This window comes from Dactylosporangium sp. NPDC000244 (assembly GCF_040300725.1).
Classification (GTDB): Bacteria; Actinomycetota; Actinomycetes; order Mycobacteriales; family Micromonosporaceae; genus Dactylosporangium.
On sequence record NZ_JBEPEH010000013.1, the window covers coordinates 1 to 115,343 of the forward strand.

At 70.8% G+C, this 115,343-nt stretch carries 102 protein-coding genes, 1 tRNA gene, 1 pseudogene and 1 riboswitch (1 of these 105 running past the window's edge); of the genes and pseudogenes, 43 read left to right on the top strand and 61 right to left on the bottom strand.

Going from position 1 to position 115,343, the window contains the following annotated elements; translation table 11 throughout:
- Both ABT369_RS19500 and ABT369_RS19505 read right to left on the bottom strand, forming a co-directional pair.
- Positions 1-266 (bottom strand): annotated as a pseudogene (locus ABT369_RS19500) (hypothetical protein); the annotation flags it as partial.
- Between the two features lie 71 nt (positions 267-337).
- On the bottom strand, positions 338-3,919 hold the full coding sequence (locus ABT369_RS19505; protein WP_350613693.1) for a BTAD domain-containing putative transcriptional regulator: 3,582 nt from the start codon (positions 3,917-3,919) through the stop codon (positions 338-340).
- Positions 3,920-4,291: 372 nt separating this feature from the next.
- Between ABT369_RS19505 and ABT369_RS19510 the strand changes: the two genes are divergently transcribed.
- Positions 4,292-4,696 carry a winged helix-turn-helix domain-containing protein gene (locus ABT369_RS19510; RefSeq protein ID WP_350613695.1) on the top strand — a complete coding sequence of 135 codons (405 nt, stop codon included), beginning with the start codon at positions 4,292-4,294 and terminating at the stop codon, positions 4,694-4,696.
- 213 nt (positions 4,697-4,909) lie between these two features.
- On the opposite strand, the gene ABT369_RS19515 is transcribed toward ABT369_RS19510, so the two are convergent.
- From ABT369_RS19515 to ABT369_RS19615, 21 genes are all read right to left on the bottom strand, one after another.
- Positions 4,910-5,368, bottom strand: coding sequence for a DUF4262 domain-containing protein (locus tag ABT369_RS19515; protein WP_350613697.1), 459 nt, complete (start codon positions 5,366-5,368; stop codon positions 4,910-4,912).
- Between the two features lie 173 nt (positions 5,369-5,541).
- Positions 5,542-5,970, bottom strand: a complete 429-nt coding sequence (locus ABT369_RS19520) for a hypothetical protein (RefSeq protein ID WP_350613698.1) — start codon at positions 5,968-5,970, stop codon at positions 5,542-5,544.
- A gap of 181 nt (positions 5,971-6,151) precedes the next feature.
- Positions 6,152-7,747, bottom strand: a complete 1,596-nt coding sequence (locus ABT369_RS19525; RefSeq protein WP_350613700.1) for a VWA domain-containing protein — start codon at positions 7,745-7,747, stop codon at positions 6,152-6,154.
- A gap of 31 nt (positions 7,748-7,778) precedes the next feature.
- Positions 7,779-8,924, bottom strand: coding sequence for an AAA family ATPase (locus ABT369_RS19530; protein WP_350613702.1), 1,146 nt, complete (start codon positions 8,922-8,924; stop codon positions 7,779-7,781).
- A 271-nt stretch (positions 8,925-9,195) separates the two neighbouring features.
- Positions 9,196-10,164, bottom strand: coding sequence for a hypothetical protein (locus ABT369_RS19535; RefSeq protein ID WP_350613703.1), 969 nt, complete (start codon positions 10,162-10,164; stop codon positions 9,196-9,198).
- Complete coding sequence (locus tag ABT369_RS19540; protein ID WP_350613704.1) at positions 10,161-10,598, bottom strand: hypothetical protein; 438 nt, start codon at positions 10,596-10,598, stop codon at positions 10,161-10,163. The genes ABT369_RS19535 and ABT369_RS19540 overlap by 4 nt, the downstream gene beginning before the upstream one ends.
- Entirely contained in the window at positions 10,595-11,047 is a 453-nt protein-coding gene (locus tag ABT369_RS19545; RefSeq protein WP_350613705.1) for a hypothetical protein, read from the bottom strand. Before ABT369_RS19545 ends, ABT369_RS19540 begins: the two co-directional genes overlap by 4 nt.
- A gap of 168 nt (positions 11,048-11,215) precedes the next feature.
- On the bottom strand, positions 11,216-12,280 hold the full coding sequence (locus ABT369_RS19550) for a M23 family metallopeptidase (protein ID WP_350613706.1): 1,065 nt from the start codon (positions 12,278-12,280) through the stop codon (positions 11,216-11,218).
- 287 nt (positions 12,281-12,567) lie between these two features.
- On the bottom strand, positions 12,568-13,410 hold the full coding sequence (locus ABT369_RS19555; RefSeq protein WP_350613707.1) for a hypothetical protein: 843 nt from the start codon (positions 13,408-13,410) through the stop codon (positions 12,568-12,570).
- Between the two features lie 142 nt (positions 13,411-13,552).
- On the bottom strand, positions 13,553-15,199 hold the full coding sequence (locus tag ABT369_RS19560; RefSeq protein ID WP_350613708.1) for a DUF4314 domain-containing protein: 1,647 nt from the start codon (positions 15,197-15,199) through the stop codon (positions 13,553-13,555).
- Positions 15,200-15,419: 220 nt separating this feature from the next.
- Positions 15,420-16,058 carry a diguanylate cyclase domain-containing protein gene (locus ABT369_RS19565; protein WP_350613709.1) on the bottom strand — a complete coding sequence of 213 codons (639 nt, stop codon included), beginning with the start codon at positions 16,056-16,058 and terminating at the stop codon, positions 15,420-15,422.
- 86 nt (positions 16,059-16,144) lie between these two features.
- The gene (locus ABT369_RS19570) at positions 16,145-17,077 is read right to left on the bottom strand and encodes a hypothetical protein (protein WP_350613710.1); all 933 of its coding nucleotides are present in this window, start codon (positions 17,075-17,077) and stop codon (positions 16,145-16,147) included.
- A 126-nt stretch (positions 17,078-17,203) separates the two neighbouring features.
- Positions 17,204-17,446, bottom strand: coding sequence for an Lsr2 dimerization domain-containing protein (locus tag ABT369_RS19575; RefSeq protein WP_350613711.1), 243 nt, complete (start codon positions 17,444-17,446; stop codon positions 17,204-17,206).
- Positions 17,447-18,083: 637 nt separating this feature from the next.
- The gene (locus tag ABT369_RS19580) at positions 18,084-18,851 is read right to left on the bottom strand and encodes a hypothetical protein (RefSeq protein ID WP_350613713.1); all 768 of its coding nucleotides are present in this window, start codon (positions 18,849-18,851) and stop codon (positions 18,084-18,086) included.
- A 494-nt stretch (positions 18,852-19,345) separates the two neighbouring features.
- Positions 19,346-20,380: a replication-relaxation family protein gene (locus ABT369_RS19585; RefSeq protein WP_350613714.1), complete on the bottom strand. Its 1,035-nt coding sequence runs from the start codon at positions 20,378-20,380 to the stop codon at positions 19,346-19,348.
- Positions 20,381-20,662: 282 nt separating this feature from the next.
- Positions 20,663-23,143, bottom strand: coding sequence for a helicase HerA domain-containing protein (locus ABT369_RS19590; RefSeq protein WP_350613715.1), 2,481 nt, complete (start codon positions 23,141-23,143; stop codon positions 20,663-20,665).
- The gene (locus ABT369_RS19595) at positions 23,140-24,834 is read right to left on the bottom strand and encodes a VirB4 family type IV secretion system protein (RefSeq protein WP_350614028.1); all 1,695 of its coding nucleotides are present in this window, start codon (positions 24,832-24,834) and stop codon (positions 23,140-23,142) included. Before ABT369_RS19595 ends, ABT369_RS19590 begins: the two co-directional genes overlap by 4 nt.
- A gap of 133 nt (positions 24,835-24,967) precedes the next feature.
- Positions 24,968-25,885 (bottom strand): PrgI family protein, encoded by a 918-nt coding sequence (locus ABT369_RS19600; RefSeq protein ID WP_350614030.1) that lies wholly within the window; start codon positions 25,883-25,885, stop codon positions 24,968-24,970.
- A gap of 47 nt (positions 25,886-25,932) precedes the next feature.
- The gene (locus tag ABT369_RS19605; protein ID WP_350613717.1) at positions 25,933-26,862 is read right to left on the bottom strand and encodes a TrbL/VirB6 family protein; all 930 of its coding nucleotides are present in this window, start codon (positions 26,860-26,862) and stop codon (positions 25,933-25,935) included.
- A gap of 2 nt (positions 26,863-26,864) precedes the next feature.
- On the bottom strand, positions 26,865-27,188 hold the full coding sequence (locus ABT369_RS19610) for a pilin (protein ID WP_502891798.1): 324 nt from the start codon (positions 27,186-27,188) through the stop codon (positions 26,865-26,867).
- Positions 27,189-27,841: 653 nt separating this feature from the next.
- Positions 27,842-28,756, bottom strand: coding sequence for a hypothetical protein (locus ABT369_RS19615; RefSeq protein WP_350613718.1), 915 nt, complete (start codon positions 28,754-28,756; stop codon positions 27,842-27,844).
- Between the two features lie 929 nt (positions 28,757-29,685).
- On the opposite strand from ABT369_RS19615, the gene ABT369_RS19620 reads away from it, so the two are divergent.
- From ABT369_RS19620 to ABT369_RS19650, 7 genes are all read left to right on the top strand, one after another.
- Entirely contained in the window at positions 29,686-30,708 is a 1,023-nt protein-coding gene (locus ABT369_RS19620; RefSeq protein ID WP_350613719.1) for a hypothetical protein, read from the top strand.
- Positions 30,701-31,618 (top strand): TRM11 family SAM-dependent methyltransferase, encoded by a 918-nt coding sequence (locus tag ABT369_RS19625; RefSeq protein WP_350613720.1) that lies wholly within the window; start codon positions 30,701-30,703, stop codon positions 31,616-31,618. Before ABT369_RS19620 ends, ABT369_RS19625 begins: the two co-directional genes overlap by 8 nt.
- On the top strand, positions 31,615-32,484 hold the full coding sequence (locus ABT369_RS19630; RefSeq protein WP_350613721.1) for a hypothetical protein: 870 nt from the start codon (positions 31,615-31,617) through the stop codon (positions 32,482-32,484). The genes ABT369_RS19625 and ABT369_RS19630 overlap by 4 nt, the downstream gene beginning before the upstream one ends.
- Positions 32,481-33,077: a DNA cytosine methyltransferase gene (locus tag ABT369_RS19635; RefSeq protein ID WP_350613723.1), complete on the top strand. Its 597-nt coding sequence runs from the start codon at positions 32,481-32,483 to the stop codon at positions 33,075-33,077. The genes ABT369_RS19630 and ABT369_RS19635 overlap by 4 nt, the downstream gene beginning before the upstream one ends.
- A gap of 154 nt (positions 33,078-33,231) precedes the next feature.
- Positions 33,232-33,672, top strand: coding sequence for a hypothetical protein (locus tag ABT369_RS19640; protein WP_350613725.1), 441 nt, complete (start codon positions 33,232-33,234; stop codon positions 33,670-33,672).
- A 94-nt stretch (positions 33,673-33,766) separates the two neighbouring features.
- Positions 33,767-34,039 (top strand): helix-turn-helix transcriptional regulator, encoded by a 273-nt coding sequence (locus ABT369_RS19645; protein WP_350613726.1) that lies wholly within the window; start codon positions 33,767-33,769, stop codon positions 34,037-34,039.
- 85 nt (positions 34,040-34,124) lie between these two features.
- A complete protein-coding gene (locus tag ABT369_RS19650) occupies positions 34,125-35,588 on the top strand; it encodes a tyrosine-type recombinase/integrase (RefSeq protein ID WP_350613727.1) in 1,464 nt (487 codons plus the stop codon).
- 110 nt (positions 35,589-35,698) lie between these two features.
- Here ABT369_RS19650 and ABT369_RS19655 read toward each other — a convergent pair.
- From ABT369_RS19655 to ABT369_RS19665, 3 genes are all read right to left on the bottom strand, one after another.
- Positions 35,699-35,770 (bottom strand) — tRNA-Lys (locus ABT369_RS19655).
- A 305-nt stretch (positions 35,771-36,075) separates the two neighbouring features.
- A complete protein-coding gene (locus ABT369_RS19660) occupies positions 36,076-36,444 on the bottom strand; it encodes a hypothetical protein (RefSeq protein WP_350613728.1) in 369 nt (122 codons plus the stop codon).
- 328 nt (positions 36,445-36,772) lie between these two features.
- Entirely contained in the window at positions 36,773-38,794 is a 2,022-nt protein-coding gene (locus tag ABT369_RS19665) for a cytochrome D1 domain-containing protein (protein ID WP_350613730.1), read from the bottom strand.
- Between the two features lie 609 nt (positions 38,795-39,403).
- Between ABT369_RS19665 and ABT369_RS19670 the strand changes: the two genes are divergently transcribed.
- Complete coding sequence (locus ABT369_RS19670; RefSeq protein ID WP_350613732.1) at positions 39,404-40,090, top strand: 8-oxoguanine DNA glycosylase OGG fold protein; 687 nt, start codon at positions 39,404-39,406, stop codon at positions 40,088-40,090.
- A gap of 240 nt (positions 40,091-40,330) precedes the next feature.
- On the opposite strand, the gene ABT369_RS19675 is transcribed toward ABT369_RS19670, so the two are convergent.
- Entirely contained in the window at positions 40,331-41,245 is a 915-nt protein-coding gene (locus ABT369_RS19675; protein ID WP_350613733.1) for a protein NO VEIN domain-containing protein, read from the bottom strand.
- Positions 41,246-41,515: 270 nt separating this feature from the next.
- Here ABT369_RS19675 and ABT369_RS19680 point away from each other — a divergent pair, with 270 nt between their 5' ends.
- The 4 genes from ABT369_RS19680 (at position 41,516) to ABT369_RS19695 (ending at position 44,124) form a co-directional block, all read left to right on the top strand.
- A complete protein-coding gene (locus ABT369_RS19680; protein WP_350613735.1) occupies positions 41,516-41,761 on the top strand; it encodes a hypothetical protein in 246 nt (81 codons plus the stop codon).
- A 427-nt stretch (positions 41,762-42,188) separates the two neighbouring features.
- Positions 42,189-42,707 carry a DUF6879 family protein gene (locus ABT369_RS19685; RefSeq protein WP_502891799.1) on the top strand — a complete coding sequence of 173 codons (519 nt, stop codon included), beginning with the start codon at positions 42,189-42,191 and terminating at the stop codon, positions 42,705-42,707.
- Positions 42,688-43,539: a helix-turn-helix domain-containing protein gene (locus tag ABT369_RS19690; RefSeq protein WP_350613739.1), complete on the top strand. Its 852-nt coding sequence runs from the start codon at positions 42,688-42,690 to the stop codon at positions 43,537-43,539. The genes ABT369_RS19685 and ABT369_RS19690 overlap by 20 nt, the downstream gene beginning before the upstream one ends.
- 192 nt (positions 43,540-43,731) lie before the next feature.
- On the top strand, positions 43,732-44,124 hold the full coding sequence (locus tag ABT369_RS19695) for a hypothetical protein (RefSeq protein ID WP_350613741.1): 393 nt from the start codon (positions 43,732-43,734) through the stop codon (positions 44,122-44,124).
- Between the two features lie 409 nt (positions 44,125-44,533).
- Here the strand turns inward: ABT369_RS19695 and ABT369_RS19700 are convergent, their stop codons facing one another.
- The 3 genes from ABT369_RS19700 to ABT369_RS19710 form a co-directional block, all read right to left on the bottom strand.
- On the bottom strand, positions 44,534-48,745 hold the full coding sequence (locus ABT369_RS19700) for a trypsin-like peptidase domain-containing protein (protein WP_350613743.1): 4,212 nt from the start codon (positions 48,743-48,745) through the stop codon (positions 44,534-44,536).
- A gap of 7 nt (positions 48,746-48,752) precedes the next feature.
- Entirely contained in the window at positions 48,753-49,094 is a 342-nt protein-coding gene (locus ABT369_RS19705) for a trypco2 family protein (RefSeq protein WP_350613744.1), read from the bottom strand.
- A gap of 762 nt (positions 49,095-49,856) precedes the next feature.
- Positions 49,857-50,972 carry a glycoside hydrolase family 19 protein gene (locus ABT369_RS19710; protein WP_350613745.1) on the bottom strand — a complete coding sequence of 372 codons (1,116 nt, stop codon included), beginning with the start codon at positions 50,970-50,972 and terminating at the stop codon, positions 49,857-49,859.
- 248 nt (positions 50,973-51,220) lie between these two features.
- A riboswitch (cyclic di-AMP (ydaO/yuaA leader) is annotated at positions 51,221-51,371 on the top strand.
- Between the two features lie 9 nt (positions 51,372-51,380).
- On the opposite strand from ABT369_RS19710, the gene ABT369_RS19715 reads away from it, so the two are divergent.
- Positions 51,381-52,403 carry a coiled-coil domain-containing protein gene (locus ABT369_RS19715; RefSeq protein WP_350613746.1) on the top strand — a complete coding sequence of 341 codons (1,023 nt, stop codon included), beginning with the start codon at positions 51,381-51,383 and terminating at the stop codon, positions 52,401-52,403.
- Positions 52,404-52,475: 72 nt separating this feature from the next.
- Positions 52,476-53,438: an exopolyphosphatase gene (locus ABT369_RS19720; RefSeq protein WP_350613747.1), complete on the top strand. Its 963-nt coding sequence runs from the start codon at positions 52,476-52,478 to the stop codon at positions 53,436-53,438.
- On the opposite strand, the gene ABT369_RS19725 is transcribed toward ABT369_RS19720, so the two are convergent.
- Positions 53,435-54,496, bottom strand: coding sequence for an App1 family protein phosphatidate phosphatase (locus tag ABT369_RS19725; protein ID WP_350614034.1), 1,062 nt, complete (start codon positions 54,494-54,496; stop codon positions 53,435-53,437). The genes ABT369_RS19720 and ABT369_RS19725 overlap by 4 nt on opposite strands.
- Before the next feature lie 168 nt (positions 54,497-54,664).
- Here ABT369_RS19725 and ABT369_RS19730 point away from each other — a divergent pair, with 168 nt between their 5' ends.
- The 3 genes from ABT369_RS19730 to ABT369_RS19740 all read left to right on the top strand — a co-directional run bounded on the left by ABT369_RS19730 (position 54,665) and on the right by ABT369_RS19740 (position 56,078).
- A complete protein-coding gene (locus ABT369_RS19730) occupies positions 54,665-54,970 on the top strand; it encodes a hypothetical protein (protein ID WP_350613748.1) in 306 nt (101 codons plus the stop codon).
- 45 nt (positions 54,971-55,015) lie between these two features.
- A complete protein-coding gene (locus ABT369_RS19735; RefSeq protein WP_350613749.1) occupies positions 55,016-55,288 on the top strand; it encodes a hypothetical protein in 273 nt (90 codons plus the stop codon).
- 67 nt (positions 55,289-55,355) lie between these two features.
- Positions 55,356-56,078: a hypothetical protein gene (locus tag ABT369_RS19740; RefSeq protein WP_350613751.1), complete on the top strand. Its 723-nt coding sequence runs from the start codon at positions 55,356-55,358 to the stop codon at positions 56,076-56,078.
- Here ABT369_RS19740 and ABT369_RS19745 read toward each other — a convergent pair.
- Positions 56,075-56,995 carry an AAA family ATPase gene (locus tag ABT369_RS19745; protein ID WP_350613753.1) on the bottom strand — a complete coding sequence of 307 codons (921 nt, stop codon included), beginning with the start codon at positions 56,993-56,995 and terminating at the stop codon, positions 56,075-56,077. The two genes, ABT369_RS19740 and ABT369_RS19745, sit on opposite strands and share 4 nt — an antisense overlap.
- Positions 56,992-57,753, bottom strand: coding sequence for an RNA ligase family protein (locus ABT369_RS19750; protein ID WP_350613754.1), 762 nt, complete (start codon positions 57,751-57,753; stop codon positions 56,992-56,994). Before ABT369_RS19750 ends, ABT369_RS19745 begins: the two co-directional genes overlap by 4 nt.
- Positions 57,754-57,922: 169 nt before the next feature.
- Here ABT369_RS19750 and ABT369_RS19755 point away from each other — a divergent pair, with 169 nt between their 5' ends.
- The 3 genes from ABT369_RS19755 (at position 57,923) to ABT369_RS19765 (ending at position 64,324) form a co-directional block, all read left to right on the top strand.
- On the top strand, positions 57,923-59,533 hold the full coding sequence (locus ABT369_RS19755; RefSeq protein WP_350613756.1) for an alpha/beta hydrolase: 1,611 nt from the start codon (positions 57,923-57,925) through the stop codon (positions 59,531-59,533).
- A gap of 162 nt (positions 59,534-59,695) precedes the next feature.
- Entirely contained in the window at positions 59,696-60,643 is a 948-nt protein-coding gene (locus tag ABT369_RS19760) for a hypothetical protein (RefSeq protein ID WP_350613758.1), read from the top strand.
- A gap of 132 nt (positions 60,644-60,775) precedes the next feature.
- Complete coding sequence (locus tag ABT369_RS19765; RefSeq protein ID WP_350613759.1) at positions 60,776-64,324, top strand: beta strand repeat-containing protein; 3,549 nt, start codon at positions 60,776-60,778, stop codon at positions 64,322-64,324.
- Positions 64,325-64,369: 45 nt separating this feature from the next.
- On the opposite strand, the gene ABT369_RS19770 is transcribed toward ABT369_RS19765, so the two are convergent.
- Together ABT369_RS19770 and ABT369_RS19775 are read right to left on the bottom strand one after the other, a co-directional pair.
- Positions 64,370-65,446, bottom strand: a complete 1,077-nt coding sequence (locus ABT369_RS19770; RefSeq protein ID WP_350613760.1) for an OmpA family protein — start codon at positions 65,444-65,446, stop codon at positions 64,370-64,372.
- Positions 65,446-66,693, bottom strand: coding sequence for a helix-hairpin-helix domain-containing protein (locus ABT369_RS19775; RefSeq protein ID WP_350613761.1), 1,248 nt, complete (start codon positions 66,691-66,693; stop codon positions 65,446-65,448). The genes ABT369_RS19770 and ABT369_RS19775 overlap by 1 nt, the downstream gene beginning before the upstream one ends.
- Before the next feature lie 268 nt (positions 66,694-66,961).
- Between ABT369_RS19775 and ABT369_RS19780 the strand changes: the two genes are divergently transcribed.
- From ABT369_RS19780 to ABT369_RS19790, 3 genes are all read left to right on the top strand, one after another.
- Entirely contained in the window at positions 66,962-68,074 is a 1,113-nt protein-coding gene (locus ABT369_RS19780) for an MBL fold metallo-hydrolase (protein ID WP_350613762.1), read from the top strand.
- A 131-nt stretch (positions 68,075-68,205) separates the two neighbouring features.
- On the top strand, positions 68,206-69,273 hold the full coding sequence (locus tag ABT369_RS19785; RefSeq protein ID WP_350613763.1) for a LacI family DNA-binding transcriptional regulator: 1,068 nt from the start codon (positions 68,206-68,208) through the stop codon (positions 69,271-69,273).
- Entirely contained in the window at positions 69,270-69,464 is a 195-nt protein-coding gene (locus ABT369_RS19790; protein ID WP_350613764.1) for a hypothetical protein, read from the top strand. The genes ABT369_RS19785 and ABT369_RS19790 overlap by 4 nt, the downstream gene beginning before the upstream one ends.
- Positions 69,465-69,559: 95 nt before the next feature.
- Here the strand turns inward: ABT369_RS19790 and ABT369_RS19795 are convergent, their stop codons facing one another.
- From ABT369_RS19795 to ABT369_RS19825, 7 genes are all read right to left on the bottom strand, one after another.
- On the bottom strand, positions 69,560-71,068 hold the full coding sequence (locus ABT369_RS19795; protein ID WP_502891788.1) for an APC family permease: 1,509 nt from the start codon (positions 71,066-71,068) through the stop codon (positions 69,560-69,562).
- A 58-nt stretch (positions 71,069-71,126) separates the two neighbouring features.
- Positions 71,127-71,753 carry a GOLPH3/VPS74 family protein gene (locus ABT369_RS19800; protein WP_350613766.1) on the bottom strand — a complete coding sequence of 209 codons (627 nt, stop codon included), beginning with the start codon at positions 71,751-71,753 and terminating at the stop codon, positions 71,127-71,129.
- Between the two features lie 341 nt (positions 71,754-72,094).
- Positions 72,095-72,685 carry a DsbA family protein gene (locus ABT369_RS19805; protein ID WP_350613767.1) on the bottom strand — a complete coding sequence of 197 codons (591 nt, stop codon included), beginning with the start codon at positions 72,683-72,685 and terminating at the stop codon, positions 72,095-72,097.
- A 34-nt stretch (positions 72,686-72,719) separates the two neighbouring features.
- Positions 72,720-72,944, bottom strand: coding sequence for a hypothetical protein (locus ABT369_RS19810; protein WP_350613768.1), 225 nt, complete (start codon positions 72,942-72,944; stop codon positions 72,720-72,722).
- A 212-nt stretch (positions 72,945-73,156) separates the two neighbouring features.
- Positions 73,157-75,520, bottom strand: a complete 2,364-nt coding sequence (locus tag ABT369_RS19815; RefSeq protein ID WP_350613769.1) for an immune inhibitor A domain-containing protein — start codon at positions 75,518-75,520, stop codon at positions 73,157-73,159.
- A gap of 149 nt (positions 75,521-75,669) precedes the next feature.
- On the bottom strand, positions 75,670-76,326 hold the full coding sequence (locus tag ABT369_RS19820) for a Crp/Fnr family transcriptional regulator (protein ID WP_502891789.1): 657 nt from the start codon (positions 76,324-76,326) through the stop codon (positions 75,670-75,672).
- Positions 76,323-78,227 carry an adenylate/guanylate cyclase domain-containing protein gene (locus tag ABT369_RS19825; protein ID WP_350613770.1) on the bottom strand — a complete coding sequence of 635 codons (1,905 nt, stop codon included), beginning with the start codon at positions 78,225-78,227 and terminating at the stop codon, positions 76,323-76,325. The genes ABT369_RS19820 and ABT369_RS19825 overlap by 4 nt, the downstream gene beginning before the upstream one ends.
- 218 nt (positions 78,228-78,445) lie before the next feature.
- Between ABT369_RS19825 and ABT369_RS19830 the strand changes: the two genes are divergently transcribed.
- From ABT369_RS19830 to ABT369_RS19840, 3 genes are all read left to right on the top strand, one after another.
- Complete coding sequence (locus ABT369_RS19830) at positions 78,446-79,135, top strand: hypothetical protein (protein ID WP_350613771.1); 690 nt, start codon at positions 78,446-78,448, stop codon at positions 79,133-79,135.
- 374 nt (positions 79,136-79,509) lie between these two features.
- Positions 79,510-80,091: a DUF6529 family protein gene (locus ABT369_RS19835; protein ID WP_502891800.1), complete on the top strand. Its 582-nt coding sequence runs from the start codon at positions 79,510-79,512 to the stop codon at positions 80,089-80,091.
- Positions 80,092-80,108: 17 nt separating this feature from the next.
- Positions 80,109-80,600: a Rieske (2Fe-2S) protein gene (locus tag ABT369_RS19840; RefSeq protein WP_350613773.1), complete on the top strand. Its 492-nt coding sequence runs from the start codon at positions 80,109-80,111 to the stop codon at positions 80,598-80,600.
- A gap of 157 nt (positions 80,601-80,757) precedes the next feature.
- On the opposite strand, the gene ABT369_RS19845 is transcribed toward ABT369_RS19840, so the two are convergent.
- Positions 80,758-83,193 carry an FtsX-like permease family protein gene (locus ABT369_RS19845; RefSeq protein WP_350613774.1) on the bottom strand — a complete coding sequence of 812 codons (2,436 nt, stop codon included), beginning with the start codon at positions 83,191-83,193 and terminating at the stop codon, positions 80,758-80,760.
- Positions 83,187-83,924: an ABC transporter ATP-binding protein gene (locus tag ABT369_RS19850; protein ID WP_350613776.1), complete on the bottom strand. Its 738-nt coding sequence runs from the start codon at positions 83,922-83,924 to the stop codon at positions 83,187-83,189. The genes ABT369_RS19845 and ABT369_RS19850 overlap by 7 nt, the downstream gene beginning before the upstream one ends.
- A 168-nt stretch (positions 83,925-84,092) precedes the next feature.
- On the opposite strand from ABT369_RS19850, the gene ABT369_RS19855 reads away from it, so the two are divergent.
- On the top strand, positions 84,093-85,277 hold the full coding sequence (locus ABT369_RS19855) for a sensor histidine kinase (protein WP_350613777.1): 1,185 nt from the start codon (positions 84,093-84,095) through the stop codon (positions 85,275-85,277).
- Positions 85,278-85,380: 103 nt separating this feature from the next.
- Positions 85,381-86,043, top strand: a complete 663-nt coding sequence (locus ABT369_RS19860) for a response regulator (protein ID WP_350613778.1) — start codon at positions 85,381-85,383, stop codon at positions 86,041-86,043.
- Positions 86,044-86,096: 53 nt separating this feature from the next.
- On the opposite strand, the gene ABT369_RS19865 is transcribed toward ABT369_RS19860, so the two are convergent.
- From ABT369_RS19865 to ABT369_RS19875, 3 genes are read right to left on the bottom strand one after another with little or no spacing between them, the layout of a single operon-like run.
- Positions 86,097-87,632, bottom strand: a complete 1,536-nt coding sequence (locus ABT369_RS19865; RefSeq protein WP_350613779.1) for a sensor histidine kinase — start codon at positions 87,630-87,632, stop codon at positions 86,097-86,099.
- Positions 87,629-88,324, bottom strand: coding sequence for a response regulator transcription factor (locus ABT369_RS19870; RefSeq protein WP_350613780.1), 696 nt, complete (start codon positions 88,322-88,324; stop codon positions 87,629-87,631). The genes ABT369_RS19865 and ABT369_RS19870 overlap by 4 nt, the downstream gene beginning before the upstream one ends.
- 50 nt (positions 88,325-88,374) lie before the next feature.
- Positions 88,375-89,298, bottom strand: coding sequence for a hypothetical protein (locus ABT369_RS19875; protein WP_350613781.1), 924 nt, complete (start codon positions 89,296-89,298; stop codon positions 88,375-88,377).
- A 3-nt stretch (positions 89,299-89,301) separates the two neighbouring features.
- On the opposite strand from ABT369_RS19875, the gene ABT369_RS19880 reads away from it, so the two are divergent.
- Positions 89,302-89,610: a hypothetical protein gene (locus tag ABT369_RS19880; RefSeq protein ID WP_350613782.1), complete on the top strand. Its 309-nt coding sequence runs from the start codon at positions 89,302-89,304 to the stop codon at positions 89,608-89,610.
- Here ABT369_RS19880 and ABT369_RS19885 read toward each other — a convergent pair.
- The 5 genes from ABT369_RS19885 to ABT369_RS19905 form a co-directional block, all read right to left on the bottom strand.
- Positions 89,588-89,734, bottom strand: a complete 147-nt coding sequence (locus tag ABT369_RS19885; RefSeq protein ID WP_350613783.1) for a hypothetical protein — start codon at positions 89,732-89,734, stop codon at positions 89,588-89,590. The genes ABT369_RS19880 and ABT369_RS19885 overlap by 23 nt on opposite strands.
- 37 nt (positions 89,735-89,771) lie before the next feature.
- Complete coding sequence (locus ABT369_RS19890) at positions 89,772-90,071, bottom strand: hypothetical protein (protein WP_350613784.1); 300 nt, start codon at positions 90,069-90,071, stop codon at positions 89,772-89,774.
- A gap of 15 nt (positions 90,072-90,086) precedes the next feature.
- Complete coding sequence (locus tag ABT369_RS19895; RefSeq protein WP_350614040.1) at positions 90,087-91,724, bottom strand: sodium:solute symporter family protein; 1,638 nt, start codon at positions 91,722-91,724, stop codon at positions 90,087-90,089.
- Positions 91,725-91,833: 109 nt separating this feature from the next.
- Positions 91,834-92,208 (bottom strand): response regulator, encoded by a 375-nt coding sequence (locus ABT369_RS19900; protein WP_350613785.1) that lies wholly within the window; start codon positions 92,206-92,208, stop codon positions 91,834-91,836.
- Entirely contained in the window at positions 92,205-94,835 is a 2,631-nt protein-coding gene (locus tag ABT369_RS19905; protein WP_350613786.1) for an ATP-binding response regulator, read from the bottom strand. Before ABT369_RS19905 ends, ABT369_RS19900 begins: the two co-directional genes overlap by 4 nt.
- Positions 94,836-94,903: 68 nt before the next feature.
- On the opposite strand from ABT369_RS19905, the gene ABT369_RS19910 reads away from it, so the two are divergent.
- Entirely contained in the window at positions 94,904-95,125 is a 222-nt protein-coding gene (locus ABT369_RS19910) for a hypothetical protein (protein WP_350613787.1), read from the top strand.
- Here ABT369_RS19910 and ABT369_RS19915 read toward each other — a convergent pair.
- Positions 95,075-95,440 carry a TraR/DksA family transcriptional regulator gene (locus tag ABT369_RS19915; protein WP_350613788.1) on the bottom strand — a complete coding sequence of 122 codons (366 nt, stop codon included), beginning with the start codon at positions 95,438-95,440 and terminating at the stop codon, positions 95,075-95,077. The genes ABT369_RS19910 and ABT369_RS19915 overlap by 51 nt on opposite strands.
- Positions 95,441-95,555: 115 nt before the next feature.
- Between ABT369_RS19915 and ABT369_RS19920 the strand changes: the two genes are divergently transcribed.
- Positions 95,556-95,924 carry an ATP-binding protein gene (locus ABT369_RS19920; RefSeq protein ID WP_350613790.1) on the top strand — a complete coding sequence of 123 codons (369 nt, stop codon included), beginning with the start codon at positions 95,556-95,558 and terminating at the stop codon, positions 95,922-95,924.
- A gap of 12 nt (positions 95,925-95,936) precedes the next feature.
- Here ABT369_RS19920 and ABT369_RS19925 read toward each other — a convergent pair whose 3' ends face one another.
- Positions 95,937-96,278: an STAS domain-containing protein gene (locus ABT369_RS19925; protein WP_350613791.1), complete on the bottom strand. Its 342-nt coding sequence runs from the start codon at positions 96,276-96,278 to the stop codon at positions 95,937-95,939.
- 320 nt (positions 96,279-96,598) lie between these two features.
- Here ABT369_RS19925 and ABT369_RS19930 point away from each other — a divergent pair, with 320 nt between their 5' ends.
- A complete protein-coding gene (locus ABT369_RS19930) occupies positions 96,599-96,880 on the top strand; it encodes a hypothetical protein (RefSeq protein WP_350613792.1) in 282 nt (93 codons plus the stop codon).
- A 60-nt stretch (positions 96,881-96,940) separates the two neighbouring features.
- Here ABT369_RS19930 and ABT369_RS19935 read toward each other — a convergent pair whose 3' ends face one another.
- On the bottom strand, positions 96,941-97,627 hold the full coding sequence (locus tag ABT369_RS19935) for an HAD family hydrolase (protein ID WP_350613794.1): 687 nt from the start codon (positions 97,625-97,627) through the stop codon (positions 96,941-96,943).
- A gap of 42 nt (positions 97,628-97,669) precedes the next feature.
- On the opposite strand from ABT369_RS19935, the gene ABT369_RS19940 reads away from it, so the two are divergent.
- From ABT369_RS19940 to ABT369_RS19950, 3 genes are all read left to right on the top strand, one after another.
- On the top strand, positions 97,670-97,849 hold the full coding sequence (locus ABT369_RS19940) for a hypothetical protein (protein WP_350613795.1): 180 nt from the start codon (positions 97,670-97,672) through the stop codon (positions 97,847-97,849).
- Between the two features lie 373 nt (positions 97,850-98,222).
- Positions 98,223-101,453 (top strand): S8 family serine peptidase, encoded by a 3,231-nt coding sequence (locus ABT369_RS19945; RefSeq protein ID WP_350613797.1) that lies wholly within the window; start codon positions 98,223-98,225, stop codon positions 101,451-101,453.
- A 100-nt stretch (positions 101,454-101,553) separates the two neighbouring features.
- Entirely contained in the window at positions 101,554-102,009 is a 456-nt protein-coding gene (locus ABT369_RS19950) for a MaoC family dehydratase (RefSeq protein ID WP_350613798.1), read from the top strand.
- A gap of 650 nt (positions 102,010-102,659) precedes the next feature.
- On the opposite strand, the gene ABT369_RS19955 is transcribed toward ABT369_RS19950, so the two are convergent.
- Genes ABT369_RS19955 through fabG form a run of 3 tightly spaced genes read right to left on the bottom strand, consistent with a single transcriptional unit; the run spans position 102,660 to position 105,652 of the window.
- A complete protein-coding gene (locus ABT369_RS19955) occupies positions 102,660-103,712 on the bottom strand; it encodes an acyl-CoA dehydrogenase family protein (protein WP_350613800.1) in 1,053 nt (350 codons plus the stop codon).
- The gene (locus tag ABT369_RS19960; protein ID WP_350613801.1) at positions 103,709-104,878 is read right to left on the bottom strand and encodes an acyl-CoA dehydrogenase family protein; all 1,170 of its coding nucleotides are present in this window, start codon (positions 104,876-104,878) and stop codon (positions 103,709-103,711) included. The genes ABT369_RS19955 and ABT369_RS19960 overlap by 4 nt, the downstream gene beginning before the upstream one ends.
- 9 nt (positions 104,879-104,887) lie before the next feature.
- A complete protein-coding gene (gene fabG / locus ABT369_RS19965; RefSeq protein ID WP_350613803.1) occupies positions 104,888-105,652 on the bottom strand; it encodes a 3-oxoacyl-ACP reductase FabG in 765 nt (254 codons plus the stop codon).
- Between the two features lie 162 nt (positions 105,653-105,814).
- Here fabG and ABT369_RS19970 point away from each other — a divergent pair, with 162 nt between their 5' ends.
- From ABT369_RS19970 to ABT369_RS19985, 4 genes are all read left to right on the top strand, one after another.
- Positions 105,815-106,762, top strand: a complete 948-nt coding sequence (locus ABT369_RS19970) for a TolB family protein (RefSeq protein ID WP_350613804.1) — start codon at positions 105,815-105,817, stop codon at positions 106,760-106,762.
- Positions 106,763-106,981: 219 nt separating this feature from the next.
- Positions 106,982-107,425, top strand: a complete 444-nt coding sequence (locus ABT369_RS19975) for a hypothetical protein (protein ID WP_350613806.1) — start codon at positions 106,982-106,984, stop codon at positions 107,423-107,425.
- A 4-nt stretch (positions 107,426-107,429) separates the two neighbouring features.
- The gene (locus ABT369_RS19980; RefSeq protein ID WP_350613807.1) at positions 107,430-108,221 is read left to right on the top strand and encodes an endonuclease/exonuclease/phosphatase family protein; all 792 of its coding nucleotides are present in this window, start codon (positions 107,430-107,432) and stop codon (positions 108,219-108,221) included.
- A gap of 159 nt (positions 108,222-108,380) precedes the next feature.
- Positions 108,381-110,129 (top strand): VWA domain-containing protein, encoded by a 1,749-nt coding sequence (locus tag ABT369_RS19985; protein ID WP_350613809.1) that lies wholly within the window; start codon positions 108,381-108,383, stop codon positions 110,127-110,129.
- A 33-nt stretch (positions 110,130-110,162) separates the two neighbouring features.
- Here the strand turns inward: ABT369_RS19985 and ABT369_RS19990 are convergent, their stop codons facing one another.
- Genes ABT369_RS19990 through ABT369_RS20000 form a run of 3 tightly spaced genes read right to left on the bottom strand, consistent with a single transcriptional unit; the run spans position 110,163 to position 114,266 of the window.
- Complete coding sequence (locus ABT369_RS19990) at positions 110,163-110,969, bottom strand: TrmH family RNA methyltransferase (RefSeq protein ID WP_350614041.1); 807 nt, start codon at positions 110,967-110,969, stop codon at positions 110,163-110,165.
- Positions 110,969-113,452, bottom strand: coding sequence for a valine--tRNA ligase (valS, locus tag ABT369_RS19995; RefSeq protein WP_350613811.1), 2,484 nt, complete (start codon positions 113,450-113,452; stop codon positions 110,969-110,971). Before valS ends, ABT369_RS19990 begins: the two co-directional genes overlap by 1 nt.
- 25 nt (positions 113,453-113,477) lie before the next feature.
- Positions 113,478-114,266 carry an SDR family oxidoreductase gene (locus ABT369_RS20000; protein WP_350613813.1) on the bottom strand — a complete coding sequence of 263 codons (789 nt, stop codon included), beginning with the start codon at positions 114,264-114,266 and terminating at the stop codon, positions 113,478-113,480.
- 56 nt (positions 114,267-114,322) lie between these two features.
- Between ABT369_RS20000 and ABT369_RS20005 the strand changes: the two genes are divergently transcribed.
- The 3 genes from ABT369_RS20005 to ABT369_RS20015 all read left to right on the top strand — a co-directional run.
- A complete protein-coding gene (locus ABT369_RS20005; protein WP_350613815.1) occupies positions 114,323-114,595 on the top strand; it encodes a hypothetical protein in 273 nt (90 codons plus the stop codon).
- Entirely contained in the window at positions 114,592-114,912 is a 321-nt protein-coding gene (locus tag ABT369_RS20010; protein WP_350613816.1) for a ribbon-helix-helix domain-containing protein, read from the top strand. The genes ABT369_RS20005 and ABT369_RS20010 overlap by 4 nt, the downstream gene beginning before the upstream one ends.
- Before the next feature lie 233 nt (positions 114,913-115,145).
- Positions 115,146-115,343 carry the 5' end (the start) of a helix-turn-helix domain-containing protein gene (locus tag ABT369_RS20015; RefSeq protein ID WP_350614042.1) on the top strand. It continues 408 nt past the right edge of the window, so 198 of the gene's 606 nt are visible here — the first part of the coding sequence; the start codon lies at positions 115,146-115,148; the stop codon falls past the right edge of the window.

Sequence of the window (115,343 nt, forward strand, 5' to 3'; positions counted from 1 at the left end):
CGGCGCACGTCGGCGTTCGCGAGCACGACGATGCCGCCGAGCTCCAACGCCCCGACCGCGGGAATCGCCCAGATCAGCGGAATGCCCAGCGCCTCCACCGCGCCGGACACCTGCCCGGCCAGGGCGACGAGCAGCACCACGACATAGAACAGCTGCCGCATGTACGACGTCCGCTTGACGGTCTTCTGCAGATCGGCGTCGAGCTGGTTGATACCCGGCACGGGCTGTGGGACCTCGAGGTCGGACCAGCCAGGTGTTACGTGCACGGAGTCTGCTGTGGACGCACCTGTGGACAAGCTTGTGGATAGAGAGTGGCTGGCTGTGGATAGTGAGGCGTTCACGCAGCCTCCTTCCGCGGCGGCCGGATCCCGCCATCTGGGCCGGGTTGCGCGAGCAGTTGCTGGACGAGGGCGTTGGTCTGCTGGCTGGGTGTGGCGTCGACGTCGTGGAGGCGTTCGGTCAGGGTGTGGTGCAGGGTGCGGATGGCGGTGGTGTCGCCCAGGGCGGCATGGTGGCGCATCGCGGCCCGGTACAGGGCTTCGTCGTGCGGGTGGTGGCGTAGTGCGGTGCCGAGCACGGTGAGGGCTTCGGCGGGCTGGTTGCGCAGGGCGTCGGCGAGGGTGGCTGCGGCGCTGGCGGCTTGGCGGCGGATGTCTTCCCGATATGGTTCGGCCCATTCGTAGGTGGTGGTATCGGCGAGTGAGCCGGTGTAGGCGTCGACCGCCCGGTGCAGCGCAGCGGTCCGGACGACCGGGTCTGTCGCTGTGGCGGCGTCGGTCAGGGCGTCGTGCATGTTCCAGAGGTCGACGTCGAACGCGTCGCGGTTGAGTCCGTAGCGTTTGGCGACGAGGTCGATGTAGGTGCGTCGGTGCTCTGGTGGGGTCAGGTGGGTGAGGACGCGGCGGAGGTTGGAGACGTAGGTGTGCAGGCGGTGTCCGGCTTTGGAGAACGGCGCGTCGGGGAGCAGGTCTTCGATGATGGCGTCCTGGGACGCGGCGCCGCCTCGGGCGATCAGGTAGACGAGCAGCTCGAGCGCTTTGGCTCGCAGCGGTTCTTTCGGTGGCGGCCCGTCGGCGATGCGCGGCGTGCCGAGCACCGTGACCCGGATCGGTGCCAGCGGCGTATCGGCGGTGCCGGCCGCCGAGGCCGATGCTGCCTCGTCCTGGTGCGGTGGCCCGGCCTCGGCATCGTCGATTGCTGGTGACGATGGTGCGGTCGCCGACGCAGGGGCGGGGATTACCGACGTTTCAGGTGCCAGCGCTGCCAGCGCGTGCAGGTCGACTGGCGCCCCTGCATCGATCGGATCGTGGCGTGTTCGGATCGTGCTGGGACGGGTGTCGCTCGCAGCGGCCTCGGCGAGTTCGTCGTGCTGTCCGGTCGTCTCGTCGTCCGTGGTTGTGGTCCCGGACCGCGTTGCTGTGGCCAACTGGGTGAGGACGTGTTCGGCGGTTGCGATCGGCAGCAGGTTCGTGTGGGCGTCGAGCCATGCGGTGAGTTCGTGGGGATCGCCGTCGGTGTGGGTGATGGCGCCGGCGGCCGTGATGTGGATGGTGGTGCCGACGGTCCAGGGCCCGAGGAAGACGGCTCGGATGCCGAGAGGCCGCCCCTGGATCAGCAGCGCCGCCCAGCGAGCGTGATCCGCTGCGTGCGGGGTGGCGCTGAGCAGGACCAGCGGTGCCGCCCCAGCAGCGCCGCAGATGGCCGCCAGCTGGTCCTGGTCCAGCTCGCTGTGCTCGCCGGGATGCAGGGGTCCGTCGCGGTCATCGGGTATCGGCTCGGTGGTGGTGGTGGTGCGGGCGCGCTGCAGCAGGGCTTCCTCTGCTGTGGTGAGCAGCGTGGCATGGTCGTGAGCGATCTCCACGCCTGTCAGCGCCGGCGGCTTTGTATCGGCACTCGAGCCAAGCAGCATGCCGAGATCCGCCGCGGCGATCAGCGTTCGCTGAGCGGCACCGTCGAGGCTGGCCGCGGCTGTGGCGGTGATCAGGACGGCGCGGGCGACGGCATGCGCTCCGGGGCCGATCAAGCCGAGGCCCGCACGCTCCCATCCCGTCGTCGTGGCCGGGTGCTGTGCCGTGCTGTGGCAGGTGACCGGTGGTGTCGGTTCGGCGCCGTGCGGCCTGGCAGTGTTCGGCTCAAGGGTGTGCAGCGCGGTGGTGGTGCTGACCTCGGTGTGCACGTTTGCTGGAGGCTCGGGGCGCAGATCGCTGCGGCCGTCGGGTGCGTCGTTGGGCTCGCTGGTGCTCTGGTCGGCGCCTCCGGTGTGGCTGATGGAGCGGCTAGGTGAGCGGCGATGGTCGCTGGCTACGGGGCGTTGTGGGGCGTCGGGTGCGGCGATGACGGGCTGCGGGTGTGTGTGGGCCGCGGCGGGGGGCCCGGGGTGAGGGGACGTTCCCGGGGCGGGTAGGGACGTCGATGCTGGCTGTTCTCGTGGTTGTGTGGCGTGCAGCAGGACGGCAGCGGTCGCGGCGGCGCCGAGGGTCGCCGCGCCGGCGGCGACGAGGCTGTGCGACAGCCAGGCCGGTAGGGCCGGATCGTCGGCGCTGGGGTCGACGGGGGTCTGCACGGTCGTGGGTGCGGCCGCTGGTGGCGCGGCGGTCTGCGGGGTGGTGTGGCTTGTTTGCGGTGGTTGGTCCAGGTCGGTCGGGCCGGGTGTCAGCGGCTGCCGGTCGGGGGTCGTGTCGGGTAGACGCAGTCGCCAGCCGGGCTCGAGCAGGTCGGGGTCCGTCAGCCGCAGGCCGTCCGGCTGCGGTGTGCCGCGGTTGAGCGCATACAGCTCCGGCCAGCGTTGCGAGTCACCGAGGTGCTGCCGGGCGATGCCGGACAGGGTGTCACCGTCGCGCACGACGTAGGTCTGCGCTGGCGCTGCAGGAGCCGACCCGCCCAGCACGATCTGCTGCTCGGCATCGCCTTCGTCCGGCGGCGCCGCGGCCAAGGCAACGTCCTGCATTCCGGCAGCGTCATGCCATGGCACGTCGAGCGTGTCAGGCCAGCGTTCCAGGTGCCGCCACGTACCTGTCGACCCAGGCGGATCGGTTACGGCCGCGGTGGCCGGTGCTGCTGTCGCCGCCCATCCGCCGCCGGTCGGCCCTGGCGGGATGATCGAGGCGGCGTTCCCGCTGGTGGGTGGCCATAGGCCGACCAGCAGGGTGATCAGCCGTTGTTCGGCTGCACGCATGCGGGCGAGGAGGGCCTGCCGGTCGTGCTGAGCTGTGGTGTCTGCCGCGTCTGGAAGGGTGAGCAGGTCGGCGAGGAGGCTGCGGTCGTGCAGTTGCGCCGCGGCGTGGGCGGCGCATGCGGAGCCGCCGGTAGTCAGCGGTTCCGCGGCCGCGGCGATCCGTGTCGTGAGCCCGTCGACGGCTGTTACTGCGGCGTGGGCTGCCGAGCCGTGCCATTCCAGGCCGGCGGCGAGGGCACGGGTGTCAGTGGCAAGGTCGGTGAGGGTCGCGCCGATCGCGGCGACGTCGGCGCCGGACTGGAAGCGCGCGAACGGTCCGGTGAGCGCCTCGGCGAGACTGAGCGGACCGGCGGCACCGGCCTCGGGCACCGCGGCCGGGGTTGCGACGGCGGGAACTGTCTCGGCCGTGCCGGGGGCAGGCGGAGCGTCGTCGGTGCCGCCGCCCTGTTGGGACAGCATGCGGACCGCGGCGTCGTCGGCCAGCCGGTACCCCGCGGCCGCGGTCCGGGTCGCGGCGGCCCAGGCCTGGATCTGCGCCGCCGTCAGGTCCAGGTGCTGGCCCCAGCCGTGCGCCCACGCTGCGGCGACCCGCAGCGACGGCAGGACCGAGGGGTCGGACCAGGTCGTGGTCGCCGCGCCCAGGCTGGTCGCGGCGTGCTGCAGGGCGGAGGCCGTGTCGAGGCCGGCGGCGGCTTGGCGGGTAAGGACGTCCGGGTCGACGTCGACGGTGGTGTTGTCGGTCATCTGCTGCTCCCCCGTGGAGTACACCAATCGAGTTGATCGACGAAATTCACTGTGACGGAGTGGCCGACGGCGGCGCCAGACCCTTCCGTAGCCTGTGGAGAAGTCTTCGCATTCTTCGCAAATCGGCACCGCACCCAGGCCTGCACGCTTCGATGACCCGAGGGCCCGAGCGCACGGCGCGGCGTCGCCGAGCTCGCCGGCCACCCAGGCGCGGAGCCATGCGGGGCGACCGACCCGAGGGGGCGCTGACGCCTACCAGGCAGCCGGCGACCCGTTACTCATGGCCAGTGACGGACGCTGCCCGATCGAGCGCCACCGAAGTGACGTACGGCGTCCTCGACTATAGGGCCTTGTGGCCCTATAGTCGGTTGGGTGGCCTTCTCCGGGTTCCAGCAGATCGGGCACGTCACGGTCGCGGCGATGCTGCGGCAGGAGATCTTCGACGGCCGGCTCGCGCCCGGTGCCGAACTGCCGGCCGAGGCGGACCTTGCGTTTCGGTTCGGGTGTGGCCGGGACACGGTCCGCGCCGCGCTGCAGGTGCTGCGCCGGGAGTTGCTGATCGTCTCGGCGCGGGGGTACCGGTCCCGGATCGCGCCGGTGGCCAACCGGAGGCCGGTGGTGCTGGCGGCAGGTGCCGCGGTGGTCGCGCGGATGCCGTACGAGTTCGAACTGGCGGGGCTGCGCTGCCGGGCGGAGATGCCACTGCTGGAGGTATCTGTGCCGGACGGTGCGGTGGCGCTGCATCCGGCTGATGAGGTCACGCTCGTCTGCCCCTGACTGGACCACGCTGTCCCGGACCGCTGCCCAAGGGCTGAAACACGAAAAGGGCCATGTCTTGTCGTGTTCGACCGCCCGTGACGAGCGGTCGGCCGGGCGGAGCGACGTGCGCGACGTGCGGGTCGGCCGTACTGGCCCGCACGTCGCTGCTGGTCCGCCGTGGACAGGCGGGTGATCCCCCGGAACGGTCGGGCCGTGTCGGCTCGCCGCGGGCTATGGCCTGTCGAGCAGGGGCTGGATGTAGAGGTCCGCGCGGTAGCCGGCGTCCCAGGGCAGGTTGCCGTGCGGGTCGGGCCAGACGATCTGCTGCAGCTGGACCCGGTCGGCGCCGTACCGGGCAACGGCAGCGCCAGCACTGATCTGGCCGACGGAAGTGCCGTTGATGATGACGGCGTCGAGGCCGTCGATCAGATCATGGATGCGGCTGCCGTCGGCGATGGGGCCGGTGTCAGCGACCCGGGTGGCCATGTCGTTGAGCAGCACGTGGGCGGTGTGAGGCGGCAATCCGGTGATGACGAGTTCCGGTGCGGCCTTGGCGGTGAGACCGACGGTGTAGGCGTAGGGCACGGCGGTGTCCGGGTCCGCGTCGGTGGGCAGGATGTGCATCACCGCCCATCCGACGCGGTCGATGATCTCGTTCTGGCGCTGGATCAGCTCGTTGAGGCTGGGCATGAATGTCGCTCCCTGGGTCGATTCGGCTCGACGGGGCACCGGCTGGTGAAACGTCGAGCCGGGTTGTCGCTGGTGGGGCCGCTGGTCGGCGCAGCGGACGCGAAGGCGCCCGGACGCATCGCCCGTCGAGCGGGGCTGATGCGTCCGGGCGCGGTTCGTGCCGGGTGTGGGGTTCAGGCGGCGAGTGCTGCGCCGGGAATCCGTTGCGGCAGGTGGCTGGTGCCCCATCGGCCAGGCGTGGCGGTGGTGGTGCGGTTGAACCAGCCGGTGAACCGGCCGGTGTTCCGGCTGGGGACGGTGGCGCGGCCGACGACGGCCGGTGCGCGGGGCGGCGTGACGTGGTCGGGCTGCGGCCGGTGCGGCGGTGTGGCCGGCTGGCGGGCGGCGTGGAGTGTGCGCTGGGCGTGTATGGCGGGTTCGCACGGGCCGCGCTGGCCGGCGCAGCGCAGGTTGGTGCAGTCGCCGGCCGGTCCGCGCTGGTGCTCCACGGCGACGTCGAACGCCATCCGCCACAGCATGACGTCCACGACGTCCGTGGGGACGGGGACGTGGTCCGATGGGCGGGTGCGGGGCTGGGTCGCGGTGACAAGCAGGGCGGGCATGGGCGTCGGCTCCCCGGTGTCGCGAACGGATCTTGGATGTCCGCGATGCCGCACCATCAGCACGTGTCGCGCCGCCGAGGCCGGCCCGCAGGCACAGCCATCGACGCTCGACTTTCCCCGTGGGGTCAAGTCGCAGTCCTGCCTGTCGGTGGCCGGGCCGGGTCGCGCCTGTTCTGGTGTGTCAGCTGTGGTGGAGGGCGGTGACGGCCGCGTCGGCGATCACCGTGATCGCCTCGGCCGGGTCGGTGACCGCGACGGTGGTGGTGTCCGGGTAGGTCACGGCCCATGCCGTGTCGGCGTGGTGCAGCCACAGGACGGCGCAGCCGGCACGGTGCAGGGTGGCGAGGAGGCGCCGGGTGGCGTGGTGTTCGTCGTGGGAGAAGTGGCCGTCGGAGACGACGGCGAGCATCCGGACGGTGCCGCGCCGGCGGAGGTCGAGCAGCTGGTCGGCGAGTTTGACGGCGTCGGTGAAGCGTTCGTAGCCGTCGGTGGCCTGCATCTGGTGGACGCGGGCGGGTCGCTGGCCGGGCGGGACGAGCAGGGTGACGGACTCGCCGAAGGCGATGGTGGTGACGGTGGCGTCGGTGCGGCGGGCGGCGTTGCCGAGGATCCAGGCGGCCGAGGACATCGGCTCGGCGAAGGCGGTCATCGAGCCGGAGACGTCGACGAGCACGGCGAGGCCCAGGGTCGGCTTGTGCGGGGGCAGGACGGCGCGTTGCTGCCAGGGCCGGGCGGTGGGCAGTTGCCCGGCGGCGCGCTGGGCGTCGGCGGTGATCGCGGCGCGGGCGCGCAGCCGGCCCGGCGGGATCGGCGAGGGCCGGGCCGTCACCTCCAGGCTGGTGGTGCGGGCGCGGCGCAGCCGGGCGGCGAGGACCCGGGCGGCGTGCTGTTCGCCTGGGGTGGGGTCGCGCAGCGTCCAGGTCGCGGGTGCGGTGTGCCGGTCGGCGATCCATGCGGCGGGGGTGAGCCCGGCCTGGGCGGCGAGGAACCCGCCGAGGGCTGCGGCGAGCGTGCCGGGGAACACGCCGGTATCCGGTTCGGGGGCGAGCGGCTGGCTGGTCGGGTCTATGCCGAGGACGTGGCACCACTGCCAGGCGAGGTCGATCATGGTGGTGGCGTCGGTGTCGTCGACGGTGTGGGCCTGCCGCCAGATGGCGCGCAGGTGCTGGTAGCGGGGGCGGCCGAGAATGTGCTGGACGGCGGCGCGGACGGGTTTGACGTCCTTGGCGGTGAGGATGCGGGCGTCGGCGCGGGCGAGGAGCAGCCCGGCCAGGTAGGCGGCGTGCCAGAGGTCGTCGACGGGGGTGTCGTCGGGGTGGAGCAGTGTTCGGGTGGTGTGGCGCAGCCAGCGGCGGTCGCCGCGGCGGCGGGTCCGCTGGCGGCCTTCGGCGCGGGACTCCTCGAGGAGGTCCGCCACGGTCGCGACGATCGGTGGGGTGCCCGGCGGGGCGGTCCAGTGGCTGTGGGCGGCGTGGGCGGCTTCGTGGACGAGGAGTCCGTAGGCGGTGGCGACGATCTGCTTGTGGCGGGCGCGGCGCGGGTCGGTGGTGTCGGGGTCGCCGATGTGGGCGGCGTCGACCTCGGCGCGGCCGAGGGCCGGGTAGAAGCAGGCGGGTGCGCCGCCGCCCGCGCCGGGTGCGACGACCACGGTGAGGCCGGTGCGGCCGGTGAGGGTGGCGAACGCTCGGGTCCAGGCCCGGTCCCAGAGGATCCAGTCGGGGTCGGGCGCGGTGCCGGAGCTCCCGGCGGGGTGCAGGTGCGTGGCAGGGTTCGGCATGACGCGGATGCCTTTCTTCCGTTGGGTGGGGTTAGCGCTGCGGGCCGAGGGCGAGCGGCGTGACGGTGGTGCCGAACGCGGTGGACAGCGCGTCGATGACGGCGGGACGGTCGTCGTCCGGGGCGCGGCCGGCGAGGTTGGCGATGGCCGCGGCGTCGCCGAGGGCTTTGCGGACGCGGGCGAAGCCGAGCATTTCCCGCAGCTGCGGGGCCCAGGTGACGCGGCCGGCGTCCAGGGCGTCGTTGAGGGCGATCCCGGCGTCGATGGCCGGTGCGGGCACGCCGAGTCGTTTGACGAGGGCCCAGTCGGTGCTCACTTCGATGTGGACGTCGAAGCGGGAGGCGAGGGCGTCGCTGAGGACGGCGCCGTGGACGCCGGGGTTGTGCGCGGCGATGACGTAGAACCCGTCGACGGCCTCGACGCGTTCGTTGCGGTAGCTGGGGATGTGCAGCACCCGCCGGCCGTCCATGGCCGGGTAGAGCACGGCGAGGACGCGCGGCGGGATGAGGGTGGCGTCGTCGATCAGCAGCGGCCGGCCCTGCCGCATCGCCTGGACGGCCGGGCCGTACGCAAACTCGTAGCCGCCCTCAGGCAGCGGGATGAACGTGCCGAGGAGGTCCTCCACGACGGTGTCGCCGGTGCCCGTCACGGTGAGCAGGTCGGGGAACGCGGCCTCGATCACGGCGGTCTTGCCGGTGCCGGGCGGCCCGTAGAGCAGCACGGCGATGTGCTTGGCGCGCAGGCGGCGCAGCACATCGACGTCGGCGGCACCGGCCAGGCTGCGCGGAAAATACCGCTCGCCGTTCGGGCGCAGGATCGGGCCGCGCCGTGCGGACCGCCCCGATCCGCCGCCGCCTGTGGGCGGACCGGCCGGTGCGGCGGGAAGTGTCCCGGCGGCGTCGATCCCGGCCTGGGTGATCCGGAACCGGTGGTGCGGGTCCCGGGTGTGGGTGGCGTGGCCGGCGGCGGCGAGGCGTTTGAGGACCTCGAACACGGCGCCTTTGGACGGCGCGTCGATGGCGGTGGTCAGGTCGCCGACCTTGAAGGTGTCCTCGGGGTGGTCGGCCAGGAACAGGGCGACCTTGCGGTGCAGGTATCCCGGCCGGCGGCCGGGCGGCGGCTCTTCCTCGGCGGCGGGGCCGGTGGAGCTCGCGGGCGGTTCGGGTGCTGTGGTCATGGTGGCCTCGTTCGGGTCAGGCCCGCGCGCCCGTCTCCGGGCGCGCGGGCGGATGCGATGTCCGCGCGTGGGAGACAGGGGCTTGCCAGCCCGGTCCCGCCGCGTGGCAGGAGGGGGCAGGTGGCTGCCCGGAACGTTTGAGATGTGTGCGCACGCCGGTGACGTCGTCACCGGGCACGCGTTGTCGTCGCCGCCGGCCCCGCGGTGCCGCAATGCGGTCGCGCTCGAGGTCCCGGTCGTGTCGGCCGCGGTCCGGAGGGGCGAGTGCCGGTCAGCAGCGCGGCTGGGATTCGGCTCCTGGCTGGGGTGGCCACGGCCGTGGGTGCGATTGCCAGCCGAGATCCAGGTGCGAACCTTCCCAGGAGCCGCAGACTGTGCACCGGGTCGTACGGTCGTAGCGGTATACGGCCGTCGGCGGGTGTTCGCTGGAGCGGGTCTCGTCGACCGCGCCGCAGATGCGGCAGCGGTCGAGGTTGCCGTGCGGGCCGCCGGAGCCGAAGACCGCCTCGGGTTCCGTAGCACGGACCGGCAACGGTTCGGCCGTCCAGGTCAACTCGGGGTGGGAGACCCGGCACCAGCCGGCGGCGCCGGTGCGCAGCTCGGTGCGGTCACCGAGGGCGCCGACCAGCCACGTCCCGGCGCTGCCGGTCTCGACGCTGAACCCGGTGGTGGTGTGGCTGCCGCGGATGTCGGCGATGAGCCGGGTCACGACGGCCGGCAGGAACCGGGCGACGACGCCGCCGTGCTCGCGGTAGCCGGGACAGGTCTGGCCGGGATAGCTCCCGAGCCCGGCCGCGGTGAGCTGCGCCGCGCGCCAGGCCGCGCCGTGCGGGACGTCACCGCAGTCGCGGATGGCGCAGGTGGTGATGGCGAGCAGTCCGGCCGGGTCGACGTCGATAATGCACCAGACGTGCCCGGCGTGCGCACCACGGCGCAGCACGTCGCGCAGCGGCTCGCCGGTCAGCGGCGACCGTGCCCGCAGCGGCAGCCGCAGCAGCGAGCCAGGTGGACGCGTGGTGCCCGGTGCGGCTCCGAACTGCGGGTCCTCGTCGATGTGGACGGCGCCGGCGGGCGGTGTGGCGTGCAGCGGTGGGGTGCCGTTGCCGCCGAGCACCGGATGAGGGTTGTCGTGCAGGATGAGGGCCGGCGCTGGTCTGCCTGGCTGGTTGGTGGTGCGGATGAGGGCGTGCTCGGCGTGCAGCAGTACGGCACGCAGGCGGAACCATAGGCGGCGCGTCACGGATGTTCCTCGCGCTGCTCGTCGGCGAGGTCGCCAGGGGTCGCCGGGCCGGCACCGGTGATGTCGAAGTCGCTGTACGAGTCGACGGCCTCGACGGTGTTCAGGATGCTATCGATGGCCTCGCGGGCGGCGTCGTCCGCGCCGTCGGCGTCGTGGGCGGGGACGATCACGGTCACCGCGAGCTGGAGGCGCACCGTCCAGAACCGGCGCAGTGGCGGCATGCCGAGGGCGGTGAGGATCTCATCGACGACGTCGGGGTCGAGGTTCCCGGCGGCGACGCCGTGGTGGAGGCGCTGACGGATCTGCTGGCGCTCGAGGGCGAGGGCCGCGAGCTCGGCCTCGGCCTGTTCGGCTCGCTGCCGCCAATAGCACGGGGCCGGCGCGGGTGTGGCCAGGCAGCCAGCCGGGTCGGCGGGCGGGGTCGCGGTGGTCACGGTGTCACCTCGGCGCCGGATGATCCGGGATCGGCGAACGTGTGGGTCGCGGCGGGCGCGTCGTGGTCGTCGGCCGTCAGGACCGTGAGGGTGTTCGCCTGCGGGTCGAGCAGGTAGATCCACTGGCCGTTGAGGTGTTCGATCCGGTCGGCGGGGACGGTGAGGGGCGGGTTGGCCGGGTTGGCTTCGATGGCCATGCCGACGCCGGTGATGGCGGTGTCGCCGTCGAGGAACGTGGCGTCAGCGGTCACGTCGGCGCCGAGATAGGCCCAGGTGCAGCGCAGCAGGGCGGTGACGGTGGCGGCGGTGTCGCCGCCGAAAGTGTCCTGCTGGATGGCGGTGATGGCCGGCACCATGACGTCCGGGTCGGCGTCGAGGTGCACGTATCGCAGGTGCAGCAGTGTCGGGTCGTTGGCGTCGGCACAGCCGACGTAGCCTCGGGTTCCCATGTCGCGGGTACTCCTTGCAGTGGTTGGCCGGCGGATGCGCCGGCACGGATCGGGTTTGGCAGCGGGCACTGCGCGCTGGCGTGTCGGTGCGTGCACCGACGGACGGCTAGCGCGCAGCGGATGAATGGCCGGCCGGTTGCTGCGACGCACCGGGCCGCGTCATGTCGGCTAGCGGCCGAGGGGCGCGCCGACGGTGACCATGAACGGCACGGGGTCGACGGCGGTGCCCGAGCTGTCGTCGTGGCTGCCGTCGGCGGTCCGGTGGACCTCGTAGTGCAGGTGGGGTCCGGACGAGTGGCCGGTGCTGCCGACAATGCCGATAACCTGCCCGGCGGCGACGGGTTGGCCTTCGGCGACGGCGGCCCGGGTCTGCATGTGGCAGTAGCGGGTGACGATGCCGCCGGGGTGGTCGATGTCGACGTACCAGCCGCACCCGCGGGTCAGGGTGGGGTCGCCGTCGCGGTCGCAGCCCCACGGTTGCCCGGTGCGGGTGTCGGTGGCGTTGCAGCGCACGCGGCTGACGGTTCCGGCTGCGGCGGCGTGGATGGGGGTGCCGCGGTCGGTGATGAGGTCGACGCCGTCGTGGCCGGGCCGGTCCGTGGTACGGAAGCCGGAGCCGATGTGGGCGTGGACGGGCTGGGTCCAGCCGCTGCCTGCGACCGTCGTGGTGCAGGCGGCGAGGCCGGTGACGTGTTCCACGATGGTGGTGGCGTCGGGTTCCCATATGGCGTAGGCGTCGGGGTAGGCGCTGCGCTGGACGGCCTGGGCGGCGTCAGTGAGCGGCATCGTCTGCCAGCCGTCGACGGTGACGAGCCGCTCGTAGAACTTCCCGGCGGCGTAGCCGGGATCGAGGAGTTGTGCTGGGGTGCCCCAGCCTTGCGACGGCCGTTGCTGGAACAGCCCGACCGAGTCGCGGTCGCCGTGGTCGAGGTTGCGCAGGTTCGACTCCTGCATGGCGGTGGCCACGGCGATCACCCACGCCCGCGCCGGGAGCCCCCGCGTTGCCCCGGTGGTGATGATCGCGGCGGCGTTGCCGACTTGGATGCCGTCCCAGTCCCCGATCGGCGGGTAGGTTCCGGCCGCCGTCTGCGTCCCTGCGCCCGGTGACGTGGTGCCGGTCGGCGCGCAGCCGGTGGCTGCCCCGTGGACGAACACGGCGCCGGCCAGGCCTGCGCAGACGACGATGACGGCACAGACCAGACCGGCGCACAGGACGAGCACCCGGCCGGTCACTGCCGCTCCAGCGGGTGCGCCGGTCCTGCGGTGCCCGCTTGGCGAGCGCGGAGGCCGGGATGTGTCGCGGTCGTGCTGGCAGTGGATGTGGGGTGACGCATGAGGAGGTTGTCCTTCCCGGAGCGGCGGGTGAGGCCACGGCGCTGCGGCGCCTCAAGTAGGGGTCGCAGTGGCGAAGGGTCCGCTGCCCGAATCCGCTGAGGCGCGCGGATGGCGCCGCGTGCAACGGCCGTCGCAGGGCGGCCGGTCGTGCCGGGTGGTGTTCGCCTGATGCGGCACCCGGGTGATCAGGAGTCGAGCGGGTGCCGGCTGATCGGGTCGCCGTCGCCGGTGTGGACGGTGACGGTGTCCTCACCTGGGTCGAGCAGGTATATCCAGGCGGCGTCGAGTTCGCCGGCGGTGGCGAGCGGGACGACAGTGACCGGTTCGGGCTTGGCGTCGTGGATGCGCCCTATCCCGGCGACCACCCGCGAACCTCCGGTGGTGGCGGGGTCGAGGTGATGCCAGTCGTGCGCGAGCAGCACGGCCGTGAGCCGGGTGCTGTCGCGGCTGGTCGCGGCCCAGATCCGCCGGAGGGTCGGCAGCATGACGTGCGGGTGGCCGCCCCGTGCAACGCCGCGGACGTGGGCCAGATGTGGCCGGTCCGGGTCGGCGGTGCCGATGAGGCAGTTGCTGTCGACGTATCGGCTCGTCCGCAGGACCTGCCCGTGCCGGGGGACGGTGGGGCGGGCATCGGGTGCGGCGAGTTGGGTGGCGGTGCGGGCGGCGTGGACGGCGTCGGCGAGGGTCGCCTGGTAGGCCACCGTGCCGCCGGCGGTGCGCAGGACGGTGTCGGTGCCGGCCGCAGGGTCGGTGATCCCGATGGCCCAGCCGCGCCCGGCGTGCGGGGCGACGAGCTGAGCGTGGGCGGTGCCGGCCGGCGGGGTGAGGATCAGCAGGTACATGGTCCGGTCCGGCGACGGCGCGGCGTGGGTGGTCCAGCCGGCGGGGAGCAGCTCCGCGGCAAGGCCGGCCGAGGCGATGGCGACCTCGCGGGTCTCGGCGAGGATGCGATCCTGCCGGGCAGCGGCGTCCGAGCAGGTGCGCTGGGCGCCGGTGCGGTTGTTGATGGTTGCGGGTGGGATCGGCATGGCCGGTGTGCTCCTTCGGTGTCGGGCATGTGGGCGTGGCCGGGCATAGGCACGGCGGCGACCGCGGCGCCGGTGTCGGCCGGTGCCGCGGTCGCGGGTCCTGTGGTGTGGGGTTTGGTGCTGGGCGGGTTGCGGTGTGGCGTCAGCTGGCAGCGCCCGGATCCGGGTCGCCTGCGGCCGCCTGGGGGTTGCTGGTGGCGTTGGTCAGGTGGCGCCAGCCGCGGCCGTTGAAGATCTGCCAGACCCATCCGCCGGCGCCCACGGCCGCGAGACGTCCGCGGAGTGCGGCGTAGTCCTGGGCGCCGGCCGGGGCAGGGCTGACCCTCCGGACTTCCCGGATGGCGCCGGTGTCGTCAAGCAACCTGACGAGAGTGTCGCCGGTGGGGGCGATGCTGGCGGCCTCGGCGCCGAGCTCGGCCTCCTGGATGAGAGCGTCGAGGACGCCGGATTCGGTCATCGGTTCGCCGCAGCGGCGGGCCCCCGCGACGTAGGCCTGCCAGCGCGCCGCGTCGAACCGGCCCGTGACGGCGGTCAGCCGCGCCGTGGCCGCGGCGGCCGGGACGGGGGCCGCGGTGATGGCGGCGACCGGAACTCCGCCAAGGCGCAGTTCAGCGGTGTAGCCGAGGTCCGGTCCGGGAGTGTGGCGATTCCCGGCCGTGTACGGGTCGGGCGCCACGACCGTGTAGGGAACGTGGGTGAGCAGAACCCATTCCTGTTCCCGGCCGGGTTCAGGGAGGTCGCCGACGATGCGGGCACAGTCGTACGGGTCGACGGCCTCCCAGCACCAGGACCAGCCCATCACCACGTACCGGCCGTCCGGCCGGGGTGTGATCCGCTCGATCGCCTCCGGGTCGCCGGTCTGGACGGCGGAGTCGGCGACGATGGCATCGCCGTCCCACGACAGCCGCGGACACTCTTCGTCGACCTTGCGGTCCAGGTCGGTCTCCGGTGTCCCGGCGGCGTATGCCATGCGGCGGGCGTCGCGGTCCTGCTGCAGGTCGGCGACGATCGCCTCGGCGACCGTGCGGGTGCAGGCGAATACCGCCCAGCCGTTCCACCGGTCCAGCAGCGTCCCGACGTAGCCGGCAGTCAGCGGGAATCCGGTGTCGCCGTCGGCGGCGTTCCAGTCGCCGGAGAACACGCCGACGCTGCCCAGCGTCACCCGGTCCGGGTGCAGGTGGGACAGGTCTCCGTCGTCGCCGGTGGGGTGCAGGATGCGATGGCAGGCCACGGCGATCGTCCCGATGACCGCGTCGACGAATCCCTCGAGATACGCGGCCTCGAGCTGCCGCCGCCGCTCGCCCGGCAGGCGGGTGCCGCCCGCCGGCTGGTGGCCGGTCTGCTGCGTGGCCCAGCCGGTCGCGGCGGGCAGGGTGGCGAGGATGGCGGGATCGTTGTCGCGGATGCCGGCGAGGATGCGTCCGGCGATGGCCGTGGCCGGGCCGGTGATGTCCGCGCCGAGGGCGTCCTGACGCCACCGTTCAGCGGCAGCCGACCCGTCTGCGGTGCCCACGGTGCGCAACGCGCCGAGCACGTCGGGCCAGGTGATGCCGGGACGGCAGCCGCTGGTCACCGGTTCGGCTAGCGTCTGGTCGGCTGCCGGGATCACGATGAGCTCGTCACCGCCGCGTAGCCTCATGGTCCGGGCCGGACCCTGGTCCCAGGCGACGGTGACATGCTGCTGGTCGTGGTCGACCGTGAGGATGGTGCCTTCGTCGCCGATCCGCAGGTCGGTTGCGGGCTCGGCGATGCGGGCGAGCGCGACGCGCTGCCCTGGCTGGTACGACATTGTTCCTCCACTGTGGATGGTCCGGCGATGCCGCCGGACGGTGTGCTGCGATGGGGTTGGTGCGACGAGTGGCCCCGCGCGGATGCGCCGAGGCCGCCATGCCGGGCCGGCCGGTGCGGCCGTCCGGGCGTGCGGCTCGAGCGCATGCGGAAACCGCCGATGCCTCCCAGGTCGGGGGACATCGGCGGCAGGGTGGTGCAGGGGCTGCTGGGCGGTGTGGTCAGCGGCGGTCGCGGCACCGCTGTCTCGTGTTCCCGGGTGTGGTGACGTCCGGGTGGTAGCGGCTGACGTCGTCGATGCCGTCCTTGGCCCAGTAGACGGCCGCGTCGGCTTCGCGCAGCAGGTCCCGGACGGGCACGCCGACCCGGCCGGTGGTGTAGCCGACGCTGGCGCGGATGGCCACCTGGGCGCCGCTGGGGAGCGCGAACGGTTCGGCGGCGATGACCGACGCGGCGTGGCGTGCGGCGTTGCCGACCTCGTCCGGTCCGCCGTCGACGAGGAGGGCGAACTCGTCTCCGGACAGCCGTGCGGCCATCGCCCGTATGGGCAGGCTGGTCAGCCGTTGTCCGACGGCGATGAGGAGGTCGTTGCCGGCTTCGTGGCCGTAGGTGTCGTTGACGGCCTTGAACCGGTTGAGGTCGAGCAGGACCAGGCCGAACGGCCGGTCACGGTGTTGCGCTCGTCCGAGGGCGGTGAGCAGGGTGCGGCGGTTGGGCAGGCCGGTGGTGTCGTCGTGTCCGGCCTGATGGCGGGCGATGTGCAGGGCGCGGCGCTGCCGTAGCAGCGGCAGCGTCAGGCAGGCGATGCCGGCCAGGACGCCGCCGGCGGTGTTGAGGATGGCGGTGAGCAGAGGGGACAATGGGACGCTCCTGTGGTTTGGGAGCGCCGAGGGCGGATGTGGGTTGGGCGAACTTCCGGCGTCCGCCCTCGGGCGATCCGGATCGGTCAGATCGACGTCGCCGCGTCGGCCGAGGCGGCTGCTGCGGCGTCGTGGTGCAGCTGGAAGCTGGCGGGCTGTTCCACCGCGAGCGTGGCTTTGCCGTGCGCGACGAGGCGCTGCGCGGCGAGGACGACCGCGCCGGGGCTGGCCTTCGGTAGTCCCGTTCCTTGGTCGGCGCGGTCGACCAGTTTGCTCAGTTCGCCGACCTTGTAGGTCTGCTCCGGGTGCGCCGCCAGGATGGCCAGGATGGCGCGGTCCAGTTCCCCTGGTCCCCGGCGCTTGGGCTGTGCACTGTTCGGCGGGTCGGACGGTGCGGGCACGGTGCCGTGGCCGGTGGCGCCGGCGGCTGGTTCGGCGGAGCTGCTGCCGGCGGGTGCGGCCGGGTGCGGTTCCCCGCTCGTCGGGACCGCGGTCGTCAGCTCGCCACTGGCATCGGTGTATGCCGCGGGCGGGGGCTCGGCGGCCAGTGGCTCCTGGCTCGGCTCGGTCCCTGTGGCGCCGTTACGGCCAGCGTCGGCGGCCTCGCAGGTGTGCCTGTCCGGGGGCTGGTGCGGTGCCGGCACGGACGGCACAGCGTCGCGTTCGGCCGGCACGTCGGGGTCGGCCGCGTGCCGGATGGCAGGCTGCTGCTCGTCGGTGTCCGTTGCTGCGGCCGCATTGGGGGCGGCGAGGGTGGATGCGGCGACCAGCGTGTGGCCGTCGGTGGTGAGCCGCCACACGGTTTGGCCGCTGTCGGCGGTGTGGGGTTCCACGAGTCCGGCGGCGGCGAGTTTGCGCAGTTTCGGTGTCGTGGTGGAGTAGGCGAAGCCGACGTGGACGGCGAGGTTGCCGGCCGTCGTGGCGCCGAGGACGGTGAGCGCGCCGAGCAGCTGCCGGGACTTCTTGTCCAGGTGCGCCAGCGCGTCGGCGGTGGCCGTGTTCGAGCTCTGATCGGGCATACGAGTCTCCTGCGTCTCCCAGGTGAGCTGGGTGTGTGGATGGGACGTGCACTGATGCACGCTTGATCGGTCCGGGAAGGCAAGTCGCGTGCGGCGGGCCTGCGTCCGGACCATGGCGGTCGCCGGTTACTGGTTGCTGCCGGCGTTGCCGGACGTGCGGCCGCGGCGGCGCGGGGCCGAGCGCCGCTGCTTGGGCAGGCGTCGGCCGGCGGCGATGAACGGTGCGAGGGCGGCGCGCAGCCGGGCCAGGTTGTGGTCGGCCAGGTCGATCTCGTACTCGACGCCGTCGAGCGCGAAGCGACGGCTGCCGACGCCGTCGGTGCTGGCGTCGAGATCGTCGATGAGGATCGTGCGGGTCTGTTTCGCCATCGGTAGTCGGGCTCCTCACGGGGCAGGAGGCCGTGATGCATACCGCCTGACCGGCGTTGGGCATCACGGCCAGACATGGTGATTGCAGGACTCGGCCCGACGGCTCGGTCACCGTTCGGGCGCAAGGATTCAGTGGGAGATGGTGTGGCCCGGGATGCATTGCCAGCCGGGAACGAGGATGAGGCGGCTGGGTCGCCTGCCCGGCTGCGCTGCGGTCCCGGCGTCGGCCTGCTGCCGCGCACTACCAGGCCGCCGAGGCCAGGCGTCGAGATCGGTGGGTGTTCCGAACGCGGACGGCCACAGATCGGCGGGACGGCGAACGCACGGGTGTGAACGCCGGGCCTGCGGGCCGGGTGCGCTGGCGGCGGCTCACCCGGGCTCAAGGGGGTGGTGCCGGCCGGGCAGCCTGCTGGACATCCTTCGGGTGCAGGGATGGCAGTGGCTGGCCCGACCGGTACCGGTTGGGGTATCAGGGGCGGCGTGGTCGGGCCAGGGTGCGGGTGCCGATGCTCACGCCGTCCGGGGTTCGGGTGTAGTCGTGCGGGACGAGGAAGATCGTGGCGATCGGTCGCGGCGGGGCCGACGACGCGTGGCACGACCTGCCGAGCGGATGCTGCTCGCCGGTCGGTGACCGGGGTCAGAGGGCGATGCTGAGCAGTCGCTGGTTGTCGTCGAGGGTCGCCAGGTAGTGGCTGGCCTGCTCGAGGTAGGTCACCCGGTGGGCGAACGCGTCGCTGGCCGGGGTCAGGCGGTGGCCGTCGACGGTGAGGACCGTGTCGGCGGCGATCGCCGTGATGGCGCAGTAGTGCTGGTAGGCGACCGGGCCGCCCTGGAACATCTCCAGCTCGCGGAGGTCGAGGCGGGCGGCGCCGTAGGCGACGGTGTTGTGCATCCGCATCGCGATGACGCGGGGCTGGTTGTGGTACTTCGCGATCGCGTCCGGCAGCGGCAGCTTCGCCGGGTCGGCGAGATGCTGCTGCAGCAGCTGCGGCCACGGCATCGCCGGGCGGGTGCCCTGCACGACTCGGGACCACAGCTGGTGACGGATCGCGGCGCCGACGCCGGCGGCGTGGCGCATACCGGTGAGGTCGAGCAGCCGGATCGGTCCTCCGGCGCAGTAGGTCGGGTGCCCGCTGCGCGGGTTGACGAGCTGGCTGCGCTGCCACAGCCACCGGCTGGGGCTGGCCCAGAAGCGGTGGACGAGGGTGCCGGAGACACCGAAGTGCTGGTCGAGCGTCCGGCTGGTGAGTGCCTGGGCGGGCAGCTCGGCCGGAATGCAGACGATCATGACGCGGACGGTCGGCGTCGGGGTGGCCGGGACAGCGTCGGCGGTGCCGGTGTCGTCCTGGCTGGTGGACGTCTGCGCGGTCGTGCTGGCCTTGGCGGTCTTGCGCGGTGCGGTCATGGGGATCCTCCTGCGGTGTGGGCGCGCGGCACCGGCCGGGCCACCGGGTACGTGGCCGGGCGTGGCGAATGGGGGTTGGTTGAGGTGGGCGCTCGGGTGCGGCGCCGGACGTGGTGCGGGTGGCTGGTGTGACCAGGGATGCCGCCGCGAGGTGCGGGTCTGCGACCGGCCGGGATCGGCGGGTGGCATGACTGGCACCGGCATGGTTGCGGCAGTCGGACCCGAGGTGGGACCAGGCCGTGGTGGAGCGTTATGTGGGTGATGTGGTGCCTGGACGGTAGCGGCCGCCGCTCACAGCGCCTGCCCGCGTTCGGGCTGCGGATCTGGGCCGTGTGCTGGGCTGTGAGCGGCCGCGAGTCGCGTGTGGCGCCGGCGATGAGACACCGCCGCTCGCACACGCGTCGGGGTGTTCTGCCCGCGGCGAGGGGCCACAGGCGTGGGTCTTGGCGGTGTTGAGCTGCGCTGTGAGCGCACTGGGGCCGGAAGGGCTGCGGTCAGGCGGCCGGTGCCGGGCCGAGGTCGGTGTCGGGGTGGTAGCGGCCGGGGTTGGTGCCGGAGCGGGGGCCGTGCTCGGACGGCAGTTCGTGCAGTCGCCGGCGCCGGCCGGGGCTGGCGGGGAGGTCGGTGATGAGGGTCCAGACGCGCCCGGCGGGGTCGGGGCTGTGGACGGCGGTGGCGACCGGCATCGGGGTGGGGACGCTGTGCAGGATGCGGTGGAGGTTGGCTTCCCGGTCGGGGGTGGGCAGCCAGAGCAGGACGGGGTAGCGGGGCCCGAATGCGGTGAGGCGGGCGTAGGCGCGCAGTTTCGCCACGACGCGGGGGAGGTCTTCGGTGCCGCGGTCGTGTTCGAGGAAGAACCCGACGGTGTGGTCGTGGCTGTGCCAGATGCCGTGGCCGTCGGGGCGGATGCCGGATTGGGCGTAGACGTCCGTGGCGTGCTGCTCCGACCACCATCGGACCAGCCGGTTGCGGCCGGGGTTGGGCAGGCGGGTGGCGGCGAGGAGGTCGATGAAGAACTGGTTGACGCCGAGCAGGTGCGCGGCGGTGGCGCTGGCGGCGATCCGGCGGGCCCGCTCCAGCGAGGTGCGGGGTGCCCGGGTGTATCGGCCGTCGGGGTCGTCGTAGGCGTCGGGGTGCAGCTGCAGGCCGACCGGGCCGAGTGTGTAGAGGTACGGCACGGCGGTGTGCGCCGTGTTGGGGTAGGCGAAGCGGTGCAGCAGGCCCAGGCGGTGCAGGGTGGTGAGGCGGCGTTGCGCGGTGCGCAGCGTGTCGAAGAACGCGGCCGCGATCTGTGGGGTGGACAGCAGGTAGTGCTCGGCGAGCAGCCGTAGAAGCGCACGGTCGCGGGGCACGATGCGCCGGAACACCGCAAGGGGATCGGCACGTATGGCCCCGCCGATGCCTCCACCCTGGCCGGACGGCGGCCGGGCGGGGGCGGTGCGGCCGGTAGGGGCGGGCCGGGACCAGGGCGTCGGGCCGGCGGGAACGGGTGGGTTCGGCTGGGGCGGGTCGGCGGGGTTGGACGGCATGGGGCTGGGGCTCCTTGGGCAGCAGCGGTCCCTCGTTGGCGAGGGTGTCTGGCGGGCGGGGGTGGCCGGTTCGGCGGCTGTCAGGTGCACGTGGTGCGCTGACAGCGCAGGTCAGTCATGCCGGGACAGGTCGCGGCGGCACGCCGCAGCGGCGACCACGGCGACCGGGTCGACGAGCACCTCGACGAGCGGCTGCCGTCTCGCAGCAGACCCACGCCGATGGCTGTCCAGGTCGAGCGCAGGTTCAGCGTGTTGGACTGGTGCGCGGTGGCCGCGGCGGCGTCACGGCCGTCGCCGGGTGTCCGGGCGGGACAGACGCTCGACGAGGTCGTCGATGCCGCTCGTGTCCTGCTGGGGGACGGCGGCTGCGGCGGCCTGCCGGATGGCGGTGGCCGAGCCGAGGACGGGTTTCGGTGGGCGGGTGCGCATGGTGAAGGCGGGGGTCTGCCGGCCAGCGACGACGAGGCGGGCGGCGGCGGTGTAGGCGTCGAGGTTGGCCAGGTCGTGCTCGTCGAGGCCGGGCAGGGTGTGCCGGCGCAGCACGTGCGCGTCTTCGGGCGCCATCGTGAAGTAGAGCTTGTTGCGGGCGTTGGCGGATGCGGCGGCGAGGAGGTCTTTGGGGAACTGGGCGAGGTCCTGGTGGGCCAGGACGAGGGAGAGCCGGTATTTGCGGGCTTCGGCGAGCATCGAGTCGAGGCTGGTGGCGAGGGTGAGGAAGTTCTGGGCCTCGTCGATGATCAGCGTGGCGTCGCGGCGCCGGTCGGAGGCGACGGCGGCACGGGCGGTGGCGGCCTGCCACACCTGGGCCAGGACGAGGGAGCCGAGCAGCCGGGTGGTGTCCTCCCCGAGCTGCCCTTTCGGGATCCGGACCAGCAGCGCGCCGCCGTCGAGGACCTTGCCCATGTCGAAGCTGGAGTGCGGGAACCGCATGGTGCGTTTGACGAAGTCCCGCAGCAGGAACGCGCGGAGGCGGGCGAGGACGGGGCCGATGACCTGGGCGCGCATCGCGGGGTTGAGTTCGTCGTACCACTGCCAGAACCCGAGCAGGCCGGCCGGGTCGTCGAGGTCGACGGTCATCGCCGATCGGAACTGCGCGCTGTTGAGCAGGGGCGGGATGTGCTGGAGGGTGACGTTGGCGTGGCGGAGCAGGGTCAGGCAGGCGACGCGCATGACGTCGTCCATCCGCGGTCCCCAGGCTTTGGCGAAGATCGTGCTGAAGATCGCGACGAGGTTGTCGACGACCAGGTCGGGGTCGTCGCCCTGCAGGGGGTTGAGGCAGGGCGGGTTCGGCTGGTCCGGGTCGTAGATGACGAGCCGGTCGCCGACGTGGGCGGGGAGCCGGTCGAGGATGTCCAGGACCATGTCGCCGTGCGGGTCGATGACCACGGTGCCGCGGCCGGCGCGGATGTCGTCGACGGCCATGTTGACCAGCAGCGTGGTCTTGCCGGAGCCGGTCGCGCCGACGACGTGCAGGTGGTAGCGGGCGTCCGGCACGGCGAGGCCGACGCTGTGCCCGCCGATCTCCGCGTCGCCGAGGATTTTGACGCCGCGTCCCCCGCCCGGAACGGCGACCGGTGCGGGGATCGCCTTCGCGCGTGCCCGGTCCAGGCCCGGCACGGCGACGTCCCGCGGGAGGGCGGCGAGGGCAGCGAGTTCGCCGCTGCTGAGCAGGAACCCGGCGCCGAGCCGCCGCCCGGCCAGGACCGCGGCGGGGTGCCGCATCTGGGTGCGGTGGGTGAGGCGGTTGCGGGCGGTGTGCACGGCGAAGCTGGACGCGACCGCGTCGGCGATCCCGTCGAGCCGCCCGTCCGGTGTCGCGCCGGGGCGGTCGCTGGTGGTCGCGACGCCGTAGCGGATGCCGGCCGTCCACAGCACCTGCGCGGTCTTGTCGACGATGGCGCGGACGTCCCGGTCCAGGTGCGGGTCCCGGTGTTGCGCCAGCCCGCCGGTGCGCCGGGCGGCAGGGCCGGGCAGGACCGCGTCGAGGAGCCACAGCAGCGGCGCGGCCGGGTTGAAAATGGGGATGGCGGGGTGGCCGTCGCGGAGCCGTCCGGCGGCCCGCCGGGCCCGCGTGATGCGGCGGGGCGGGGCGGGTCTGGTGAGGATCTGCACGCAGGCGTGCTCGGCGGGGCGCAACTGGGCGCCGGCGGTCATGAGCGCGCGGAGCGGGTCGGCGTCGAAGTCGGTCCGCAGCGGCAGCCACTCCGCCGCCTGGGGCAGCAGGTGCCCGCCGGTCGCCGCGGTGAAGTCGAGCGGGAGCGGGGGCGTGTCGGGGCCGGTGGTGGTGGCCGCGGCGGGCCACGCGGCCCGGACCGCGGCCTCGACCGCGCCGGGCGGGATGGTGCCGGGGACCCAGATGCCGATCTGCAGCTGCCGTCCGGTCCAGGTGTACTGCCACGCCACGTGCGGCGTCCCGTACCGCAGCCGCCGCCACGGGGACGGGGTGAGCAGCCCGTGCAGGTTGGCCCACAGCATGCCGGCGCTGTGCTCGTCGACCTCCGGCGGCGGCGCCACCACGACGAGCCGTGCGCCGGCGGCGTGGCGGTGGTGCCGCCACCCGGCGATGCCGTTGCGGCCGGCGACCCACCCGGCGACCAGGACTGCGGCGACGGCGAGCAGCCACGGATGGTCGGCGGCCCAGTGGACCGCGTCGAGCAGCCGCACCACCCCCGGCGCGGGCGGCGGCGTTCCGAACCCCGGCCGGTCCGGCACCGGCGATGGGGCCGGCGGCGCGAGCAGGACGCTGGCGGCGATGGGGTTCATAGCTGGTCCTCGCCGTCGAGGTCGAGGAGCTCGGCGGGGCTGGTGGTGGCCAGGGCGTGCTCGCCGGGCGAGGCGATCGACTCGACCGCGGTGCGGTGGGTGCCGCAGATGAGCAGGCCCTGCCCGACCTGGGCCGCGAGGAGCATCCGCCGTTCGCCGGCGGTGAGCCGGAACGCGTCGCCGACCGGGTCGATGGCCTGCGGGGCCTGTTGGAGCAGGATCTGGGTGGCGGCGTTGGACACGACGGCCATGCCGAGGTCGGTGCCGAGGAGGTCGGCGACGTCCTGGGTGATCACGGTGAGGCCGGCGCGGCGTTTCCGGGCGGCTTTGGCCATCGTGGCCAGGAACCGGGCGCCGTGTCCGTCGCGCATGAGCAGCCACGCCTCGTCGACGACGACGAGGCGCCGCACCGCCAGGCGGCGGGTGCCGGGGGTGTCGACGGCCCGCCAGATCGCATCCAGGGCCAGGAGGGTGCCGGCGGTGCGCAGCTCGTCGGGGAGTTGCCGCAGCGACCACACCACCAGGTGCCCGTCCGGGCGGACGGTGGACGGGCCGTTGAACAGCTCGGCGAACGACCCGGTGACCCACGGCTCGAGCCGGGCCGCGAGCTCCGCCGCGGCCGGGTCCGGGTCGGCGTGCAGGGTGGTCGTGAGGTCGGCGAGGTGCGGGGCGGGCCGGTGATGGGTGGCCGGGTCGGCGGTGATCCCGGCCCGGCGGTAGGTGGCCAGGATCGCCCGGTCCAGCGCGGCCCGTTCCCGCGGCGGCGGCTCCTGGCGCAGCAGTACCGCGATCAGGGTGTGCAGGAACAGGCCGCGGCGGGTCAGCACGTCCGGGCGTGTGTCGTTCGCGGGCAGGTCGAACGGGTTGATCTTCACGCCGGGCCGGCCGAGCTGCACGACGGTCCCGCCGACCGCGTCGGCGAGCCGCAGGTACTCGTCCTCGGGGTCCACGATCGATACCTCGACGCCCTGGTACAGGTTCCGCAGGACGTCGAGCTTGACGAGGTAGCTTTTCCCGGCGCCGGAACGGGCCAGCACGACGCTGTTGTGGTTCTCCTGGACCCACCGGTCCCACCACACGATGCCGCCGCTGTCGGGGTTGATGCCGTAGAGGACCCCGCCGGTGGTGGCCGGGTCGCCCGGCAGGGGTGCGGGCAGGTCGGCGGAGGCGAGCGGGAACGCGGCGGCGAGCGCGGCGGTGTCCATGGTCCGCAGCATCTGCAGGCTGTCGGTCGCGAGGGGCAGGGTGGTGGTCCAGCCCGGCAGGTGCCGCCACGTCGCCGGCTGCACCTCGATCAGCGTCGACGCGGCCGCGGCTTTCACCTGCGTACACGCGTCGAGCAGCTCGGCCTCGCTGCGGGCGTGGACGGTCAGGTACAGCCCGACGCGGAACAGCCGGGCCGCGCCGCGTGCCAGCCGCTCGGCGAGGTCCGCGGCGTCGTCGGCGGCGGCCTCGACCGTCGGGTCGGCGAGTTTGCCGCGGTCGGCGTCGGCGCGGCGGGAGGACTCGAACCGGGCCCGCTGTGTGCGCAGCCGCCGCGCCGCGACCGTCGCCGGGATCGGATCCATATACAGCGCCAGGTCGAGACGTCCGGGCCAGGACAGCAGCGGCTCGAGCCAGGCCGGGCCGACCTCGGCCGGGTAGCCGGTCACCACCAGGGTCGCGGCGTAGCCGTCACCGACGCGCAGCATCCGCGGGGTGACCTCGAGGGCGGCCGGTGCGACCGCCGCCGCCACGCCTCCGGCGCGGGGCGGCGCCCCTGTGTCCGTTGCGGGCCGTGCTGCCGGGCGGGTACCGATGCGTCGCATCAGGAACGACTCCTTGTCACGGAAGGGTGTGCCGGCTGCCGGCTGCCGGCCCGGTGATGACGGCGTCGGGGGCGGCCAGGCCGCCGGGGCGGGGCGGCCGGTAGGGGTCGGCGGCCGCGGCGAGCGCGGCGGTGACCGCCGGGCCGTCCAGGGCCCGGGTGGTGACGCCGAGACCCGCGAGGGCGCGGGCGGTGTCGTCGGCGCGGCGGCGGGCCGCGTGCCCGCCACCGGCTGCGGCTGGGGTGCGGGTGACGATGAGGACCTGCCGGCGCAGCGGGTCGCGGCGCTCGGCGAGGTCGGCCAGGAACCGGGCATGGTCCTCGCACGCGGCGGCGAGCGCCGGGTGCGGCAGCTGTCTCGCCGTGTCGGCGAGGGCCTGGGCGGCGGAGGTCAGGTCGACCGGCTGCGCCGACACCACGATCTGCGTCGGGGCGGCGAGGCTGTTGAGCCACCGGCCGAACGTGTCGATCAACGCGGCCTGCTCGTCGGCGGTGCGCAGGGCGAGGTTGACGGTGCTCGCTGCGACCACCGCCGCCGACGCGTCGCCGAGGGTGATCTGGCCGTCGTCGCCGATGGCGTCGGCGGGCAGCCGCAGCGGGGCCGGCAACGGCGTCCGGCCCGCCCCGGCGGTGTCGACCCAGTCCGGCATCCGGGTTGTGGGGTCGGTCGTGGTCAGCGCCCGCGGGGCGCGGGCATGCCGGACCCCGGCGAGGAGCCACACATCCAGGGGCAGGCCGTCGCGGCGCCCGACCGCGAGCCCCACGGCGAGACCGCCGAGGATGACCGCGCCGCCGAGCAGCACCACGGCAGGGACCAGCCCATGCAGCACATGCCAGGCGCCATAGCCTACGAGTGCCGCGACCGCGACGATCGCCAGCTGCCGGAACGTCAGCCCGTAGACGACCTTGTCCGGGGCGTCGATGTCCGCGGGCATCCGCGCCCGGACCGGCCCGTCGTCAGCGGCTTGCCGGGTGGGGCGGGTCATCGGATCACCGCCCGGGCGGCCCGGCCGATGCCCGGCACGGCCCGCGACAACTGCTGGACCACGACGACCCGCACGACCGCCCCGAAGGCGTTCGGCCGCTGCCCGCCCGACGTGGCGAACCGGCCCAGCAGCGACGGCACCTTCACCGTCGTCCACAGCAGCACCATCACCACGAACAGGTTCATCACACCGCCCGGATCGACCGGCAGACCCAGGGCCGGGAGCATCGCCGAGCTGTCGGTGAGCATCCACTGCCCCGCATACAACGTCAGCCCCTGCGCCACCGGGACCGCGAGGACACCCGTGTAGGAGCGCCACCACAGCCGGGCGACCGGATCGGTCTGCGGCAGCGCGTGACAGGCCAACGCAAGCGGTGCGGCCGCGGTGAGGATCAGCAGCACCGCATACCGGGTGATCATCGAGAACGCTGCCGACCCGAGCAGGATCAGGATCAGGACCCCGCACACGCAGAACAGCACCCCGGTCGTCTGGTTCTGCGCCGCGACCAGGTTCGTCTTGATCGCCGGCAGCGCGGCGGGCCGGGTCTGCCCGTCGCCGGTCAGGTCGTCCTGGGTCAACGCCGTGGTCAGCGCGTTCGCCAACCGGATCAGCTCACCGCACCAGAGCTGCGAGAAGTGCGCGGTGACGAACCCGACGAAGCACCGCGGCACCAGGTCCTTGGCGGTGTAACGGGCCCGGTCGTCGCCGCCGGCGGTCATCGTCAGCACCCCGGCGGCGATGAAGAACAGCACGAAGATGCTGTCGACGATCAGCACCGACCGGCCGGTCAGCGCCTGGACCTGCGGCAGGCCGGTGACCTCGGGGCTGATCAGCAACGCGCCGGTGATCAACCCGGTCAGCGCGTCGGCGCATGCCAGGATCGCCTTCGCGAAGGCGTTGAGGATGCCGTCGAAGAGCCAGTCCATGATCAGGCTCCGACGATGCCTTTGACGACCTCGAGCAGCACCGGCGCGAGGACCGCGAGGCCATAGCCGACCAGGGCGTTCTTCAACGCGCTCTTGCCCTTGTCGACCTGGGCTGGGTCGCCGCCGGCGGTCGCCCAGTAGACGCCGGCCAGGACCAGGAACAGGCTGGCCACCGCGGCGAGCAGCCCCATGACCCAGGCCTGCAGGTTGCCGATGACGACCGGCAGCGTGTTCGCGGCCACCACGACCGGGCCGGCGGGATCGGCGAACGCCGGAGACGGGACCGCGATCAGGACGCCGGCCACAGCGGCGGCCGTCCATGCGATCGCGCCGCGCTGCAGGCGCTGGGGTGCGAGGTGTGCACACCGCGATACGGCGGTGGCGGCGCTACCGGACGGTGCGGGGTCCGTGGCGTGTGGGGATTGGACGCGCGGCCGAAGGATGCGGGGCATGGAGGTCACCTCCCGCCCCGCGCCGGCACCGGCCCGGTCCCAACGCGCGAGCGGCGCGGCGGGAACGGGGCCTGGCTGGGCGGGGCGAATACTCGAGCGACGACGGACAAGGCAGCCGCCGAGCCATCCGGTGATGCGAGCGCGTGCCGGCGATGTGCCCGGGAGGAGCTCGTCCTCCCTTACGGGTCGGCTGGAGATGAGGTGTCAGCGCATCACGCAGGCGCGGCACCCGGGCGCATCAGCCGGCACGGCACTCGCTGCCGAAGACGTGCCCGGCGGCGGGCAGCACCCCCATCGCGGACGAATGTGTACGCCCGGTTCGGGAGGCCCTGCACCCACCTATCCGGCGGTGTGAGCAGCGGCGAACGCCGGCAACCGCCCACAGACCGCTCACACCGAGCCGCGTGCCAGGGCAGCCGGGGGATGTGCTTTGACCGCTCGCCGCCGCCATGGCCGGAGCACGAACGAGCCGTGTCACGGACCCCTGTGCGGGTCGGTGACACGGCTCGTTGCGGGTGGCGGCTGGCTCAGGCGGCGGCGAGCCCGGCCGGTCCGGCGGCGCCGCGACCGGCGCGGGCACTGCGAGACCGGTCGGCCTGGCGAGCGAGCGCCCGCTGGGCCTGCGGCACGACCGTCCCGGTCAGGACGCCGTCGGCGAGCGCGTGCGCGATGCGGGTGTCGACCCGGCGCAGCCGCATCCGCAACGCGTCGGTAGTGACGCCGAGCCGGACGGCGATCGGCTCGATCGCCCGGCGACCCAAGCGGATGTCGATGTAGGACTGTTCGTCGGCCTGGTCGAGCAGCCCGAGCTCGACCGCACGGCGCACGAGCAGATCGGGGTGGCCCCACGGCCGCTGCGGGACCCGCGGCCCGGCCACGATCGCCTCCAAATCCTCGACCAGGATCAGCTCGCGCTGCTGCGCGACCAACGCCAGCCCGGCCCGATACCCGGCCCGGCACAGGCCCGCATACGGGGCCGGGCGGGCCGTGTCGACGTGGTCGCGCAGCGCCGCGAGGAATCCGGTGAGGACCTCAGCGTCGACGTCGTCGGGGTCGCCGTGCCAGCCGCCCGCGACCAGGGCGGCGGCATGCCGCACGAGGGCCGGCAACGCGAGGGCCGTCGCGGTGACGACCCAGGCCGGCCCGTCGAGACGGGCACGGGTGATCAGCTCCCGCCACACCGCGTCGAGCGCCGGCCAGTGCCTGGGGTGTGCGGCCATCCACCGGCGCAGGTCGGCCACGTTGATCGCCCCGGCCGGCAGGCCGAGGTCCGGGTCGAGGTGGGACAGGTCGATACGCAGCGGGTCCGGGTCGCACGTCAGCGCTGCGAACGCAACATCGACGCACGTGAACGGCGACGACGGCCACCCTTCGCCGTCCGCGACGCGGTCGGTGTCGGGCTCGGCGGTGGTGTCACGGCCAGCAGCGGCGGACACGATCATGGAAACTCCTCAAGCCGGGCGGTCAACGGCATGACACCGGCGGCTAGACTCGGCGGGTCATGTCGTTGCAGTGCGCCAGACGCCGCTCACGTGACACCCACACCGCCGGTCACGACCCGTTCGGCGCCGTCCTGAGACACGTCACGCCGACGTCGTGTCATACGACCTATATCATCGACGCTCTTCGTTGACGTCCGTGCGTGTCACTGGCGCTGAGCTGCGCTGTGACACCGGCACGCGCCCGTGACACAGCGCCGTGACACACCCGCACGGGCAGCGCTGTCACCGCGCGGCAGGCGAGCCACCCGTCGCGGCGGCGACTGGACGGGACACGCACGCCGACTCACACCTGACACTGCCGGGGCGCTCCGGCGGCTGTCACAACGCCGGATCAACCTCGTCTGTGACAGCCGCGGCGCGTCATCGAGCGGTCCTCGGCTTCCCTGCCGCACTGCCTGTCAGCCGACGACACGGCGCCCATCGGATGCCACGTCGTGACACCAGCCGTACTAGGCAGTGCCAACCTCGGCAGCCTCCTTGATCCAGCCTGGGGCGCCCAGGGGCGCGGTGCGCCGACGCCGCGCGAGCATCAACGGAGGTCCGCGGTGCGGCTGTGTGCAAGACGGGCCGCTCCTGTCGGCGGTGGTGAGCGGCCGGGTCCTGTCGTGAGCCGTTGTTGTGAGCGGCGAGCTGGCTGTGAGCTGCTGCGAGTGAGCGTGTCTTGACAGGCGCGGCAGATGCATCCCGGAGCTCGGATTGCGACAGCGCGGCTCCGTAGCTGTGAGCGTGTGCGGTGTTGTTGTGAGCGGGGCTGCCGATCACGGTGAGAGCTGTGAGCGCTCGTGGGTGTTCGTGGCGTTCGGCACGACACACAGATCCAGATAGGAGGATGTCAGCGCGTCACGGCGCGGCGTGGAGCCGACAGCCATATGACCCAGCATCCACCGCACCACCCCACCAACGATCCGGCGAACGCCGCCAGCGGCGAGCGACCGCTGATCGACCTGGTCGCCGGCGACCCGCCGGTGCCGATCACCGTCTGGCGGACCGCCCGCACCGGCGGCGACCGCGGCGCGTCGATGCCCGCCCGGCTGGCGCGGCGGCTCGTCGCCGCCTACAGCCGCCCCGCCGACATCGTCGTCGACCTCACCGGCGACCACATCCTCACCACCGCCTGCACCGCAGGCGGCCGCCGTCACCACCCGGCCTGGTTCACCGACGTCGCGTCCCTCATCGTCGGCCCCGCCACCACCATCACGGCAAACGGCGGCGCCGACGCGGCCGATGACGAAACCGACACCGACCAGCCGGTACCCCACCACGGCGCCCGGCCGGCCCGCGTCACCCGCATCGACCCGTCCGACGACGACACCCGCCACGCGGCGACGCCTGCCGTGCGGGGCGGATGGTTCGGCGACGACCTGACCGACGCCGACATGCCGCCACACGACCCGTCGCCGGTGCAGCCCGTGCCCGACAGCGCTGGCCTGGCCGGGCTGACCAGCCTCGTCGTTGCCGGGTGGCCTCTCGACGCGGACCCGGCCACCGGCCGGGTTCGGCTGGCCTGGCTCCTGGACACGGGCCGGGAGCTGCTGCGCCTGGGCGGTTGCCTCGTGCTTGTCGTCGCCGGTGCGCCCGGCGGGCAAGTCCGGCCGGAGGACTTCTCCCCCATCGTCACCGCCGCCGCCCATGCCGGGCTGGGCTACCTGCAGCACATCGTCGCCGTGGCGGCGGACGTCAGCGGCGAGCACGGCGACGCGTTCGTCTACCACCTCGACGACGAGGAACTGCTCACCCTGTCCCGCGCCCAAGCCGCCGACGCGGGGCAGCAGTGGACGGTGGCGCACCTGCGCGTCCACGCCGACCTGCTCGTCTTCACCCCGACTGCGCTGGCGGCGGTGACGCGTGAGCGGAACCGGCCCGGCCGACACGGCGGTGCCCGCCATGGGTAGACGCCGCACCACCGGCAGCGGCGGGCCGGCGGTACCGGAGGGGCTCTCGGTGTGGGCGACCGCACAGCAGACCGGGCCGGTGCAACGCCGCGGCCGGTACCTGCCCGAGTCCACCCAGCACCCGGCCAGGATGCTGCCCGCCATCGCCGCGCACGCCATCACCGCCTACACCGCACCCGGCGACCTGGTCCTGGACCCGATGTGCGGGATCGGCACCACACTCGTCGAAGCCGTCCACGCCGGCCGGGACGCGCTCGGCGTCGAGTACGAGTCCCGCTGGTCCGACATCGCCGACGCCAACCTGCGCCACGCCCGCACCCAGGACGCACCCGGCCGCGGCGGGGTGATCCGCGGGGACGCCACCGCCATCCTGGCCCTCGTCCCGGCCGCTCTCACCGGGCAGGTCGCACTCGTCGTCACGTCGCCGCCCTACGGGCCGACCGTGCACGGCCACGTCGCCGTCGGCGACGACCTCGACGTCCGCAACAACCACTACAACGACGGATCCGACCGCGGCAACCTCGCCTACCGCGACCTCACCGGCCTCACCGACGGGTTCGCGCAGATTCTGGCCGGCTGCGCGACGCTGCTGCGCCCCGGCGGGACCGTCGTGGTCACCGCCCGGCCCTGGCGCAAACGCGGCGAGCTCGCCGACCTGCCCTCCGCGGTCATCGGCGCCGGCATCCGCGCCGGACTCGTCCCGACCGAACGCTGCGTCGCGCTGCTCGCCGCCGTCCGCGACGGCCAGCTCGTCGCCCGCCCGTCGTTCTTCCAGCTCCAATCCGTCCGCAAAGCCCGGGCTGCGGGCACACCCCTGCATCTGATCGCCCACGAAGACGTCCTCGTCTTCACCAAACCCACCAGCCCGATCCCCGACACCTCCGCTGTTCCCGCCCGGGGGCGCCGATGACGGGCGCCCACCGCTATCTCTCCCTCGGCGCTGGCGTACAGAGCTCGGCCTGCCTGCTGCTGGCCGCCCGCGGCGATATGCCGCCATTCGACGCCGCGATCTTCGCGGACACCGGCTGGGAACCCGCCGCCGTCTACACCCACCTCCAGCGCCTCGAGCGGCTCGCCGCCGCGGCCGGCATCCCGGTCATCCGCGTGTCCGCGGGTCACATCCGCCACGATGTGCTCGACCCGGGCCACCGTTTCGCCTCGATGCCGCTGTTCACCCTCGGCCCGAACGGCGAACACGGCATGGCCCGCCGCCAGTGCACCAACGAATACAAGATCCGCCCCATCAAGGCCGAGGTCCGGCGCCGGCTCGGCTACCCGCACCCGCGCCGGGTCCCGGCCGGGCTGGTCGCCGAGATGGCCATCGGGATCTCCGTCGACGAGATCCACCGCGCCCGCGACGCCGACGTCGCCTACATGCGCAACGTCTTCCCGCTCCTCGACCGTGGCTGGCGGCGCAGCGACTGCCTCGCCTACCTGCAGCAGCACGGCCTGGCCGAAGTCGGGAAGTCGTCCTGCATCGGGTGCCCGTACCACGACGACGGCTTCTGGGCCCGGCTGCAAGCCGAAAGCCCCAGCGAGTGGGCCGATGCCGTCGCCTTCGACGCCGCGATCCGCCACGGGTCCGCCCGGGCCACCGCCGCCGGGCACCCGCTCCGCGGCCAGTTCTTCCTGCACCGCCAGCGCGTCCCCCTCGACCAGGCCTTCCTACGGCCCAAACCGCCGGGCGACACCGACAGTCCCGGATGCGGGCCATGGACCTGCCCCCACCCGGCAAGTCCCGCCGGCGGCGACCTCCAGACGCGGGAGGTGGCGTGAGTGACCAACCCACCGCCGCCAGACCCGGCGCTCCGGCCAGCACGAACGGCGCGGGCGGGAACGGGCCGCGGATCGGGTCGCTGTGCACCGGCTACGGAGGACTCGACCTCGCCGCCGAGTTCGTCCTCGGCGGCCAGCTCATCTGGTACGCCGAGACCAACCCCCACGCCCAAGCCGTCTGCGCCCGCCACTGGCCCGACATCCCCAACCTCGGCGACATCCGCACCACCGACTGGACCCGCACCGAACCCGTCGAACTCCTCACCGCCGGCTTCCCCTGCCAGGACATCTCCAACGCCGGGAAACGCGCCGGCATCACCGGCGAACACTCCAGCCTGTGGACCGCCGTCGCCGACGCCGTTCGCATCCTTCGACCACCACTCGTCTTCGTGGAGAACGTCGCCGCCCTGCTCCACCGCGGCTTCAACGTCGTCCACGCCGACCTGGCCACGCTCGGGTACGACACACGCTGGCTATGCCTACGCGCATCCGACATCGGCGCAGCCCACCGCCGAGACCGGCTGTTCCTGCTGGCCGCCGACCAGCACCGCCTCCGCCACCGCACCGACCCTGCCGACCCCCTGCGCCCGTGACGGCCGCGGCGTCGGCCACCAGTACGGCCTGACCGACCTCATCGAGCCCCGCGGCACCCGCCACCACCTCCTACCCGCCGCCGCCACAACCCTGCCGCTCCGACACGCAAGCGACCCGCTGGGCGCCGGCCAGCGGCCACCGGCCAGGCCCTGCATGCAGTACACGCTGCTGCCCACTCCACGCGCGACGGACGGCACCAAAGGCTGCCCCGGGCAACGCGGCTCGCGCGGCGACCTCACCCTGCCATCCACCGCCGTACGCCTCGACCCGACACCGCAAGCCGACAGCCCGGCGGGCGCCGGCGGACCGGACGAAGACCGGTGGGGCCGCTTCGCCGCCGCCGTCGCTCGCTGGGAACACCTCATCGGCCGGCCCGCACCGCCACCATCGCAACCAGGCCGACACGGCACACCCGTGCTCGCCCCGCCCTTCGTCGAATGGCTCATGGGCCTACCCGACCAGTGGGTCACCCACCCAGACCTCCGTATCCCCCGCACCCGAGCCCTGCGCGTGCTCGGCAACGGCGTCGTACCGCAACACGCCATCGCCGCACTCTGCCAGCTGCTCAACCCAAGCCGCTGGCCCCGCACCTGACACCAGCCGCCATTACTAACCGATCCCCGGCCGTGCCGGCGGTCCCTCGCGTCCGTCGGCACACCGCCGATCAGCAACAGCGAAGGAAAATGCCATGCCCCAGGCTCCCAACCCCGGCGACCCGCTCGAGAGCGAATGGACGGCTGCACGGATCCGCGCGCTCGGCACCGTCACCGACGTCCCGACCGCCGCCGCGATCTTCAAGCTGTCCCGATCCGTCGCCTACGACCTCATCAAGGCCGGACGGTTCCCCGTGCCCGTCTTGCGCTTCGGCGGCCGCTACCGCATCCCGGTCCCCGCGATCCTCGCCGCCCTCCACATGCCGCCCGAACCGAGTCCTCCGCCGGAACCGCCGCCGGCGACTTGATCCATCCGCCAAGCGGAGCGTCGATCAACCAGCCGCAATCCGCAGCACTACCCGACCAGCACACATATGAAGGAGCACATCCACCATGGCGGATGGATCCGTCTACCGGTACTGCTCATGCCGCGACGACACCGGTCGCAAGATCGGCCAGCACTGTCCCAAGCTCCGCCGCCCCGGCGGCGCCTGGAGCGCCACCCACGGCATGTGGGCCCTGCAACTCGACCTGCCACCCGACCGCGACGGCAAACGCCGCACCCTGCGCCGCCGCGGCTTCACCGAGCGCGACACCGCCACCAACGTCCTCAACCACGCCAAAGCCCTCATCGGACTCGCCAACGGCGACGCCGACGTCGCCACCGAAATCGGTGACCTCATCACCAGCATCAAACCGAGCCATCCACTGCCCGACCAGGACTTCGTCGCCCGCCGCGTCCGCGCCGGCGTCTCCGCCAGCGCCTCCATGACCATCGCCACCTACCTGCAGCAATGGATCACCAGCCGCAAGCGGATCGAAGCCACCACCGTGCACGCCTACGGCGGACACATCCGCAACTACCTCATCCCCCACCTCGGCGACCTGGCCATCGACCAACTCCGCGTCGCCCACGTCCAGCGCATGTTCGCCGCCATCATCGACCGCAACATCCAGGCCGACATCGCCCGCAGCAGCGACGACCCCACCGTCCGCGCCGGCGTCAAAGGCATCCGCAACGTGTCCCCAGCCACGATGCACCGCATCCGCGCGACACTCCGCAAAGCCCTCAACGACGCCATGCGCACCCACCGACTCATCGAATTCAACCCCGCGGCCCACATCGAACTCCCGGCCGCGGACCGGCCCCGAGCGAGAGTGTGGACGAACGCCGCCGTCGCACACTGGCGTACCACCGGCGAACGGCCCAGCAGCGTCATGGTCTGGACCCCGCAGCAGGCCGGCGCCTTCCTCGACCACGCCGAACGCCACGACATCGTCCTGTACCCGCTCTACGTCCTCATCCTGCACCGCGGACTCCGCCGCGGCGAAGCCGCCGGCGTCCGCGACGCCGACCTCGACCTCGACACCGGACTCCTGGCGATCTCCGAACAAATCGCCACCGTCAACTACCAACCGATCCGCAAGAAGGTCAAAAGCCGAGCCGGCGACCGCACCATCCTGCTCGATGCATCGTCCCTGGTTGCGCTGCGCGCCTACCGCGCACGCCGCGCACGCTGGCAACTCGTCGGCGGCCCTGACTGGCCCGCAACCGGCACGTTCTTCGTCCAGCCCGACGGGCAGCCTTGGCACCCTGACCAGATCACCAAACGCTTCGATCAACTTGTCCGCGCCGCCGGGCTCCCACCGATCCGACTTCACGATCTACGCCACTGCGCCGCCACCTTCCTCAAAGCCTCCGGCGCCGACATGAAAGACATCCAGGAGACCCTTGGCCACTCATCGGTCACTCTCACATCTGACACATACACTTCGATCGTCCTCGAACTCGAGACCGAACGTGCTAAGGCCGACGCCGCAGCGGCACTCGTCCCTCGTCATCGGCCCGCAAGTTGATCGCAGAGCGGCGTAACGAATCCAGGCTCGGGGCTCGCAGCGTCCGATGCGGCAAACCGCGTTGGCCGCACAGCCGAGTAGCAGCGCATCCCGCCCAAGCTGCGAAAATGTGGGCCGCCAGGGACTCGAACCCTGAACCAATGGATTAAAAGTCCACTGCTCTGCCATTGAGCTAGCAGCCCGAGGTTTACAGGGTACCGGGCCGTCCGATGATGACTGCAACGACTTTCCGGCCATCTACGTTTGCCCAGCTCAAAGGCTATTTTGCCAGACGACATCACTCAGTGTGACACGTACGGTGCCGCTCGTGTGACGGGTTGTGGTGTAGGCGCTCAACTCTCGAGCAACCCTCGAGCAACCAGGCTGCCGACGCGTCCGCGGCCGCGGCCGGCCCCGACGCCGGGCCTGCCGGCAGGGCCGGATGCACGAATGTCGAGTCCCACCACATGCTTGACGTTTCCGTCTCACCTGATGTTGGACAGGTGGCCTAGGAAATTTCGGGACGTTTCATCGTAGACGTGCTCGGGAGTGGCGCTGTCAAAAGATCGATGTGGTGCTCGATCGAACGCCAAGCCGGTCCGGTGTACTCGGTGAGGGTGAACCGGCGATGCTGATCGGTGGGGTGCACGGTCACGGCGACAGTGCTCTCGTCTTCGAATCGCAGCATGAAGACGGGATCGAGGTCGCAGAGGAAGGCGAAGCCGTCGCGGTCTTCGTCGTTGTCGCTGGCGAGGAAGCCATGGGCGTCCCAGCCGGCGCCGCTGGTGGTGATCACGACTGCCACCTCGACGCTGCCGAGCAGGGTGGACGAGTTCGCCCACCACTCCAGCCAGGCACGGCCCTCGAAGGTCTCCATGGTCGTCATCATTCCAGCGACAACCTGGGGCGTGGAGCCCGACTTTGCGGCGGGGGCAGCGTGGCGAGGTCGTGCATCGTGGTGGCGCGGAGCGACTGTGCGGTTGGTAGCGCCTCGGCCGAGAGAAGGTCGGTCTTGCGGGGCCTGCGGGCTTTGATCCGGGTGACGGGCTGGTCGGTGGTGCGTCGCAGGCTGCGGGGGCCGTCGTCGCAGTGGATGACCAGCTCCGTCTCGGACACCTCGGTTTCTGGTGGACCGGTCCCGTGGCGGGACGCCGACCTATCGACGAGGTCGGCGCCAGGAGCGGGGCCGCTGGCGCCGCCCGTGATCAAGCGAGGTAGCTGAACTTCTCCCAGTCGCCGAGCGCCGCACGGTTGGCGATGAGCGGGCGATTGCCGCCGGCCTCCGCGGTCACGTAGCGGCCGTTCGCGTTCGCCTGGATCGTCAGCGCGCCCTCGAAGGCGCCCGCGTGGAACTTTTCCCACGGGCCGACCACGGTGCGGTTGGCGATCAGCGGCTGAGCGCCGCCGGCCTCCGCGGTGACGAAGCGGCCGTTGGCCCGGGAGAACAATGCGAAGTCGTTGCCGTGGTCGCCGAGGTAGATCCAGTCGACCCGCTCCCACGGGCCGGGGCTGGTGCGGTTGGCGATGAGCGGCTGGCTGCCGCCTGCCTCCGCGGTGACGTAACGGTTGTTGATGTAGGCGTAGAGGGAGCCCGTCCAGAGGGTCTCGTAGAACTGCTCCCACTGGCCGATCGCGGTCCGGTCCGCGGTCAGCGGGCCGGCGCCGTTGTTGCTGCTCACGTACTTGCCGGTGGCCTGGACGATGAAGCTGAACAGGCCGTCGGGGCCCTCGACCACACCGAAGCGGGTCGCGCCGACGACGGTGCCGGCGTTCGCCGTCAGGCGACCGGCCGCGTCGACCGTGAGGTAGCGGCCGTTGGCCTCGGATCGCAGCACGTAGTCGCCGTTGCCCGCGTCGAACTGGTCGATGTACTCCCACTGGCCGGGCGCGGTGCGGTTGGCGACGAGCGGCTGGCTGCCGCCGGCCTCCGCGGTGACGTAACGCAGCGTGTCCCGGGAGAGCAGGGCGAACCGGCGGACCATCGGGCTGACGGTGATCTGCTTGCTCACGCTGCTGCTGCCGGTGCCGCCGTAGCCGAACACCGTCAGCGTCACCGTGTAGGTGCCGCCCCGGGTGTAGGTGTGGAAGCCCGCCCGCTCGGTGGTAGAGGTGGCGGTACCGTCGCCGAAGTTCAGGGTGTACACGCTGATGTGGCTGAACCCCCTGATGGACCCGGCGGCGCTCCAGGCGATCTGCCCGTCCTCGCCGTTGAGGTTGAGCTCGAGGCCCGCCGCCGGGGGCATCGGCTGCACAGTCGCGAACGCGATGCCGAGCGGCCGACCAGCGGTCGGCTCGGTGCCGACCACCGTGTTGGTGGCGGCGTCGATCACCGAGACGGTGCCGTCTCCCGTGTTGCCGACGTACACCTTCTTGCCGTCGGGCGAGACGCCTACGTCCTGCGGATCGCGGCCCACCGTGACGGTCTTGGTGACCGTGTTCGTCGCCAGGTCGATGACCTTCACGGTGTCGGTGGCCCAGCCGGTGACGTAGGCCTGCCTGCCGTCCGGCGCGACGGCGATGCCGACCGGGTTCGCGTCGACCGGGACGGTCGCGGTGACCACCTTGGCCGTGAGGTCGATCACCGAAACGGTGCCGGCCCCGCCGTTCGTGGTGTAGGCGTGCTTGCTGTCCGGCGCCACCGCGATCTGCACCGGCGCGTCACCGACGGCGATTGTCCCCGTCGCCTTGTCGGTGGTGGTGTCGATCACCACCACCTCGTCGTCGACGACGTCGGTGACATAGACGTGATTGCCGTCCGGGGCCACCGCGATGTCCTGGGCGCCGCCGTTGCCGCCGAGCTGGGCGACGACCTTGCCGGTGGCGGTGTCGATCATGTTGACCAGACCGCCCCCGGTGGCGTAGACCCGCTTGCCGTCCGGCGAGATCGCGATGCTGCCGGGCGAGACACCGACCGGCACGGTGGCGACGATCGAGCCTGTGGAAGTGTTGATCTTAGATACCGTGCCGGCGTCGCTGTTGGTCGCGTAGACCCACTGACCGTCCGGCGACGTCACGACCGAGGTCGGGCCGGCGCCGGTGCCGAAGCATGTCAGCAGATCGTTGGTGGTGCCGTCGAAGACGTCCAGACAGTTGCTGTTGCGGTCGGCCACGAAGACGACCGGCCGCGCCGAGGCCGCGCCGGCGGCGGCGGGGTGGGCGGCGGCCACGAGGGCCACCGCCGCACCGGCCGCCGCCGCCGTCATTCCGGATAAGAGGGGCTTGTGCACCGACGCATTATGCGCCGCGAGAGTCGATCACCGCAGACCCGAAAAGACCGCCCACGGCCCGGCCGCCGTGTGGTTGGCCCATCGGTCCGGATGCGACCCACCTCGAACAGATGAGCAACCCGCGAGCAATCCGGTTCCACACTGGACACAGTGACTCGCTATCTCCGCAGCGCATCAGGGTTCTCGATATCCCCGACGATTAAAAGTCCACTGCTCTGCCATTGAGCTAGCAGCCCGCGTTGTACAGGGGTACCGGTCCGGTCGCGGATGCCTGCAACGACTTTCCGTCAAGCGATGTTTGAGCAGCTCAGAGCATTTGCGATACCCCTGTCCTCGGTTCTCACGACCGTCAGGTCGTTGCGCCGGCCGTTTAGGTTGCTCGAGCTGTCGAACTCTCGAGCAACCGGCGAGCTACCAGGTGTGGGGGTCGGTGTGCTGCACGACCGGGTGGTGACGCCCGCCCGGCACTGTCACGCAAGGCGCTCGAAGAGCTGATGGCGGCTGGCTCTCTCACCATCGAGACTCGACGGCGTGGCAGAACCGAGTTGGACGGCCATGTTGACGGCTGTGGTCCAGGATCGAGCAGCCAGCCGAGTTCCGGATCCGGCGATGCCGACCGCCATCCTGCGTCTGCTCCACGACGAGCTGGGTGCCGCGGATGGTCAGCGCGTCCGTTGGGATGCGGCGGCCTGGCGAAGCGGGTTGGCCGGAACCGCGTTGGCGTCGTCCGTTGACGCGGTCGCTGGCGGATTGCCACACGGCAACGGATGCGTGTGGATTTCGCGGGCAGATGTGTTCGCATTTGCGCAGCAGCCCTACGAGTCGTTCGTCGCAGCGATGGCCTGGGGTTTCGGGCCGAGTGGCTACGGTTGGTACCGCACCCGATCGATACTCGAAGCCGCCGAACCGGATCGGATCCCGCAACTCATCACCGCGCTGCGGGCGGTGGCCGATTCTCCAGTGCAGACCTGGGCCACGCTCGAAGGCACCGCAGGGTTGCGAGGCTTGGGGCCGGCGTTCGGCACGAAGGTCGCCTATTTCACCGGCTACGACCGCGTCCACCGATGTGGGCCATTGATCACCGACCGGTGGACCGCGTGGGCGCATTGGGCGCTCACCGGGGAGTGGGCCAAGCGCCGGTCGGCGGCGTCTTACGCGCGGTACCTCGAGCAGGCAGCCGTCTGGGCGGGCCAGCTCAGCACCAGCACTGATACTGCGGTCCGGTCCGACGACATCGAACGGCTGCTCTTCACGGCCGGGCCGCACGCGCGACGCGCATGGCACGCCGGTCGGTGATGCCAGCTGGTGACGCGATGTGCAACTGCGGTGGTTGGCTCTCGTTGGGTTCCGTACGACCCAGACGTCGGCACCTGTATAGTGCGGCTCCCGGTTTGGCGTACGGCGGAATTGCGAGAAGGCAGTTTGGGACGGCGAAGCGAGTTGTGCGGAAACTCGTCGATGAGTTTGACCGGTCACGGGCTGCGGAAGCGGTAAGGCTGCAGCTGTTCTGGAGATCGACCCCACGTACTGCTCGAGCTAGCGCCGCAGGGTGTCGAGGTCTGCGCGGAAGACGTATGGCGTTGCGACGGCCAGGGCTTCTTCCCGGCTGTACTCGGTGATCTTGGGTGTGGCACTGAGCGCGTGGGTGACCACCAGCAATACCCAGTCGTGCTCGTCCGTGGCCGCGCGCAGCTCGTTAGCGGTGAGCAGCACCGTGGGGCGGCTTGCGCTGACGCCCTTGACTTCGATCTTGGCGGTCCTGCCGTCGGGATGCGTACAGGTGAGGTCCCAGCCGAGCTTGTCCGTGCTGACGTCCGCCACGTTCCAGTCGTCGTCTTGATACGCCTGGACAGCCGCGTCCATCGCGGCGTCCTCGACCGCCTGGTTTTGTAGAGGATCGCCGAAGCCGGCACCCTGATCGGTCACGGTGATCTCGGCCAACGCATCCGGCGGCTCGGGCCAGGCCCCAAGCAGCACGTCGAGCTTCGCGAGCTGGTCGAGGGAAACCCACGACGGGTTGCTACCGCTCGGCATCCGCTGGACCTCCAGATCGTCGATGCCCGCCGCGCGCAGCGCGGCGTCGGTCACCGGTGCGTCCAGCCGCAGCGGGATGTACACCGGCACGCAGTACCTGACCGCCAGCCGGGCGTCCTCGTCGAGCCAGTAGCTGAACTCGTCCGCATCGTCGGCGAAACCAGCCACACCGCCGGCCTCGCCCACGACATAGCCTGCACCCCAGATCCCTCTCGGAAACTTCGGCTGCGTCCCCGACAGCCAGAACAAAATCCGGTCGCCGAACTGCATCATGTCGCTCCGATAGTTCTGATGCAGAGACCACGTGTCCTGGATGAGATCGTTGCCGTCCTCGATGAAGCCCGGGAAGTCCCACACCAGCGGGTCGCACTTGATCAGCCACGCACCGAAGTTGTCAGCATCGATTGCTCTTGCCATCGCCGCCCATCCTCCCCAGCGACAGTCTCACCTTCGGACCAACGACGTGATGCCGGTGAGCCAGCGCAACCAAGACATCGTCGATCAATACCGGGCCGCCCATCCTCGCCGACGGCACCATCACACCGCAAGGTGCGCGCTCCGACGCGTCGACACCCGGTCTCCGTCGCGTCTTAAGCCCGCTCGCTAGCAAGGCGCTGGCTGACGAATCAGCCCGGTGATCACCCCCCGACGCCACATCTAGAACGCGTGTTCGAATATGCTGGTTGGGTGGACGGACGGGTACTCCATCACTGGTGGAACGGCAGCTGGGGCCGGTTGAATCGCCGTGACGTCTACATCCGCTCCGACGGCGACCAGTTCGAACTCGAGCTGCGGCTCGGCGGGTCCGAGGGCCGGCGATGGCTACGGACCTACGACACGTATCAGAACGCCGTGACTGAGGCCGAGCAACACATGACAACCGACCAGCGATGGACCGACGTCTCCCGGGCGCACCACACCCGTAATCAGTAGGGCTTGCCGTTAGTCCGGGACAGCGCCCGGGCGCGCTGGTGAGCCCTTTTCTGCACGATGGCCGTTGCCGTGGGTGCCGCCGGTGCGCGCGGTATCGCCCTCCGGGTTCTCTGGGCAGGTGCGGGGTTGGCGCAATATTGCGCAACATGCTTGACCTTGTAGCGGTGAGGTTCCAACGATGGACGGCGATAGCGCAACAATCCGCAACATCAACGATTGGAGTGACCTGTGCGCCTCACGTTTGTCGGGAAGGACCCAGACTCGAATCCTTCCGGCTCCCCGACGGTCTATCGAACTGACCGGGGAAGCTGGGTCGTGCAAGGCTGGGTCGTGACGGACCGAGATGCGCTTTCACAGATGGATATCCCAGCCGGGGAGGCATGTGTGGAGATTCCGGACAGGATGATCCAGTTTTTCGAGGAGCATGGTGCTGTCGATCAGTGAAGCCCGCTTCGGTGAGCTGCTGCAGACGTTCGAGCGGGAGGCACTGCATCTGGAGACCCGCGACGCATACGGGACCGAGACCGAGCTGCCGTACATGGCCAAGTGGTCACGGGGTGAGCCGGACGACCTCGATTGGCTCCAAGACTGGTGCGAGAACGTTCGCGCGCACGTGGACGCTGGAGCGTCTGTGCGGCGGGCCCGAATCGTGTCGGAGCCCCTCAGCGACTATCAGCGGTGGTCCTACAGCATCGCGCAGCCGATGGTCGATGCAGGTGAAGACATCCGCTGGATCTCACGACGGCTTGTCTCCACGATCGGCATCCCCGGCAACGACTTCTATGTCCTGGACGGCCGGCTCGTGGTGTTCTTGATCTATGCAGGTAACGGGCTGAACGCCGACTATCAGACTTCGACTGACCCGGCCCACATCCAGCTGTGCGAGGAGGCGTTCGAGTCGGTGTGGACACTGGCTGTTCCCCATCGTGAGTACCAGCCCGTCTAGCGCAGCCCGTCAGGCGCAGGAGGACCTGGGAGCGCGTCTGCGGGAGCTCCGCAAAGGCGCCGGGCTGACGGGACGGGCGTTGGCTGCCGCGACAGGTCAGCCGTATTGGCGCGTCAGCAGGATCGAACATGGCGTACAGCCCCCGACCCCAACCGACATCGCCGCATGGTGCAAGGCATGCAGCGCAGACAGTCAGGTCCCCGATCTGCTCGCCACGCTAGGGGCGTTGAAGTCTGCCTACATCGAATTCCGTCGGCAAGGCCGCGCCGGCATGAAGCATGTCCTTGGAGCGCACACACTCGCCCGCTACGAGCAGACGACCGTCTTCCGCATCTACGAGCACAATGTCATCCCAGGCCTGTTCCAGACCGCCGAGTACTGCGCCGCCATGCTCGCGTTCTGGATCGGCTTCCTGCAGACGCCGAACGACGTCGAGGAGGCCGTCACCGTCCGGATGGAACGCCAGCGGGTAATCCACCAGCGCGGCACGCGCTTCCTCGTCGTCCTCGAAGAGCAGGCGCTCCGCACCTGGTTCGGCGGCGCGACCGTCCAAGCCGGCCAACTCGAACGGCTGCTGACCGTCATGTCGATGCCCACCGTCTCGGTAGGCATCATCCCGCTCATGACGGAACGCGGCGGCGTTGCATCCGCTGGCTTCTGGATCTTCGATGACCATCTCGTCGCGCTCGAGACACCCACCGCCAACATCGAGGTCAGCCGCCCGCAGGAGATCGAACTCTACAGCAAAATGTTCGAACACCTGCAGTCGGTCGCGGTCTACGGCGAGCCAGCACGCGCCATCGTCCGTGCCGCGCTCGGCGAGCTCAGCTGACCTTCCGCAACGATGCGCAACATCGTGGACTGGTTCCCGCCGGGGATCGTAGCGTCGTCGATGAGATCGAAAAGCAGCGAATCCAACGATCTTCGCTGACATCGACTCGGCACAGGCCTCCGCCGGCACGCCATTAGGCCTGAAAGGGCGGTCGTCGGCGGTTCCACCGATGACACAGAGAGGATTGGGATCGTGGTGCATCCGTCGTGGTGCGTGGGCGAGGCCGGGGGCTGCGATGGCCGTTCGCACTCGTCCCGCCAAGTAGTCGTATCCGGTGACGATCGTTCTGGCATCGGGATCACAGCGTCGCTGTGGCAGAGCCAGGGACGCCAGACCTTCCTGGGGCTGATGGTGACCCCGGTGCCTGATGACGCTCTGGGTCTCGCGGCTACGGGCTTCCTCGCCGAAACCGACGCGCATCCGGAATTCGTCACTGACGCGCACGGACACGACTTGACCATCAGCCAGTTCGAGGCGTTGTACGCAGCGCTGGGCTACCTGCTGGCCGAGACACGGCGTACCGCACCCGCCGGACAGGGCACTACACGAGGGCCTGCGACAATAGGTCGTACGCGGCCGACCTGAGCACGCATGGCACCGAACTGCATTGCGTCGGCTACAAGCTTTTACGGGTCACGCTCGACCTGACCACCGCGCTCACTGATGCCGAGCACGGCCAGGAGATTAACGAGATCATCAACACCATCGAATGGATCGGCTGGAACCTCGTCTCGCTATCCACGGTTGGCGCCCAAGGCGACAGCGCGGTTACTGGCGTCTACGTGTTCCGCCGCGCGTCCGCGTGACGGCAGAGCTAACCTTCCACCGCGCTCGCGGTGCGACGCCGACCGGGACGGCGAGCGTCGGGCCGGCCACATCGACAGCCTGGCTGATCAACCGTCATGATTCGGACTGGCTCGTATCACGCATTGGCACACCAGGTTCGGAAAGGGCGCAGCAGCCACTCAGCCGAAATTCGGTCCGCCTGCGGCGCTCATAACAGCCGTTCCGGTGCGGCAGCCGTTGGCCAACCGGCGTGCACCGAAGTCGCCATCCACATACTCAGGCCCGTTCCGCTCGCAATGCCAACGCCATGGTCGCAGACGACGAGTCCAGACACAGGTGTGGCCACATCTAAGACGGCCGCCTTCTGTAGTGATGGTGTGAGGTGCCACAGGTGGACGGTGCTGTCAATGCCACCAGTGGCAAGGATGTCGCGGTCTCCCAGCCGACCGAACGCAACTGCGTGTACCGGCGCGCTATGACCCGTGAGCGGATCTCCGACCGGTCGGCGTGCAGCCGGGTCCCACAGCCACACTTCGCCGTCATTGCGACCGATAGCAAGGATGTCGCGACCTCCCAGCCGACCGAGAGCCACAGCGCAGACCGGAATAGCCAAACGCACAATTGGCTCGCCGTCTGGCTGACCCGTAGCAGGATCCCAGATCTGGACTGTGCCATCGAAACTGCCCGTGATGAGAATGTCGCGGTCATCGCACAGCCGGCCGAGCACCATTCCTCGCACCAAGTTTGTGTGGGAGTTAGGCGAGTCAGCAATCTGCACGCCGGTGCCCAGGTCCCACATCCGGACCACGCCGTCTAGGCCCGCGGTGGCGAGGAGGTCCCGGCCGTCGCGCAGTCGGCCGAGGGCCAGTGCCGTCGTCCAACCGCGATGGCCGGTCAGCAGAAGCCCAACAGGCTGGCCAGTGGCAATTTCCCACAGCTGCACGGTGCCATCGTTGTCAGTGTTGACGGCGAGAATCTCGCGATCGCCCAATCCTCCCAGCGCGATTGCATGTATCGGATCGGTGTGGCCAGTCAGTGCGTTGCCGACCGGTCGACCGGTCGCCGGGTCCCACAGTCGTATGGTCCCATCGTTGCCGCTGGTAGCGAGGACATTCCGGCCGTCGCGTAGCTGGCCGAAGACCGTCGCACCCACTGAGGCGATGTGACCGGGGAGACGGTCTGTGCCGAGTTGCTCAGTGCCCAAGTCCCACAACCGAACGATGCCGTCAACTCCGGCAGCGGCGAGGATATCGCGGCCGCCGGTCAGTCGGCCGAGGGCCGCTGCGCTTACCCGGACGGGATGCGTGGTGAGCGGATCTTCAATTGATTGGCCGGTGCCCGCGTCCCACAACCGAACGATGCCATTTTCACCGTGAGTGACAAGAACGTCCCGGCTTTCGCCAAGCCGGCCGCAAACCAACGTACGCAGGGCGTCTGAATGATCGGTGAGCAGAACAGCGCTGAGTTGCCTGCTGTGCGTATCCCATATCTGGATAACCCCACTGTTGCGGCCCGCGCTGGCCAGGATGATACGACCGTTGCATAAATGGCTGAAGGTAAGCACTTCGACCGCCCCGGCATGACCGATAAGCGCCTCACCGATCGCCTGGCCAGTTATCGGATCCCACAGCTGGATATCACCGTTCATCCCTGCGGTAGCAAGGACGTCACGGCCATCCCCGAGCCGCCCAATCGCTAATGCCCAGACCGACGCGGCGTCATCGGTGAGCAAGTCGTTCATGTGTTGGCCGGTAGCCGGATCCCACAACTGGACCGTACCGCCCTCGGTGATCGCGGCAAGAATATCGCTCCCATTGCCCAGCTGGCCGAGCGTCACTTCGTGGGTATGCCGAAGACGCCCCTTAAACCGATCGTCGATCCGGCGGCCGGTGCCCAGATCCCACAAATGAACGTTCCCGCTGTCATCGCTGGTGTTAAGAATGTCACGGCCATCCGCGAGCCGACCGAGCGTCATCGTGCTCACCGGCCGACTATGTCCTTTGAGCGGATGGCCCACCGGTTGACCAGTAGCGGGGTTCCACAACCGGACAGTACCGTCAAGCTGTCCCGCGACAAGAACGTCACGGGCATGGGTAAGCCGACCGATCGCCACCGAAGCTATTGGCCCGGTATCGATCACCTGATGTGCAGCACCGAGGCTGTGTGCCCATGCAACAGAAAAGTACTGGCCACCTGCCAGATTGAACCTTTGGCATAGGTCAGACATGCCCAGCCTTGCGGCAGTCAAGGAAAGCAACGCGGCACGCCGATTAGGTGGAAGCGCACGAATCCAGTGGCTAGCAGTACGTAGAACAGAAATGATTTCGGCGTCAGGCGGTTCTGGCCGCCCCGGCAGCAACGGCAGAAGCCGGTCCAAGTCAGCCACGCTCAAGTAATGCTCGTCATGCAGCAACCGCGGCAGGCTGCCGGCAGCGACGGCGTGTTCGGCGATATGGCTACGCGTGTATGGATCGACGTCAGGCCAGGCGACACCCGCGGGCGGTAGCAAGGCCTCGAAGAGGGCGCGCTCGTCGCTGGGCCGATTGCCGCGTCGACGGAGCAGATCATCAACCAGGGCCTGGTGGAACAGTCGCGTTACCCGTCCTCGATCGGCAGCGCCGGTATGAAGCAGGTAATCGGCGGCGGGCGAATCGCGGAGTGCATCCAAATCGACCTGTCCCACCGGATAGCCCAGCCGGGCCGAGAATATCATCCACTGGTGATCATCAAGGCCTCCACCACGGGCGTAGGCCAATGCAGTCAGCAACCCCCGAATGCGAGCTCGTCGCTCGATTGCCTCATGGTCAAGGTACTTACTAACCGCCTCCTCCACGGTGGTCGGAATAGCGTCCTCACGGAATCCGGGAGCAGCGGGATCAACGATTGCATCCTGACTAGATAAATGTGTAGCGGTTAATGCTGCAACCAGATAGTTGCGGTCGGCTGCGTGTGCCACGGCAGCAGCGACACGGTCCGCGAGCGCAGGATGCGCTCGGTAAGCCGTCCACGCCGCATCGCCTGGAGCCGGACGACGCATACCCTCCTGCGTGAGCACCGCTCTGGCAAATGCCTGGAGCCCGTCCGGGTCGAAGAATGCGTCGCTGTCGAGATCAACCAGGTTCGGGCTGTCCAAGCTTGTGACACCAAGAGCAGCGGGTAGGCGACCAACCCCAAAGCGGTCATCGACGGCCATTCGCCGCGTCGCAACTGCCACACGCACATTTGGCAGCCGAGCCAAATCATTCAGAAGCTCGATGATCAAGTTTTGGTCAGTGAGGGTATTAGCCTCGTCAAGCGCATCAACGGCCAACATGAACGGCGGGACATCGTCGTCATGGTCCAAGGCATCAATTAAGAGGTCGACGTCCGCTGTGTCGGCGATGCCTATGGCCGCGGCGATCGCGGACACGACGTCGGCGGCAGCAGCCGCGTGGGCATGCACAGCGACGCCACACCAACGGTCTTCCGCCTCGAGCGCCAGCACAGCGCGACCAAGCACGGCGGACTTTCCGACGCCGGGAAGGCCGGTGACAACCATAGGGCGCCCGGGCGGCTGGGCAGCGGTCAACCAACCGGTGACAGCCGCCACCGCCGCGGCGCGACCGCGGAAAAGGTCCGCGCTCAAAACGCGACTACGCTGACCGCGAGCACGAAACGCAAAGTGCTGACGCGTGTCAGCACCAGCAGCGCCACGCATCAGCCATCCCGATCGCTGGATAGCATGACTTTTCAGCTGTGCCGGCGAGGTGCCTGCAGATAGCGGCGCTGGCTGCCTATCGAAATGTTCAGGCAGCGTAACCAAGGCAGTAGGATCGGCGCCAATTAGCTCGGCGAAGCTGGGGATATTGAGCAGAGCCGCGACCGGGACAGCTTCGAGACGCGACGACTGGAACCCGGTCGGGTCGTCGGTGAGCACGCCAAGGATCTGGCTACCGTCGTCGGTGAGCACAGCGGCACCGGACATGCCCGCCCAAGGCGAGTCGGCTCGGGTTCGCTCGTGAGGTAATGCGCTGGTCACGTTGACCGCATACCGACCGATCCGGCGCCCGGTGGCGGGCATGATGAACCCTTCAATGTGCTCCTCGACGCGCATGCCGTCGCTGGTCTTCTGCACCCTGGGATAGCCGATGGCGGTGCATCCCACTCTGCGCGCGCCGGAGAGTGTGGCCCAGCATGTGCCGATGCCGTTCCAGGGCTGGGCGGGCACCCGCACCAGCGCCGCGTCGAGGATCTTGTCGCGCCAGACGACGGTGGCCGACAGCTCCTCGTTGCCGGCGACGACACACACGTCGGTGTCGTCGGCGACGACGTGTGCTGCGGTCAGAACGAGGTCAACGGTCACGGCGTAGCCGGAGCCGCGCCCCGTGCTGGTGCCAGTGCGCAGGACCTCGACCACACGGGAGTGGACGTCGTGGACCATACGCCGTTCAGTCGTCGCTCAACTTGAGCTTGTTACCACTATCGCTGAGCTCTGGCTTTAGAACGAGCTTGACGACATGCGTCGCGCTAGTCGCGTGATCCATGCCGCCGCCAACGGTGATGACGCTCCACAGGCCGGCCTTAGCCTCGCCCTTGCGGGTGTTGGTGACGACCACCTGCAGCTGTAGCTCGACACTCTCGCAGGTGAAGGACAGGTCGTCACCCTGCGCACGGTCGATCGCCTCCTTGAGCTGCTCCCGCAAGCTCTCCAACGCGTCAGCCAGCAGCAGGTCACCGCGCATCAGGCCACTTTGGGCCAACTCCTCGGCAGAATCCACATCGACCTTCATACCTTGTCCACGCTCGGACGGCAGCAGCCGTTCGTACGACCCAATCACAGGCTGGCGGCGTGTATGCCGCACGGGATCCGACTGGAAGCGCAGGCTACGAACAGACAAGACCGCACAGGTCATCGTCGCCGAGCCTGCCGCCACGCAGAACCTACGCCGCGGCCCCTTCGAGCTCGCCATCGACGCGCCGCCCGCGCTGCGGATCGGCCCAGCATCCATCGCGATCTCAGCGACACCGATCTCGGCGTGTGTTCCCGCACCGAGCTCACGCTACAGCTGGTTCGAGAGCGCCCCACGCGTGCCGAAGACTGAATTCATACCGGGCGCACGCCATTGAGCGCTTTCCGTGCGCCCGGAAGGTCTCGCTGCTGTCAGGCGCCACAGCCAATCCAGCCCGCGAGACTCACCGGCGCATCGGTCGGTACGGAAGGCTCCTGAAATACCGATGATGCACGCGATGGGAGCGACGAATAGCCACTCGAACAGCCGAGCAACCTAGGAGCAATTCGAGTCCACAGTGGATAGTCAAGCCACCGGTTTGTGCAGGTAATCGCAGTAGGATTCGGCGCGAAGCCGTGATTCCCGACGATTAAAAGTCCGCAGCTCTGCCATTGAGCTAGCAGCCCGCGCCCAACAGGGTACCCTGCCCGCCCCCTCGACTTCGCGCGCGTTTCCCGAGCGGCGCGCCCGGGCGCGAAAACGCCCGGCGGCGGCCTCCCACACCCCATGGGAGGGCCGCCGCCGGGTTCGGAGGGAGAAAGATCAGCAGGACAGCGAGCCGGCCCCGGTTCCCACGCCCAGGATCGACACGAAGCGCTGGTACGCCGCCACGCGGCTCTGGACCTGCGCCGGGTTGCGGCCGCCGCACTCCAGGCTGCCGTTGATGCTCCGGATCGTCTCGCCGAAGCCGGCTCCGTTGACCATCGCGTTGTGCGGGGTCATGGTGCCGGGGCCGCTCTGGGTGTTCCAGTACCAGAGGGCGGTCTTCCAGGCGACGGCGGAATCGGTCTGCACGAGGTTCGGGTTGTGCAGCAGGTCGATGCCGAGCGCGTCGCCCGCGGCCTTGTAGTTGAAGTTCCACGACAGCTGGATCGGGCCGCGGCCGTAGTACGCCGACTGGCCGGCCGGGCAGCCGTAGGACTGGCTCGTGTCGCAGTAGTGCGAGTAGTTCGCGGTGTTCTGCTCCACGACGTACACCAGGCCGCCGGTCTCGTGGTTCACGTTGGCCAGGAACGCGGCCGCCTCCTGCTTGCGCACGGCGTCCGAGCCGGTCTTCGCGAAGCCGGGGTACGCCGACAGCGCCGCCACCAGGCCCGAGTAGGTGTAGAAGGAGTTCCGGCCCGGGAACATCTGGTTGAACTGGGCCTCGCTGACCACGAAGGAGCCGTTGGAGGGAGGCGGAGTCGTGCCGCCGCCACCGCCGCCGGTGCCCGAGCAGGTGTACGGGTCCCAGAACCAGGTGCTGATCACGGGGCTGTAGCCGGGGTTGTCGTGCTCGGCGATGTAGAACTTGCCGTCCGTGAACTTCACGATGTCGCCGGTCACGTAGTTGCGGCCCTGCACCCAGGCCGGGAAGCTGCAGCCGCCGGCCGAGCCGGTCTGGGGCGGCTTGGTCGTCGGCGTGCCGCCGCCGGCGCCGCACGAGCCCTGGTCCTGCCACACCCCGGTGGTCCCGGGCGGCGCCTCGTTCTGCGTCCACCACTTGGCGAGGTAGTTGTGGCCGTTGCGGGAGACCGTCGCGCCTCCGGTGTAGACCGCCGAGGACTGCCACGCGGGGCTGCACGACGCGGCCGAGGCGGGCAGCATGTTGAACACCGCGACCACCCCGCCCGCGATGGTCACCGCGGCGAGCATCGCCAGCAGGCGCACTCTCGACACCGTTGATCACTCCTTCTGAACCAGCCGATTGACCAGCCCATATGACCAGGCACTTCGGCTCGGAGGAGCGAACGTCATCTTTTTATGAAGAATATTTACGGTTGCCTTGAGGCCCGGCCACCGCGAGTGATCTGCGTCACTTATCGCTGGTCATAAAGATCTCCGCACAAACGGTGCGGTGCGCAAAAGAAGCGCCCTGGGTACAGTGACCCACGGTCACGTCCAGCAGGCGCCGCCCCCGGCGCCGGGCGGGGCTGCCGCCCAATCGCCGCACGTGGCGAGCCGGGGACCCACCGTTACGTTGGGGTGAGTCCGCCCTTCCTCCGATCGGAGGGGCGGTAGGGATCGTTCCGTCCCGAACCCGTCAGCTAACTCGGTCGGCGGCCGACGGAAGGAACAACGAACCAGATGTCATCGCGACATCCCTACCGGCGCATGATCGTCGCGCTGCTGGCGGCTCTGGTAGTCGGGGGGCTCGCCGCCACGCCCGCCGCGGCCGAGCCCGGCGGCGACACCGGCGACGAGGGGGCCAGCGCGAACCCGACCCTCGGGTCCGTGCTCGAGGACAGCACCCGCGCGTGGTCCGAGGCGAAGGAGAAGTTCGACGCCTCCGTCAAGCGGCAGGGCGAGCTCACCGCGCAGCTGCAGGCGACCGAGGCCCAGCTGGCCACGGTCCAGGAGCAGGTGGCCGCCATCGCCGTCGCGGCCTACCGCACCGGCCCGCTGACGACGTTCGCCGCGCTGATGGACGCCGGCACCCCTGACAGCTTCGCCGAGCGGGCCGACACCATCAACCAGATCGCCCACCACAACGACAACCTGCTGCACGAGCTCAAGGGGCTCAAGGAGAGCCAGGCCGCGCAGAAGAAGGCGCTCGAGGACGAGGTCGCCGCGCAGCAGCAGCAGGTGCAGACGATGGAGCAGAAGAAGAAGGACGCGGAGACCGCCCTGAAGCTGGCCGGCGGGCCGAGCAAGGGCTTCGTCACCGCCAACCTGCCGAGCGCCGACCCGGTGCCGCGCACGTCCAGCGGCGGCCTGCCGAAGGAGTCGTGCAGCGTCAAGGACCCCACGACCACCGGCTGCATCACCCCGCGCATGCTCCACGCGATGCAGGAGGCGCAGAAGGACGGCTTCAAGCGGTTCGTCGCGTGCTTCCGCCCGAGCGGGCCGTACGAGCACCCCAAGGGCCGGGCCTGCGACTTCTCGGTCCAGACGAAGAGCGGATTCGGTGGCGTGGCCTCCGGTGACGACTTCGTCTACGGCAGCACGCTGGCCGCGTACTTTGTGAAGAACGCGAACCAGCTCGGCGTCATGTACGTCATCTGGTTCAAGGAGATCTGGACCCCGGCCGTGGGCTGGCACCATTACAGCGGCGTCGCCGGCGATCCCTCCAGTGACCACACGAATCACGTGCACCTGTCGATCCTGTAATCCTCAGACGCGCGACCGGCCGGCCGATGGGGCAACCGTCGACCGGCCGTTTCCGTCGCAGGGGGAATAGCAGTGAAGTACCGTCTCGTGACCCGCAGCGACTTCGACGGACTGGTCTGCGCGGTCCTGCTGCGGCACCTCGACCTCATCGGCGACATCACGTTCGTGCACCCGAAGGACGTGCAGGACGGCGCGGTGGAGGTCGGGCCGACGGACATCCTCACCAACCTGCCGTACGCCCCCGGCGCCCACCTGGTCTTCGACCACCATCACTCCGAGACCTTGCGCGCCGCCAAACTCCAGCATGGGCAGGCGACCAACCACGTCATCGACGCGGATGCCCCGTCGGCGGCCCGGGTGATCTACGACCACTACGGCGGCGCCGAGCGCTTCCCGCACGTCTCCGACGAGCTCATGGTCGCTGTGGACCGGGCGGACTCCGCGCAGTACGACATCACCGAGATCCTGCAGCCGACCGGCTGGACGCTGCTGAACTTCCTGATGGACAGCCGCACCGGGCTGGGCCGCTTCCGCCAGTTCCGGATCTCCAACTACCAGCTCATGATGCAGCTCATCGACGCGTGCATCGACCACCAGGACGTCGAGGAGATCCTGGCCCTGCCGGACGTGGCCGAGCGGGCCGAGCTGTTCCGGGAGCAGCAGGACCTCTTCGTGGACCAGCTGCGCCGGGTGTCGCACATGCACGGCGACGTGGTCGTGGTCGACCTGCGCGACGAGGAGACGATCTACGCCGGGAACCGCTTCATGGTGTACGCGCTCTTCCCCGAGGCCCGCGTCTCGATCCACGTCATCTGGGGCAAGCAGAAGCTCAACACGGTCTTCGCGGTCGGCAAGTCGATCCTGGACCGCACGTCCCCGACGGACATCGGGTCGGTCATGCTGCGGTACGGCGGCGGCGGCCACCTCGCCGCGGGCACCTGCCAGGTCCCGCACGACCAGTCCGAGCAGGTGCTGCACGACCTGATCGAGAAGGTCGGCGCGCCGATGAGCTCAACGGCGGCGAGAAAGCACTAGAGGATCTCGGTGTCCCGCAGCAGGCGCCACAGGCCGGCACCGTCCGGGGCGCTCAGCCAGCGCCGGTCGTTGGGCGGGAAGCGCCGCGGGCTGCCGGCCACGCCCGGGAACGCGCCGGCCAGCACCGCCTGCGTGGGCGAGAGGTGCCGGATCGCGACCGCGGCGATGCTGTCCGGGTGCTCCGCGGCGAACTCGGCGTAGATCTCCGGGTCATGCTGGCCGTCGTCGCCGACGAGCAGCCACTGGATGTCGGGGAACTCCTGGGCGAGCCGCGACAGCGTGGCCTGCTTGTGCGCCTGGCCGCTGCGGAAGAACCGGTCCGGCTGGGGTCCCCAGTCGGTGAGCAGCAGCGGCCCGGCCGGGTAGAGGTGCCGGGACAGGAACCGCGTGAGGGTCGCCGCCACGTTCCAGGCACCGGTGGACAGGTAGAAGACCGGCGCGCCCGGGTTGGCATTGACCAGCCGCTCGTACAGCACCGCCATCCCCGGTACCGATGCCCGGGCGTGCTCATCGAGCACGAAGGTGTTCCACGCGGCCAGCAGCGGCCGCGGCAGCGTGGTGATCATGACCGTGTCGTCCACGTCGGAGACGATCCCGAAGCGGGTGGCGACGGGGTCGATGATCCGGATCGGCGCCTCGACGGGGGCGCTGTCCTCACACTGCAGCGTCACCGTGCCCCACCCGGGGGCCAGGTCGGCCTCGACCACGAAGTCGACGAACCCGCCCCGGTCGCAGCGCACCTCGCTGGTGCGCCCGCCGACCTCGATGCGCACGAGCGCGTTGCTGACCGACACGGCGGTGAACGAGCGCCAGCCGCGCAGCTTCTTCAGCCGCTTGCCGGGCTTCGGGTCGATGCGGGCCAGCAGCACCCGGCCGAGGACCCGCACCCAGCCCGGCCGGGTGTCGGTCGCGGCCGAGCCGTAGCCGGTGTATGCGGTGACGGCGACCTTCCAGCCCCGCCGGCGCAGCCGCCGCTCCAGGACGCCGTGAAACGCGTCCTCGATGCGCGCCGCCCGGTGCAGCGGCAGCGGCGCGCTGGTCGGAGAGCTGGGGGTCAGGGACACTGTCCCACCCTGCCATACGCCTGCCACCCCTGCACCCGGCTAGCCGATCAACCCAACGTGACCAATAGGCGACGGTGGCATGAAACCGTGAGCCCGAACCGCCGCGGCACTTCTAGCGTGAATGTCATCAGGAACACACTGACAGCGCACAGGAGGTGCGAGATGGCTACCACATTCGAGGCCGTTCGGGCCGAGGCGCTGTTCGCCTCGGATCTGCAGGGCTCGCAGACCCCGGCGCGCGGCGAGATCCGCACGGCGATCGCGGCGACGCTGCGCCGCATGGGCGTGCAGGGTTGCGCGGCCCGGGTCGCGAGCGAGTTCGGCGACCACCCGGAGACCGCCGTCGCCCGCATGGCGTGGGCGCTGGCGCAGGTCCGGGCGACCTATCCGGCCGAGGGCTCCAAGACACTGCGCGCGATCCACGCCCTGCGCCGGCCCGGCGCGGTCATCCGTACGGTGGCCGCCTGACCTGTGCCTGCATGAAATGTGCGGCAAAAGGGCAGTACCACGGCCATGCAGGAACTGCACGTCACCATCGACCCGGCCCACGCCGACCCCGCCGTCCAGCGGCTGCAGGAGCCGCTGGAGGCGCAGCTGTCGTCGGCGCTGCAACGCGCCGCCGAAGTCATCGAGCACGACTACCACGGCGAGTCCGTGGAGCAGGTGAGCCACCGGCTCCTCGAGATCGCGCGCGCGAGCCTGCACCCCGACATCGCCGACGCCTGGCTGCCCGACGAGCGCGAGCTGCGCCAGGCGGCCCAGGCGATCGTGAGGGATTTTCACTGATTGCCCCGATCGTGCAACCTGTCCGCCCCACACTGTCTCCAGAGCCGCACCGACCCAGGAGGACAGCGTGGAGCAGCACAAACTCACGATCGACATGAACGAGGCCACGATCGACCAGCTGCGCGACCACCACTTCGCGCTCTTCGGGCTCCACGCGATCGCCACCTCGGCGAGCGGCGCTCCGACGATCTGGCTCTCCGCCCACTACCTCGAGCGGCACCTCGAGATCACGTGGAACGAGACGTACTCGATGTACACCACCCGCCAGACCCCGCACGCGCCCAGCACCAAGATCGTCGCCACCCACAACTACCCGGCCCCGCTGGGCAGCGTGCTGACCGTCTCGGGCAACGACGGCGCCGGCATCGTGACCCCGGGCGGCCCGGCCGGGCACATGGAGATCGACAACACGGGCCGGATCGAGCTCGGCGCCGGGCTCTGCATCCACGACTCGCACGGGATGTACCAGCCGATGGGCGTCTTCGACCTGATCGACGTGGACCTGTTCCAGCCGATCCCGAAGGTCGCGTTCTTCTTCTCGCCGATCCCGCACATGGCCGGCGAGATCGCGACCCGCTCGCTCGGCCCCGGCGTGCTGCTGGACTACCAGATGTCGAGCAACGGGTCGCTGTCGATCGAGTACGACATCCACGACGGCTGGGCCACGAACAACCGCCCCTACGCGCGCACGATCGCCGCCAACGAGCCGCTCAACCCGCTCCTGCTGATCCGCTCGTCGGCCCTGCAGGCCCTCGCGATGCAGCGCCAGCGGTCCGCCACCCGCGGCTAGACATTGCTGATCAAGCGGACCGAGTGGGCCTCGGTCGGGTCGGGCGGCTCCCAGCGCCCGGCCATCCGGTCGATCACGGCCGGCGGCACGACCCGGTCCCGCGCCCGGTTGCGCCGGTGCACGACGGCCGGCGGGGCCTCGACGCCGACCACCTCGACCCGCGCGCCGTAGTCCGCGGCCACCCCGATGGCCCGCGACCGCAGCGCGCGGGTCACATTCGTGGCGTTCCAGACGTACGGGGAGCCGGCGCGCAGGTGCTCCTTCGCGCGCGCGTACGCCGCGGCCACCACCGGCCCCTGGTCCTGCGTGGGGCGCACGCCCAGCTCGTCGCGCAGGTCGTCGAGGCTCACCACGGGCACGCCGGGCCGGTTGGCCGCGACCCAGTGGTCCTTGCCGGAGCCGGGCAGCCCGGACATCACGGTCACGGTGAACTTGGTGTCGTCGAAGGCGGCGTAGTCCGGGTCCCGCCCCGGGGTCCGGAAATACTCGAACCGCGCATGATCGGAAGCAAACCCGCGTTCCGTTGCAAAACACCCCAAGCCGCAGGTGTACTCGCTGAAGAGCGCGACTGCCGCGAGCCGCGTCGGATCCCCCTCCGCCGCGGCCCTCGCCAGCAGCGCCAGTTCGTCGTTGCGGGCCAGCAGGCTCACCCGGTAGGCCGCGCGGTCGAGGTCGGGGTGCTCCAGCGCGTCGAACGGCAGGCGGTGGAAGCGCACGAGCGCGGCGACGTGCTCCCGCCAGGCGATCGGCGCCCCGAGCTCCCACAGCAGCTTCCGGGTCGCGTGCTCGCCGCGGTGCAGGAGCGCTGCCGCACAGTACAACCGCTGCCGTTGCTCCTCGGGTCCGCTCCGGAACTCCTCGAGGCGCTCGAGCGCCGCGGTGATCGGGGTCGGTTCCAGGCGCTCGAGGAGCTTCATTCTCGGACCCGGTTGGCCACGATCGGGCGGTCCTGCCAGTGGCTGCCCGAGTCGAGGATCGCCGTGTGGAAGCTCGGCCGCACCCACTTGTAGCGGCCCAGCACCGTGTCCGCGTCCTCGAGCTTGAGGTACAGCCCCTCCATCTCCTCGGACATGTCGGTCTCGCGCACGACCTGGTCCGGGTCGGCGCCCCCGGCCACGGCCGCCTCGCGCAGCGCGTCCCGCCAGCCGCCGGTGCGGCAGGTCGACGGGCCGACGAGCTTGGTCAGCGCCGCGAGGTCGGGGAACGTGCCCTCGCCCAGGACCGGCACCGAGGCAATGCCGAGCCCGTCGAGCAGTTCCCGCCGGCGGGGCGTGGACAGAAACGTTTCGGATTGACGGTCGTAGACGTCGAACTCACAGAAGTGATGCGGCAGCGCGTCATAGAAGACGGTGTGCTTCGCATAGAGCCACTCTCCGTACAGGATGAATCGCTCCCGCAACACGGGCCACAGTCCGTATTGCGCGCCCGCCGCCCACGCCTTGAACGGGGCGAACTGCTTCTCGCGCGGTCCGCCCGACAGATAGTGGCCGCGCGACTGCAGCCGCAGCGTGCCGTCGGCATCGAAGCTGATCGCGGCGTTGGCCCCGTCGAGCTTCTCCTCCACCACCAGCGCCCGCCCGGCCAGCTCGGCGAACGGCACCTGGGCGAGGTCGTGGTCCCCGGGCTGCAGCCGCGAGCCCTGCAGGTGGGGCGTCCGAGGGTACTTGCGCAGCATCACACCGTTGTACCGGAGCCCGCCGGTTGCCCGACATCGGTTTTCGTCGGGTGTTGGAAAGGGTGTTGCCGCTTCCGCGCGGCGGGCCGGGCCGAAAGCATCGGCGTGACATTGTTTGACCCGAATCAGCTGGCCACTGCACAGATTTGGGCAGATTGGGAGGGTTGTCTTGACGAAAAGAACCGTGAAGGGGCTGGTCCTCTTCACCGCCGCGGGCCTGCTCGCGGCCGTCGCCCCGGCCTCGGGCGCCTTGGCGGCACCGGGCTCGCCGAGCGCCGAGGGTTACTCGGCCTCGATCCCGTGGGGCCAGTGCGCGAGCGCCGGCATGCAGCGCCGCGGGGCCGAGTGCGGCCTGCTCGACGTGCCTCTCGACTACAGCAAGCCCAACGGCAAGAAGATCCAGATCGCCGTCTCGCGCATCAAGCACAAGGTCGCGGACAAGGACTACCAGGGCGTCATGCTGGTCAACCCGGGCGGCCCCGGCGGGTCCGGGCTGACGCTGTCGGTGCTGGGCGAGTACGTCCCCAACGGCGCCGGCGAGGCCTACGACTGGATCGGCTTCGACCCGCGCGGCGTCGGCTCGAGCGTTCCCGCGCTGCACTGCGACGACGACTACTTCGCCGGTCCGCGCCCCGAGTACATCCCGTGGAACAAGAACCTCGAGAACCTCTGGCTGGACAAGTCCAAGGGCTACGCCAAGGCGTGCGGCAAGGCCGGCGGTGAGCTGCTCAACCACATGAGCACCGTCGACTCGGTCAACGACATGGAGTCGATCCGCAAGGCGCTCGGCGCGCAGCAGATCAACTACTACGGCTTCTCGTACGGCACCTACCTCGGCCAGGTCTACGGCACGCTGCACCCGGACAAGGTCCGCCGCATGGTGCTCGACGGCAACGTCGACGTGCGCAAGGTGTGGTACCAGGCCAACCTGGACCAGGACTCCGCCTTCCAGCGCAACGTCGAGATCTGGTTCGGCTGGCTGGCCAAGTACGACAGCGTGTACCACCTCGGCAAGACCGAAAAGCAGGTCGAGCTGCGCTGGTACGCCGAGCAGCAGAAGCTGCGCTCGGCCCCGGCCGGCGGCGTCGTGGGCGCGAGCGAGTGGACGGACATCTTCCTCTACGCCGGCTACTACCAGTCGACGTGGCTGGAGCTGGCCGACGCCTTCGCGGGCTGGGCCAACGACCACAACACCGAGGTCATCGTCGACGCGTACGACAACTACATCGCGCCCGGCGACGACAACGGCTTCGCGGTCTACAACGCGGTGCAGTGCACCGACGTGCAGTGGCCGCAGAGCTGGAACCAGTGGCAGCGCGACAACTGGCTGACGTTCCTCAAGGCGCCGTTCATGACCTGGTCGAACACCTGGTTCAACGCGCCGTGCCTCTCCTGGCCGGCCAAGGCCCAGAAGCCGGTCAAGGTCGACGGCTCCAAGGTCAAGAGCGTCCTGTTCGTCGGCACCACCCTCGACGCGGCCACCCCGTTCGAGGGCAGCCTGCAGGCGCGGCGGCTCTTCCCGCACAGCGCCCTGCTGGCCGAGGTCGGTCAGACCACGCACGCCAACTCGCTCAACGGCAACGCGTGCATCGACGACACGATCGCGGACTACCTCTCCACCGGCAAGCTGCCGCAGCGCAAGTCGGGCGACCGCGCCGACAAGAACTGCGACGCCCTGCCGCAGCCGGACCCGACCGCGGCCGCCGCGGCGTCGGTCCAGACGCTGCGGGCGGACAACAGCGCCGTCGCTCGCGAACCGCTGTACCCCGTGCACCACTGAGCACCTCGGTAACGGAATGAGGGGCGCGGCCATTGCGGCCGCGCCCCTCATCTTTTTTCGGCGCCGAGTGACCGAAGGCTGACTCTCCCGTGAACCGCACGCCTGCGGTGGCTACCTTGTGCGCCGCCGCACAGCGGTCCACCACCTACGGGAGAGGGCTCAGTGTCTGAGAAAACGGGCAACGCCGTCGAGGGACGTACGCACTTCGTGCACAGGGGAAGCCGGGCCGGCCGGGTCGTGGCCGCACTCGCGAGTGGGGCCGCCGCCGTCGCGCTCCTGCCCGCGCCCGCGGCCCAGGCCATGACGCCGGGCGGGATCATCAACGGCGGGCGCCTTTGCGCGGCGGGCCGGCAGGTGACCGGCGGCGGCGCATCCGTGGTCGGCGAGGGCAGCGCCGACTTCGGCACGCGCATCGAGGGATCCGAGGTCCGGGCCAAATTCGACCACACCGCGAACGCGGTGGCCCGCCTGTGGGCGACCACCATCCGCAACACCGACGGCGCCTCGCACCAGATCGCGTTGTTCAGCGTCTGCGTCGACGGCCTCACCGGCTACCAGGTCGCCTCGAAGGACGTCACCGTGGCCGCGGGCGCGTTCGTGCGCGAAGTCGCCGCGTGCCCGGCGGGAACGGTGGCGCTCGGAGGCGGCGCCAGCGACACCCCCTACAGCTCCAACCAGCCGGCCTCGACCGACCGCATCGTCCAGGAGTCCGCGCCCGGCACGGCCGGCAGCCAGTCGCTGTGGCTGACCGCCCTGCGCAACAACGACACGGTCTCCCACACGATCAGACTGTTCGCCGTCTGCGCCGACGCTCCGGCCGGCTACCAGGTCGTGCACAAGGACGTCACCCTGGCCGCCGGCGGGTTCGTCCGCGACACCGCACCGTGCCCGGCGGGCTCGGTGGTGCTCGGCGGGGGTGCGGCGGTCGTCGGCTCGGGCAGCGCCGACTTCCGGACCCGCGTCCAGGAGTCGGCGCCCGGCGCGGCCGACGGCCGGTCGGTGTGGCTGACCGCCCTGCGCAACGGCGGCACCGCCACGCGCACCGTCAGCCTGTACGCCGTCTGCGCCGGCCCGCTCGCCGGATACGAGATCGCGCGCTCGGACGTGTAGTCAGCACGATAGGTGAGGTTACCGGCACTCTAAGTAATATCGGCCCCTATACTCGCGAACGGCGACTTCGCCGGATTTGTCGTTCGTGTGGGCGCGGGGGAGCCCGCCCACCATGGTGAAGGTGGTGGTGGGATGGTTCTCGCGCAGCGTTTGCGAGCGCGGTTGCGGCGGTCGGCCGCGGTGCTCGCCAGCGGGGTGCTGGCCGGGGGCGGGGCGTGCCTGATGTCGGCGGCCCCGGCCTGGGCGACGTCGTCGCCGTGTTCGGACGGGTCGACACCCGCCTCGCGCAGCACCGTGACATGCACCTCGGCCGGCACGTTCACCCTGGGCGTGCCGGCCGGCACCACGTCGGTCGACGTGGACGTCATCGGTGCCGGCGGGGGCGCCGGCTACCCGGCCCGCTCCCACATCGGGGGCAATGGCGCCGAGGTCGCCGGCACCACGGCGCTGCCACTGGGAACGACCTACCTGTACGTGATCGTCGGGACGGCCGGGACCGGCGACAACCACGGCACGAGCAGCGGGGGCGGCGGCTCCGGCCTGTTCGCCCTCGACGCCGGGCACAACCTGCTGACCAAGCTGGCCATCGCGGGCGGCGGGGGCGGCGGCGCCTACAACGGCGACGGCGGCAATGCCGGCTCCGCGGGCACCAGCGACAACGCCCAGGCCACCTCCGGACCCGGGGCGGCCGGCAACGGCGGCACCGGTGGCAGCGGCGGCACCGGCAACTACGCCGCCGGGACGGTCGGCGGCAACGACAACGCCGCGGCGCTGACCATCGCGACGGGCGGTTCGGGCGGCCTGCTGCCCAGCAGCGCTCGCGGCGGAGGCGGCGGCGGGGGCTACGGCGGAGGCGGAGGCGGGGGCGCGAGCACCGCCGGCATCCTCAACAACAACGTCGCCGGCGGGGGTGGCGGCTCCTCGCTGGCGTGGCCTGGCAACCTCGGCCCGTCGACGATCAGCGTCAAGAGCGGAACCGGCGGCGTCCAGCTGCCCGGCCTGGTCGCGGGCGACGGCGCGACCGGCTCGGTCACGCTGACGTTCAACGGCCCCGCGGTGCCGACCGCGCCCACGGCCGTCTCGGCGCAGCCGGGCAACACCCAGGCGGTCGTGTCGTTCACCGCTCCGGCCAGCGACAACGGCTCGCCGATCACCGGCTACACCGCGATGTCCAACCCCGGTGGGATCACCGCCACGTGCCCGGCCAGCCCCTGCACCGTCACCGGCCTGAACAACGGCACCGCCTACACGTTCACCGTCCACGCCACCAACGCCAACGGCGACTCGGTGGAGTCCGCGGCCTCCGCACCGGTGACCCCGGCGCTGCCGCCCGGCGCCCCGACCGGGGCCTCGGCGACCGCCGGAGCCGGGCAGGCCATCGTGTCCTTCACCGCGCCGGCCGGCAACGGCGGCTCGCCGATCACCGGCTACACCGTGACGTCCAGCCCGGGCGGGATCACCGCCACGTGCCCGGCCAGCCCCTGCACCGTCACCGGCCTGAACAACGGCACCGCCTACACGTTCACCGTCCACGCCACCAACGCCGCCGGCGACTCGCCCGAATCCACGGCCTCGGCCGCCCTGACCCCGGTCGACGTGCCGCAGGCGCCCACCGTGACGGCCACGCCCGGCGACGGCCAGGTTTCCGTCTCGTTCGCCGCCCCGCCGGACGAGGGGTCACCGATCACCGCCTACCAGATCTCCACCGACGGCGGCACGACGTGGGCGCCGCTGTCCACCACCGCGTCGAACGGCGTGCTCACCGGCACAGTCACCGGGCTGGCCAACGGCACCGCCTACTCCGTCACCGTCCGGGCGGTCAACGGCCAGGGTCCCGGCGCCGGGTCCACCGCGCAGTCCGTGACGCCGGCCAGGGTGCCGGGGGCGCCCGGCACCGTCGCGGCCACCCGCGGCAACGCCTCCGCCTCGGTCACGTTCACCGCTCCCGCCGACAACGGCGGGGCATCCGTCAGCTCCTACACCGTGACCGCCACGCCCGGCGGGGCCACCGCGACCTGCCCGTCGTCGCCGTGCTCGATCACCGGCCTGACCAACGGCACCGCGTACACGTTCACCGTCCACGCCACCAACACCTCCGGCGACTCCGCCGAGTCCACCGCCTCGTCGCCGGTCACGCCGGCCACGGTCGCCGGTGCGCCGACGGCGGTCAGTGCCGCCCGCGGCAACGCCTCGGCCGCCCTCACCTTCACCGCCCCCGCCGACACCGGCGGCGATCCGATCACGGGGTACGAGTACAGCACCGACGGCGACACCACCTGGAACGCGCTGACCACGACCGGCACGGCGCCCCTGCACGCGAGCATCACCGGCCTCACCAACGGCACCGCGTACTCCGTGCAGATCCACGCGCTCAACGGCATCGGCGCCGGCACGGCCTCCGCGGCCGTCAGCGTGACCCCCTCCACCGTCCCGGCCGCTCCCACCGGCCCATCGGCCACGGGCGGCACTGGCCAGGCGACGGTGTCCTTCACCGCCTCGGCGTCAACGGGCGGCGCGGCGATCACCTCGTACACCGTCACCTCGGCCCCGGGCGGGGTGACCGCCACCTGCGCCTCGTCCCCGTGCACGATCACCGGGCTCACCAACGGCACGGCCTACACCTTCACGGTCCACGCCACCAACGCCGCCGGCGACTCTCCCGAGTCCGCCGCCACCGCCGCCGTGACCCCGGCGGGGCCGCCGGGCGCGCCGAGCGCCGTCACCGCGGTGCCCGCGGTGACCTCGGTGGCCGTGAGCTTCACCGTGCCGGACAACGGTGGCTCCACGGTCACCGGCTACGAGATCTCCATCGACGGCGGCACGACGTGGACGGCCTTCACGCCGACCGGGTCCCCGCTCACCGGAACCGTCACCGGCCTCGCCCCGGGCACCGCCTACCAGGTCACGGTGCGCGCCACGAACGCCCTGGGCACCGGAGCGGCCGCAGCCGCCACGACCACGACGACGCTTCCGGCACCGGTGAGCGCGCCCACCGCGACCGCGGGCACCGCCTCGGCCACCGTCAGCTGGTCCCCGTCCGCGACGACCACCGTGACCGGGTACACGGTCTACGCGAATCCCGGCCCCGCCACCTGCACCACGACCGCCCGCACCGCGACGTCCTGCGTCATCGGCGCCACCGCGGGCGTGTCCTACACCTACACCGTGGTCGCGCACACCGCCGGCGGCGACTCGGCCGCCTCCCCGGCGTCGGGCGCCGTCACCGCGGCCCAGCCCGACGTCCCGGCGAGCGTGCCGCTCAGCGCACCGACGACCCTCACCACCACCGAGGGCGTCCTGTCCAAGGTCGAGCCCACGCAGCGGATCACCGTCGTCGGCACGGGCTTCGCCCCGTACTCCACCGCGTCGATCATCCTCTACAGCACGCCCGTCGTGCTCGGTACCGTCACGACCGACGCCGCCGGCGCCTTCAGCCAGCCCATCACGATCCCCGCGACCGTCGGCCTCGGCGCGCACAACGTCGTCGCCACCGGCGTCGACACGACCGGCACGATCCACCAGATCCGCATGGCCGTCACGGTCCAGGCCGCGAGCACGACCGGCGGCGGCACGCTTCCCGTCACCGGTCCGCAGGCGCTCATCCTGGCCGTCTGGGCCGGAGTCATCACCGCGCTCGGCGCGGCCCTGCTGGCGTACGGCCGCTCCCGGCCCATCGCCTGACCGTCCACAAAGGGGGCGCGGCCGTTACCGGCCGCGCCCCCTTTGTCATGGCTGCACGATGAACTCGACCCGCCGGTTCACGGCGTTGGCCGCCGCGTCGCTGCCCTGCACCTTCGGCCGGCTCTCGCCGAAGCCCTTGGAGCTCAGGCGGTCCGTGGAGATGCCCAGCGAGACGAGGGTGTCCAGCACGGTGCGGGCCCGGTTCTCGCTCAGCACCTGGTTGTTCGCCGCGGTGCCGGTGAGGTCCGTGTGGCCCTCGATGCTGACCTTCACGTCCGGGTTCGCCTTGAGGATCGAGGCCGCGTTCTCCACCACGGCCCGGCCCTGCGCGGTCAGCGTGGCGCTGTTGTTCTCGAACTCGACCGTCGGCAGCGCGATGAGCTGCTTCTGCACCTGCTCGGGCGCGGCCGCCTGGCCGACCACGAGCTCGTTGCGGACCGTCCCGGACCTGGCCGCCGCCTTGGCCGCTGCCTCGGCCTTGTCCTTGGCGTCCGGCGACGCGACGGTACCGGTCAGCGTCACGACATGCTCGGTGAGGTCGACGACCCCGGCCTTCGCGTCCTTGCCCAGCGCCGCCGCGACCGCGCTCAGCCCGGCCAGGTCGGTGTCGTCGGCGGCCCGCGCCGCGTCGACGGTCAGCTCGTCCTGCACGTTCTCGGCACCGAACGCCTGCTTGGCCGCGTCCACGATCTTCGCGCGGTCGGCCTCGGCCGGCACGGTGCCGGTGAGCGTGATCTTGCCGTTGTCGACCAACAGCTTCACCGACACGGACTGCTGCTGCTGGACGGCGGGGGTTTCCACCTTCGGCGGCGCCTGTACGTCCACCACGCGCACGCCCTCGATGCCGAGCGTGACCTGGCGCGCCTTGTCCTTCTCGTCCGCCGAGCCGACCTTCACGGTGCCGTCGCGACCGACGAACTGCACGTCGGCGTCGATGCCCGCGTTGGTGAGCGCGACCTTGGTGCGATCGGTGAGGTTGTCCTCGACCGAGTGCCGATGCGGTACCTCGAACGCGATCACCAGCGCCGCCAGCCCCACGACGGCGACGCCGAGCGGGATCAGGGGGTTCCGCTTGCGGATCTCCCAGCTGGACGTCGACGCCGACCGGGTCGTGCCCGCCATCAGGCGCGCCCGGTGTCGCGGCCGGCGACCAGGCGCCGGGTCAGGTCGGCGAAGCCCTCCTCGTCCCCGTCGGCGAGGTGCCGCGCCTGCCGGGACCAGGTGACGATGCTCGGGGCGAAGCGCAGGCCGGCCGCCTCGATCGCCGCGCGGAGCGTGTCGACGTCGGCGTCGGCCAGCTGCTGGTACGTCTTGATGCCCGACGCGATCAACGCCGCCGACATCTTCGGCCCGATACCCTCGATACGCTTGAGATTGTCGGGCTTGACGTCCTCGGCCGCGACGGCCTGCGCGGGGACGACAACGGGCTCCGCGACGACCGGCTCGGGTTCGACCGCGACCGGCTCTTCCACGACCGGCTCCGGCTCCGGCTCGGGTTCGACCGCGACCGGCTCGGGTTCAGGCTCCGCTTCGGGCTCGACTGCGACGGGCTCGGGCTCGACCACGACCGGCTCAGGCTCGGGCTCCGGCTCGACCGCGACCACGACCGGCTCGGGCTCCAGCTCCGGCTCGACGTCAGCGAGCGGCGCAGACTCGGCAGCCGCCTTGGCCGCCACCTCACGGCCCGCGATGAGCCGGTCGGTCAGCTCCTTGAAGCCGGCCTCGTCCCCGTCGGCAAGCAGCCGCGCCTGCCGCGACCACGTCCCGAGGCTGGGCGCGAACCGCAGATTCGCCCGCTCGAGCGCAAGCTCCACAGTGGACCGCTCGGCGTCGGCCAGCTGCGCGTAGGTGGTGATACCCGCCGCACGAAGCGCCGCCGCGATCTTCGGCCCGATGCCCTCGATCCGCTCGAGCTCGTCCTGCGCCGGCTCTTCAACCGGCTCGACCGGCTCGGCCGCGAACGCCGACTCGACCTCGGCCACGAGAGCAGCGTCGACGGGCTCGTCTTCAACAACGGCAACCGGCTCGGCGACGGGCTCGTCCTCGACCGCCGGCTCTTCTTCGACAACGGCAACCGGCTCGGCGACGGGCTCGTCCTCGACCGCCGGCTCTTCTTCAACAACGGCAACAGGTTCGGGCGCGGGAGCCGGCTCCGCGATAGGTTCGGGATCGGCGACCGCCGCCGCGATGGGTGCCGCCGAAGCAGGAGCCGCGACCGGCGCGACCGTCGGAACTGTGGTGGACTCGGTGGCGGATTCGGACGACCGGACCCGGCGCAGGCGCAGGCCCCACCAGAGGTAGCCGACCAGCAGACCGAGCAGGAACGCGAGCAGGATCAACAGGAGTGACTGGTTGGTGTACCAGACCACGACAGGCCTCCGGGAGAAATGGACCTACGCGATGCATGCGCGTGAAGAGGGAGTTCGCGGGCAGCCTTGCACACCTGGATGTCCGGCAACAGGGCCCTGCCCTAGGCGTACACCTGCTCGTTATCCCGGCCCAAACCCCTGCTGATCGACGTTTCCGCAGATCGGAGCCCTTCGAAGGGGCTCTGCCGGTGTTCGGCCGACCGGAGGGCCGAGAGAAAATCGAAACGGACGGGTGCTGAACCTCACCACAACTGGAGGCGACGGAGCAATGGGCAAGACGACTCGGGTGCTCGCGTGGGCCGCGGTGGCGGCCGCCGCCGGTGGCGTCGCATGGGCGCTGCGTGACCTTCCGGCGCAGCTGGGGGCGGTCCCGGCGGGGGCGCGGGCGGAGCGCATGCGGCGCTCGCCGCAGTTCGGCGACGGCAAGTTCGAGAACTCGGTGCCGGCCGAGATCCTGCCACCGCACGCGATGCGGGAGGCGTTCGTCGAGTTGCTGGTGGGCAAGCAGCGCCGCAAGCCGCTCGGCGTGATTCCGGTGACGCGCCCGCAGCTCGGCGGCCGGCTCGACCCGGACGGGCTGCACGTGACCTGGCTGGGCCACTCGACCGCGCTGGTGGAGATCGAGGGCGTGCGGGTGCTGTTCGACCCGGTGTGGAGCGACCGCTGCTCGCCGACGTCGTTCGCGGGCCCGAAGCGCCTGCACCCGATGCCGCTGCCGCTGGAGGAGCTGCCCCGCATCGACGCCGTGGTCATCTCCCATGATCACTACGACCACCTCGACCTCGCCTCGATCCGGGCGCTGCAGCGCACCCAGCAGGCGCCGTTCCTGGTGCCGCTCGGCGTCGGTGCCCACCTCGAGCGCTGGGGCGTGCCCTCGGACCGGGTGATCGAGCTGGACTGGGACGAGCAGCACGAGGTCCGCGGGGTCACGCTCACCGCCACGGCGGCCCGGCACTTCTCCGGCCGCCGGTTCACGCGCGACGGCACCCTGTGGGCGTCGTGGGTGGTGAAGGGTGCGCGCCGGAGTGTGTTCTACACGGGCGACTCGGGCTACTTCGAGGGGTACAAGCAGATCGGGGAGCAGCACGGCCCGTTCGACGCGTCGCTGATCCAGGTGGGTGCGTACAACGACGCCTGGCCGGACATCCACATGAAGCCCGAGGACGGTGCGAGCGCGCACCTCGACGTGCAGGCGCGAGTGCTCATCCCGCTGCACTGGTGCACGTTCAACCTGGCGCTGCACGCGTGGTCGGAACCGGTCGAGCGGCTGATCGAGGAGGCCCGGGCCCGGGACATCGAGCTCGTGGTGCCGCAGCCGGGTGACCGGGTGAACATCGACGCGTTACCGGCTCTTGAACCCTGGTGGCGCGCCATTGCGTAAGGGTTAAAAGAGCAGCTCAGGACACGTGTTGCGGCCCACATGCCAGGACCCGACAAAACCCTGGCAGGGCCGTGCACACCGACGTACTGTATCGATATAGAAGGACTGGATCGATACAGAAAGGGGGAAGCATGCCGGCCACGCTGCAGACCATCGCCGACGAACTGGGCGTGTCGCGGAGCACCGTCTCCAACGCGTACAGCCGCCCGGATCAGCTCTCCCCCGAACTGCGGTCCCGAATCCTCGCGGCGGCGGAGCGGCTGGGCTACTCGGGCCCCAACCCGACGGCCCGCTCGCTGCGCCGCGGCAAGGTCAACGCGATCGGCGTCCTGCTCACCGACAACCTGTCGATGGCGTTCACCGACCCCTACGCGGTGGCCTACCTGCGCGGGCTGGCCGAGGCGGCCTCGGCCCGGGAGACCTCGCTACTGCTGCTCAACCTGCCCAAGGACGAGGAGGCCGGCCGGCGGGTGGTCGGCAACGCCGCGGTCGACGCCTTCTGCCTCTACTGCGTGCCCGACTGGCACGGCGCGCTGGACCTGATCCGCGCCCGGGGCGTGCCGATCGTGATCGGCGAGGACCCGGACGCGTTCGGCCCCGACGCCGGCTACGTCGGCATCGACGAGCGGGCGGCCGCGCGCCGGCTGGGCGAGCACATCGCCCGGCTCGGCCACCGCCAGATCGCCATCGTCGCGCACTGGATCGTCGACGGGGGCGTGACCGGGCCGGTCGACGCCGACCCGGACGCGCTGCGCTACTACGTCACCGGGCAGCGGGTGCGGGGCTTCCGCGACGCGCTCGTGGCGGCCGGCGTGCCGTGGGACCGGGTGCTGCTCATCAACGCGGCGGACAACGCCCGCGACGAGGGCGGGGCGGCCGCGGCGCACGCGCTGGACCGGCTCGACCGGGCCACGGCGATCCTGACCACCTCCGACGTCCTCGCGCTCGGCGTGCTCGACGCGCTGGGCGCCCGGGGCCTGCGCCCCGGCCGGGACGTGTCGGTCACCGGCTTCGACGACATCGACGAGGCCGAGCCGGCCGGACTCACCACCATCCGCCAGCCCAGCGTCGAGCGCGGGCGGCTCGCGGGCGAGATCCTGCTCGACCCGCCCGAGGACCCGGCGCGGCGTCGCCTGACGCTGCCCGTATCGCTGGTGGTCAGGGCGACCACCGGCCCGAACACCAAGGAGCTCGCATGACCCCGATCGCCATGATCGTCTCGCTCGAGGCCGTCCGCCTGGAGGCACACTCGGCGCTGCCGAACGCCCCGGTCGTCGACGACCGCCGGCCCGAGTCGGCCACGCTCAAGAAGGTGCGCGGCTTCGCCGCCCGCCGGCTGCGCGCGGCCGCCGACCGAGTCGAGCCCACGCCGGCGCTCACCTACGGGTAACACCCCGCGGTAGGCGTTACAGAAGCAGCGAGGGGAGGCAGGCCACCGCCTGCCTCCCCTTACTGTGGTCTCTTCCCTCGGTACGAATGCCGGAACTAGCGGACGTTGACCGACTCGGCGGTCTCGACGCGGGCGGTGTTGGCCCGGGCGCCGAGGCCGATCGCGTCGTAGTCCTGCCGGTTGAGCCCGCGCAGGATGAGCGCCCAGACGATGCCGATGACCGCGGCGACGCCGTAGGCCGTCGGGAACGCCCACACGGCCGGGTTGGGGTCGTCCGGGGCGATGCCGAGCAGCAGGCCGAAGTTGTCGAACACCTGCCACATGACGTAGGCGAGGGCGATCGTCGACAGGATCGGCGCGATGAGCCGCGACCAGGCGCTCTCGCCGCGGCCGTCCCGCACGAAGTAGAAGATCACCGAGATGGACGTGGCCGCGACGAGCAGCAGCACGCCGACGCCGCCCGAGGTGCCCAGCCAGAAGAACAGGTTCACCAGCGGGTCCCAGCCGGCCACCGCGAACACGACGATGGTGGCGGCCGCGATGATCGTCTGGAACAGCGAGCCGGCCATGGGGGCGCCCGAGCGGGCCCGGGTGCGGCCGAAGAACGCCGGGAGCACCCGCTCACGGCCCAGCGCGAAGGCGTACCGCGCCGTCGTGTTGTGGTAGCTCAGCGCCGCCGCCGCGATGCTCGTGATGAGCAGGACCGTGCCGACGTCGCCGGCCCAGTTGCCGCCCTTCTCGATCAGGGCCGGGAAGAAGGGGCCGCCGGTCGCGAGCGTGTCCTGCGCCTTGGCCACGGTCTGGTCCACGCCCATGCTGGCCGACGCGGCCCAGCTCGTGAGCGAGTACGACAGGAACATGACCCCGAGGCCCAGGAAGGTCGCCAGGGCCACCGTCCGGTTCTTGCTGCGGGCCTCCTCGGCGAAGACCGGGGCGGCCTCGAAGCCGACGAACGCCGTGGTCGCGACCGCGAACGCCGGGCCGGCACCGTCCTTCAGCGCGCTCCAGGTCCACGGCTCGACGCTCAGCGAACCGCCGGCCGGGTGGCTGAAGAAGATCACGTCGAAGATCGTCACCACGATCAGCTCGGCGCCGAGCAGGATCATGAGGACCTTGCTGTTGACGTCGACGCGCAGCAGGCCGAGGACCGCGATGAACAGCCACAGCACCAGCGCGAGGATCCACCAGTCGACGCTCAGGTTCGCCTTCTCGGCGAGGAACTGCGACAGGAAGGCGCCGAACGCGCCGTACAGCCCCACCTGCAGCAGGTTGTAGGCGAGCAGGGCCACCATGGCCCCGCCGACGCCCAGCGGCCGGCCCAGCCCCTGCGCGATGTAGGAGTAGAAGGCGCCCGCGTTCGTGATGTGCCGCGACATCGCGACGTAGCCGAAGCTGAACACGGCCAGGATCGCGGCGATGATCAGGAACGCCAGCGGGAAGCCGGTCGTGCCGACCACGCCCCAGCCGGTCGAGACGAGCGCGCCGACGACCATCAGCGGCGCTGCCGCGGTCAGGGCGAACATGATGACGGAAGGCACACCCAGCCGGTCGCGGGCCAGTGCCTGGGATACCACGCTCGGTCGCGTTGGCGACGTTGCGGACATCGGTCCTCCAGGGATTTTTTGAGGGGGGAAGGGGAGAGGGAAGTCCGAGGCCGCGCCGTCACCCGCGTTGCGACATCACCGCGTCGCCGATCGCCGACTCGACCTGCAGGATCAGGTCGCGCAGCGGCGGCGGCAGGGAGCTGATCGCGTGTTGAAGCCTTCTGCCGCCCGAGGGGTCGCGGTCCCAGAGGATGTGACCGGTCAGCCCGGTCGCCTCCGCCAGTCCCGCCAGGGTCGTGTCCGCGACCCGCATGGGCTCGAATCCGGTGAGCAGGCGGCGCAGGCGCACCACCCGCCCGGCCGGCAGGTTGATGTCCGTGGGCAGCCACCGGGTCTCCGACCGCAGGAGGCGCCGCACGAGGGTCTTCTCGACCAGGCCGACGCGGGCCAGCCGCGTGCCGACCTCTTCGACCGCCGAGAACCCGAAGAACTGCAGCCAGGTGCGCACCTCGCGGTGCTGCACCTCGGCGACCATCGTGGCCAGGTTGGTGTGCGCGAGCGGATCGGCGGGCGGCTCACTGCTGAGCACGCGCAGCCGCGGTCCCTCGACCGAGATCCGCTGTTCCAGCACGAGCTCGCCGAGCATGGCTCCGGCCAGCCCGAGCTCGACCGCGCGCGCGGACAGCCGAGGCTTGCCGTCGCGGTCGTCGTGCGCAATCAGAAAGAAGTCATCGGCCAGCAGCATCGGACCGCGTACCCGTCACCCAATCGTCGGCCCCGGGCTCCCCCAAAACCCGAGATCAGGACACTTAGGGCCCGAAAGACCGTGCGACCCGAAGCGAAAGCATGCCCTGCGCATTGACCGACCGCAACTGTCCAGGCGCAAAATCGGATTAACGCTGACCACCAATGTCGAATTGACGGATGTTGCCCACGTAATATTTCACTCTCGGTGATGTCCGGAATTCCCGAGTTCATCGCTGCCGATTACACAGCGAATTGCCTCGCCATTGCGGAAGCACGGGTGATCGGCGGACGTTCAACTCACCGTCCGCCGAATTGCTGCGCTGCGTGACCAGGGGCGGGCTACAGTGTGTGACCGCCCCGATGCGGCGCCGAAGTGGTCGCCTCGGCCGCCCGGTCGACCGCCTCGAGCAGGTCGTCCAGGGAGTATCCGCCGTCGTGCCGGACGCCGTTGACGAAGAACGTGGGAGTGCCGCCGACCCCGCTGCGCACGCCGCCAACCAGGTCGCGGCGGACCCGGTCCAGGTAGAGGTGGGCGCCGACCTCGTCGCCCACCTCGGCCGAGGGCAGGCCGAGGTGCTCGACGCCGACCATGAGCCGGCGCGGGTTGATGCCGGACTGGTTGGCGAAGAGCCAGTCGCGCATCGGCCAGAAGGCGCCGCGCACCGCCGCGGCCTCGGCCACCTCGGCGGCGAGGTCCGCATAGGGGTGCACGTTGGTCAGCGGGAAGTGCCGGAAGGTGTACCGCACGGTCTCCCGCCGGAGCCGCAGAAGGTCCTGCAGGATCGTGTGGGCCATGGCGCAGTACGGGCACTGGAAGTCCCCGTACTCGACCATGGACACGGGGGCGCCCGCCGGACCGGAGGTGTGGTCATCGGGGCCCACGGGGATCGTCAGCCGGGGGGTCGTGACCTGGAAGGGCGTGGTGGTCATTCCTCAACGGTTCGCCAGCCTCGGCCCCGGCACGTCACCCCGCGGGCGCGACGCTGGAGACGAGCAGCGGGCTGCCGGTGCACCCGGTCTCGCGGTTCGGGTCGGGCACGCCGGTCGCCGTGACCTGCTGGCCGTCGCGCAGCTGGACGGCCGCGGGCCCGATGAGCACCCAGTTCAGCTGGTCCGTGATCAGCTCGACGCACGTACCGCTGACACGTATTTTGCCCTTGGCCACGACCTGCTGGAAGGCATCGGTCATCGGCTCGGACTTCGTGTTCTTGGGCAGCTTCGCCGGAAGGCTGATCGAGGGCTCCGCACGCGAAGGCGTTGAGGCGCTCGGAGGCGGTGCGGCGGTCTGTCCGGATTCGTCGGTCTTGGCCGCGCAGCCGGAGAGGACCAGAACGGCCAGAAGGAGGCCCAAACGAGCTTTCATGCTCACTTGGACCTCCTCCCGGTTCAAACGGTTCCCGCTCAGCTGGTGACGAGCACCGCCATCGACGTGCCGTTCTCGAGCAGCGCGAAGATCTTCACGCCGTTCTTCGGAACCTTCACGCCGTAGTACATGCTGGTCGCCGGGTTCTCACGGTAGTAGCTCTTGCTGTCGTCGAACAGCGGGTTGCCCCACTGCCCGCCCAGCTGGCTCGGCGCGTTGTTCGCGCCCGAGTGCAGGGTGAACGAGTCCGTCCGCGCGAACGAGAACGGCGCGTCGAAGCCCTGGACCCGCGGCCGCCACGGCGTGCCGTCGGCCTTGAGCATCAGGTCGGGGTGCGAGTCGATCGGCAGGATCAGGCCCTCACCGTGGTGCTGGCTGGTGTTGTTGTCGCGGTACGAGGTGTCCCAGTACGTGACCAGCAGACCGGTCTCGTACGGGAAGTGCTCGACCATCTGCGGCTTGTCCGCGAACCCGAAGTTGTACGGGCCGGTCTTCATGTACTTGTCGAACGCCTCGTAGGTGCGGTGCGAGGCGATGTAGAAGTTGTCGTACTCCGTCGTCAGCGACGCGCCCACCGCCGTGAAGCCCACCGCGGTCCAGCCGTTGAGCCCGTTCTCCGCGCCGTCGGCGAACACCGTGGTGGCGCCGTTGGTGATGCGGATGTCGTCGGCGAAGAAGCCCAGGCCGCCCGCCGCCGGGTCGGTCAGGTACCGGAAGCGCAAGCCGACCGTCTTGCCCGCGAACGCGGACAGGTCGAACGTCGCCGGCACCCAGCCGTTGCTGGTGTCGTCGATGCCGTTGCCCTCGTCGGCGACCGTGATGTTGCCCGGGATCGCCTTGAAGCCGGAGCCGTCGTTGACCTCGACGTACGCGTAGTCACACGCGTCGGAGCCGCACTGCTCGATGTCCCAGCTGGCCTGGAACGTCAGCGTCGTGGTGCCGGCCGGGATCGAGACGTTGCGGGTCAGCGTGTTGTCGAGCATGTTGCCCGCGCCGCTCCACCACGACTTGGTGCCCTCCGGCGGGGTCGCCAGCGGCGTGGTGACCTTCTTCTTCGGCAGGTTGACGACGACCGCCTGCGGCTTCTTGCTGTTGTACTCGTGCGGGCCGAGGTCAACCAGCTTCGTCTTGCCGGCGTTCACCGTGGTGTAGTCCAGCCAGCCGAGCTGGAGCTTGTCCCAGGCGCCGAGGTCGGCGGCGCGGGCCGCGATCCCGTTGTCGCTGGGCAGGCTGACCCGGCTCTGCGCCATGATGGTCCACCAGCTCACCGGGTTCTCGGCGTTGCCGCCCGCGCCCGAGGTGTCGTAGTGGTCCGGCAGGCCGAGGTCGTGGCCGTACTCGTGCGCGAACACGCTCAGGCCGCCGTTCTCCGGCTGCATCGTGTAGTCGCTGACCCACAGACCGGTGTTGCCGACCTGGTAGCCGCCCCGCATGTTGCCCGCCGGGCCCTGGTCGGAGCGCAGGTTCGCCTGGGAGCGGTGGCTCCAGATCGCGTCCTCGCCCTGGATCAGGTCACCGTCGGCCTGGTCGCCGCCGGCGTGCACGATCTGGAAGTGGTCGATGTACCCGTCCGGCTCGTTGAAGTCGCCGTCGTGGTCGTAGTCGTTGCGGTCCCACTGGTCGTAGGAGGCCAGCGTCGCCTTGATGTCCGCGTCGGACTTGCCCTGGGCGTGCTGCGAGTCGACCCACGCCGCGATCGCGTCCTGGATCAGGGCGTAGCTGTTGCTGCAGACGTTCGCCGTGCAGGGGTAGCCGTTGCTGCGGCCGTAGCGGGCCTCGTTGTACGGCACCTTCACCCAGTCGGTGACCATGCCGTCGACGCTGTACCGGCCGGAGGACTGCTTCTCGTAGTACGTCTTGAGCGACTCCACCCCGTTGCCGGTGGCGAAGTACATGTTCTCGAAGTACTGCTTGTTGAAGTCCTGCTTCCAGATCGTCGAGTTGTCCTTGGCGCGGTCCGGCTGCGGGATCTGGTTGTGCAGCGGGCCGTCGAACTTCGCCGGGCCGGGGATGGACGGGTTGGTGTCCTGGTCCGGGTAGTTCGGGTGGCGCTGGTCGCCGAACTCGGCGAGGACAACGAAGATCTTGTCGGTCCGCTCGCGGCTCAGCTCGACGTACTTGTCGACGTGACCCTTGCTGCGGTCGGCCTTGCCGATCTTCACGACCGTGCTCGCGCCGCGCTTCTCCGGCTGGGCCTCGCCCTTCAGCACCTGCGAGAGGGCGACCTCACGAGCAGCGCGCTGCTTCTGCTCGTCCGCCGAAATCAGCTCGTCGGAGGGCGACGATGCGTCGACGGACGGCGACTGCTGCGCCGGCACGGCATGGGCCGCACCCCCGCCGACAAACACCCCCATCCCCGACGCGAGCGTGAGACTGAGCAGTCCCACGGTCAACTTACGCACAGGTACCTCCCTGGTGGGGCTTCAGCACCGAGGCCCTGCGTCGATGCCTCGATGCACCTGACGCGGAAGACTAGGGTCTGTTCAGCCCCCCTGAAGATCAACAGTGCGGTATGCGCATAGTTGCAAGGGTCAAATCGAGGGTGACGGGATCATTGAGCCCGGTCTCTGAGCGCATCGAGATCATGGACGATCACGTGGAGTCTTCCCGTCTGGATCAAGCCCTCTTCACGCAGCGTGCGCAGGGCCTTCGTGACCGCCTCGCGCGAGGAGCCGGTCCAGCCCGCGAGCTCGTCCTGCGACAGCGGCAGGCTGATGCGCAGCCCCTCCGGCGTCCGCTCGCCGAACCGCTCGGCCAGCTCGACCAGCCGCGCCGCGACCCGGCCGGTGGTGTCGTAGGCGCCGAACTCGATGCGCTTGCGGTCGGCGTCGCGCAGCCGGCGGGTCAGCTCGCGCATGAGCAGGAACGAGACGCGGGCGTGGCCGAGCAGGTACCGCTCGAAGTCCGGCGAGGGCACCGACAGCGCGCTCACCGGCTCCAGCGCGGTCACGGTCGCCGACAGCGGCCCGCCGTCGATCGCCGACAGCTCCCCGAGCAGCGCCCCCGGCCCCCGCACCGCAAGCACCACCTCGGTGCCCGACGCCGTGTCGGAGGAGACCTTGACGCGGCCCGAGCGCAGGATGACCACCGCCTCGGAGCGGCTGGCCTCGCGGAAGACGACCGCCCCGCGCCGCCACTGCCGGCGGTGCCCGGCGGCCTCCAGCGCCGCCTGCTCGTCGGCGTGCAGCAGATCGAAGAACTCGGTCACGTCAAAGCCTCCACCACGTAGGCCCGGACTGTCTGCCGCCGACCCTTCACTTCCAGCTCCCCGAGCGGCGTGGCGGTGATCCGGCCGGCGATCGCGTCGTACGTCGCCCCGCCGATCACCACCTGCCCCGGCTCGGCGATCGTCTGCAGCCGCGCGGCCACGTTCACCGCGTCGCCCATCGCGTTGAAGCCGCGCAGCAGCTCGCTGCCGATGTTGCCGACCAGCGCCGGCCCGGTGTTGGCCCCGACGCGGAACCGCGGCCAGTCGGGGTGCCCCTCGGCGATCCCCCGCACCGCCTCCTGCATCTGCAGCGCCGCACGCACCGCCCGCGCCTCGTGGTCCTCCTGGCGCGCGGGCGCGTTGAACAGGGCGAGCAGCGCGTCGCCGACGAACTGCACGATCGTCCCGCCGTTGTCGAGGATGCAGGGGACGGCGACGCCGTGGTACCGGTTGAGCATCTCCACGATGTCGCCCGGCTCCACCGCCTCGGAGAACGTGGTGAACCCGCGCAGGTCCGCGAACAGCGCCGTCACGTCGACCAGCCGCCCGCCGAGCGCCGCCTGGTCCGGGTCCGCGAGCAGCGCCGCGGCCACGTCCGGCGACATGTACTGCCGGAACAGGGTCGACAGCTCGCCGTAGAGCCGCGCGTTCTCCAGCCCGATGGAGAGCTGATTGGCGAGCGTCTGGCGCAGCTCGGGCCGCGTCTCGGCCGGAATCGTGACCGCGCCGGCCTTGATGTTCTTGACCGTCAGCGGCAACGAGTCCGGGCGCTCCTCGATCTCGCCGTCAGAGACAAGGGCGATTTCGACGGTACCGAATGAGCCCCGCACGGCCTCGAGCGCGCTGCGCAGGAACTCGTCCTCGCCGGCCCCGACCCGCGCCCGCTCGCCCACCGCGACCAGCGCGCCGAGCCGCTCCGACAGATCCCGCTCCGCCACGAGGGCCGCGGCCGCCCGGTCCAGCACCGCCGCCTGCTTCTCGGTCAGCCCGAACCGCTCGGCCATCCGGGCCGCCAACCGCTCAGGCGCCGCCCCCTGCTCGGACTGCTGCAGCGCGGCCACCAGCTCCTCGAGCGCGGCCTCGTACTGCGCCTTGATCCGCCGGTTCGTCGCGGCCATCGCGATCCCGTCGAAGAGCCCGGAGGCGCTGCCCTCGCGGCGGTACTGCACGTAGGCGCTGTACGCCACGAACAGGAACGCGGCCGTCAGGATCAGGTGCCACTCCCACCAGGAGAGCCGCCACTTGTCCGCCAGCGTGACGTTCACCATCGCCTCGGCCAGCAACGCGAACGCGGTCACGACCGAGATCAGGACGGCACCGGGACTGCGCCGGTACAGCACGAAGAAGCGAACCGCCGCCACCACGTACAACGCGACGGCCACCCAAGACAACCAGACCAGCGGCCCCTCGACATCGCGAATCTGATCCTGCCGCGACAACGGCGGCAGGTCCGACAACGACCACACGATCCACACGAACAGCAGCAGCCCGAGCCCGACCCGCAGCCCGCCTTGCCACCCGGTGATACGAGCCGGAAGCCGCAGCGACGAGGCCACCGCGAGCCCCGACCCGACGATCAGCCCGACCGCCATCGACTGGTCGAAGCCGGCGTTGGGGTGCCCGATGAGCACGCCCGGCGTGGCGAGCGCGTGCGCGAAGAGGAACCCCGCCGCGGCGAGAAACACCAGCGACACCAGAAACAGACGCCCGTCGGCCCGCCGCTTGGCCGCGACGCTCATCGCGACACCGACGATCACGTTGACAGCCGCGACAACCAAAACAAGCCAGAAGTGCGTCTGATGATGCTGCCAGACGAGATCGGCTCCCGGCCGGCTGAGCAGGAGCCAGAGCCCCACGAGCGGCAACGCGAGATGCGCCGCCCAAACAATGACGCGTGGCATCGTGCCCCTCCCTTGCGCCGCCGTTCTTTGATCTCGGCCGTGCACTTGCCCTTGGCCGCCGGCTCTGCTCGATCGACCGCGATAAGGGTCGCACCTCCATCCCGGATCCGGACCGTCTCGTTACGGACATTCAAGGCACCGCTTCTGCGTCTTAAGACGCAGACACTCCCCCGCAACCTCGGTCTCATGGAGACGAAGTCAACCTGTGGGAGTTACCGATGAACATCAAGGCACCGCTCATCACCCTGGGCGCCGGCCTGGCCGTGGCCGGCGTGCTGTACGGCATGAACGTCAGCGTCACCAACAACGCCGCACCTGCCGCTTTGCCCCCTCCCTCGGCTGGTCCCTCTTCCGGTCCCCCGGCCGGTCCCTCGGCTGGTCCCTCGTCCAGTCCCTCGGCTCCGCCGGGCGACGGCACCGGCAACGCGGCGAAGCAGGGCACCATCACCTACGCCGGCGCGGTGGACGGCGGCGCCGCCTCCTTGGGCGTGGTCGTGAACAACGGCAAGGCCATCGCGTACGTCTGCGACGGCCGATCCGCCGAGTCCTGGCTGGACGGCGAGATGTCCAACGGCGAGGCGCAATTCAACAGGGCCAAGGCGACGGGCACCCTGACCGCGACCTACACGGCGGCCCAGATGAAGGGCACGGTGACGGCCGGCACGAAGACGTGGACCTTCACCATCAAGGCCGTAGCGCCCCCGTCGGGCCTCTACCGCTCCCAGTCGAGCCTCCGCAAGAAGCTGGACGCGAGCTGGATCGTCCTGCCGGACGGCAAACAGGTAGGCGTGGAAAACAACAACGGCGTCCTACAGCCGGCACCTCCATTCGACGTGACGACCAGATCGGCATCGGTGGACGGCACCACCGTGACCATCGAACCAACCAGCCCCGCGACCGGATACTGACCCCAGGAGCCCGAGCGATGACCGCCCCGACCAACGAAGGCGCCCCGGAGCCCAGGCCCAGTTCCCGCCCGGACGCAACGCCGATCAAGCGCCTGGAGTTCCCTCCAATCCCCGCCCCGTCTCCACTTCCTCCCTCCGGCACGACCCCCTTCGCGCTACAGCCGCAGGCGTACACGGTCGACCCGCTGTACCCGGACGCACCAACTCCGTCGCTCCCTCTTCCAACACCTCAGCCCACGGCGCCTCCCACTCCTCCTGCTCCTCCCACGACGCCCGCATTCGCCGCCCCGACCTCGCTGCCGATCACCGCCCTGACGTCGGCGCCGACCGTCGGCACTACACCGATCGCTGCCACGGCCCACGCTGCTCCGGCCATCGCCTCAGCCCCGGTCCCCGCGACCCCGTCGGTCGCCCCGACAACCCCGAAGACCGCAGCGACCCTGATCGTCCCGTTCCTGGTCGCCTGCCTAGTCGCCGCCGGCCTCGGCGTCTACGGCAAGCTCCACGAACCGACGGGCGTCGCCGTGAACCTCGCCGGCTTCTCCAGCCCCGCAACGGTCAAGGTCTGGCTGGCCACCCTCGCCTTCGTCCTGGCCCTCTCCCAGCTGTTCACCGCCCTCGTCATGTACGGCAAGCTCTCGGTCTTCAAGGACGCCCCCTGGCTCGGCCCCGCGCACCGCTGGTCCGGCCGCCTGGCCTTCATCGCCTCCATTCCCGTGGCACTGCACTGCCTCTACGCACTCGGCTTCGACGACTACGACACCCGCGTCCTGCTGCACTCCCTCCTCGGCTGCTTCTTCTACGGCACCTTCGCGGCCAAGATGCTGATCCTCGCCAAGAAGGGCGTCCCCGACTGGGCGCTGCCGCTGTTCGGCGGCCTCGTCTTCACCGCGTTGTCCGGCCTGTTCGTCACCTCCGCCCTGTGGTTCTTCACCACGTTCGGCGTGAAGCTCTGAGAGGGGCTCGAAGAACCATGTGCACTCCCACCCGACGTACCCTGCTGGCCGGGGCCACCGCGGCCGGCCTGGCGACGGCCCTCTCCGGCTGCGCCGCGTACGGCCTCGACAGCGCCAACCCGGCCGGCCCCGCGGACAACGCCGCCGGCACCGGCGATGGCACCGGCGATGGCGGCACCGGTGACCAGGGCGGTGCCGGCCCGAACGGCGCCACCGCCAACGCCGCGAGCTTCGCCAAGACGAGCGACATCCCGGTCGGCGGGGGCAAGATCTTCGCCGACCAGAAGATCGTCGTCACCCAGCCCACGGCCGGCACCTTCCGCTGCTTCACCGCGGTCTGCACCCACGCCGGCTGCGTCGTGGGCGACGTATCCGAGGGCACCATCAACTGCCCCTGCCACGGCAGCCGCTTCAAGGTCGCCGACGGCTCGGTGGCCGCCGGCCCCGCCAAGAAGGCGCTCGGCGCGATCGCCATCAAGGTGACCGGCGACGCCATCTCCAAAGCCTGACTCCCACAGGGTCGAGTGCCCGTCGTCCGTCCTCTTCGGACAGTCGACGGGCACTCGGCTGCCCTACCGGCAACGCTTCCCGACCCACCGTCGTTCGCCCTCCCCTGGACGCGGCTGACCTGGCACGAACGCGCATCACCGCTCGCGATCGTCCGGCTCATGACGGCATCCGGATCGCGCGCTCCCGCAGCATCCGCCGAGTGGGCAGCACCCCGGCCAGCAGCGCGAGCAGAAGACAGAGCCCGACCACCCCGCCGATGACCGACCACGGCACCACGAGCTCCACGGCCGCCCCGACCTGTTGACTGAGCCCGGCCCGGATGCTCACCAGCGCCCCGAACGCGACCACCCCGCCGAGCACCGCCCCGATGAGCACGACCAGCGCCGACTCCGCCGCGACGTACCCGGCCACCTGCCTCCGCGTCGCCCCCGCCAGGCGCATCACCCGCAGGTCAGCCGCCCGCCCCTGAGCCGCCATCAGCAGCGTGTTCGCGACCGCGAGCGCCCCGTAGCCGGCCGAGACCCCGATCAGCATCAGCGTGAACAGCCACACCAGCCGGTCCTCGGAACTGTCCGCCTCGGCGGCCCACGTCGCCACGTCGATCACCCGCGCCCCGGCGCCCGGCGGCGCGCTCACCGCTGCGTCCCCGCCGCCTGGCAGATAGATGGTCGACGTCAGCGCCGACGGATCGTGCCGCCGAACGGTCTCCCGTGCCAGCAACAGATCCGCTCGTACCGATCGATCGGCCACCACCGCCACCACCCGCAACGTCACCCGCTCACCGTCGGCGAAGACGACCGGATAGGAGTCCCCCACCTCGCGGCGCACCGACTCGGCGACCACCGCCGTGTCCGTCTCGTTGAGCTCCTCGAGCGAGCCCGCGACCACCCGCGCCCCGCGATCGGTACGGATGAACGCGGTCGTGTCCACCCCGAGCGCGCTCCAGGCCCGCGGGGTCGTCCCGCTCCCGTTCTCCGGCGCGAACACCGTCGTCGGCAGCATCGCGGCGCCCGGCACGGCGGCCACGGCGGCGTCGGACAGCCCCGGCGTCCGGTCCGGCACCAGCACCTGCCCCGCGTCGACGTCCGCGGCCCGCCCCGCCGCGTACGCCTCTGTCGTCGTACGCACCATCCCCGCCACCAGCACCGCGAACGCGACGGTCAGCAGCACCGGCGCGGCCGTGGACGCCGTCCGCCGCGCCGCGGTCGACGCCCCCTCGCGCACGAGCAGCCCGATCGCGCCACCGCCCTGCCGAAGCGGCAGGCGCCACAGTCCGACGATCGGCCGTACCGCCGCCGGCGCCAGCGCCACCATCCCGGTGATCAGGGCCATGGCGGCGTACAAGGCAAACGTCGCCCCGTCCTGCGCATCCTCCGCGGTCGCCGTGCCGACTGCCAGCGCGATGCCCAACGTCGTCAGCAGCCCGCCGGCAACCCACCGCAGCCGCCCCATGCGCCGCCGTTCGACGACCGCCTCACGCAGTGCCTCCAGCGGCCGTACCCGAGCCGCCCGCCGAGCCGCCGACCACGCCCCCAGCACCGCGACCACCGGCCCCAGCACAAGCACGGCCACGAACGGCAGCAGCTCATACCGCACCTCATACGTCGTCGGCTCCAGCCCCGCCTCGACCAGCGCTCGTCCTACGATCGGTGCCCCAGCCGCCCCGACGATGCTGCCGAGGACCGCTCCGACACCGCCGACGAGGAGCGCCTCGCCGTAGACCATCCGCCGCACCTGCCGCGGCGTGGCTCCGATCGCCCGCAGGAGCCCGAGTTCCCGCCTGCGCTGGGCGACGGAGAACGCGAACGTCGACGCGACCACGAACACCGTGACGAACCCGGCGAGCGTCGCCACCCCCGTGAGCGCCTGCATGCCGACCCATCGCGCTCGTGCGTCGTCCCGCGGCTCCAGCGCACCCCGCTCGTCGCCGGACAGCACCCGCCCGTCGTCACCCACGACGTCCCGTGCGGCCGCCGCCACCGCGCCCGGGTCCGCGCCCGGCCCCAGCACCAGCCCGATCGCCCGCACTCCCGGCGCCAGCTCCGCCGCCACCGCGTCCGCCACCAGATAGCCGGGCGCGTCAACGAGTCCCGTCACGGTGTACGGCACCGGCCCGGTCGCCGTCAGCAGCGTCACCGAGCTCCCGGGCCGGAACCCGAGCGCCCGATCGACCACGACTTCGCCGGGCCGCCGCGGCTGCGCACCCGAGACGAGCGACAGTCCGCCGAGCCGGACCGAGGACCAGCCGTGCCCCTCGTAGGAGTCCTGCCGCTGCCCCTCCACCGCGGCCGGCCGACCGTCCACGAGGGCTTGAACGTAGAAGCTCCGATCCGGCACAACGGCCTCGACACCGAGCACCGCACCAAGCCTTCGGCTGAGATCGTCGGTCTTCGCCGCCGACCACGGCACCGTCGGCGGGAAGGCCTCGGCCGGACTTCGGCTCCCGGGCGCCTGGACGACGACGGCCGCGGCGGCGAGCCGGTCCGGAACGATCGGACGCCCCGCGAGGAGCAACATCAGGGCAAGGAGGACGAGCGCGATCCCGACCACGACGGCCACGAGCGCACCGGCCATCCGGCGGATCCTCAGCACGAGTCCTCCAGGTGTGTGGTGCGGGCCGCGATCTCCTCCGCCGTGAGCGGACGGCGGACGTCGTCGGCGATCCGGCCGTCCGCGAGGAACACAATTCGGTCGGCGCGGGCGGCGGCCACCGGATCGTGGGTCACCATCACCACCGTCTGCCTGCGCTCATCAACCAGCGCCCGGAGCAGGCCGAGGATGTGGCGCGAGGTCACGCTGTCCAGCGCGCCCGTCGGCTCGTCGGCGAACACGACCGCCGGTCGGCTGATCAGTGCCCGGGCGACCGCCACCCGCTGCTGCTCGCCGCCGGAGAGCTCGCTCGGGCGATGCCCGAGCCGGTCGGCCAGTCCGACCACGGTGAGCGCGGCCACGATGTCGGCAGCCGGCGGGCGGCGACCCGCGAGCCGCATCGGCAGTGCGACGTTCTGCTCGGCGGTGAGCGCGGAAACCAGATTGAACGCCTGAAACACGAAGCCGATCCGGTCGCGCCGCAGCCGAGTCAGGTCGTCTTCGCTCAGCCCGTCGAGCACGACTCCGTCGACGGTGACGGAGCCGCCGGCCGGACGGTCGAGGCCGGCCGCGCAGTGCAGCAGTGTCGACTTGCCGGAGCCGGACGGTCCCATCACCGCCGTGAAGGTGCCGCGCTCGAAGGCCACCGATACTCCGTCGAGCGCGACAAGCTGCCGTGCGCCGTCGCCATAAGTGGCCCGGACGCTATCCAGAACAACGGTCTGCGTCGTCATGGTCCGCAACTTTGCCCGGCGGGGCGGGATCGCACATCGGACCGGGATGGACACTTTTCGTTCCGACCGCTGTGGTACGCCGAGGCGGAAAATGCCCGCTTCTCATACCTGGGTATGACGGCTCGCGGGCCGACGCGCAAGTCCGCCCCGACCGCTACCGTCGAGCCCATGGAACTCCCACCGGTGCTGACCCGGAGGCTGACTCCGAAGGGTCTCTACGCACTCGACGCAGTCGCGGCGATCGTCGTCGCGGTGATCTGCTGGGCCGCCGCGCTCGAGGTGCCCAAGCAGGGACTGCGGGAGCCGACCTGGGTATCAGCACTCGTCGCGGTGGTGTTCGGTCTGAGCGTTGCCCTCCGGCGGCGCTGGACCTATGCGATGGCCTTCACCGCCACGGCCGCGGCGGTGATCAGCCTGGCCACTCAGATCATCCCTGTCTTCGCGTCCTTCGGACCCGCCTGCGCGCTGTCTCTGGTCTTCTACACCTTCGGCGCCTACGCGCGAAACTGGAAGGGCATGTTCGTCATCATCACGTGCGGCGCACTGGTGAGCGCGAGCATGGTCGGCTCGATACTCCTCTCCGACGAGCCGCCCTCCGGCGATTCCCCGTCGACGTTCTTCGCCGCGCTCTTCGGCTTCCTCGTCATCGCGCCGGCCCAGACACTCGGCTTCGCGATCGGTGAACGACGCGCCCAGACCATCGAGCGCAACCAGCACATGGTGCGGCAGGCCACGGTCGAGGAACGGCTCCGAGTGGCCCGCGAGCTGCACGACGTCATCGCCCACACGATGACGTTGATCGTGGTGAAGGCGTCGATCGGCAACCACGTCGCGGAGGCCAACCCGGCCGAGGCCCGCGACGCGCTCCAGGTCATCGAGTCGACCGGCCGGGCGGCGATGCTCGAGGTGCGCCGGGTGCTCGACATCCTGCGGGAGGACACCCCGTATGCGCCCACCCGCGGCCTGGGGGACCTGCCGGCCCTCGTCGAGCTGGCATCCGTGGGCGGGGTCCAGGTCCGGCTCGACGTCGAGCGACCGGAGGGGCCGGCGGTCGGAGAGATGCCGGAGGCGGTGGAGCTGGCGGTGTACCGGATCGTGCAGGAGGCGATCACCAACGTGGTCAAGCACGCGGCGCCGGCCCAGTGCCACGTGAGCGTGGTGGTGAACGCGGAGGAGGTGCGCATCGAGGTGAACGATGACGGGAAGCGCCCGCCTCGCCCCGATGCAGTCGGGCACGGATTGACGGGGATGCGCGAGCGGGTGACGTTGCACGGGGGGACGTTCGCCGCCGGACCGCGGGCCGAGGGCGGCTACTCGGTGCGGGCGCTACTGCCGGCCGGAGGCGCCGCGTGAGCCGACGGCCGAGCGTGAGTCAACGAACGAACGCAAACCAGCGGACGGAAGCGAACGACCAAACGAACGCCAGCCACCGGACGGACGCGGACGGGGGTGGCTCGTGATTCGGGTGTTGATTGCGGATGATCAGGCGTTGTTGCGGGGGAGCTTTCGGGCGCTCATCGACCTCAGTGGGGACTGCGGCACGGTTGGGGAGGCCGGCACCGGGGACGAGGCGGTTCGGCTCGCGGGTGAGCAGCGGCCGGATGTGGTGCTCATGGATGTGCGGATGCCGGGGATGAACGGGATCGACGCGACCCGGACGATCTGCGGGGATCCCGAGCTCGGCTCCGTGCGGGTGCTGATGTTGACGACCTTTGATCTCGATGAGTATGTGTACGGGGCGCTGCGGGCGGGGGCCAGTGGGTTTCTCGTCAAGGACACGCCGCCCGCGGAGTTGCTCAATGGGATTCGGGTTGTGGCCGGTGGGGAGGCGTTGTTGTCGCCGTCGGTTACTCGGCGGCTCATTTCGGAGTTTGCTCGGCGGCCGCAGCCGGAGCGCCCGATTCCTCGGCGGCTCGAGGGGATTACGGACCGGGAGCGGGAGGTGCTCATGCTCGTCGGGCGTGGATTGTCCAACACCGAAATCGCCACGCATCTCGGGTTGAGCCTCGCCACGGTCAAGACGCATGTCGGGAGGGTTCTTGCCAAGCTCGAGGTGCGGGATCGGGCGCAGTTGGTGATCGTCGCGTATGAGACGGGGTTGGTTTCGGTGGGTATCTGAGTACGGGGGCCACCGGAAGGGATTGAGGCAAGGCCAGCCCGTGCGGGGAAGAGTTAGCGGGCTGGGTTCAGCAAGGGGATTCGCACTCGGAAGGTGGCGCCCTCCTGGGGGGCTGTCCTCAGGGTTACCTCGCCGTTGTGGGCTGCTACCAGGGCGGCCACGATTGACAGGCCCAGGCCTGAACCGCCCAGGGCTCGGGTCCGGCTCGGGTCCGTGCGGTAGAAGCGTTCGAAGACTCTTGCCGCGTCCTCCGACGTCATGCCGGGGCCGTTGTCCGAGACCTCCAGGATGGCCTGGTCCGCCTCGGTACCCACGTAGACGGTGACCTCGGTGCCGGCGGGGGTGTGGTTCAGCGCGTTCGACAGGAGGTTCTGCAGGACCTGGCGGAGGCGGGCCTCGTCGCCGAGGACGATTGGGGCCTCGGTGTCGGCGTCGTCGTCGTCGCTGTTCGGGGTGCGCAGGCGTAGGCGGTGGTGGTCGCCGGCCGTTACTCGGGCGTCGATCATCGCGTCGGTTGCCAGGGACAGGAGGTCCACCGGCTTCTTCTCCAAGGGGCGCTGCTGGTCCATGCGGGCCAGGAGCAGGAGGTCGTCCACGAGGAGGCCCATGCGCGTCGCGTGGTGCTCGATTCGGCCGATGTTGTCGTCGTGGTGGCCGGACTGGCGGTACAGCTCGGCGAAGCCGCGGATCGAGGTCAGCGGGGTGCGGAGTTCGTGGGAGGCGTCGGCCACGAAGCGGCGCATCCGGCCCTCCGAGGCCAGCGCGGACTGCTCGGAGGCCAGGGCCGCCTGCTCCGAGGCCAAGGCCGCTTCCTCCGAGGCTCGGCGCTCCTCGAAGGCGGTCTCGATCTGGCCCAGCATGGTGTTGAGGGCCCGGGCCAGGCCGCCGACCTCGGTGCGCGGGTCGGCCTCGGGGACTCGGCGGCTCAGGTCGCCGGCGGCGATGGCCTCGGCGGTCTCCTCGACCTCGACCAGGGGGCGGAGGCTGGAGCGGACCAGGAGGTAGGCGACCACGGCCAGGATCAGCAGGACGAAGCCGCCGATGGTGGCGCTCATGACGACCAGGCGGCTGACCGTGTTGTCGATCTCGTCGAAGCTGATGGCGATCAGCACCGGCGGGCCGTCATTCGTACGGCTTCCCGGCATGGCGTGTGCCGCCACGAGCACGCGCCAGGAGTGGCCCGTGCCGTCGCGTGACTCGGCGGTGGAGTAGGTGCCGATGACGCCGGGCCCGAGCGCCGAGAGTCCGCCGATGCCGTCCCACGTTTCCGGGGTCACGGGCTTGGCCTGGTCGGCGGAGCTGCGGGTGAAGACCTGGTCCTCGAACGTGCCGTTACCCCGGCCGCACGCGACGAAGTAGCCGCTGCGCAGGACCGGTGCGCCATAGCCGCGGCCCGGGTTGGGGCCGTTCGAGCCGTCGTCGCAGTTGTGGAAGGCGTCGTTGAAGCTCTGCAGCAGCTGGTCGTCGACCCGGTTGATCAGGTAGTCGCGGGTGCTGATGACGCCGGCGATGCCGGTTGTGGCCAGGGCCGCCGCGAGCAGGACGAGCATGAGAACGACGAGCTTGACGCGCAGCGGCCAGGATTTCATGTGCGTGGCAACCGCAGCGAGTAGCCGACGCCGCGCAGGGTCTGCAGGAGGCGGGGCTCGGTGGTGTCGATCTTCTTGCGCAGGTAGGAGACGTAGGACTCCACGACGCCCGCGTCGCCGCCGAAGTCGTACTGCCACACGTGGTCGAGGATCTGGGCCTTGGACAGGACGCGGCCGGGGTTCGTCATGAAGTACCGCAGCAGCTTGAACTCGGTCGGCGAGAGCTGGACCTCCTGGCCCGCCTTGAACACCTCGTGGGTGTCCTCGTCGAGCTCGATGTCGGCGAAGTTCAGCCGCGACGTCTGCGCGGACGCGCCGCCCGCGGGGTCGGCGACCCGGCGCAGGACGGCCTGGATGCGGGCCAGGATCTCGGAGAGGCTGAACGGCTTGGTGACGTAGTCGTCGCCGCCCAGGGTGAGGCCCTTGATCTTGTCCTCGGTGGCGTCACGGGCCGTCAGGAACAGCACCGGCACGCGGGTGCCCTCGCCGCGGAGCTTGCGCAGCACCTCGAAGCCGTCGAGCTCGGGCATCATGACGTCGAGCAGGATCATGTCGGGCCGGAAGCGCCGCGCCTCCTCCATCGCCTGGCGGCCACTGGTGGCGCTGGCGACGTCGTAGCCGTGGTACTTGAGGCTCGCGGAGAGCAGTTCGACGATGTCCGGCTCGTCGTCGACCACAAGCAGCCGCGTCATGATTCGCTCCAGATTGCGTCAGAATTTTCCTGAAGTTCCCTTGTCACGTCTCAGACTGCCGCCGCTACCTGACGGCCCGATGCGGTTTTCCTGAAAACCGGCTGTGAACCGCCTGCGACGGCCGCGAGCAGCACCGGAAACTCAAGGTAGGCGTGGTAGGACGCGAAGGCGCCGTAGAGCGCGCGGCCGGTGGCGTAGTCGATCGCGAACGGGATCGCGAGCAGCGCGGCGAGGCCGAGGCCGAGCAGCCAGGCGCGGCGGCCCAGCAGGAAGCGCGGGGCCTCCGGGGCATACCGCGGCAGGAAGAAGACCCACACGAAGTAGTGCATGGTCTGCAGGAACGCGAACACGACCAGGAACCGGGTGCCGACCAGGGCCGACGACCCCGGCGGGGCGATCGAGGCCACGACCGGCGACGACACCAGCCCGCGCAGCGCGAAGTCGAACGCGCCGGCCAGCACGAGCGCGGGCAGCACCAGCACCCACGCGACCTGCGTCCAGCGGAACGGCCCCGGCCGCCGCAGCCGCCCGGCCCACTCCCACAGGAAGAACAGCGGGACGACGTTGTGGAGATGAGCCAGGACGACGAAGTGGTACTGGCTGAAGGCCAGCGACACCAGGGCCGCGACGAGCAGCACCAGGAGCCCGAGGACGAGCCGGGCACCGCGCAGCGCGTGCACACAGGCGGCCGCGAGCACGGCGTAGCCGACGAGGATCTCCGCGTACCGGGCCGGATCGCCGACGACGAGCGCGGCCAGGCGGCACAGCACGATCGCGGTGATCAGCCCGAGCAGCACCGCCAGGAAGCGCCCGGTCAGCAGGAACGAGAACCGCCCGGCGACGTACCGCAGCTCGAGCACGTTGTGCAGCGCCCCGAACGCGATCAGCCCGCCGACCGTGACCGCCAGCGGCGCGCCCAGGGCCAGCCCGAGCGCGGCGGCCGCGGCCGCGACGAAGAGCAGGCTTATCTTCATCGGGTGCTCCGGGCGCTGCTGCTGACGCTGGCCGTCGAGGTGCCGCTGTACACGGCGGCCCTGACCGCCCTGAGGCTCACGACCGGGAGGAAGGCCCTCGTGCTCGGCGTGGTGGTCAACCTGGTGACCCATCCGGCCCTGTGGCTGTTCCTCACCCGCCATCCGGGCGCGCTCTGGCCGGCCGAGGCCCTGGCGACGGCGGTGGAGGCACTGATCCTCGCGATCGCCGTCAACAGGGACAGGCCGCTGATCGTCGCCATCGCGCTCGGGGCCAACGCCGCCTCGCTGCTCATCGGCCTGACCGTCGCCTGAGGAACCACACGAGCAGCACGACCAGCGCGGCGACGAACACCACGCAGGCCAGGCCGATCACGACCAGCGCAGATGAACCCGGGACAGACGGCTGCGGCGCCACATCAGCCAGCAGAATTTCCATGCCGAGCAGTCTGCGGCGCCGCAGCGCGAAAGGATATCTACTCCCCGACCTTGTTCGCCGCAGGAGTGTCCGCCGGAGGAATGTCCGAGCTCTCCGGCGGCTCGGCCGGCCGCAGCCACTGCCACAGCAGGAACAGCAGCCCCAGCGCGAGCATCCCGAGCCCGATCCACAGGTTGATGCGCACGCCCGCGGCCTTGTCGATCTCGGCCTGCGAGTCGAAGATGCCGAGGACCGTCACGATCACGCCGTACACCGTGAACAGGCCCCCGATGACCCGCCGCACGTCGAACAGCCGAGCCGCCCGGGCGGTGTCGACCTTCTGCTCGTCGTCACTCATCACAACCCCTTTGGCCTACAGGAACGGCAGGTAGAAAGCGAAGGCCAGCACGAGGGCGCCCGTGCCGAGCAGCACCGGCGAGCGGTACCACGCGGTGTCCCCGGCGATCGCGTCGGCCCGCAGGTCGTGGGCGCCCACGCCGTACACGAGGCCGTCGAGCTCCGAGTCCTCCTTCGGGCGGGTCAGGGGCGTGACGATGATGGCCACGATCGCCACCGTCACGAACGCGATGCCCGCGCCCCAGAACGACTCGTCGAGGTCGGAGCCGAACGTGAACCAGCCGAACCACTTGTAGCCGGCGTAGGTGATGAACGCGGCGACCGTGCCCAGCAGCAGCCCCCAGAATCCGGCCCAGGCGGACATACGCTTCCAGAACATGCCGATGATGAACGCGGCGAACAGCGGGGCGTTGAACAGCGAGAACAGCGCCTGGATGTAGTCCATGATGTTGCTGTAGCCGGACGCGATGAACGCGGTGCCGATGCCGACCACGACACCGGCGACGGTGATGAGCCGTCCGATGCGCAGGTAGTAGCCGTCCGGCTTGTCCTTGGCGATGTACTCCTGCCAGATGTCGTAGGTGAACACCGTGTTGAACCCGGACACGTTGGCCGCCATGCCCGCCATGAACGACGCGAGGAGCCCGGTCACGGCGATGCCGAGCACGCCGTTGGGCAGGAAGTCGCGCATGAGCAGCGGGACGGCGTTGTTGTACTGCAGGTCACCGGTCTCCGCCCCGAGCCCCTTCACCGTCACCAGCGCGACGAGGCCGGGGATCACCGTGACGAACGGGATCAGCAGCTTGGGGTACGCGGCGATGATCGGCGTGCGCCGCGCCGCGCTCATGTTGCGGGCCGACAGACCGCGCTGGACCTCGGCGAAGTTCGTCGTCCAGTAGCCGAAGGAGAGCACGAAGCCCAGGCCGAAGACGATGCCCCACCACGGCGCGCCGAGCGGGTTGTCGGAGCCCGCGGTGTTGGACCAGGTGTGCAGGCCCGCGTCGCCGAGCTTGGTGCTGTTGCGTACGGCGTCGAAGAGCCCGCCGATGCCGCCGACCTTCACCAGGCCGACGATCGCGATGGGCAGCAGGCCCGCGATGATCACGAAGAACTGCAGCACCTCGTTGTAGATGGCGCTGGAGAGGCCGCCCAGCGTGATGTACACGAGGACGATCGCCGCCCCGACGACGATCGCGATCCACAGCGGCCAGCCGAGCAGCGCCTGCATGATCAGGGCGAGCGCGTAGAGGTTGACGCCCGCGATCAGCACCTGGGCGAGCGCGAAGGACAGCGCGTTGAGCAGGTGCGCGGGCCGGTTGAAGCGCCGGCGCATGTACTCGGGGACGCTGCGCACCTTCGAGCCGTAGTAGAACGGCATCATCACGATGCCCAGGAACACCATCGCGGGGACGGCGCCGATCCAGTAGTAGTGGACCGTCATCAGGCCGTACTTCGCCCCGTTGGCGGCCATGCCCAGGATCTCCAGGGCGCCCAGGTTGGCGGAGACGAACGCGAGGCCCGTCACCCAGGCCGGCAGCGAGCGGCCGGAGAGGAAGAAGTCGACGCTGTTGCGGATCGAGCGGCGGGCGGCGAGACCCACGCCCAGGACGGTGATGAAGTAGAGCGCGAGCAGGACGTAGTCGAATGCGTCCATCTGCAGGCGCAGCCCATCGGCGACTGTCTGCACCCGTTCCTCCCTTTGCCGGTACGAGTGGAGCGTCGAGGCTCCTACCCAACCGGGGGTGAGGATCAAACCATGGTCGTCAACGCAGATGGTTTGCGAGCAACGTCACGAGATCGGCGGCCGCATACGGTTTGTCCAGGAACGCGTCGCACCCGGCGTCCATCGCCGCGGCCCGCTCGTGCGGCAGGACGCTCGCGGTCAGCGCGATCACCGTCGGCCGCTCGGGCGCCGCCTGCATCTCGGCGGCGAGCTCCAGCCCGTTGCCGTCGGGCAGGTTGACGTCCAGCAGCACCACGTCGACGTCGTGTGCGGCGAGCGCGGCACGCGCGTCGGCGATCGAGCCGGCTTCCAGCAGATCCGCATCTCGTACGGCGGCGGCCCCGGCCCGCGCCAGAATGGCCCGCACGAGCACGCGGTTGAGCTCCTCGTCCTCCACAAGCAGCACCCGGCTCATTGCACGGCCCCTTCCTGGCGAGCATCGGTCAGGGAGTTGGCCACCGCGGCCAGGCCGACCCACTCGCGCACCCCGTCGGCGGCCGAGCCCCTCGGCACGGTGCCGATGACCTTCCCGGTCAGGCGGAGCCGGTCCGCGTCGGACAGGTCCGGCTCGGTGAGCGCGAGCACCGGGATGCCCTGCGTCGACGGCTCCTGGTCGAGGCCCGCGAGCAGCGCGAACCCGTCGACGCCCGGCATCTGCAGGTCGCAGATGATCAGGTCGAAGCGCCGGTCGCGGGACAGCCGCAGCCCCTCGGCGCCGTCGTCGCAGGTGACCACGGCGATGCCCGCCTCGGTCAGGCGCTGCTCGACGACCGCCCGGGTCGTGTCGTCGCGGTCCACGACCAGTACCGATGCCGGCTCCTGACCCGGCCCCGGGCGCAGCGCGGGCGCCACGTGCCGGGCGAGCTGGGCCAGCAGCGCGTCGTGGTCCACCGGCTTGACGAAGAAGTCGGCCGCGCCCAGGGCCAGCCCCGCGCGCCGGTCGTCGACGATCGTGGCGAAGAAGACCGGGATCGCGGCCAGGTGCTCGTCGCGCTTGAGCCGGCGGATCACGTCCCAGCCGTCGAGCCCGGGCATGATCACGTCGAGCAGGATCGCGTCCGGCCGCCAGACGCCGGCCTCGGCCAGCCCGGCCTCGCCGCTGGAGGCGGTGCGCACCGCGTAGCCCGCGCCGGCCAGGTAGGCCTCGAGCAACTCGGCCGCCCGCGCGTCGTCGTCGATGACGAGCACCCGGCCGCGGCCGGGCGCCGGGGCGGGGCTCGCGCCGGGCTCGTCGTGCGGGGCCTGGGCGGCGGGCAGCCGTACCGTGAACCGGCTCCCCTCCCCGGGCGCCGATTCGAGCGAGATGGCCCCGCCGTGCGCCTCGACCAGCCGGCGGGTGAGCGCGAGCCCGAGCCCGGTGCCGGCCTTACGCTGGGCGGCCGAGCCGAGCTGCTGGAACTCCTCGAAGACCCGCTCGTGGTCCTCGGTCGCGATGCCGATGCCGCTGTCGGCGACGGTGATCGCCACCGACTCGTTCGCCGGGGAGACCGTGACCGCGATGAGCCCTCCCTCGGGCGTGAACTTGATCGCGTTGGAGAGCAGGTTGTCGAGGATCTGCCGCAGCCGCAGCGGGTCCGCGCACACCGCGGTGGTCGGCGGCACGTCGAGGTACACCTGAAGCCCCTTGCGGTCCGTGAGCGGCCGCAGGGCGGTGATGACCTCGCCCACCGCGGCGTCGAGCGAGATCGGCTCGAGGCTGAGCTCCAGGCGGCCGGACTCGACCTTGGCCAGGTCCAGGATGTCGTTGATCAGGCCCAGCAGGTGCCGGCCGCTGCCGTGCACGTGGTCGACCCACTCGGCGGGGACGCTGCGCCGGTCGCCGTCGGGCTGCTCGGCCCGCATGAGGTCACTGAAGCCGATGATCGCGTTGAGCGGCGTGCGCAGCTCGTGGCTCATGCCGGCCAGGAAGTCGCTCTTGGCCTGGCTGGCGCGGGTGAGGGCGGCGACGGACTCGGCCAGGGCGGCGGCGAGCTCGCGCTGCTCGGCCAGCACGGCGCCGCGCTCGGCGAGCACCTTCGCCTGTGCCCCGAGCACCCCGCTGAGGCGCAGGTCGTCGGCGCTGAACAGGGACCAGTACCGGTCCAGCAGCAGCACCGTGCCCACCCCGGGCATCGCGAGCGCGGTGGCCAGGCGGGTGCCGGTGGCCCGGGCGAGCGGGTGGTCCTTCGGCAGGTGGACCGGCTGGCGGGCGGCGGCGAGCGCGTCCACGTCGAAGTCGACGCGCTCGTGCGGCAGGTGGGTGCCGGAGCGGCACACGGCGGCGATGCGCTCGAGATTCCTGTCCAGGAGCAGGACGGCATCGGTACCGGTGGTGTCGTGCACGACGTGCACGAAGCGCCGCCACACCTGGCCGGTGCCCACATCGGCCGGCAGTCGCTGCAGGTCCCCGGTGGCCTCGTACCACACCGACGCCGACATCATCCGGCGCAGGAACGCGGGCGGGAGGAAGGCGAGCAGGTACAGCACCGCGCCCACGAGCCCGACCACCCGCCCGGCCGGCTGCCACCAGACCTGCTGGCCCGGGTAGCGGGCGGACGCGGTGAACAGCATGAGCATCATCACCGGGTAGAGGTAGGTGGCCCCGGCGGCGAGGCGGAGCCGGGCCCGTCCGGCGCCGGAGCGGCGGGCGCTCACCCGCAGCAGGACCGTGCCCGCGATCGCCTCGGTGACCGTGAAGGTGATGGTGACCAGGGTGAGGTAGGGCAGGCTGAGCGGCCGGGGCGCGGCCGTCACCGCGGCGATGCTGCCCAGCAGGAGCACGAGCAGCGCGCCGTCCAGCCACCGCGGGACCCGGCCGAGACGTGACGCGAGGCGCACGGTGAGGTACGGCTGCAGCAGTAACAACGCGGTCGCGAGCGCGCTGGCGGCGACGGGCACGGGGCGGCCCGTCTGCTCGCGGATCGCGGCGTTGATGCCCACGGCCAGGGTCGGCAGGAACAGCAGGGCGGTGTCGCGCTGGAGTGGATCCCGATGCCGGATGTACGCCGCCAGCGCCCGCACAAACACGGCCGCCAGCAGGATGGTTGTGATCAGAGTTACCATATGACTACGCCCCGTTACGTTCGTGAACGGGACTCACTGTAGCCAGCCGACGGGACGCGGGGGACCGGATGAGCGATGATGCGCTGCGCGTCACCGTCGCCACGGCCACCCACGACCTGTCCAACGCCCTCGGCGCGGTCCTGAACTACACGACCTTCCTCGCCGAGGACCTCGCCGGCTCCGGGCGCGCGCCGGAGTACCTGCCGCACCTGCAGAGCGCGGCCGAGCGTGCCCTCGCCTTAGTAGCGGGACTCACTGCGGCTCTTGCACGCGACGCAGAGGGTGACTGACGGGAACGCCGCCAGCCGGGCGACCGGGATCTCCCCGGCGCAGGTCTCACACGTGCCGTAGTGCCCGGTGTCGAGGCGCTCCAGCGCCCGCTCGACCTGGTCCATCCGGTTGCGGATCGACACGGCCAGCGCGAACTCCTGCTCACGGTTGAACGCCTTGGTGCCGAGGTCGGCCACGTCGTCGCCGGCGTCCACGACGCCCGCGAGCGTCATCTCGGCCACCGTCGTGGTGTACTCCGACTCCAGTTCCTCCCGCCGGCCGAGCAGGGCCGTGCGGATGTCCTGGGTACGGGTCTCAGGAAATACGAGCGTCATCGGAGGCCCCCGGCTTCAGCGTCTGCGGCGGAATTAATGGCTTCCCGGGTGCCCCGCCGAGTGGTTGCCCAAACCTGACTGTTTTTTGCGACCGGCACAGGGCACCATGAATACCGTGGAGGGGGATTCGATCCAGGTGGACGTGCCCGCGGGTCAGGCCCGCACGGCGCGCCGCGTGATCACCCAGGCAGTCGAGGCCTGGGGACTGCCCCATCTGACCCGCGGCGCGGTCATGGTCGGCCACGAACTCGTCGCCAACGCCCTGCGCCACGGCCTCCCGCCGGCCGTCCTGCGGCTGCTGCGCCGGGGCGACTGCCTCGTCATCGAGGTCGGCGACAGCAGCGACCAGGTGCCCCGCATCGCCGACATCGACAACCTGACCAGCACCTCCGGCCGGGGCATGCAGATCGTCAACACCCTCGCGCGCACGTGGGGAGTCCGGCCGCACCAGGGCGGCAAGACCGTGTGGGCGGAAATCTCCTAGTTCGGCGATCCCCTAGTTCGGCACCGGCTCGCTGGTGATCGGCAGGATCTGGTCCAGCCCGGTGATCTCCAGCGTCACGCGCACGTCCTCGTTGGGGTGGGCCACCACCAGCTCCGCGCCCACGTTCTTGGCGCGCCGCCAGCACCCGACCAGCGTGCCGAGGCCGCTCGAGTCGATGAACGACAGATGTGTGAGGTCGACCACGACCTCCCGCGCGCCCGTATCCAGCTCGGCCACGACCGCCGTGAGCAGGCTCGGGGCCGTGTCCAGGTCCAGCTCCCCGGTCAGCACCAGGTGGGCATGGCCATTGCGCCGGTGGGTCGCCAGTTCCCAGATCGCCTCGTCGTCAACCACCTGGTAGTCCCTTTCTGCATCACTGGTCAACAGTGTGGGGTACCCAATCGGTGGAGTTCAAACGCTCAGACCTGGTTGCCCTCGATCGGCTCATCGCGCAAGACTCGGGCGTATGCGTGCTGCGTACCTGGTCGAGGCCGGACGGCAGGTGTCCGGCTCGCTGAACCTGGTCCACACGATCCGGCGATCGCTGGCCGCCTGCGTGCCCGAGTTCGCCGACTGGGCCCAGCTCATGATCGTCGGCCGGGCCGAGGCGACGTTCACCGCCCGCGGGCCCGTCGGTCGGCCGCCGCACGGGGATCGACGAGCACGCGGAGCTGGTGCTGCGCTTCGCGGAGTTCCGCGACTCGGCCCGGCGGCGGTGGGCCGCGGTCATCGGCGAGGACGCCTCCACGCCCCTGGCCGATGACGCGCTGGACCACGCGCCGCACTCGCTGTCGGCCGCGTCCCGCCTCCTTCGCGAGGCCGACGACTGGCTCACGGAGCTGTACTCGGCCCGCGGCGGTCCCTCGTCCGCGATCCCCGCGCTCTGGTCGGCCCTGCGCACCGTCGTGGGCGAGCCGCTGCCCGAGGCGGCGCGGCACTTGGAGCTTGTGCGATAAGTCGGGCGCTGCGCGCCACGACTTATCGGATTTATACCCCGACGCTGGTTATGTCGCTTTTTACGCTAACGCCATGCGAAATGCGGTCGTAAGGGCCTCGTCGAGATGGTCCAGCAGATCCTGCGGGTCCTCGTAGACGCCCGCCGCGCCGTGGTCGAGCAGCTCCGCCGCGCACAGCCCGCCGCTCGTCAGGCCGACGCACGGGATCGAGAGCTGCCCGGACGCGCGCACGTCCCAGACCGAGTCGCCCACGAACACCGTCTCGTCCGCCGACAGGCCCGAGCGCTCCAGCGCCACCTGCACGATGTCCGGCGCCGGCTTGCTCTGCTCGGCGTCGTCGGCGCTCGTCACCGCGGTCAGGGACCCGTCGGCGTCGAGGCAGTGCAGCAGCGCGTCCAGTTCGGGATGAGAGGCGGACGTCGCCAGTACCACCTTGAGACCCCGATCCGCGCAGGAGTCCAGCAGCCGCCGCGCCCCCGGCAACGGCCGCAGCGCGGGCCACAGCGGCGCGTAGAGCGCGGAGTGCGCGGCCCGGATCGCGTCGTCGTCCGACGAGTCGTGGCCGGCCCCGAGCAGCTCGTCGAGGATCTTGTCGGAGCCCATCCCGATCGCGCGGTGGATGCGCGCCATGGGCACGTCGTGATCATGCTGCCGCAGCGCCTGCCACCAGGCCACGACGTGCAGGTACACGCTGTCGACGAGAGTGCCGTCCACATCAAAGAGCACACCGGTCACAGGTTTGGTCATAGGCCGGGTGATACCCACCCGGACGGGGGTATCACTGAATCCATGACCGAGCCCGAACGAGCGGTCGCCGTCACCGAGCCCTTCCCGGGCTTCGACGAGGACGATCTCGGCGACTTCGCCACCGAGCACTGCAGCGTCACGCTCGCCGAACAGCTGGCCGGCGGCCCCGAGCACGCCCGCGAGCCGGAGAGCCCGCACGGTCTCGCGGGCATGGACGAGTAAGCGCCCCGACCCACACCTCCTCCCACATCGCGCCGCCGACTCCCCGCCCGGGAGTCGGCGGCCTTCGTCGTGTCCCGGCCGCCGACGCCGGACGAACGACGCCAATAAATGCAAATACTCCCGGGCAGGAGTAATTCGGACTTACCCTCGTCATTGCCCTATCCACCTTTCACGATCTGATGCCACCGCGTGATTGCCCCTTTTCCATGCGTGGGAAAGCTGGCATGTTGAGGCATCACCTCCACCCGTGAGAGGGGGCACGATGGGCCGACGGAGATGGGTGCACGCCGCAGTGGCGAGCGCACTCCTACCGCCTCTGCTCGTGCTTGTCTCGGCCAGTCCGAGCGAAGCGGCACCAATCCCCGCAGGCAGCTTGAAGGCCGTCGAAAGCCTCAAGCCGGTCAACCAGACCGAGATGGCCAAGGCACCCACGAGCCGCATGGCCAAAACCGACCCGTCCCTGCTCAACCGCGACGACACCACCAAGGTGTCCATCGCGGTGAAGCTCGACTACGACTCCACCGCGACCTATTCCGGCGACATTGCCGGATATGCCGCGACGAGTCCTTCCGTAACCGGCAAGGCGCTGTCCGGGAACGCCGACGAAAAGCGGTACGAAAACCGAATCGCCGGAATCGAGGACAAGTTCATCGCGGACCTCAAGAAGCAGGTCCCCGACGCCAAGATCGGACAGCGGCTCCGCACGGTCTACGGCGGCATCGCGCTCACGGTGCCGGCCAACAAGGTCAACACCATCCTGACCATCGACAACGTGGTCGCCGTCCAGGCCGACAAGGCCCAGCAGCCGCAGACCGACTCCTCGCCGAGCTTCATCGGCGCGGACCAGGTCTACCCGCAGCTCGGCGGCGCTCCGAACGCCGGCAAGGGCGTCATCTTCGGCTCGCTGGACAGCGGCATCTGGCCGGAGCACCCGTCCTTCGCCGACAACGGCAACCTCGGCGCACCACCGGCCAAGGCCGACGGCACCGCCCGCGCCTGCAACTTCGGCGACAACCCGCTGACCCCGGCGAACGACCCGTTCGTCTGCAACAAGAAGGTCATCGGGGGCCAGGGCTTCCTGGACACCTACAACGCGCTGCAGGAGCCGGAGGTGTACGGGTACACCGCCCGCGACTCCGACGGCCACGGCACGCACACCGCGTCGACGGCCGCCGGTGACCCGGTCGCCTCGGCGAAGATCTTCGACATCGAGCGCGGGCCGATCAACGGCATCGCGCCCGGCGCGTGGGTCTCGGTGTACAAGATCTGCGGCGCCACCGGCTGCTACCCGAGTGACTCGGCCGCCGCGGTCGCCGCGGCGATCAAGGACGGCGTGAAGGTCATCAACTACTCGATCTCGGGCGGCTCGACGCCGTACACCGATGTCGTGGAGCTGGCGTTCTTCGACGCCTACAAGGCCGGCGTCTTCGTCGCGGCCTCGGCCGGCAACAGCGGTCCCGGGCCGAGCACGTCCGACCACCTGTCGCCGTGGGTGACCACCGTGGCGGCCTCGACCCAGAAGCGCTCGTTCGATTCGACGCTGACCCTGACGTCCTCGGACGGCACGTCGGCGACGATGACGGGCGTGTCGATCACGCCGGGCATCACCGGCCCGCTGCCGGTCGTGATGGCCTCGGCACCCCCGTACAACAACGCGCTCTGCACCAACACGCCGCCCGCCGGGCTGTTCACCGGCAAGATCGTGGCGTGCCAGCGCGGGCCGAACCGCGTGCTGAAGGGCTTCACCGTCAAGCAGGGCGGCGCGGCCGGCATGATCCTGTTCAACAGCCCGAAGGCCGACGGGCTGAGCGACAACCACTGGCTGCCGACGGTGCACCTGTCGGACGGGGCGGCGTTCCTGGCGTACGTCAGCGCCCACCCGAACGTCAAGGCCAGCTTCACCCAGGGCGAGAAGGGCACCGGCACCGGTGACGTGATGGCGAGCTTCTCGTCGCGCGGCCCGGGCGGCAACTTCATCAAGCCCGACATCACCGCGCCCGGCACGCAGATCCTGGCCGGCAACACGCCGACCCCGGACGACGTCGCCGGCGGGCCGCCGGGCCAGTACTTCCAGGCCATCGCCGGCACCTCCATGTCCTCCCCGCACATCGCCGGCTCCGCGATCCTGGAGAAGGCGCTGCACCCGGACTTCTCCCCGGGTCAGATCAAGTCGTCGCTGATGACCACGGCGACGACGAAGGTGGTCAAGGAGGACGGGGTCACCCCCGCCGACCCGTTCGACCTCGGCTCGGGCCGCGTCCAGGTCAACCTGGCCGCGAACCCCGGTCTGACGTTCGACGAGACGGCCGACCGGATGTTCGCCCTCGGCAACGACCCGGTCAACGCGGTGCAGATCAACCTGCCGTCGGTGAACGCGCCGGTCATGCCCGGCAAGCTCACCGCCGTTCGCACGGCGAAGAACGTCACGAACAAGACGCTCGTGTACCGCGTCGAGACGACGTCGCCGAAGGGCTCCACGATCACGGCGACGCCGGCTCTGTTCTCGGTCGCGCCGGGCAAGAGCCAGCAGGTCAGCATCACCATCAAGTCCAGCGCGCCGACGGCTCAGTACTTCGGCGAGGTCCGGCTCGTGCCGGTCACCGGCGGGGTGCCGACGCTGCACCTGCCGGTCGCGTTCGTGCCCAAGCAGGGCGACGTGACGGTCACCCAGACGTGCACGCCCCCCGCGATCGGCCTGCTGCAGACCAGCAAGTGCACGGTCACGGCCACCAACAACACCTTCAACGACACCACGGCGGACTTCACCACCACGTCGTCGCTGAACGTCCCGATCGCGGGGGCCAACGGCGCCAAGGTGGTCAACCCGTTCAAGGTGGAGAAGAAGGGCGCGCCCCTCGCCGGGGCGGTTCCCGGAACGCCGTCGCTGACCCCGGGCACCATCGCCGGGTACCTCCCGCTCGACCTGTTCGGGATCACCCCGACACCGATCGGCGACGAGAACCTGACGACGTTCAACGTGCCCGACTACGTCTTCAACGGCGTCACGTACAACGCGGTGACCATCTCGAGCAACGGGTACCTGTACCCGGGCAGCGATGCCAGCAACGAGAACAGCGTCTTCGATCCGAGGCCGATCCCGGACCCGTCCAAGCCGAACAACGTGCTCGCCCCGTTCTGGACCGACATGAACGGCACCGGCGCTCCGGGCCTCTTCGTGGCGACCCTGACCGACGGCGTTGACTCGTGGCTCGTGGTCGAGTGGCGGGTGAACGACTACGGCACGGCGACGGCGCGGCGGTTCCAGGTCTGGATCGGCGTCAACGGCGTGCAGGACATCGTGTTCGCCTACGACCCGGCGACGGTCACCGCGCTGCCCAACGGCCAGAACCTGGCCGTCGGGGCGGAGAACGTCACCGGCACGGGCGGCCAGGGCCTCTACAACACCCTGCCGACCGAGGACCTGCGCATCGTGAGCACCGCACCGGTGCCGGGCGCGTCGACCTCGTACACCGTGACGGTATTCGGCCTCATCCCCGGCAACGGCGAGGTCACCACGTCCGTCAGCACCCCGGCCGTGCCGGGCACGACGGTCGTGAAGAGCACCATCGCGGTGAGTGCCAAGCTCAACCGCATCGGCACCTGATCGCCGATTGAGTAAGGCGGCCGGCTCCCTTCCCGGGGGCCGGCCGCTTCTTTCTCACAAGCCCTTGCACGACGGCTCACGCCGTTTCAGGATCGAGGGCATGCGGATCTTTGCGAGCGCGGGCGAACTCCTGGCCTCGGTGGGCGAGCACCTGGGGTACAGCGAATGGCAGGAGATCACGCAGGAGCGGGTCAACCTCTTCGCCGAGGCGACGGGCGACCACCAGTGGATTCACGTGGACGCGGAGCGCGCGGCGGCCGGCCCCTTCGGCACGACGATCGCGCACGGCTTCCTGACGCTGTCGCTGCTGCCGGCCCTGGTGGCGGAGATCTACCGCGTGGACAACGTTCGCATGGGCATCAACTACGGCCTGGACCTGGTGCGCTTCCCCGCTCCGCTGCCGACTGGTTCGCGGGTTCGGGCGGGCCTTGAACTGCTGGTGGCCGACGACAAGGGCGAGGGCTGGATCCAGCTGAAGAACCGGGTGACAATCGAGCGCGAGGGCCACGAGAAGCCGGTGTGCGTGGCCGAGTCCCTGACGCGTCTCCTGATCTGATCTCACGCCTTGTGTTCGGCCGCCCCACACATGGTGATTTAGGGGCGGTCGGATTTGGTCGGCTCGGGTAGCATCGAGGAATAAGGAAGCGCACGGCCGAGGCTTCATTGCTCCTGTAGTTGCTTTGTCGCCACGACTCCCAGCCGGCTCACTACTGGCCCCGGCCGCCCGATTCCGCATGCGCGCGCGGGGTTGCTCGACGGTCGTCAGGCTGGGTTGGGGCAGACCGGAACCCCGTGCCGTGCTTGGACTTTGGCTCGGGCGGGTGTCGTCGTTGCCTTGTCGTCGCCTGCCTCGGGCGCGGCGTCGTCGCCCTTGTTACGTCCGCCTCGGCCCGACGAACACCGACCGCGATCTTCTCGGCGACGCTGCGGTGCGGCGTCCGCGCGGCATCGCGCCGGCTGCGCAAAGCCGCGGCGTCCGGGCTAGACCCGGCCGCGACGCGGGGAGACGAGCACCGGCGCGAGCGCCTGCGGTGCGGCCCCGTCGCCGGTCCGCGCGCCGGGTCGGCGACGACGCCACCCTCGTCGAACTGGCCGGCGCGCGGTGCCCAGCCCTCCAGCGAAACCCGACCCGCACGCCGCGCTCACCGCAAAACCAGCCGGGCCCGATGCGTCGGCGCACCGGGCCCGGGAAAAAGCAGGGACCGATCAGGCGGGGAGATCGACCAGGTCCGCGAGCAGTGCCCGATGCCGCGCCGCCGAGCCGAGGGCGATCGCGTTGGCGCGGGCCCGCTTGAGGTACCAGTGCGCCGGGTGCTCCCAAGTGAACCCGATCCCGCCGTGCAGCTGCACGCACTCCTCCGCCGCCTTCACGGCCAGCGGCGAGCAGAAGGCCTGCGCCAGCGAGGCGGCGACCGGCAGGTCCGAGTCGTCGTTCGCAAGGCAGTCGGCCGCATAGCGCGCCACCGCGCGAGCCTGCGTCGCCGCCACCCACAGATCCGCGAGCCGGTGCTTGATCGCCTGGTACGAGCCGATCTGGCGCGCGAACTGCCGGCGGGTCTTGGCGTATTCAACCGTCGTGGCCAGGCACCACTCGGCGATGCCCAGCTGCTCCGAGGCCAGCAGCGCGGCCCCGGCGAGCAGGGCGCGCCCCACCAGCGGGGCCGCGTCCGGGGCCACGAGCCGCGCCGGGGTGCCGTCGAAGGCGAGATCCGCCACCGGGCGGGTCAGGTCCAACGACACCACCGGCGTCCGGCTCACGTGCGCGGCCTCGGCGGCGAACAGGCCCGCCGCCGTCGGGACCAGGAACACGTCCGCGGTCAGGGCGTCGGCCACCGTGGTCACCGAGCCCGAAAGTGCCGTACCCGCGGCAATGACCGTCCATGATGGACTGTCCGAGGTGGACAGAGGGACGGCCAGGGTCGCGGTCCTCGCGCCGGTGGCCAGGTCGCGCAGCAGGGGGTCGTCGGACGGCAGGGCCGCCACCGACAGCACCGCGCTGCCCAGGAACGGTACCGGTGCGACGAAACGCCCCAGCTCCTCCATCACCACCGCGGTCTCACGCCAGGACGCGCCGGCGCCGCCCGCGGACTCCGGCACGGGCAGGCCCGCGCAGCCCAGGTCGGCGGCGAGCGTTCGCCACAACTTCAGGTCCACGGGTTCCGGGCTCTCGAGCCGCGACAGGTCGACGCGGTCCGACAACAGGGAACGTACCGAAGCGCGGAGCTCCTCCTCCACCTCGGAGTACAGCAGATCGCTCACTTCGGCAGGTCCTTCCACGCGACGTCCTTGTCGGCCCGCTGCTCCTGCGGCAGGCCCAGCACCCGCTCGGCCACGATGTTGCGCAGGATCTCCGACGTCCCGCCCTCGATCGAGTTGCCCTTCGCGCGCAGGTACCGGTATCCGGCCGCACGCCCCGCGAAGTCCACCTGCGTCGGGCGCCGGAGGGTCCACTCGTCGTGGCGCAGGCCCTCCTCGCCGAGCAGGTCCAGCTCCAGCGAGGAGATCTCCTGGTTGAGCCGGGCGAACAGCAGCTTCGACGCCGAGCCCTCCGGCCCGGGCTGACCGGCCGCGAGCTGCTGGCGCAGGCGCATCCCGGTCAGCCGGGCCGCCTCGGCGTCGACCCACAGCCGCAGCAGCGCGTCGTGCAGTCCGGGCGAGCGGACCTCGGGGCGGGCGCGCCACAGGTCGGTCACGATGCCGATCGTGCCGCCCTCGCGCGGGACCGCCTGGCCGCCGATCGAGACGCGCTCGTTCATGAGCGTCGTCTGGGCCACGGCCCAGCCCTCGCCGACCGCCCCGAGGCGATCGGTGTCGGGGATCCGGACTCCGGTGATGAAGACCTCGTTGAACTCCGCCTCACCGGTGATCTGGCGTAGCGGCCGCACCTCCACTCCTGGCGCCGTCATGTCCAGCACGAAGTACGTCAGTCCCTGGTGCTTGGGCAGGGCCGGGTCGGTGCGGGCGATGAGGATCGCCCAGCGGGCCTCGTGCGCCATCGACGTCCAGACCTTCTGCCCGTCCACGACCCAGTCGTCGCCGTCGCGGACCGCCCGGGTGCCGAGGCCGGCGAGGTCGGAGCCGGCGCCGGGCTCGCTGAACAGCTGGCACCACACCTCCTCGCCGGTCCACAGCGGGCGCAGCCAGCGCCGGCGCTGCTCGTCGGTGCCGTGGCGCAGGATGGTCGGGGCGGCCATGCCGAGCCCGATGCCGATGCGCCGCGGGTTGTTGTCGGGCGCGCCGGCGTCGGCGAACACCTGGTCCACCTCGGGCTGCTCGGCCCGCGGGAGTCCGAGGCCGCCGAGCCCCACCGGGTACTGCACCCACGCCAGCCCCGCATCGAACCGGGCCCGCAGGAACTCCAGCGGGTCCGTACCGCCAACATCATGACCGGCCAGGAACTCCCGGGCGAGGTCCGCTGTGCTCACGTGATCCCCTCAGTTCAGTGGCCCGCCGGCCACGTAGATGACCTGGCCGGACACGAAGCCGGCACCGTCGCTGACCAGGAACGAGATCGTGTGTGCGACATCGTCGGGGCGCCCGACGCGGCGCACGGGGATCTGCTCCGCGGCCCCCTTCTGGAAGGTCTCGAAGTCGACCTTCATGCGCGCCGCGGTGGCGGCGGTCATGTCGGTGGCGATGAATCCGGGCGCCACCGCGTTCGCGGTCACCCCGAACGGGCCGAGCTCGATCGCGAGCGTCTTGGTGAAGCCCTGCAGGCCGGCCTTGGCCGCGGAGTAGTTCGCCTGGCCCCGGTTGCCCAGCGCCGAGGACGAGGACAGGTTCACGATCCGGCCGAACTTCGCGGCGGTCATGTGCGCCTGGGCGGCCCGGCTCATGAGGAACGCGCCGCGCAGGTGGACGCCGATGACGGTGTCCCAGTCGCCGTCGGTCATCTTGAACAGCAGGTTGTCGCGGATGACGCCGGCGTTGTTCACCAGCACCACCGGCGGGCCGAGCTCGGTGGCGATCCGCTCGACGGCCGCGGCGACCTGGTCGGCGTCGGCGACGTCGGCGCCCACGCCGAGCGCGCGGCCCCCGGCGGCGGTGATCTGCTCGACGGTGTCCTTGCAGGCGGTCTCGTCGAGGTCGAGCACGGCGACGGCGTGGCCGTCGGCGGCGAGGCGGATGGCGGTGGCGGCTCCGATGCCGCGGGCCGCGCCGGTAACGATGGCGACGCGGTTGAGGTCAGTAGTGGTCACAACACCGATCCTCGCGCGTGAGACAGGGTCTCGAAAAGTATGCACTACGAGTGCATATTTCTGCCAGCGCCAAAGTTCCGCCTCGGGAACCGTTCAGGTGCGGCCCGGTTGCGCCGATGGTCGTTACGTCACACGGATGAGACAGCACAACGGGGGGCAAGGATGAACGGCAGGACGATCACCAAGGCGCTGACGATCGCGGGCCTGACCGGCGTCGCGGCGCTGCTGAGCGGAACCGCCGCCCATGCCGCCTCCGCCACTGCCACCGCCGGCAAGACCGTCGCCTACGTCCGCGGCGGGGCCATCTACAGCAGCACGGGCGCCACCGAGGTCCGGCTCACCGAGGACGGGGTCAACGCCCGTCCGCGGTTCTCCCCGGACGGCACGAAGCTGGCGTACCTGCACGACGGCACGGTCTGGGTGATGGACGCGACCGGCGCGAACCAGCACCAGGTCAGCAGCCGCCCCGCCGGCGGCCCGGCCTGGTCCCCGGACGGCACCCGGATCGCCTTCGCCGCGCTGTCCTGCACCGGCGGCCCGGGCGTGTTCCTGGCCAAGGCGGGCGGCGACGAGCCGCTGTTCCCCGAGAGCTGCCGCGACCAGGAGGCCCCGCGGGTCACCGAGTCCACGCCGGCCCCGGCCGCCGGGAACCTGGTCGACCGCCTGCGCACCGACGACGCCGTGGCCTGGTCGCCCGACGGCACCCAGATCGCCTTCCGCGGCGGCGAGTGCGAGAGCATCGCCGACAACTGCCTGAGCATCGGCACCCTGTCGACCGGCCGCGAGCGCGCGATCGACGTGTACGGCGGCGGCGGCAACGGCACCAGCGGCTTCGGCGTGGTCCCGGCCTGGCGCGCCGACGGCAAGAAGGTCGCCTGGACGAGCTACGACGCCGACGGCACCGCGGTGGCCGTGACCGAGGCGGACGCCGACGGCTCGAACCGGCACGTGGTGGGCAAGGCCGACGACCGCGAGATGGTCTACGAGGGCGCCGGCACGGGCGTGCTGACCGGCGCGTACAACGGCCACTCCTGGATCACCGCCGTCGACCTCGCCACCGGCAAGCGCACCCTGCTGCACCAGGGCTCTCAGCCGACCGTCGCCCCGTAATCGGCCGCGAGACAGGTACAAAAGGCGCAAAATCGAACGATGAGCCACAGGTCGTTGCCCGCTGCCATCTGTTGCACCGCGGTAATACTGAGCGGCTGCGGCGGCGACAAGATCCCGGCTCCGCGGCCAAGCGCCGCCGCGGTACAGAAGGATTCCGTTCTGACGACCGGGGACCTCCCCGACGGCTATGCGGCCAGCCCGCCCGATGCCACCCCCGAGGTGAGCGCCGCGAGCAGCTCCAGCGTCCCCGGCTGTGACCCGCTGCTCGACCTGTTCCAGACGGGCCCGAGGGACGCGGCCCGGTTCGAGGCCGGCAACACCGGGCCGTTTCTGGCCGAGAGCCTCACCGACGCCACGCCGATCCCCGACATCGCGGCCAAGTGCGCCACCTTCACGGACACCGACGGCGACGGCGAGACGACGCACGTGAGCGTCAGCCCGGTCGCGGACTTTCCCGCCGTCGCGGAGAGCCAGAAGGCCTTCAAGATGGAGGCGACGGGTGGTACCGGTGACGACGCCTGGACCACGTCCGGCTATCTCGTCCAGGCCCGAGTCGACGGCCTGACCTGCACCCTCGTCCACTTCGGCCAGCCCGGCGTCGACCGCGCCGAGACCGAGTCGATCGCGAAGGCGGCGGTCGCGAAGATCAAGCGACGACAATGAGGATATGCGGCTCGGCACGTTCAACCTGATGCACGGACGCTCGCTGACCGACGGCCTGGTGGAGACCGGCCGGATCGGCTCGGCGATCGCGCAGCTCGACGCCGACGTCCTCGGCCTGCAGGAGGTCGATCGCGCGCAGCCCCGCAGCGGGCACGCGGACCTGGCCCGGATCGCGGCGGAGGCGCTCGGCGCGCGGCACGCGATGTTCGCCCCGGCGGTCGTCGGTACTCCCGGCGAGACGTTCCGCCCCGCCACCGACGCGGATGCCGAGGGGGTCGACCCGCACTACGGCGTGGCGCTGATCAGCCGCTACGAGGTGCTCGACTGGCAGGTCACCCGCCTGCCGGCGGCGCCGCTGCGCGCCCCGATCATGCTCCCCGGACCGGAGCGGATGCGGGTGATGCTGCTCGACGACGAGCCGAGGGTGCTGCTCGCCGCGGTCGCCGCGACCCCGATCGGGCGCGTGACGTTCGCGACCACCCACCTGTCGTTCGTGCCCGGCTGGAACGTGCGGCAGCTGCGGATCGTGCGCCGGGCGCTGCGCGCGCTGCCCGCCCCGCGGATCCTGCTCGCGGACCTGAACCTGCCGGGCGGGTTGCCGAGGCTGTTCTCGGGGTGGCATCGGCTGGCGGCCGTACCGACTTATCCCGCCCCGGCGCCGCGGGTCCAGTTCGACCATGTTCTGGCGGATTCGCGGGGCATCGAGCGCCTGGGTCCCGTTGTCGACGTCGCCAGCCCGCCCGTGCCGTTTTCGGACCATCGCCCGCTCGTCGTGACCCTGCGTGGTCGTCCGTAGGCCGCAGCCGACCGGTAACGATTGCGAAGAGTGCTCGTATAACTACGATTCTTCGGCGGCTTGTAGATTAGGCGTTCGTTTGTTGGGATGCGTACCGTCAGTGATTTTCAACCGAAGGTACAAGGCCAACAGAGGCCGCCGGTCCGGAGGATTAGAGCCGTGAAGGGTCGTCACCGCTCAGCGGGGTCGTCGGGCGGAGCGCTGAAGCTGGGCGCCGCCGCCGTCGCCGTGCTCATCGTCCTCGCCGGCAGTTGGTACGCGTTCAACAAGTACTCCAAGCCCGCCTGCGGCAGCACCGCCGCCAAGCTCACCATCGGCGCGGTCGCGGACATCGCCCCCGCGATCAAGGAGCAGGCCGCCGCGTGGGCCGACCAGGCCAAGCAGAACGGCAACTGCGTCGACATCGAGGTCTTCGACGAGGACCCGGCCGACGTCGCCGCCTCCCTGGCCGGCAAGAACGACAAGTCGCTGACCGGCGTCGGGCAGGCCAACGGCAAGACCCGCGTCCCGGACATCTGGGTCGCGGACTCCTCGCTGTGGCTGCAGCGCCTCCGCGCGGTCAACCCGCAGAGCGTCCAGGCCGGCGCGCACTCGATCGCGCTGAGCCCGGTCGTGCTCGCGATGCCCGAGCCGATCGCCGCTGCCAACTTCGGCTGGCCGAACAAGAACATCACGTACGCCGATCTGCTCACCAAGGTGGCGACCGACCAGAAGGTCAAGGTCGGCATCACCGAGCCGAGCCGCGACGCGACCGGCCTCGGCAGCCTGCTGACCCTGGCCACCGTCGCCCAGCAGGCCGGCGGCGGCAACCAGACCCAGGCCACCCAGATCGCGACCGCCGCGCTGCGGGCGCTGGCCGCCGGGCGCTCCTCGGTGCGCTCCGACCTGGTGCAGAAGTTCCCCCGCGGCAGCGACCCGGCGACGCTGAGCAACGGCCTGACCGTGGCGCCGCTGTCGGAGCAAGCGGTCATCCAGTACAACGGCCTGCAGCCGCCGGTGCGCCTGGCCGCGCTCTACGCCGAGCCATCGGCCCCGCCGCTGGACTACCCCTTCGTGGTGCTCAGCACCGACAAGGCGAGCATGGCCGACGAGCTGCTCAAGCAGCTCAGCACCCAGGACTTCCGCGACAAGCTCGGCGCGATCGGGCTGCGCGGTGCCGACGGCGCGCCCGGCAAGGGCTTCCAGACGCCGGCGAACGCGCCCGGCGCGCTGGCGGCCGCGGCTCCGCAGCTGCCCGACGCCGGCACGGTCGAGCAGCTGCTGAGCCGCTGGCAGGCGATCACCCTGCCGGCTCGGATGCTGGCCGTGCTCGACGTCTCCGGCTCGATGCTGGAGCCGGTGCCGACCGCCGGCGGCGCGACCCGCATGCAGGTGACGCTGGAGGCCGCGCGCAAGGGCATGAGCCTCTTCGACGACTCGTGGTCGCTGGGCGTGTGGATCTTCTCGACGCTGATGGACGGCAACAAGGACTACAAGCAGCTGGTGCCGATCGGGCCGCTGGTGAGCCAGCGCGCGACGCTGCTGCAGGCGCTGGGCACGGTCCAGCCGAAGAAGAACGGCGACACCGGGCTCTACGACACGATCCTCGCCGCGTACAAGACGGTGCAGGCCGGCTACGAGAGCGGCCGGGTCAACTCGATCATCGTCATGACCGACGGCGAGAACGACGACCCCGCCGGCGGCCTGAAGCTCGAGGAGCTCATCGCCCAGCTGAAGGCGGCCGCCGACCCGGCCAAGCCGATCCAGATCATCCTGATCGGCATCGGCGACAAGGTCGGCGAGGCCGCGATGCGCCAGATCACCGACGCGGTCGGCGGCGGCACGTTCGTCGCGCCCGACCCGGCGAAGATCGGCGACATCTTCCTGCAGGCGATCTCGCTGCGGGGCCAGATCGGCCAGCCGAAGTAGCGGCGGTCCGCAACCTGCGGACCGAGTCGCGGCCTACCAGCGCGATTTCCGCGCCTGCGCCTCGTAGAGCAGGATCGACGCGGAGACGGACACGTTGAGCGAGTCGCCGGACCCGAGCATGGGGACGGCGACTCGCTGGTATCCGCGGCCGTACCAGCCCTTGGCGATGCCGTACCGCTCGCTGCCCACGACGAGCGCGGTGCGCCCCGCGTAGTCGGCCTGGCGATAGTTGATCGCCTCGTCGGTGTCGGCCAGCAGCACCGTGAAGCGCCGCGACTCCAGCCAGGCGACGGCCTCGTCCACGGTGTCGAACTCCAGCGTCGGTACCGTCAGAATCGTCCCCTGGCTCGCCCGGATCACCTTCGGATGCGTGAGCCTGGTCTTGCGGTTGGTGAGCACGAGACAGTCCGCCCCGCACGCGTCGAGCGAGCGGATGAGCGTGCCGAGGTTGCCCGGGATCTCCAGCCCGTCGGCCACCAGCACCAGCCCCGTCTTGCCGAGGCGCAGGTCGCGCTCGTCCCAGCGGGGCAGGGCGGCCAGCGACAGCAGCCCGTCGGGCTTGTCCCGCTCGGAGATCTTCTCCAGCGTGCGCAGGGAGATGCGGAACGAGCGCTCGGCCCGCTCCGCGATCTCCTCCGCCCGCTTGTGGGCCTCGTCGGCGTAGATCGCCTCCGGGCACCAGAAGAAGGTGTCGATCGGCGCCCCGGCCTCCAGCAGCATGTTGTGCGCCCAGAGCCCCTCGGCGACGAAGAGCTTGTACCGGTTCGGCGCCGTGTTGTTCTGGATGTGCTGCACCTGCCGGACGGCCGGGTGTTGGAGCCCGATGGCCTGAAGTTCCATCACAGGCTGACGGTAGCCGACAGCTCCTCCGCCTCGGAGATGGCCCAGTCACGCACGTTGCCGGCCGCGGTGAGGTCGCCGCGCACCCGCTCCAGGGTCGCGACCGGCCCGGCCACCTCCAGCCGGGCCACCTCGGCCTTCATCGACTGCTGCGCGGCCGACTTGGCCCGCCGGATCGCCCCGAGCACCTGGGCCGCGACCGTGAACGGCGCGACGTCCGCGGCGTCCGGCGCCTCGGGCCAGGGTGCGCGGTGCACGGAACCGTCCTGCCACCACGACCAGACCTCTTCGGCGACGTAGGGCAGGAACGGCGCCAGCAGCCGCTGCACGGTCGAGAGGGCCACGGCGAGCGCGGCCCGGGCCGATTCCACCTCGGCCGGCGACGCCTCGCCGTAGGCGCGGGCCTTCACCAGCTCCACGTAGTCGTCGCAGAAGGTCCAGAAGAACTGCTCGGTGACCTCGAGCGCGCGGGCGTAGTCGAAGCCGTCGAGCGCGGCGGTCGCCTCGCGCACCACCGTGGCCAGCGCGCCGAGCAGCGCGAGGTCCACCGGCTCGGTCACCTTGGCCGCCTCGGGCGCGCCGCCGAAGCCGAGCACGAACCGGCTCGCGTTGAGCAGCTTCACCGCCAGGCGCCGGCCCACCTTGAACTGGTTCACGTCGATGGCGGTGTCGACGCCGCGCCGGGCGCTGCCTGACCAGTAGCGGATCGCGTCCGCGCCGAACCGCTCCAGCAGCTCCTCGGGCGAGTCCTTGGCGTTGTCCTTGGACTTCGAGAGCTTCTTGCGGTCCGGGTCGAGAATCCAGCCGGCGATCGCCGCGTGCTTCCACGGCAGCACGCCGTGCTCGAACTGGGAGCGCAGGACGGTCGTGAACAGCCAGGTCCGGATGATCTCGTGCGCCTGCGGCCGCATCGCCATCGGGAACACGAGGTCGAACAGCTCCGGGTCGTCGAGCCAGGCCCCGGCGATCTGCGGGGTCAGCGACGACGTCGCCCAGGTGTCCATGACGTCCGGGTCACCGACGAACCCGCCCGGCATGCCGCGGTCGATCTCCTCGAAGCCCGGCGGGGTGTCGCTGCTGGGGTCCATCGGCAGGGTCTTGGGCACGATCGGGTCGTCGTAGATCGGGTTGGCTTCGGCGTCGAGGCGATACCACAGCGGGATCGGCACCCCGAAGAACCGCTGGCGGCTGATCACCCAGTCGCCGGTGAGCCCCTCGACCCAGTGCTCGTAGCGGGCCCGCATGTGCGCCGGCTCCCACTCGAGCTCCCGCCCGCGCTCGAGCAGGACCTCGCGGAGCTCCGGAGTGCGGGCTCCGTTGCGGATGTACCACTGGCGCGTCGCCACGATCTCGACCGGCCGGTCGCCCTTCTCGTAGAACTTCACCGCGTGGGTGATCGGGCGCGGCTCCCCCTCGAGCTCCCCGGAGGAGCGCAGCAGCGCCACGACCTTCTCGCGCGCCTGGTTGACCGTCAGCCCGGCGACGGGCGCGTAGAGGTCCTCGTCCACCCCGTCGGGCGGCTGCAGCCCGAGCCGGCCGTTGCGCTGCATCACGGTGCGGGTCGGCAGGTCCAGCTCGCGCCACCAGATCACGTCGGTGAGGTCACCGAACGTGCACACCATCACCAGCCCGCTGCCCTTTTCCGGGTCGGCGAGGTGGTGCGCCAGGATCGGCACCTCCACGTTGAAGATGGGGGTCCTGACCGTGCCGCCGAACAGCGCCTTGTATCGCTCGTCGCCCGGATGCGCCACAAGCGCCACGCACGCCGGCAGCAGCTCGGGGCGGGTCGTCTCGATGCAGTGCTCGCCGAACCTGATCCGGTGGAAGGCGCCCGGCCGCTCCCGGTCCTCGAGCTCGGCCTGCGCCACCGCCGTGCCGAACGACACGTCCCACAGCGTCGGGCCGTCGAGGGGATACGCCTCCCCGCGCGCGAGGCTGTTGAGGAACCCGCGCTGGGCCGTGGCCCGGGCTCGGTCGCCGATCGTGGTGTAGAGGTGCGACCAGTCCACCGACAGGCCCACGTGCTTCCAGAGCCGCTCGTAGGACTGCTCGTCGATCTCGGTCTGGCGCTGACAGAGCTCGATGAAGTTGCGGCGGCTCACGAGCACCCGGTCCTTGCCGGGCCTCGCGGGCGGGGTGAAGCCGGGGTCGTAGGGCAGCGTCGGGTCGCACTGCACCCCGAACGTGAGCTGCACGCGGCGCTCGGTCGGCAGGCCGTTGTCGTCCCACCCCATCGGGTAGAACACCTCGCGGCCGCGCATGCGCTGGTAGCGCGCGATGATGTCGGTCTGCGTGTAGGAGAACACGTGGCCGATGTGCAGCGCGCCGCTCACCGTCGGCGGCGGTGTGTCGATGGAGAACACGTTGTCGCGGGCGGCGGTGCGGTCGAAGCGGTAGGTGCCCTCAACCTCCCATACGCGCGCCCATTTCTCCTCGAGGCCGTCGAGGGTGGGACGCTGCGGTATGCGGTCGATTTCAGGCATGCCCCGATGCTAGGGCCGGGGGCTTCTAAGCGCCTTTCAATTCCCTTACGGACCGTGGTCGCCGGCCCGTAAGCGCCTCGACATCGCCGGTGACCTCGGCAAGCTCGCCGTTCGCGATCGCCTGGTAGGACGTCACCCATCCAGCGACCTCGAAATCCGGCGCGCCGTAGTGGGCCCGCGACGCGTAGGCCTCCTCCACCGTCTCGGGGACATATGTCTTCCCGAGGACGGCCGCAGCCTCGTGGAGGGTGAACGCTTCCGGTCCGGTCAAGGTGTACGTCCTGTGCTCGTGCGACTCCGCATCCTCGAGCACGGCCACGACGGAGGCCGCGATGTCGTCATAGCTCACGGCGGCAAGGCGCCCGTCTCCGGCCGGCCCGCGAATGACCCCGTCAGCTCCCGCGAGCCGCGGGATCATCTCGAGGTACAGGTTGTCGCGCAGGAATGTGTAGCGGAGTCCGGTGGCGCGAATGTACTGCTCGGTGTGCCAATGGTCCCGCCCGAACGTGAACGTGCAGTCTTCCGCGGCTCCGGCGAAGCTGAGATAGACGATCCTTCCGATCCCGGCTTCCACGGCGGCGTCGACGGCCGTCTTGTGCGCCTGGAGCCGGTGCGGATCTTCGCGGCCCGATACCAGGAACAGCGTGTCGGCATCGCGCAGCGCCCGGACCATGCCCGGCTTGTCGGCATAATCCGCGCTTCTTTCAGCTTCGGGCATCTTCGCGCGGTCCCGCACCAGCCTTACGTGCGGCTTGGTCAGCAGCTTGGAGACCCGCCCGCCGACCTGCCCCGACGCTCCGCTCACCACGATCATGCCTCCAGTATCCGCCCTGCTGGACGCGCGTATGACGGCCGTCGTACATTGGGTTCATGCCCTACCGCTGGTGGCCGGCGACCTTGGCGGCCCTCAGCGGAATCGACCCGCTGGAGGCTCTGGAAGCCCTCAACGCGGACCGTCGACTCCCACGGGCAGGCGAGGCCCTGGGCCTACCGGTCCTGAGCGTGTGGGCCCGCACGAAGGCGGGACGGCCCTTGATCGTCGTCCTGCGACACGAAGGCAGCCTGGAGTGGCTCATCGTCGGCGCGCTCGACATGACGCCGGCCCAGCGGGCCGAGTTCGAGGAATGGGAGGCCAACCAGTGAGCGAGTCCCACGCCCGCGCGACGGACGACCAGCTGGACCAGCTGGCTTTGGCCGTGGCCGCGGGAAACATCACGTACACCGACGCTCCGGCCGCCCTCCCCCCGAAGCCCGACGGCGAGACCATGGCCGTGTACTCGGTACGCCTCCCCACGGACACCGCGGAGCAGCTGGCGACCCTGGCGAGAACCCGCGGTGTGAAGCCGTCGACCCTGATGCGCCAGATGATCGAACAGTGCCTGGCCACGGAGGCCGACGACCACCCGATCTCCCTGGCCGACGCCCTGCGGGCCCTGACCACCTTGCGCAAGGTCGCCTGAGCCTGTTTTACGGTCGACGCGTGCCGCCGACGCTCGACTTCTGCGCCGGACCGGTCCCGATGCCACTCGGCGGCTAGGTGCTGGATCTCAGCAGCGGCGCGATCCCCGTGCCCGCGGACGGCCCCGTCGACTGGTCCCAACTCGAGCGTGCCGGTTGGGGTTCGCCCCGTTCGTCGAGCAGCTCCAGGGCCAACCGATATCACTCTTGATAGTGATATCGTTGTGCCGTGGAGATGTCGAGCGAGCGTTGGGCCACGTTGGCGCTGCATCCGGTACGCATCCGGATCCTGCGGGCCGTCGCCGGGGCACGCTTGACCACGCACGATCTCGCGACGCGGCTTCCGGACATCCCGCACGCCACGCTGTACCGGCAGCTGGCCACGCTGGTCGAGGGCGGCCTGATCGATGTGGTCGAGGAGCACAAGGTTCGG

Bases quoted from the DNA above. Each gene is read 5' to 3' on its own strand.
- ABT369_RS19505 (WP_350613693.1), bottom strand. From the start codon at position 3,919: ATGACCGACAACACCACCGTCGACGTCGACCCGGACGTCCTTACCCGC.
- ABT369_RS19515 (WP_350613697.1), bottom strand. From the start codon at position 5,368: ATGCCCAGCCTCAACGAGCTGATCCAGCGCCAGAACGAGATCATCGAC.
- ABT369_RS19520 (WP_350613698.1), bottom strand. From the start codon at position 5,970: ATGCCCGCCCTGCTTGTCACCGCGACCCAGCCCCGCACCCGCCCATCG.
- ABT369_RS19525 (WP_350613700.1), bottom strand. From the start codon at position 7,747: ATGCCGAACCCTGCCACGCACCTGCACCCCGCCGGGAGCTCCGGCACC.
- ABT369_RS19530 (WP_350613702.1), bottom strand. From the start codon at position 8,924: ATGACCACAGCACCCGAACCGCCCGCGAGCTCCACCGGCCCCGCCGCC.
- ABT369_RS19545 (WP_350613705.1), bottom strand. From the start codon at position 11,047: ATGGGAACCCGAGGCTACGTCGGCTGTGCCGACGCCAACGACCCGACA.
- ABT369_RS19555 (WP_350613707.1), bottom strand. From the start codon at position 13,410: ATGCCGATCCCACCCGCAACCATCAACAACCGCACCGGCGCCCAGCGC.
- ABT369_RS19560 (WP_350613708.1), bottom strand. From the start codon at position 15,199: ATGTCGTACCAGCCAGGGCAGCGCGTCGCGCTCGCCCGCATCGCCGAG.
- ABT369_RS19570 (WP_350613710.1), bottom strand. From the start codon at position 17,077: ATGCCCGATCAGAGCTCGAACACGGCCACCGCCGACGCGCTGGCGCAC.
- ABT369_RS19575 (WP_350613711.1), bottom strand. From the start codon at position 17,446: ATGGCGAAACAGACCCGCACGATCCTCATCGACGATCTCGACGCCAGC.
- ABT369_RS19580 (WP_350613713.1), bottom strand. From the start codon at position 18,851: ATGACCGCACCGCGCAAGACCGCCAAGGCCAGCACGACCGCGCAGACG.
- ABT369_RS19585 (WP_350613714.1), bottom strand. From the start codon at position 20,380: ATGCCGTCCAACCCCGCCGACCCGCCCCAGCCGAACCCACCCGTTCCC.
- ABT369_RS19590 (WP_350613715.1), bottom strand. From the start codon at position 23,143: ATGAACCCCATCGCCGCCAGCGTCCTGCTCGCGCCGCCGGCCCCATCG.
- ABT369_RS19595 (WP_350614028.1), bottom strand. From the start codon at position 24,834: ATGCTGCGCGTCGGTGACGGCTACGCCGCGACCCTGGTGGTGACCGGC.
- ABT369_RS19600 (WP_350614030.1), bottom strand. From the start codon at position 25,885: ATGCCCGCGGACATCGACGCCCCGGACAAGGTCGTCTACGGGCTGACG.
- ABT369_RS19605 (WP_350613717.1), bottom strand. From the start codon at position 26,862: ATGGACTGGCTCTTCGACGGCATCCTCAACGCCTTCGCGAAGGCGATC.
- ABT369_RS19615 (WP_350613718.1), bottom strand. From the start codon at position 28,756: ATGATCGTGTCCGCCGCTGCTGGCCGTGACACCACCGCCGAGCCCGAC.
- ABT369_RS19620 (WP_350613719.1), top strand. From the start codon at position 29,686: ATGACCCAGCATCCACCGCACCACCCCACCAACGATCCGGCGAACGCC.
- ABT369_RS19625 (WP_350613720.1), top strand. From the start codon at position 30,701: ATGGGTAGACGCCGCACCACCGGCAGCGGCGGGCCGGCGGTACCGGAG.
- ABT369_RS19630 (WP_350613721.1), top strand. From the start codon at position 31,615: ATGACGGGCGCCCACCGCTATCTCTCCCTCGGCGCTGGCGTACAGAGC.
- ABT369_RS19640 (WP_350613725.1), top strand. From the start codon at position 33,232: ATGCAGTACACGCTGCTGCCCACTCCACGCGCGACGGACGGCACCAAA.
- ABT369_RS19645 (WP_350613726.1), top strand. From the start codon at position 33,767: ATGCCCCAGGCTCCCAACCCCGGCGACCCGCTCGAGAGCGAATGGACG.
- ABT369_RS19650 (WP_350613727.1), top strand. From the start codon at position 34,125: ATGGCGGATGGATCCGTCTACCGGTACTGCTCATGCCGCGACGACACC.
- ABT369_RS19660 (WP_350613728.1), bottom strand. From the start codon at position 36,444: ATGGAGACCTTCGAGGGCCGTGCCTGGCTGGAGTGGTGGGCGAACTCG.
- ABT369_RS19670 (WP_350613732.1), top strand. From the start codon at position 39,404: ATGCCGACCGCCATCCTGCGTCTGCTCCACGACGAGCTGGGTGCCGCG.
- ABT369_RS19675 (WP_350613733.1), bottom strand. From the start codon at position 41,245: ATGGCAAGAGCAATCGATGCTGACAACTTCGGTGCGTGGCTGATCAAG.
- ABT369_RS19700 (WP_350613743.1), bottom strand. From the start codon at position 48,745: ATGGTCCACGACGTCCACTCCCGTGTGGTCGAGGTCCTGCGCACTGGC.
- ABT369_RS19705 (WP_350613744.1), bottom strand. From the start codon at position 49,094: ATGAAGGTCGATGTGGATTCTGCCGAGGAGTTGGCCCAAAGTGGCCTG.
- ABT369_RS19715 (WP_350613746.1), top strand. From the start codon at position 51,381: ATGTCATCGCGACATCCCTACCGGCGCATGATCGTCGCGCTGCTGGCG.
- ABT369_RS19730 (WP_350613748.1), top strand. From the start codon at position 54,665: ATGGCTACCACATTCGAGGCCGTTCGGGCCGAGGCGCTGTTCGCCTCG.
- ABT369_RS19735 (WP_350613749.1), top strand. From the start codon at position 55,016: ATGCAGGAACTGCACGTCACCATCGACCCGGCCCACGCCGACCCCGCC.
- ABT369_RS19745 (WP_350613753.1), bottom strand. From the start codon at position 56,995: ATGAAGCTCCTCGAGCGCCTGGAACCGACCCCGATCACCGCGGCGCTC.
- ABT369_RS19750 (WP_350613754.1), bottom strand. From the start codon at position 57,753: ATGCTGCGCAAGTACCCTCGGACGCCCCACCTGCAGGGCTCGCGGCTG.
- ABT369_RS19765 (WP_350613759.1), top strand. From the start codon at position 60,776: ATGGTTCTCGCGCAGCGTTTGCGAGCGCGGTTGCGGCGGTCGGCCGCG.
- ABT369_RS19770 (WP_350613760.1), bottom strand. From the start codon at position 65,446: ATGGCGGGCACGACCCGGTCGGCGTCGACGTCCAGCTGGGAGATCCGC.
- ABT369_RS19780 (WP_350613762.1), top strand. From the start codon at position 66,962: ATGGGCAAGACGACTCGGGTGCTCGCGTGGGCCGCGGTGGCGGCCGCC.
- ABT369_RS19785 (WP_350613763.1), top strand. From the start codon at position 68,206: ATGCCGGCCACGCTGCAGACCATCGCCGACGAACTGGGCGTGTCGCGG.
- ABT369_RS19790 (WP_350613764.1), top strand. From the start codon at position 69,270: ATGACCCCGATCGCCATGATCGTCTCGCTCGAGGCCGTCCGCCTGGAG.
- ABT369_RS19795 (WP_502891788.1), bottom strand. From the start codon at position 71,068: ATGTCCGCAACGTCGCCAACGCGACCGAGCGTGGTATCCCAGGCACTG.
- ABT369_RS19800 (WP_350613766.1), bottom strand. From the start codon at position 71,753: ATGCTGCTGGCCGATGACTTCTTTCTGATTGCGCACGACGACCGCGAC.
- ABT369_RS19805 (WP_350613767.1), bottom strand. From the start codon at position 72,685: ATGACCACCACGCCCTTCCAGGTCACGACCCCCCGGCTGACGATCCCC.
- ABT369_RS19810 (WP_350613768.1), bottom strand. From the start codon at position 72,944: ATGACCGATGCCTTCCAGCAGGTCGTGGCCAAGGGCAAAATACGTGTC.
- ABT369_RS19825 (WP_350613770.1), bottom strand. From the start codon at position 78,227: ATGCCACGCGTCATTGTTTGGGCGGCGCATCTCGCGTTGCCGCTCGTG.
- ABT369_RS19830 (WP_350613771.1), top strand. From the start codon at position 78,446: ATGAACATCAAGGCACCGCTCATCACCCTGGGCGCCGGCCTGGCCGTG.
- ABT369_RS19840 (WP_350613773.1), top strand. From the start codon at position 80,109: ATGTGCACTCCCACCCGACGTACCCTGCTGGCCGGGGCCACCGCGGCC.
- ABT369_RS19850 (WP_350613776.1), bottom strand. From the start codon at position 83,924: ATGACGACGCAGACCGTTGTTCTGGATAGCGTCCGGGCCACTTATGGC.
- ABT369_RS19855 (WP_350613777.1), top strand. From the start codon at position 84,093: ATGGAACTCCCACCGGTGCTGACCCGGAGGCTGACTCCGAAGGGTCTC.
- ABT369_RS19865 (WP_350613779.1), bottom strand. From the start codon at position 87,632: ATGAAATCCTGGCCGCTGCGCGTCAAGCTCGTCGTTCTCATGCTCGTC.
- ABT369_RS19870 (WP_350613780.1), bottom strand. From the start codon at position 88,324: ATGACGCGGCTGCTTGTGGTCGACGACGAGCCGGACATCGTCGAACTG.
- ABT369_RS19875 (WP_350613781.1), bottom strand. From the start codon at position 89,298: ATGAAGATAAGCCTGCTCTTCGTCGCGGCCGCGGCCGCCGCGCTCGGG.
- ABT369_RS19885 (WP_350613783.1), bottom strand. From the start codon at position 89,734: ATGGAAATTCTGCTGGCTGATGTGGCGCCGCAGCCGTCTGTCCCGGGT.
- ABT369_RS19890 (WP_350613784.1), bottom strand. From the start codon at position 90,071: ATGAGTGACGACGAGCAGAAGGTCGACACCGCCCGGGCGGCTCGGCTG.
- ABT369_RS19895 (WP_350614040.1), bottom strand. From the start codon at position 91,724: ATGGACGCATTCGACTACGTCCTGCTCGCGCTCTACTTCATCACCGTC.
- ABT369_RS19900 (WP_350613785.1), bottom strand. From the start codon at position 92,208: ATGAGCCGGGTGCTGCTTGTGGAGGACGAGGAGCTCAACCGCGTGCTC.
- ABT369_RS19905 (WP_350613786.1), bottom strand. From the start codon at position 94,835: ATGGTAACTCTGATCACAACCATCCTGCTGGCGGCCGTGTTTGTGCGG.
- ABT369_RS19910 (WP_350613787.1), top strand. From the start codon at position 94,904: ATGAGCGATGATGCGCTGCGCGTCACCGTCGCCACGGCCACCCACGAC.
- ABT369_RS19915 (WP_350613788.1), bottom strand. From the start codon at position 95,440: ATGACGCTCGTATTTCCTGAGACCCGTACCCAGGACATCCGCACGGCC.
- ABT369_RS19935 (WP_350613794.1), bottom strand. From the start codon at position 97,627: ATGACCAAACCTGTGACCGGTGTGCTCTTTGATGTGGACGGCACTCTC.
- ABT369_RS19940 (WP_350613795.1), top strand. From the start codon at position 97,670: ATGACCGAGCCCGAACGAGCGGTCGCCGTCACCGAGCCCTTCCCGGGC.
- ABT369_RS19950 (WP_350613798.1), top strand. From the start codon at position 101,554: ATGCGGATCTTTGCGAGCGCGGGCGAACTCCTGGCCTCGGTGGGCGAG.
- ABT369_RS19970 (WP_350613804.1), top strand. From the start codon at position 105,815: ATGAACGGCAGGACGATCACCAAGGCGCTGACGATCGCGGGCCTGACC.
- ABT369_RS19980 (WP_350613807.1), top strand. From the start codon at position 107,430: ATGCGGCTCGGCACGTTCAACCTGATGCACGGACGCTCGCTGACCGAC.
- ABT369_RS19990 (WP_350614041.1), bottom strand. From the start codon at position 110,969: ATGGAACTTCAGGCCATCGGGCTCCAACACCCGGCCGTCCGGCAGGTG.
- valS (WP_350613811.1), bottom strand. From the start codon at position 113,452: ATGCCTGAAATCGACCGCATACCGCAGCGTCCCACCCTCGACGGCCTC.
- ABT369_RS20000 (WP_350613813.1), bottom strand. From the start codon at position 114,266: ATGATCGTGGTGAGCGGAGCGTCGGGGCAGGTCGGCGGGCGGGTCTCC.
- ABT369_RS20005 (WP_350613815.1), top strand. From the start codon at position 114,323: ATGCCCTACCGCTGGTGGCCGGCGACCTTGGCGGCCCTCAGCGGAATC.